Genomic DNA, 114,840 nt, shown 5'->3' with positions numbered 1-114,840 from the left:
CTGAAGATCATGCCGCCTGCGCGCGATCCGGCCATCAGCCTGGACAAACCGGTGTTCGCCGGCGGGCCCCTGGCGGACGATCGCGGGTTTATCCTGCATACGCCGCGCCACGGCTTCGGCGCCAGCATTCAAATTTCTCCCAACACCATGATCACCACCTCGAAAGACGTGCTGGAGACGCTCGGCACCCCGGAACAACCGGACGACGTGCTGGTGGCGCTGGGCTATGCGGGCTGGGAAAAGGGCCAGCTGGAGCAGGAGGTGTTGGAAAACGCCTGGCTGACCATCGAAGCCAACACCGACATTCTGTTCCGCACGCCAATCGCCAGCCGCTGGCGCGAGGCGGGGAACCTTCTGGGCATCGACATTCGCAGCATCGCCAACCACGCAGGACACGCCTGATGAGTAACCGCACCATTATCGCCTTCGACTTCGGCACCAAAAGCATCGGCGCGGCCATCGGCCAGGAGTTGACCGGCAGCGCCCGCGCCCTGCCGGCTTTCAAAGCGCAGGACGGCTCGCCGGACTGGCTGAAAATCGAAAAGCTGCTGAAAGAGTGGCAGCCGGATTTGGTGGTGGTCGGCCTGCCGCTGAACATGGACGGCACCGAACAGCCCGTTACCGCCCAGGCGCGCAAGTTCGCCAATCGCCTGCACGGCCGTTTTGGCATCCAGATCGAGCTGCAAGACGAGCGTCTGAGCACCGTGGAAGCGCGCGCCAACCTGTTCGATCGCGGCGGCTTTCGCGCCCTTGATAAAGGCAGCGTGGACTCCGCCTCCGCGGTGGTGATCCTCGAAAGCTGGTTCGAACGGCAGCTGGGCTAAACGCCCGTTCCCTCCGCCGCGCACTCCCCCAACACACCGGCGTCGATCCGCTGCTGCAAACCTTGCTCAAAGGTTTGCATGCCCGACTGCGCGCCGGTTTGCAACACGCTCGCCAACTGATGGGTTTTCCCTTCGCGGATCAGGTTGCTGACCGCCGCCGTCGCCGTCAGCACTTCAAAGATCGCCACGCGTCCGCCGCCAGGGCGCCTCATCAGCTTTTGCGCGATCACCGCTTGCAGGCTGCCGGCCAGCTGGGCGCGCACATAGGGTTTCTCTTCCGCCGGAAACACGTCCACCAGCCGTTCCACCGCCTGCGGCGCGCTGCGGGTGTGCAGCGTCGCCAGCACCAGGTGGCCGGTCTCCGCCGCAGTGAGCGCCAGCCGGATGGTGGCGGTATCGCGCAACTCGCCCAGCAGGATCACATCCGGATCTTCGCGCAGCGCGGCGCGCAACGCCGCATCGAAGCTGTGGCTGTCGCGGCCGATCTCCCGCTGCTGGATCAGCGAACGCCGGCTGCGGTGCAGGAATTCGATCGGATCTTCCAGCGTCAAAATATGCCGCTGCTGGTGCCGGTTGATCTCGTCGATCATCGCCGCCAGCGTGGTGGACTTGCCGCTGCCGGTGGCGCCGGTGACCAGGATCAATCCGTCGGCGCGCCGCAGCAACGCCGGGACGATGGCTGGCGCCGCCAGCTCGGCAAGCGAAGGCGATTGCCCGGCGATACGCCGCAACGCGAGAGAAACTCCCGCGCTTTGCTGAAAAACGTTGGCCCGCAGCCGTTCCCCGCTCGGCCTGTGCAGCGCCAGATCGACCTGCCCCAGCCGCCGCAGGCTCTCGCGCTGCTGCGCATTCAGCAATCCGTCGCAGAGGGCCTGCGCGCCCTGCGCCGTCAGCGTTGGCGCCGCCGCCAATGGCTGCAGTTCACCGTCGATGCGCAACATCGGCGGATGACCGGCACAAAGGTGCAGATCGGAAGCATTATGCTTTACACTAAGGGCCACGAATTCATCGATATCCATATCACTCTCCCGGGTCAATAATGAGCACTATCCAACAGAACCTGCAGGATGTCAGAAACCGCATTGCGGCCGCCGCGCTAAATTGCGCGCGGGCGCCAGAAGAAGTTGCCCTGCTTGCAGTCAGCAAAACCAAACCTGTGGCGGCGATCGAAGAAGCCATCGCCGCCGGCCAGCGCGCCTTCGGCGAGAACTACGTGCAGGAAGGGGTAGACAAGATCCGGCATTTCGCCGAGTCGCCGCAAAGCGGCGAGTTGGTGTGGCACTTTATCGGCCCGCTGCAATCCAATAAGAGTCGGCTGGTGGCGGAACACTTCGCCTGGTGCCATACCGTGGATCGGCTGCGCATCGCCCTGCGCTTGAGCGATCAGCGCCCGGCCGACATGCCGCCGCTTAACGTGCTGATTCAAATCAACATCAGCGACGAGCAAAGCAAATCCGGCATTGCGTTGGCCGAACTGCCGGCGTTGGCCGAAGCGATCGCCGCGCTGCCGAACCTGACGCTGCGCGGCCTGATGGCTATTCCGGCGCCGGAAGCGGATTATCAGCGGCAGCTGGCGGTATTCAGCCGGATGAACGACGCATTTCTCGCCCTGCGTCAGCGTTATCCGCAGGCCGATACGCTGTCGATGGGCATGACGGACGATATGGCGGCGGCGATCGCTGCCGGCAGCACCCTGGTGCGCATCGGCACCGCAATTTTTGGCGCCCGCGACTACTCGCAGGCCTGACACACAGACGAGGGATTTGATGCAACATCGCAAGATTACCTTTATCGGCGCCGGCAACATGGCGCGTGCAATCATCGCCGGCCTGGTGGCGGGCGGCTATCCAGCCAAATCCATCAGCGTCTGCGCCCCTTCGCCGAAAAACCGTGATGCGCTGGCTGCAGACTACGGCATCGTCAGCAGCGGCGACAACGTCGCCTGCGCGCGTGAAGCCGAGGTGGTGGTGCTGGCGGTCAAACCGCAGATGATGGCCGACGTGTGTCAGCCGCTGCGCGAACAGGTCGATTTCAGCGGCAAGCTGGTGCTGTCGATCGCCGCCGGCATTCAGGTCAGCCGTTTCTATCAGCTGCTCGGCGACCAACTGGACATCGTGCGCATCATGCCCAACACTCCGTCGCTGGTCGGCAAGGGCATGAGCGGGCTGTACGCGCCGGCGCAGGTCAGCCAGCGGGATCGCGATTACACCGGCGATTTAATGGCGTCGGTCGGTAAAGTTTGCTGGGTCGATGACGAAAATGGCATCAACGGCGTGATCGCCGCCGCGGGCAGCGCCCCGGCCTATTTCTTCCTGTTTATGGAAGCGATGCAAAAAGAGGCCGAGCGCATGGGCTTCGACAGCCAGACCGCGCGCGATCTGGTGCAGCAGGCCGCTTCCGGCGCCGCCGCATTGGTGGAAGCCAACCCGGATACGCCGCTGGGCACGCTGCGCGAGCAGGTGACCTCCAAAGGCGGCACCACCGCCGAAGCGCTGCGGGTGTTCAACGAACGCCAACTGCCGGAAACCGTGGGGCAAGCGATGCAGGCCGCCGTTTTCCGCGCCCAAGAGATGGAAAAATTATTTTAAATAACCGCGAGTTAAGGAGAAGGACCACTTCATGCTAACGCTGACTTTCCTGGTCAAGACCGTTATTGATCTGTACGTGATGGTGCTGTTGCTGCGCATTTGGATGCAGTGGGCGCGCACCGATTTTTACAACCCGTTCTCACAGTTTGTGGTGAAGATCACCCAGCCGGTGGTCGGCCCACTGCGCCGCATCATTCCGTCACTGGGGCCCATCGACAGCGCTTCGCTGCTGCTGGCGTTCCTGCTGATGACCATCAAGTACCCGCTGCTGCTGCTGATTCAGGGCGGCGCGATGTCGCTCAGCCCGTATAACCTGCTGTTCGGCCTGATCTCGCTGGTGAAGTCCGCCGGCTACCTGATCTTCTGGGTGATGATCATTCGTGCGCTGATGAGCTGGATAAGCCAGGGCCGCAGCCCGATCGACTACGTGATGTACCAACTGACCGAACCCTTGATGGCGCCGATCCGTCGCATCATCCCGGCGATGGGCGGCATCGACTTTTCCGCCATGGTCGTGATCCTGATCCTCTATTTGATCAACTACCTGGGCATGGATGTGTTCGGTGAGATCTGGTTCCTGCTGTGAGTGCAGTCACTCCGGTGCTGGACGGGCTGGCGATCAGGCTATATATTCAGCCGAAAGCCAGCCGCGACCAAATTATCGGCTTGCATGGCGACGAACTGAAAGTCGCCATCACCGCCCCGCCGGTCGACGGCCAAGCCAACGCCCATTTGATCAAGTTTATCGCCAAGCAGTTCAAAGTGGCGAAAAGCAACGTCACCATCGAGAAAGGCGAACTGGGGCGGCATAAACAGTTACGCATCGTGAATCCGCAACAGATCCCCGCCGTGGTCGCGGCGCTCATCGAATAATTTTCAAGGTAGTCATTATGCAAAAAGTCGTTCTTGCCACCGGTAACCCGGGCAAAGTGCGCGAACTCGCCGACCTGTTGGCCGATTTCGGCCTGGACGTGGTCGCGCAAACTGATCTGGGCGTGGAGTCCGCCGAAGAGACCGGCCTGACGTTTATCGAAAACGCCATTCTGAAAGCGCGCCATGCGGCACAGGTCACCGGCCTGCCGGCGATCGCCGACGACTCCGGCCTGGCGGTAGATGCGCTGGGCGGCGCGCCGGGCATCTACTCCGCGCGCTACGCCGGTGAAGATGCCGACGATCGGCAGAACCTCGACAAGCTGCTGGCGGCGATGAAAGACGTAGCGCCGGGCCAGCGCGGCGCGCAATTCCATTGCGTGCTGGTCTATCTGCGCCATGCGGCAGACCCGACGCCGCTGGTGTTCCACGGCAGTTGGGCCGGCGAAATCACCGAGCAGGCCGCCGGTGAAGGCGGCTTCGGTTACGATCCTGTCTTCTACGTGCCGGAGCTGGGCCGCACCGCCGCCGAGCTGAGCCGCGACGAGAAGCGGGCGATTTCGCACCGCGGCAAGGCGCTGAAGCTGATGTTGGAAGCCATGCGCAATGCTTAAGCTGCCCCCGCTGAGTCTCTACATCCATATCCCGTGGTGCGTGCAGAAATGCCCGTACTGCGACTTCAACTCCCATGCCCTGAAGGGTGACGTGCCGCATCAGGAGTATGTCGATCATCTATTAGCGGATCTGGATGCCGACCTGCCGCTGGCCGGCGGCCGGGAAATCAGCACTATCTTTATCGGCGGCGGCACCCCCAGCCTGCTGAGCGCCGAGGCGATGCAGGCCTTACTGGACGGGGTACGGGCGCGCATTCGCGTCGCCGACGACGCCGAAATCACCATGGAGGCCAATCCCGGCACCGTGGAGGCCGATCGCTTCAGCGGCTACCAGCGCGCCGGCGTCAACCGCATATCCATCGGGGTGCAGAGCTTCAGCGCCGAGAAGCTGAACCGTCTGGGGCGCATCCACGGCCCGGAAGAAGCCAAACGCGCGGCGACGCTGGCGACCGGCCTTGGCCTGCGCAGCTTTAACCTCGATCTGATGCATGGCCTGCCGGATCAGTCGCTGGAAGAGGCGCTGGACGATCTGCGCCAGGCTATCGCCCTCAATCCGCCGCACCTGTCGTGGTATCAGCTGACCATCGAGCCGAACACCCTGTTCAGCTCGCGCCCGCCGGTTTTGCCGGACGACGATGCGCTGTGGGACATCTTCGAGCGCGGCCACCAGCTGTTGAGCGCCGCCGGCTATCAGCAGTACGAAACCTCGGCCTACGCCAAGCCGGGCTACCAATGCCAACACAACCTCAACTACTGGCGCTTCGGCGACTATCTGGGGATCGGCTGCGGCGCGCACGGCAAGGTGACCTTCAGCGACGGGCGTATCCTGCGCACCGCCAAGACCAAACACCCGCGCGGCTTCATGCGTGGCGACTACATGGACAAGCAGCATGAGGTGGCGACGGCGGATCGGCCGTTCGAGTTCTTCATGAACCGCTTCCGCTTGCTGGAAGCCGCGCCGCGCGCCGACTTCGTCAACTACACCGGGCTGGCGGAAAGCGTCATTCGCCCGCAGTTGGACGAGGCGCTGGCCAAAGGCTATCTGGAAGAAACCGCAGAGCACTGGCAGATCACCGAGAAGGGCAAACTGTTCCTCAACTCGCTGCTGGAACTGTTCCTGGCGGACGACGAGTAAAAAAAAGCGCTGAATAATCAGCGCTTTTTTTCATGTTCAGGCGGCATTATGAGGGCGATGCGTCACGTCGCCACGCCCCTTCAGCAATCCCTCAACGGAAACATCCTCGTCCAACGCATCCCAATGGATGCCGCGAGCGCTGAGTTCATACTCTGCCCGCTGTTCTTGCGTCGCATTCAACAAACGCGGAAACCAGGCCAGTGGCACGCCAATAATTCGGGCGTCGCTCAGTTCGACCCACATCGTCGCATCGTCAAAGCTGACGCGTTTAGCCGAAATACTCATGCCAAGCCTCCAAAAACAATGCCTGATAGGTATCAACCAGACCCGCCAGCTCTTTTAGCGTTCTGGCGTTAAAGCCGTCATTACGCGCCAACTGCACGCCAGGAACCAACCAGAATTTCGCTTCAGCCTCAGCATCTCTGATATGAACATGCGGCGGCTCAAGCGGGTCACCCTCGTTGGAATAAAAAAAGAACCTGTAGCCTTTATAACGGAATATCACTGGCATCAATGCAAAATCCTTTTGCCGATTGATTATAGTTTAGCCAGTTTGTCAGATAGCCGCCGTGAGGTCAAAAACGCACGGCGGCTACGCCTATCCGTTACTTCAACGCTTTCAGCAGATCCTTGCGCTGGGTTTCCAGTGCGGTGACGCGGTTGCACACATCATGGCCGAAGTTCTGGAAGTCCTGCTCCTGGTTGTTCCATTCGTTCTGGATCGCCTTCTGCAAGCCGCCCAGGTTGCCCATGATCGCCTGCAGCGGGTTACCGCCGCTGTTGGCGGCCTGTTTGACGCCCATTTCGTTCAGGCTGTCCTGCAGCACGCCGCCCATGCTCTGCTGCACGATGTTGCGGCCATCCTGTTCCACCTGGTCGATCGCCTTGTGGTGGAAGGTCAGGCCGTCGCTGCGGTGCTCGATGATGCGGTTCATCTGCTGTTTCAGCTGGCCGTTCAGGGTGGTCAGCCGGTTGCGCACGTTGCTGTTGCTGCCCAGCTCTTTGACGATCACTTTATCCAGCGCTGCGCGGGCTTTCTCCAGGTGTTTCTGCGCGCCGTCGTCGATCCACGGCAGCTGCTTGCGCAAGGCGCTCTGGTAACTGAAGGCTTTCTGCCGCTGGCTATCGTTCAGGCTCAACGCCTGGCCGTTGCGGATCACGTCGCCATCCGGCGAAATTTGCAGGTCGCCGCTGGCGCCTTTCACCTGCACGCTCTGCGGGCTGATGATCACATCGTCCTGGGGTTTAACGCTGCATTGGTACTCGGCGTGGGCCTGCGCGGCAGTCGCCGCCAGCAGCAGTAAGGCTAACCCGGTTTTCTTCAACATAGCTTCTCCTGACTCCCATCCAGACTGGGATTAAAAAATCGAACGACCGATACGTTGAGACAACAGTTCCAGCGCCGCAGTTCCCGCCAGCGAGTTGCCGGAAGCATCCAGCTCCGGCGACCAGACGACGATCGACAGCTCGTCCGGCACGATGGCCACGATGCCGCCGCCCACGCCGGACTTGCCCGGCATTCCCACCCGATAGGCGAATTCGCCGGCGCCGTCGTACATGCCGCTGGTCATCATCAGGGCGTTGATCTGCCGGGCCTGCAGCGGGCTGATCACCGCCTCGCCGCTGAGATCGCGGCCGTGATTGGCCAGATAGACGAAGCTGCGCGCCAGCTCCACACAGCTCATGCGCAGCGCGCAGTAATGGAAATAGGTTTGCAGCACGGTGATGACGTCGTTTTCGAAGTTGCCGAACGATTTCATCAGATAGGCGATGGCCGCATTGCGATCGGAGTGTTCGAATTCGGAACGCGCCACCCGCAGGTCATAGGCCAGGTCGTCTTCGCCGGCCAGCTGACGCACCACCTCCAGCATGCGCTGTTTGGGGGCGCTGAGCCGGGTTTGCAGCATGTCGCACACCACCAGCGCGCCGGGGTTGATAAACGGATTGCGCGGTTTGCCCTGCTCCATCTCCAGCTGCAGCAGCGAATTGAACGGCAGGCCGGAAGGCTCTTTGCCCACGCGCCGCCAGATCTCAGGCTCCTGATAGCGCGTCAGCGCCAGCGTCAGGCTCAGCACTTTGGAGATCGACTGGATGGAGAAGCGCTCCGCGGCGTCGCCGGCCTGGAACAGTTCACCGTCCACCGTGCAAACGGCGATCGCCAACCGATCGGCGGGCACTTCCGCCAACGCCGGGATGTAGTCGGCCACTTTCCCCTGGCCAATCAGCGGGCGCACCTGTTGCAGGATCTCTTCCAGCAACGCGTTATCCAATGTTGTTACCACCTCGGTCACACTCCGGGCAAAACAAAGGCGCCGTTAAGGCACCTTAAATCCATCCCCGTCATACTTGAATCCGCATCTGTGTTGGCTGCGAGCGCTCACCCCAGTCACTTACTGAAGTAAGCTCCTGGGGACTCACACTCTTGCCGCCGTGATGCAAATCCAATTATTTAGGGGGAAATAAGCGGCGCGAAGCCGCGCTCATCGGGCAAGCGCGATCAGTCCCACCAGATATCGAACAGATCGCTGACCTTAACGTCGGTCAGTTTGCGCGCTTCCAGCCAGTTTTTCACCAGTTCGCGATGCTCGTCGGTGCAGTGGCCGATCTTCTGCAGGCAGATCAGACCTTCCCACTGCAGGTAGCCGCTGCCGTCAAACGCCAGGCCGTTCGGCTCGATCACTTCATCGATGAAGGTATCCAGCGTGCTGTCGATGTCTTCCACCGACGTGCCTTCGGCAAAACGCCAGGCTACGGAGAAACCCAGCTCCTGAAATTCTTCAATGTGCAACTTTTTACGTAAACGACGACTGCGGTTCTTAGCCATTATTCTTTCCTCTCAAACATCAAGTCCCAAACGCCATGTCCCAGGCGCTGGCCGCGTAATTCAAATTTCGTCAGCGGGCGTGAATCCGGACGCGGCACGTAATCATTATCGCTGGAAAGATTACGGTAGCCTGCGACCCCGTTCATAACCTCTAACATATGTTCCGCATAAGGTTGCCAATCGGTAGCCATGTGGAAGACGCCGCCGGTCTTCAGCTTGCGCAGCACCAGTTCGACAAACGGCGTTTGCACGATGCGGCGCTTGTTGTGGCGCGCCTTGTGCCACGGATCGGGGAAGAACAGCTGCACCATGTCCAGCGAGCCGTCCGGGATCATGTTTTCCAGCACTTCAACCGCATCGTGGCACATCACGCGCAGGTTGCTCAGCTTCGCCTCGTGGGCGTCGGCCAGGCAGGCGCCCACGCCCGGCGAGTGCACTTCGATCCCTAAAAAGTTCTGCTGCGGATTGTTGCCCGCCATGGTCACCAGCGAGGCGCCCATGCCAAAACCGATCTCCAGCACCGTCGGCGCTTCGCGGCCGAACAGCGCGGCGAGATCGACAGCGTCAGCCTGATACTCCACGCCCATCACCGGCCAATAGTTCTCCAGCGCGTGCTGCTGGCCTTTGGTCAGCCGCCCCTGGCGGCGGACAAAACTGCGGATACGGCGCATCGCGCGGCCGTTCTCATCAAATTCCGGGGAGATGACGTCATTAATCATAGTGCTTTCTGTCTGTTTGGCTGCCAATTAGGGAAACGCGCATTATGCAAAGATACATTGGTTTAGCAAGTGTTCATCTTCTGTACCCGCCGTGCGGCGTCGGAAAGTTCCGGTTTACAGCATCATGACTCTATGCTGCAATCTCGCTTCATTTTCTGCCGGATAACGACGCTGCTCATGATGCAAGCACAACAATTCGCACAGGTGGTGCTTGACTGGTACCAACGCTACGGTCGCAAGACCCTGCCGTGGCAGCTGGAGAAAACCGCCTATCAAGTATGGCTCTCCGAGGTGATGTTGCAACAGACTCAGGTTGCCACCGTCATTCCTTATTTTCAGCGCTTTATGGCCCGTTTTCCCAACGTGCGCGCGCTGGCGGAGGCTCCGCTGGACGAAGTGCTGCATCTGTGGACCGGCCTCGGCTATTACGCCCGCGCCCGCAACCTGCACAAGGCGGCGCAGACCATTGTCGCACAGCACGGCGGCGAGTTCCCGACAACCTTCGCAGAAATCGCCGATTTACCGGGCGTCGGCCGCTCCACCGCCGGCGCGGTGCTGTCGTTGGCGCTGGGCCAACACTATCCGATCCTCGACGGCAACGTGAAGCGCGTGCTGGCTCGCTGCTACGCGGTGGAAGGCTGGCCGGGCAAGAAAGAGGTCGAAAACCGGCTGTGGAAAATCAGCGAAGAGGTCACCCCGGCGCAGGGCGTCGGCCAGTTCAACCAGGCGATGATGGATCTGGGCGCCATGGTCTGCACCCGCTCCAAGCCCAAGTGTGAACTCTGCCCGCTCAACGTCGGCTGCCTGTCTTACGCCAATCACAGCTGGGCCAACTACCCCGGTAAGAAGCCCAAGCAGACCCTGCCGGAAAAAACCGCCTACTTCTTATTGCTGCAGCACGGCGACCGCGTGTGGCTGGAGCAGCGCCCGGCGGTGGGCCTGTGGGGCGGCCTGTTCTGCTTCCCACAGTTCAGCGCGCGCGTGGATGTGGAACTCTGGCTGCAGCAGCGCGGTCTGAAAGGCAAGCGCCTGGAACAGCTGACCGCGTTTCGCCACACGTTCAGCCATTTCCATCTCGATATCGTGCCGATGTGGCTGTCGCTCGACGCGGCGGGCAGCAGCATGGATGAGGGCGCGGGTCTCTGGTATAACTTAGCGCAGCCGCCGTCGGTCGGGCTGGCAGCGCCGGTGGATCGCCTGTTGCAACAGCTGGCGAAGCAGCCCCCGATCCAACAAAACTTATATGGCGATAGCGCCATCGACGAGGAATTAGCATGAGCCGCACCATTTTTTGTACTTTCCTGCAGCGCGACGCCGAGGGCCAGGACTTCCAGCTTTATCCCGGCGACGTCGGCAAGCGCATCTACAACGAGATCTCCAAGGAAGCCTGGGGCGAGTGGATGAAGAAGCAGACCATGCTGATCAACGAGAAGAAGCTGAACATGATGAACGTGGATGATCGCAAACTGCTGGAAGAGGAAATGATCAAGTTCCTGTTCGAAGGGCACGACGTGCACATCGAAGGCTATACGCCGCCGAGCGAATAACGCTGTTGGGGCCAGGCGCTGGCCCGCTTCAATCCTCTTATACTTCTTCCAAACGGCTTTAAGATGAAGAAAATTTTAGCTTTGCTCGTAATAGCGCCTTTGCTGATCTCCTGTTCCGGCAAAAAAAGTGAAGAAATCAACGAAGCCTGGATCAAAGACACCAACGGCTTCGACATTCTGATGGGGCAATTCGCTCACAACATCGAGAACATCTGGGGTCTGAACGAAGTTCTGATCGCCGGGCCGAAAGACTACGTCAAATATACCGACCAATACCAAACCCGCAGCCACATCAACTTCGACACCGGTGCCATCACCATCGAAACCATCGCCACCACAGATCCGGCCGCGCACCTGCGCCAGGCGATCATCAGCACGCTGCTGATGGGTGACGATCCGGGCTCTATCGATCTCTATTCCGACGCCAACGATATCCAGATCAGCAAAGAGCCGTTCCTGTACGGCCAGGTGCTGGATAACAAAGGCGCGCCGATCCGCTGGGAATGGCGCGCGGCGCACTTCGCCGATTACCTGCTGCAGACCAAGCTGCAAAAACGCACCTCCGGCCTGCACGTCATCTACTCGGTCACCATCCAGCTGGTGCCAAACCACCTGGACAAACGTGCGCACAAATATCTGCCGATGGTGCGCAAGGCGTCGGAAAAATACGGCGTGGACGAATCGCTGATCCTGGCGATCATGCAGACCGAATCGAGCTTCAACCCGTATGCGGTGAGCGGTTCGGACGCGCTGGGCCTGATGCAGGTGGTGCAGCACACCGCCGGTAAGGATGTGTTCCAGATGCGCGGCAAATGGGGCACCCCGAGCCGCAGCTACCTGTTCGATCCAGAGAACAACATCGATACCGGCACCGCCTACCTGGCGATCCTGCAGAACAACTACCTGGGCGGCATTCAGAACCCGACCTCGCGCCGCTATGCGGTGATCACCGCCTACAACGGCGGCGCCGGCAGCGTGCTGCGGGTGTTCTCCAGCGACAGGACGCGCGCGGTGGGCATCATCAACGGCATGCAGCCGGGCGACGTGTACCAAACGCTGACCACCAAGCACCCGGCCGCCGAGTCGCGCCGCTATCTGGTGAAAGTGAATACCGCGCAGAAGAGCTACCGCAGAAAGTAGCGCTTCCCGCGTGGATAGGAGAAGGGCCGGTGCGAACCGGCCCTTTTTTTACTGCTTGATCATATAGCCAAAGATACGCTTCCAGCCGTGATCTTTTTTCTCGATGTAGACCCCCTGCAGCTCCGGCGAGAAGCCCGGCAGGCGGTTGATACCCTCCTCGAGCGCCAGGAAGTAGCGCTGCACCGCGCCGCCCCACACTTCGCCCGGCACCACGCACAGCACGCCCGGCGGATACGGCAGGGCCCCTTCCGCCGCGATGCGCCCTTCCGCCTGGCCGATCGGCACCAGCTCGACGTTGTCGCGGATAAACTCCACGTTGGCGTCCTGCGGGTTCATCACCACCGGCGGGAAATGATCCTGACGGAACATCTCCTTTTGCAGCTGCTTAACGTCAAAGCTGACGTACAGATCGTGCATCTCCTGACACAGCCGGCGAATGCTGTAGCCGCGGTAACGCTGCTCGTTCTTGCGGTACACCGTCGGCAGCACCACGCTCAGCGGCGCATCCTCTTCGACATAGCGTTCGAACTGCGCCAGCATCTCCACCAGCTGTTCCATCTTGGCCGGGTTCTCCGCCGGGGTCAGCAGGAACAGGATCGAGTTGAGATCGCACTTCTCCGGCACGATGCCGTTCTCGCGCAGGAAGTTGGCCAGAATGGTGGCCGGCACGCCGAACTCGGTGTATTGGCCGGTCGCGGCGTCAATCCCCGGCGTGGTCAGCAGCAGCTTGCACGGATCCACCAGATACTGATCCTGGGCATAGCCTTCGAAGCCGTGCCACGTCTCCCCCGGCACGAAGGTGAAGAAGCGCGCGTCGTTGGCGATCAGATCGGTATCGTAATCCTGCCAGTCCTTGCCCGCCACCTGCAGCGGAATAAACGGCTTCAGCTGCGAGCAGCGCGTGAGCAGCTGTTTGCGCGTCTCGATGCCCAGCTTGACGCAGTCCATCCACATGCGGCGCCCGGCGGGGCCGGCGTGCATCTTGGCGTTGACGTCCAGCGCGGCGAACAGCGGATAGAACGGGCTGGTCGACGCATGCAGCATGAACGCGTTGTTCAGGTGCTTGTGGTTGCAGTGGCGTTTTTGCCCTTTGATATGGTCGTCTTTCTTATGGATCTGCGAGGTCTGCGAGAACCCCGCCTGCTGTTTATGCACCGACTGGGTGACGAAAATGCCCGGATCGTGCTCGTCCAGCTCCAGCAGCAGCGGCGAGCACTCTTTCAGCATCGGAATAAAGCCTTCGTAACCCACCCAGGCGGAGTCGAACAGAATGTAATCACACAGGTGGCCGATGGTGTCGATCACCTGGCGAGCGTTGTAAATCGTGCCGTCGTAAGTGCCGAGCTGAATGATCGCCAGCCGGAACGGCCGCGCCGCCGCGGCTTTCCCCGGCGCCACCTCGCGGATCTGCTCGCGCAGATAGCGTTCGTCGAAGCAGTGCGCATCGATGCCGCCGATAAAGCCGAACGGGTTGCGGGCGGTTTCCAGATAGATCGGCGTGGCGCCGGCCTGGATCAGCGCCCCGTGGTGGTTGGATTTGTGATTGTTGCGATCGAACAGTACCAGATCGCCGCGGGTCAGCAGCGCGTTGGTCACCACCTTGTTGGCCGCCGAGGTGCCGTTGAGCACGAAGTAGGTTTTATCGGCGTTGAACACCCGCGCCGCGTGCTTTTGCGCATCCTTGGCCGAGCCTTCGTGGATCAGCAAATCGCCCAGCTTGACGTCGGCGTTGCACATGTCGGAACGGAACAGGGTCTCGCCATAAAAATCGAAAAACTGCCGGCCGGCCGGGTGTTTGCGGAAGAACTCGCCGCCCTGATGCCCCGGGCAGGCGAAGGTCGAGTTTTCCATCTCGACGTAGGTCTTCAGCGTTTTGAAGAACGGCGGCAGCAGCGCCTGCTCGTAGGCGTCGGCGGCGGCCTCCAGCTGCGCCATGTAGAACGGCTTGCTGGCGCCGGCCAGCAGCGCGAAAACACCACTGACAAACGGCAGATAGTCCGGCGAGAGATGCTCGTCCCCTTCCACCGCCACGAAGGTCGGAATGTCGAACCCCGTCGCCTGCAAGCGCGCCAGAATGCCTGCGTTCACGTCAGCGACCGACACCACCGCCGCCGCCACGTCGGTGCAGTCCGTCTGCTCTACGCGCACGATCTGGCGCAGCGTCTCAATGGTGGCGACCAGGCTGGCGCTGGTCGCGATTTTCAATTCTTTCATCATGCTGACTCTCAAACGGTGAAGGATGAGGGTGTGCCACCGGCACGGTAATGAGATAACGCGGTTATCCCGGTAAAAGCGATACCCGGGCACGGCAGCATAAGCGGCGTGCGTGACCGGCTCATGATCGGGGATCATCAGGCGGCTATCGGGGGAACTGGTCTTGGCAGCGTCCGACAGGCATCAGTAAAATCAGGGCCGCAGCGCTGGCTTTACGCATGCCTAACAGCGAGCGTCAGGCGGCCTTACCGCATGGCCGGCAGGCGTATTCGGGCGGATGACGTGCGGAGGAAACAACGGCGGAACGGTGGCGGCGTCAGATGTCTGGTGCGCAGCAGCGCTTGAGCAACAAAACCAGTCATGCCAATAACCCTCTGGCTTATAAGAAGCGGAAACACCGTCAGGGAACGGAGAGTGCTAAAATTTGCGCAATGATTGCATGATTCGTTGCAGGGTTCAAGCGAGAATCGCCTTGATTGAACGCCCATTGATTAAAGAATAATTCATTGTTATTTAATTGAAAAACCAAAAATCTCGCGTTTTAAGATGGTATAAATACACGTTTTATATGCATATTTATTGAATGCGGATATCCCCCCGTCCCCCGCCCCTCCGGGCTTGCTGCCTGAAAATAGAGCAACCGATCGGCTTTGTGACAGAAAGCGATTGACGCCATCCGGCCAATACGGTTTAATGCGCCCCGTTGCCCGGATAGCTCAGTCGGTAGAGCAGGGGATTGAAAATCCCCGTGTCCTTGGTTCGATTCCGAGTCCGGGCACCATATTTAGAATAACCCGCCTATGGCGGGTTTTTCGCTTTCTGGGGTACGGACTCTCCATCGAACTGCGTTCGATTATTCGATCTTACGGCCTCACCCTGCGCGCCAGCGCTAAAGCGCCACCGCATCATCCGATGGATGTGCAATTTCGCATTACAGGTGCACTTTCTCAAAAGGCCCGCCCCCAATCCTCCACGCGTCAAACGAGCGCACTCATATTCTCCGTTTATCGAGTGTTTTTTATTGTCATTCGGTGATGGAATATAGCCACGAACCTCTAAAGGTATCACTTTGTTAAATCACAACATATTGAATTAAAACTAGGAACATTCCGAATAAAAACGACATTGCTGTTAATTCATTCATATAAGGCTATGCTGAATTTTACCCATTGATAAGACATTTTTATCCTATTCCGCTGCCAACGCGAAATAATGGAGGATCCGGCGACAATGGCAATTGATATGTATATGAAAGTTGAAGGAATGACGGGCGAGTCCCAAGACAGCAATCATAAAGGATGGACCGACGTACTTTCGTTTAACTGGGGCGCTTCACAGCCAGGAAATATGGCTGTCGGCGGTGGAGGCGGCTCCGGGAAAGTGAATTATCAAGACCTCCGTATTCAAGCGCTTATCGACAAATCTACACCCGCCATTCTTAAATATTGTTCCAGTGGAAAACATGTCGCGAAAATCGAGCTTTCCGTATGCAAAGCGGGTGGCAACCAGGTGGAATATTCCAAAATCGTTCTCGAAGACGTGCTGGTGACGCAAACCGATTTTAATGGTGTCGGTCAAAATGATGCGATCCTGGTTGATTACGCCTTCCAGGCGTCAAAAGTCACCATGAGTTACTGGGAACAAGGCAGCAGCGGCACTAAAGGCGCTGAAAGCAAATCTGGTTGGGATATCAAGCAGAATAAAGAGAGCTAAGTGCATTCGGGCACCTAACAATACGTTAATGATCGGGTGATAAAATCATGGCAATGGATATGTTTTTAAAAGTTGAAGGCATTAATGGCGAATCGAAAAATGCGAATCACAAGCAATGGATCGATGTCTTCTCCTTTAACTGGGGCGCGCGGCAGCCTGGCAATATGGCCGTTGGCGGCGGCGGCGGTACGGGTAAAGTGAATTTTCGCGATCTGACCGTACAGGCTCTGATAGATAAAGCGACACCTGCCTTATTGAAATACTGTTCGGCCGGTAAACACCTCGCCAAGGTGCAGTTGTCGCTTTGCAAAGCCGGTGGGCAGGAAGTGGAATATACCCGCATTACTCTGGAAGATGTATTAGTGACTCATACCGACTTCATCGGTGTCGAGCACGGTTCCACGCTAGGCATTGAATACTCTTTTCAGGCCGGTAAAGTATCGATGGAATACTGGGAGCAAGCGAAGCAAGGCAATAAAGGAGCTTCGGTGCAGATGGGCTGGGACATTAAGCAAAATAAAGAAAGCTAATCACATTACGGTGCATATCGTAATGGCGGGGGGATTATGGCATTTCCTAAGTCACATGAAATTTTAGCTCTGACATCGCAACACGAATCGAATAATCGGGTGTCAGCCAACTTTTTGACCCGTGAGATTTTGAATGAGGCGCTGATCCTCGTCAGGTCTCTGTCACCAGAAGAAGTCTTTCGATTAACAAAAACGGAGACCGGCCAGATCGCATTTACGCTGGGTGAACTCAAAGATGAAAACAACCGCCGATTGACCGCCAATAATATTGAGTCAGGACAACGACCAGGCGGAAGAATTAATCACCTGGATAACCGCATTAATGTCTCTTTTCCCGGAACCTCATGGCAAATGGGGGCGCGTGTTCAGCATTTTGAGAATATCGCGTCGAGTACCGTCGGCGGAGCCGGTCTGGTTTTGATCGCGGGATTATGGACGGGGGCCGGTTCTGGCGTTGGCAGCATTTTAGGCAGAAATGCCGCCCAGCTCGCGGTAGTGACTGGCACGTATTTGGGTAAACGCTTCGTGACCAATAAAACCATGGTCGTGAATCAGATGGCGGCGCATATCAAAAACCTTGCCGATATGTTTAACTCCACCCACAACGCCTTTAATGATTTCAAGTTCGAAAGCGCAGCCAAACGCGCACAATACAGTCCCGATCCTCAGGCACAGCACCCTATTACTTTTGAACAGAAAGTCACGGATAACAATGCAGTTCCTGCTAATCATACCGATGCCATTCAGGCTATCGTGCGCCGTTTTGTGACGGGAACTTACCAACGTGTAGATATCGTCGGCCAGGGCGATATGTTTATAAAAGTCTTTTTCAGCGATGGGGAACTGGACATTTCGCAAGCCCAGTATGACTACCTCAGCAATTTGAAGCTCCCGTGATTGATCAACCAGGCAGGTCTTCGCGGTTCTGGCGCAACGGTTGTCATTCTGTCCAGGGTGCAAAAATGCCCCGAATTGACGAAAAGATTTTTATTGTCGGTAAGAATGGTCAATGACGATGACAAGGCAGACTGCCGGATCGGACGCGATCGTTGCACCAGCGTGGCCAGGTTTTTTCACACTCGGCTCGAGCAAGCGTCCTCTCCGGGCAGTCTTTGTCCGGCATTAATTAAACGAACCCTACCCCCGGTAGTTAACACGAACCCTCCGCGTCCATAGGGTGCAACTCGGGGTAAAATATTGCCGTTCGGGGGGCAACAAGAGGAGATAAAGGTACAGAAGTGTGCGTATCACCTTAGTGAAAAAGTGTGACGCCCTGCCGCAAAATAACATATTGAATTAAATGATAAAAATCAACTTACAACGCACAGATTTCATAATTTCACTTCCGATTTCATCTTTGCAAAAAGCATCCTGCCTCTAATATCACGTTATTTCACCTTCCCCGCGCCTATTTTAAGGCTATTCTAAGCATCGAATACACCGAGCCCGGCAGTGCAATGGCATATACATCAGAAAAGCAGATAAGAACTCATACGGTGGGCATCCTCCCTGGTGGCCGTTTTCATGGCTTGATGAATCAGGGGGGCATCGGAATTTTACTTAGGAATATTCATTAAATACACGCGCAAACTTTCATAGGGATTTTCATGGAAAGAAATACGCCCGTAGCCTTTGCCTGATGCGCTACCTAATGCTAAACGGGCATTTAAAATTGCGGTATTTTTGGCCCGTACACCTTTTAATTACATTTAATTCGTGAAGCTTACTTATAAGAAAAAGGCAGCCTGGTTGCTATAAGCCACCCTATCTGCAGTCGTATTTCTGGGTATTATTCTCATTATACTGGAGCTTATTAATGAATCAGCGTTTGGATATCATCGGTATTGGCCTTGGCCCGTCGAATCTTAGCCTGGCAGCCTTAGGAAGTGAAATAGAGGGATTTACGGGACAGTTCCTTGAGCGCAAACCTCATTTCTCCTGGCACCCAGGGATGATCCTGGCGGATTGCAGTATGCAGACCAACTTTTTAAAAGATTTAGTGAGCGCGGTTGCCCCAACCAATCGCTACAGCTTTCTCAATTATCTGGTAAAAAACAGAAAATTTTATCGTTTCCTGACGACGGAGCAGCGCACCGCGTCGCGCGAAGAGTTCGCCGATTACCTCACCTGGGCCGCCGCCGGGATGGGATCATTGGCATTCAATCAAGACGTTCAGCGGGTCGAATTTGACGATCGGCAGCGCCAGTTCGTGGTGACCACCTCGAATAAGGTCTTCCACGCCAAACACGTCAGCATTGGCATAGGCAAGAAAATAAAGTTGCCGGATTGCGTGACGACGCAAAGCGATCGCTGTTTCCATGCCAGCGAAATGATGCTGCGCAACCCCGATCTGGCCGGCAAACGCGTGGCGATCGTCGGCGGCGGCCAGAGCGGCGCAGATCTGTTCCTGAATATTTTTAAAGGGGAATGGGGGCAGCCGGCGCAGCTCGACTGGATATCGCGCCGCAATAACTACAATGCGCTCGATGAGGCTGCTTTTGCCAACGAATACTTCACGCCCGATTACGTCGAGAGCTTTTACTCACTGGACAGCGCGGCCAAGCGGCATATGCTGGCCGAACAGAAGATGACCTCAGATGGCATCACCAGTGAGTCGCTGCTGGCGATTTATCGCGCCATGTACCACCGCTTCGACGTCCTGCGCGAGAAATTATGGGTGCGCCTGCTGCCCAGCCGTTCGCTGACGGCCGTGAAACACACGCTGGATAACGCCTACCAGCTCGAAACGCGTCATCATCTCGATCACGGCCAGGAAACCTTCAAGGCGGACGTGGTGATCTTTGCCACCGGTTATCAATCGGCGACGCCTGAGTTCCTTGAGCCTTTGGCCCACCGGTTGTTAAAGACTGCGGACGGCGAATACCGCATAGCCCCGGACTTTACCTTTGAGTGGGAAGGCCCAGTGGAGAACTGCTTATTTGCGATGAACGCCAGTATGCATAATCACGGCATTGCCGATCCTCAGCTGAGCCTGATGGCCTGGCGATCGGCCCGCATTCTTAATCGGGCGTTAGACCACAAGCCATTTGATCTGGGAACAACGCCGACAGCCATTCAATGGCGCAGTGAAAGCGTACCGCCCGCGTTTTAAATACAAGAACGTCTTAATCATTGTCACTATGCTTTGATGGAATTACGTATATGAAGAGACAATTCAAGAAGTTTATTCTAGATCAACTGGCCGTATTAGCCCCCGAGTTCAAGGCCAGATTGATATACAAAAGGGCATTTGGCAAACCGCTGAATTTACAGTCGCCCTCAACCTGGAATGAAAAAATAAATCATCTTAAGTTGAATGACTACAGTAATAACGCATTGGTGACTCAATGTGCAGATAAATATGCGGTGAGAGAGTACATCAAAGAAAAGGGATGTGAAGAGATTCTCAATGAGTTGTATTTCTCCTGTGATTCAGTGCAGGAAATACCCTGGGAAACGCTGCCTGATAAGTTTGTCATTAAGGGAAACCACGGTTCAGGGTATAATTTAATTTGCCAAAACAAACAATCGTTGAACATTAAAAACGCCTCTCATCTGATCGATGGATGGATGAAAGACGATTACTGGAAAACCTATGTAGAACTCAACTACAAAGGGATACAAAAAAAGATCATTGGGGAAAAGTATATCGAATCGGCCAATGGTCACGGGCCTGAAGACTATAAAATCTATTGTTTCCGCGGTGTGCCTTACTGCACCTTGCTGTGCGTCGGCAGGGATACCGGGACGCCAAAATATTACTTCTTCGACAAAGAGTTCAAGTTCCTTTGCTATAGCGAAGACTGCCTGGCATTGAGCCAGGAGGAGATAGACGCTTTCGTGAAGCCTGAGGGATACGATGAACTGTTTGAGTACGCCACTCGCTTGTCGGCGCCCTTTGAGTTTGTTCGCGTTGATTTCTACATCTCGCAAGGCCACATCATTTTTGGCGAGCTAACCTTTACCCCCTCCGCCGGATTGGATACGGATATTTTGCCGCCGACCGATATTTTGCTTGGCAAGATGCTGACGCTGCAGCAGCACTGATTTTCACCGGACGCTCGCAGGGAAGATCGGGCGGCGCAGTGCCCAGCGCGAGGAGGAATACCGGCCGGTATGTTCGCAGCCTGTCGGCCGGTATTGCCCTGAAGGTATCGGGCCAAGGATCTCGCTTGTTCATACCGCCGTTACAGAAAAATCCCGCCACCTATCCCTGATAGCCCGCAACCGACCCAAGCGCAACACCTCAGCCGGACCACATAACCATTTGAAAAATAATGGCATTAGATAATCAATAAGAATCACTTACATATTTATAATAAAATGTTCTATATGTATAGGAAGCTATAATATAAGATACCGGAAAGTTTCCCTGGTGTTGTTGTGTGTCTTTGCCCTATTTTATAGGGCTTTTTTTGCTAAAAATCGTTGATAACCGTGTGTTTCCCCCGCTATTCGCCATTCCCCTCCCCATAAAAACCATAACCATTTCTAATTAATTGCAATCTCTCTTATTCCTGACTTACCAATAATAACAATGAGTTGCTATTAACCCGGCAAAGCAACTGGCGGCCCTCTTCCGGATTTTGGCCGCCATTCGCGGCCGAAATATCCGCCCTAAAGGTAGGTTTTTGCCGGGCGCGAACGGATGCTACTATCGGCCTTTTTCCGAAGGTGTTAACCCGCATGTTTTTGTCCAACCGGCATTTTATCTCTGCGCTTCTGGCGCTCGCCATCGGCCTTTGGCTGCCGGGTTCCGTGCTGGCCAGGCCCGATTTGGAACGCAAGATCGGCGCTACCGTAGCCGATAGCGATTCTGCGGATTACCGTTTCAGCGACCTGCGCTTCACCTCCGCCGATGGCCGACGGCATTACCGCGTTCGCATCGCCCAACCGCATCGGGCGCCTGAGCCGGGCGGCTATCCAACGGTTTATTTCCTCGACGGCAACGCGGTGCTGATGGAGCTGAACGCCGCCTTACTGGCCAAATTGGCGGCGGCGAAGCGGCCGCCGGTGCTGGTCATGATCGGCTATGACAACGATCTGCGCATCGATGCCGCCGGCCGCGCCTACGACTATACGCTCCCTCTGCCGGCAGGCATGAAGACACCGCCGCGGGCCGGCGGGGGCGCGGATGCGTTCCTGCAATTGATTGAAACTCGGATCAAACCGGCGATCGCCGCCAGACTGGCGGTCGATCCGCAGCGGCAGACGCTGTGGGGGCACTCCTACGGCGGGCTCTTCGTTCTGCACACGTTGTTTACCCATCCTGCCGCCTTTCAGCGCTATATCGCCGTGGAACCCTCGCTGTGGTGGGGCAACGGCATGATCCTGCAAGAAGCGCAGCGGATGACGGAACGGCGCGCGGCGCCGGCGGTAAGGCTGCAACTGTGGGTTGGCCTGGCGGAACGCGATCGCGCGGCCCCGCCCGGTGTAAAGAGCCCCGCTCTGCCGGCGGACGCGACGCATTTGCTGGCCGAACAGCTGGCGCAGCTCGACGGTTTCACCGTCGGCTATCGGGAATGGCCCGCCTTAGGGCACGGCGCCATGCTGGGCGCGACCATCGAGCCGGCGCTGGGCAGCGTCATCGCAGAAGACTGAATTCGCAGCTCAGAAGGCATCGGCCACATTTTCATCTGCGGCGCATATCTTCTGATAAGAAGAGTGTTTAATATCTGAGACAGAGAACGGTGGCCGCGGGCGGGCGCGTCAAAAAACAAAGTGGCTCCCCCGTCGGCAAGTGAGCTTGCTCTATCCGGTGGAGCCATACAGTACTGCAGTTTTCCCGGTGGGGCCCTGGTGAGGCGCAAGTAGGAAAAGATGGTGTAAGCAGGGCATTTCAGCGTTTTAATACCGCCTGTTTCACTATTTTCTTCTCCCTGTGGCGCCTATCATAAGCGCCCGCTCACCAGGCGGAAAAGGGTGAAAACCACCCTTGAAATACATTAACGAAAGTGATATTAGAAGCGGTTGGGGCGAAAGCGCCTAGTTCAGTTTTGAATAATTAAATCAGGGAATTATATTAAAAATGAATATTAATATCACCGACAAACCCAACCCGCAGGATGAAGAGTTCGTTATCGACAGCCTTTGGGCGCACAATCACAAAACCCAGCCCGTAGACATTCACCCGCTGTTCCTGACCGTTACCGACGACAACCAGCAGATCGTCGGCGGCCTGGTCGCGCGCACCTGGTGGGGCGGCCTGGAAGTGCAGTATCTGTGGGTTGGCGATCAATGCCGCAAAAGCGGGTATGGCCGCCAATTGATGGAGTTGGCCGAAGAAGAAGCCCGCAAGCGCGGTTGCCATATGGCCTATGTCGATACCTTCGATTTCCAGGCCAGAGGCTTCTACGAAAAATTGGGCTACCGGGTCTACGGCGAGCTGGGCGACTATGCGCATCGCCACACCCGCCATTATCTGGCTAAAAGCCTGTAACGCGGCCTGAGCGGCACAGAGGTGGGTATGGGTTCATCACATAAAAATAATGAATCTTATTTTAAGGGCCTCATCACCATGATGGAGCACCTGAGCGAACCCTGGGGCATCAAAGACCACCTGTCCCGCCACCTCTATATGAACCGCGCCGCTTATCTCTATACCAATACGCCGCTGAATTTCGACGTCGCCGGCAAATATGACCACGAGTTCCCCGCCGACTGGGCCGACTCCGCCGCCGACTTTATCGAGCATGACAAGATGACCGAAGCAGCGCGCGATCGGGTCACGGTCATAGAAACGCACTACTGGTACGGCAAAGACAGCCTGACGCCGTTTATCAGCGAAAAGCTGCCGGTGTACAACGATGACAAACAGGTGATTGGCGTGATCTGGAACGCCAAGCCGATGAACAGCCTGTCGCCGCTGAAGTACATCAATCAGCAAAAACCCAGCGTGTTGACCACCGAAGTCAATAACGAGCTGTTCACCCGTGCCGAACTCGATGTTATTTTCCTTATGCTGCAACGATTTACGGTGAAAGAGATCGCCAAAATCTATAATGTCAGCAATAAGACCATCGAAAACCGCATTTATAACATTTACCAGAAGGCCAACGTGCATACTCAGCAGCAATTTGAGGAATACTGCAAATACGCCAATCTGGATAACTACATTCCCGATCGCCTGATAACCAAAGGCATTCAGTTTATTTGAACCGCAAGGAAGATCTCACCGTGATAAAGATCGAAGATTATCCGCTCACCCGGGTGCCGCAGGATAAACGAGTTTCGTTTTTAAGCGTAGCCATCGTGCATATGGGCATGCTGACCGCACTGGACCAGTTCATGCTCGGCGCCGTACTCGGCAATTCCATGACGCTGATTGACGCCTTCACCGCCATCTTCGTCGGCAGCCTGATCTTCGGCGTGGTGACCTACGGCCTGGGGCTGGCGGGCATGCGCGAAGGCATTTCCGGCAGCCTGCTGGCGCGCTGGTGCGGCTTCGGCCGTCTGGGCTCGGTGCTGATAGGCGTGGTGGTTGCCGTCAGCCTGCTGGGTTGGTTCGGCATTCAGAACGCCATTTTCGCCAAGTCGCTCGACTTCGCGCTCGGCAATAAGCTGGGCTTCGGCCTGGCCGCCGGGCTCTCTGGCACGCTATTGACCATCCTGGTGGCATTCGGCTTCAAGGCGCTGCGCATCGCCGCCCGTATCGCGGTGCCGATGTTCATCATGCTGGTGGCCTATATTTCGGTGACCGCGCTTTCCGGCCATAACCTGCAGGAGATCATCCAGCTGGCGCCGCCGGGTGAACCGCTGACCATCAGCGCCGGCATCACCATCGTCGTCGGCGGCGCCATCGTGGCCAGCCTGATGACCCCCGATCTGACCCGTTACTCCAAAAACGGCAAGCACGTGCTCGGCGTCACGCTCTTCACCATTATCGCCGGCGAGTTCGTGGTGAACGGCCTGGCGATCCTGATCGCCAAAACCCTGGGCACCGCGGATGTGGTCACCATCATGTCGCAAGCGGCCGGCGGCGCCGGTTTGCTGGTGGTGGTGTTCTCCACCCTGCGCGTCAACGATCTCAACCTGTACTCTTCTTCGCTGGGCATCGTCAATGCGGTGGAAGGCATCACCGGCAAGAAGCTGAAGTACACCTACACTACGCTGGTGATCGGTATTCTGGGCACCACGCTGTCGGTGCTGGGCATTCTTGACCGTTTTGTCGACTTCCTGACGGTGCTTGGCGTGGTCTTCCCGCCGATTATCGGCATCATGCTGGTGGACTATTATCTGCTGCGCAGCCATCGCAAAATCCTGGATGAGAGCCGCCGGACCGGCCAGTTGCCGAACGAAACGCCAACTATCGGCTGGGCGGCGATCGTCGCCAGCATCGCCGGCGGCGCTGTTGGCCTGGCGACCGAATGGGGCGTACCGACCATCAATTCCCTGGTCGCTGCCAGCCTGCTGTATTGGCTGCTTAAACTGGTCTTCAGCCGGGCGCAAAAACCGCTGGCATCACAGAAATCGCTCTGATTTTCGTGAACGCGGTAATGCACTCCTCCGGTAACGGGGGAGTGTTAAACGCTCGAAAAGGGGATTCAATGCAAAAGAATGAGCCGATCGCGCAGATAAACGGCCGTGGTGGTTAGGGTCCCTGGTGTCGGTAGCAAGCTATCCATTATGCTCAGAGTGTGGCAACGCCCCCTCTGAGCTTTTTATTATAAAAACTGTCGGCTTCCGTGTTTTGATCGTAAAGAGAAACTTCAGCTTGCATGAACAGTAGCCCATGAAATCGGCTTTGGTCAACATAAAAGTAAACATAAAACCGGCTTTTGTGTTCACTTTTCCATAAGAGAAACCTAATCAATTGATTTGCACGGCTTTATCTTTCGCGCAGAGGAAGCAGACCGCCTCCGCTGATATCATTGCGCTAAACGGCTGACGGAAAACAATAATTACTACTAATAATCAGTTCGTTACCTGCTCGCCTGCGCCTTTTTGTCTGGACAACGCCAATGTGTAAGATATAGTGAAGCCTGCGTAATGTTTGTAAGGACAGCCAATGAAAACCACCAACGCACAGCGCAAAATCAACATCATTAAAAATATTGAATATCTGATGCGTACCCGCGGTGAAACCAAGGCTTCCTTTTCCAATCGCAGCGGCCTGACGCGCACGACTCTCTACAAAATTCTTGACGGAAGAGTGAACAACGTTCAGCAATCCACCGTGAATCGGATCTCCGATTTCTTCGGTGTCTCCTGTGAAGAGATCGAAGATTACGATCTGGAAAAGCTGGAGCTGCTTAACGAAACGCTGTCCACCGAAGGCAACAAGAACCCTTCCGCCATTCCGGTGATCCCGCAGTCGCGCTACCTGGCCGTCTCGCAGCGCAAGATCGGGCAACTGGTCACTGAGTTCCCTTTGACTTATTTCTTCGGCGATGAGTCGAACATGTTGGCAATGAAAATAGAGACCGAAATTAAAGGGTCATTTATTCCCGGCGAAGTCATCATCATCAAACGCCCGCCGGTACTGATTTGCGATTCGCCTTTGCTGTATCACTCGGGAAAAAGCGGCTTCTTTGTGGTTGACGACAAAGACAGCGAAAGCATGGACAAACGCCCTCAGGACACCGTGCAATTCCTGGGTTACATCGTTGGAGAAAGGCTATAAATGGAACCGAATCAGAAGTTCAAGCTGTTGGGCTTCACCCGGCATGGCACCATCGCGGCCAATGTTATGGTATTAGCCACCGGCAAAACCATCACCATGGGGCTGAATGAGCTGGCCGACAGCGAAATATCAGAAGATTTAAGCCGGCATGAGCTGCAGGCGCTGTACCGTAAACTCTATGGTGACAACCAACAAAAAACCGCCTACGAGCTCAGCGATCGCCATGAACGATCCTGGTACGCCTACCTGATTATTACCGTGGCGCTCAGCGTGATTTATATTTTCTCAACGCTGTGCGGCGTCAAGCCGATCCAAATCCCGGTGCTGAATCTCATCACGCCGCCGGCGATCTTCATTTACCCGCTCACGTTCATTCTGGTGGATATCCTCAACGAATTCTATGGCTTACGGCTGGCCAGGCGCACCATCATCATCTCGTTTATCGCCAATCTGACCTTCGTCCTGGGCGTTTGGGTAACGACGCTGGTGCCGAGCATTCCGCAGTGGGAGTACAGCGAGACCTACAACGGCATCGTGCACAGCATCATGGCGGTGCTGGTGGCCTCGTCGGCGGCCTATCTGATCTCCGAAAACGTCAACTCCTACCTGCTCTGCAAAATCAAAGAGTTGACCAATTCCCGTTACCTGTTTGTGCGCGTGATCACCAGCACCGTAGTGGCTTCGGCCATCGACAGCGTGGTGTTCTGTACTCTGGCGTTCTACAACGTGCTGAGCTGGGACATCATCAAAACCATGATCCTGTCGCAGTTCCTGATCAAGGTGGTTTACGCCCTGCTGGGCGTCGGGCCGATCTACGCCACCCGCAGTCTGTTTAATCGCTACATCAATACCGAACAAGCAAAGGGCAATGAATATGCATATCCAAAAGCAAGATAAAATCACCCATCTTGGCGCGAACTCCGATTATCCGGATCAATATGCTCCCGCATTGCTCGAAGCCTTGCCGCGTGCCCGCGGCCGCGATCTGATCGGCGTGGACGAGCGGCAACTGCCGTTCAGCGGCTTTGATCTGTGGACCGCCTTCGAGCTGTCGTGGCTCAACGCCAAGGGCAAGCCGGTGGTGGGCATCGGCGAATTTACCTTCCCGCATTCCTCGTCGAACCTGATCGAATCCAAATCGTTCAAGCTGTATCTCAACAGCTTCAACCAAACGCGCTTCGACAGCGTGGAACAGGTGAGCGCCGCTATGCAGAAGGATCTGTCGCAGGCGGCCAATGGCCAGGTCACCGTCAAGCTCTATCCGGGTCTGGAAGGTTATCCGGCGCAGATCGATCGTCTGCCGGGCATCAACATCGACGATCTGGATATCGCGGTCGACGACTTCGCCTTCAAACCGGAATACCTGAGCGGCGCGGCCGATCAAGGGGAGCACGTAGCGGAAACGCTGTCTTCCAATCTGCTGAAATCCAACTGCCTGGTCACCAACCAGCCGGACTGGGGCAGCGTGGTGATCCGCTATGAAGGCCGCCAAATCGATCGCGAAAGCCTGCTGCGCTACCTGATCTCCTTCCGCCAGCACAACGAATTCCACGAGCAGTGCGTCGAGCGCATTTTCAACGACATCAAGCAGAGCTGCCGCCCGGAAAAACTCAGCGTGTTCGCGCGTTACACCCGCCGCGGCGGCCTGGACATCAACCCCTTCCGCAGCGATTTCGAAACGGCGCCGACGCTCGGCCGCCTGATCAGACAGTAAGCCTCATCCCCAATGCTCCCGCCAGGGAGCATTGTTTCTCTCGCTTTCATCTCCCTGTTATTTTTCGCCATTATCGTCGTCAGCGGCTATCTTCAAAGCACACTGACGGAGATTAACGACGCATGCCTGACCTTTCTCGCAGAGACATCCTGCGGGCTGCCGCCATCGGATCGGCGTTCTCGCTGTTGCCCGCCTCGATTCGCAAAGCGCTGGCCATTCCCGCCAATAACCGCACCGGCACCCTGCGCGACGTCGAACACGTGGTGATCCTGATGCAGGAGAACCGCTCTTTCGATCACTACTTCGGCACCTTGCCGGGCGTGCGCGGCTTCAGCGATCGATTTACCATTCCACTGCCCGGCGATCGCCTGGTCTGGCAGCAACAGGGCGCCGAACGGCTGGTGCTGCCCTACCATCTGGACAGCAAACGCGGCAACGCCCAGCGCGTCACCGGCACGCCGCACTCGTGGGTGGATGAGCAAGCCGCCTGGGATCACGGCCGCATGAGCGCCTGGCCCACCTACAAAACGCCGGCCTCGATGGGCTACTACCGCCAGCAGGAGCTGCCGTTCCAGTTCGCGCTGGCCAACGCCTTCACTCTGTGCGATGCCTATCACTGCTCCATCCACGCCGGCACCAACACCAACCGGCTGTTCCACTGGACCGGCACCAACGGCCCGTCCGCCGCCGACGTGGCGGTGGTGGTCAACGAATGGGACAGCCCCGGCCCGGCGGACAGCGGCTACCAGTGGACAACCTATCCGGAACGGCTGGAGGCGAGCGGCGTCAGCTGGAAGGTGTATCAATTCCTGCCGGACAACTTTACCGACAACCCGCTGGCGGGTTTTCGCCAATACCGCGCCGCCAGCATTCAAGTGGGCAACCCGGCGTGGCCGCCGAAAGACTTCAACGCTTTCGTGCCTTATAGCGATGCGCTCAACGAGGCCGCACCGCTGTACAAAGGCAACGGCAACACCCTGCCGGCCGCCGACGGCAACGATCTGGACGCCATGCTGGCCGGATTCCGCGCCGACGTGCAGCAGGGCAAACTGCCGCAGGTCAGCTGGATCATCGCGCCGGCGGCCTATTCGGAACACCCCGATCCCTCCAGCCCGGTACAGGGCGGCTGGTTCACCCAAGAGATCCTCAACGCGCTGACCGACAACCCGGAGGTGTGGAGTAAAACCGTTCTGCTGGTCAACTACGACGAAAACGACGGCTTTTTTGACCATATGCCTTCGCCTTCCGCGCCGTCGCTGCGCGAAGACGGCAGCTTCGCCGGTAAATCGACGGTGCCGTTCGACACCGAGATCTTCCAGCACGTGGCGCCGCCCGGCTCGCAGGATCAACCGCCGCCGGACGGCCGCATCTACGGCCCCGGCCCGCGGGTGCCGATGCTGGTGCTGTCGCCCTGGAGCCGCGGCGGCTGGGTCAATTCGCAGGTTTTCGATCACACCTCGGTGCTGCAATTTTTGGAAAAGCGCTTTCAGGTGCATGAACCCAACATCAGCGCCTGGCGCCGCGCGGTGTGCGGCGATCTCACTTCGGCGTTCAACTTTGTCGATCCTAACGGCGAAGCGCTGCCGAGCCTGCCCGCCACCAGCCGCCACGCCGCCGACGGCCTGCGCCAGCGTCAGGAACAGCTGCCGCAAGTGCCGCTGCCATCGCCCGCCCACCAGCGTTTACCCCATCAACGCCGCCTGGCGCGCCCTTCCCGCGCGTTACCCTACCAGCTGCACGTCGAGGCCAGCGTCGCGGTCGAGCAACGCCGCGTGACGCTGAACCTGTTCAATACCGGCGAGCAGGGAGCGGTGTTTCACGTCTACGACCGGCGCGATCTGGCGCAGATCCCGCGCCGTTTTACCGTCGAGGCGGGCAAGGCGGTCAGCGACGACTGGCAAACGGAGAATGAGTACCATCTGTGGCTGCTTGGCCCCAACGGCTTTCATCGTGAGTTGCGCGGCGCCCTGAGCCGGCCGCAGCCGGAGGTGCGTTTGCGCCCGACGGGCCGCAACCTGCTGCTGCAGTTGAATAACCCGGCCCCCGAAGCGATAACGGTCACCCTCGAACGCTGCCCTTACACGCAGCAAGGCCCGTGGCCTATCACGCTGCCTGCGGGCGGCAGCCATCAGCAAGCGTTTGACGCCCGCGCCAGCGGCGGTTGGTACGATATTACGCTGCAAAGCGCCGGGGGCTGGCTGCGTCGCCTGGCGGGGCGGCTGGAAGATGGCGAACACAGCGTCAGCGACCCGCTGATGGGCCATGAATAACTATCGGCATCGAGGGAGTTCAAAAATCGAAAGGATATCGCTTATCATTGCGCTCTCGTTCTTCGCCGATTACCCAAGGATCTTCATGCCCGCTGTTCTTATCGCCAAAGCCGGCCGCTGGTTGGCCGCCTGCGTTTTACTGTTGGCCGGCGCCGCTCAAGCCGCGCCGATCGTCGTCACCGATGTCGCCGGCCGCCAGGTCACCCTGCCGCAACCGGCCAAACGCGTTATCCTGGCCGATGCCCGCGCGCTGCTGGCGCTGAATATTCTGCATCCGCAGGAGCCGCTGAAAAACATCATCGCCTGGGACAACTCGCTGAAGGTCAAAGCGCCGGATCTGGTTGAAGCCTACGCGAAAAAATTCCCACAGGTCATGCAGATCCCCACCTTCGACAACCCCTACACCAGTGATTTCAGCGTGGAAAGCGCGGTGGTGCGTCAACCGGATCTGATCATTTTCGACATTGGCCTGCTGAGCAAATTGAAAGACAGCGGCGTGCTGACCCAGTTGGAAAAAGTCGGCATCCCGGTGCTGATCATCGATTTTCGCCAACAGCCGCTGACCAACACCGTCGCCAGCATGGCGCTGTTGGGTAAAGTATTTGACGAGCAGCCCAATGCCGACGCCTTCATCCGTCTCTATCAGCAGCGCCTCGAGCTGGTGCGGCAGCGGGTCGCCACGCTGAAACCGGAGCAGCGCCCCAGCGTCTTCATCGAGCGCAGCGCCGGCATCAAAGGCGAACAGTGCTGCAACACCTTCGGCAAAGGCAGCTTCGGGCAGTTCATCGAGACCGCCGGCGGCAATAATATCGGCAGCACGCTGTTTTCAGACATGGGCGGTGAAGTGAACGTCGAACAGGTGATCAGCAGCAACCCGGATTTCTATCTGCTGACCGGCGCCGACTGGAGCCGCGGCCATCGCGGCACGCTGGCGGTGCCGCTGGGTTACGCCACCGATATGGCCACCAGCCAAAAGAAACTGGCGCACCTGCTGGATCGCACCGGCATTAACGTGCTGAAAGCGGTGAAAGAAAAACGCGTGATGGCGATTTACCATCAATTTTACGACACGCCGCTCAACTTTATCGCGGTTGAGGCGATCGCCAAGTTCCTGCACCCGGCGCTGTTTAAAGATATTGATCCGCAAGCGGATATCGAAATGGTGCACCGGAAATTCACCGCGCTGGATTACAGCGGCGTCTTCTGGCTTACGCCGCAATAACCCCCGCCAGGGCCCGCCAGCCGGGCCCTGTTTCCCGCATTCATTATTTAGTTACCCGCTTAACTATCCCGTAACAATTCTATTTACTTGCCAATAATTATCATTAAGATTGTCTTTTCTAAAAAAACACATCCGGGTCTGAAACTCTTAAGGCATTATTATGTCACCTCTTTTTCGGCTTTCTCTGCTGACGGCTTCCATCGCCGTCGCATTCCCTGTCCTTGCTACTGATAACTCATCTCAGAACGATACCGACACCGTGACCGTCGTCGGCAACTGGCTGGACAACCCCGATACCAGTTCGGTGCTGCTCAACCATCCGGGCGCGCGTTCCATCGTCACCCAGCAGCAAATGCACGAACAGGGCGACCAAACCATCGCCGATAGCCTGCGCGGCGTACCCGGCGTGCAAGTGCGCGACAGCAACGGCACCGGCGGCAGTGACATCTCGCTTAACGTCGGCGTGCGCGGCCTGACTTCGCGTCTTTCTCCACGCTCCACCATTCTGATGGACGGCGTCCCGCTGGCGGTCGCGCCTTACGGCCAGCCGCAGCTGTCGATGGCCCCGCTGTCTATCGGTAATCTGCAATCGGTGGACGTGGTGCGCGGCGGCGGCGCGGTGCGCTACGGGCCGCAGAACGTCGGCGGCGTGATCAACTTCGTTACCCGTGACATTCCCAAAACGTTTGGCGGCACCGCCAGCGTACAAACCCAGGGCGCCAGCCACGGCGGCCTGAAGACCCTGACCAGCGCCTCCGTGGGCGGCACCGCAGACAACGGCCTCGGCGCCGAACTGCTCTACTCCGGGCTGCACGGCCAGGGTTACCGCGACAACAACGACAACAGCGACATCGACGATTTCATGCTGAAAACGCGTTATGCGTTCACCGATCGTGACGAGCTGTTGGCCAATTTCCACTACTACGACGCCAAAGCCGGCATGCCGGGCGGGCTGAGCACCGCGCAATACGCGCAAAACCCGTTCCAATCCACGCGGCCGTGGGACCAGTTCGAAGGCCGCCGCAAGGATATGTCGTTCAAGTACAAACATCAGGAAGACGACAAACAGTTCGAAGTGTTGACCTACTTCACCGACAGCTACCGCGGCAGCAACATCGAATCGGAAGGCACCGGCAAAAACGCGGGCCAGCGGCGCATGGTCTCCTATCCGCGCCACTATTCAACCTGGGCTATCGAACCAAGTTATTCGCAGGTCTTCCGTTTCTGGGATATGGCGCACGAGATCACCCTCGGTTACCGCTACCTGAATGAAACCATGGATGAAAAGGCGTCGCGTTCGGCCTGGTATAACCCGGCGAATATCGGCTCGACGCCGGAGACCCCGGATTATTACCAGCACACCTCCGGCGGCACCGCGGCCAACGCGTTCTATATCGACGACACCATTAACGTCGGCAACTGGACGGTCACGCCGGGCCTGCGTTATGAAAGCATCCGCACCCACGTGGACGATTCGTTCAACAATATCAGCCGCAAGAAAAGCTACAGCGAGCCGCTGCCGTCATTGAACGTGATGTACCACCTGTCCGACGCCTGGAAACTGTTCGCCAACGCCAACACTTCGTTCGGCAGCATGCAGTATTTCCAACTGACCAAAGGCGGCAACGGCAACCAGCCTGCGCCGGGGCTGACGGCGGAAAAAGCGCACACCTATGAATTCGGCACTCGCTACGACGACACCGTAGTCAAGGCCGAGGCCACGCTGTTCTACATCGACTTCGATAACCAGCTGCAGTACATCAGCAATGACGTGGGCTGGACCAACATGGGTGCCACCAAGCACAAAGGCATCGAGCTGGCACTCAGCTACGATCTCAGCGAGCTGAATCGCGCGCTCGACGGCGCCAGCGTCTACACCAGCTATACCTACACCAAGGCCAGCACCGACAAGGGCGACTTCGCCGGTAAAGATCTGCCGTTCTACTCGCGCCAGGTCTATACCGTCGGTACACGTTACGCCACCGGCAACTGGGTATGGAATCTGGACGGTTATGCGCAGTCGAAACAGCATTCGCCGGGCACCGGGCCGGAGTACATCACGCAGGAAAGCGCCGATGGCCAGTTCGGCAATATCGCCGGTTACATGGTGTGGAATATGCGCGGGGAATATAACTTCGGGCCGCAGCTGTCGAACCTGACGCTGGGTGCCGGGGTGAAAAACCTGTTCGATCAGCGCTACTTCACCCGCTCCAACGACAACAACTTCGGCAAGTACGTCGGCGAACCGCGCACCTTCTTCGTGCAGGGGTCAATCGCCTTCTAATGCCGGGGCCCGGCAGGGCCCCGGCATCACCGACAGTAAAGGCGAAACAGGCGCGCCAGGTGCGCGCCCATCGGCGTCAGGGTGGTGTCCTTGCGTTGGATAAGATAAAACGTCGCTTTCGGCAGACGCTCTTCCAGCTCGAGCGGCACCAAATGCTTGCCCAAAATCGGATCCGAAATCACGTCCACCGAAAGAATGCTGACAAAATCGCTCTGCGCCACCAGGCTGGTACAGGCCATAAAGGTCTCGCAGGTCACGCTGATCGACGGCGCCATGCCCAAGTCCCCAAACAGATCGTGCAATAGCCGATAATAACTGCCTTTCGGCGTCGGCATGGTCCAGTCGCAGTGCTGCAGCTGTTTCAGCGAGGTCGCCCCCTCCATCGGATGCCCTTTGCGCACCACTACCCGATACTCTTTTTCCATCAGCCGTTCATACTGCAGCTCGTTGTCGAGGCTGCTGGGGTAATAGGTATTGACGGTAAAATCCAGCTCGCCCTGGCGCAGTTCTGGGATCATCGACACCAGTTGCCCCTCGACGATGCGCACCTTCACGTTGGGATACTCACGGTGAAACTGGGTGATCACTTGCGGCATCACGGTGCGCGCAATGCTGCCGCCAACGCCGATATTCACCGTGCCGCCCGCCAACCCCAGCCGCTGCTGAATGTCTTCCTGCGCCACCCGCAGCTCTTCGAGGATCAGGCTGGCATGCTGGAAAAAGTTATCGCCGCAGTCGGTCAATACCACCCCCTGACTGCGGCGAATAAACAGCTTGGCGCCCAGCACCTCTTCCAGTTCCTGAATGGCCTTGGTCAGCGCAGGCTGGGAAAGGCGAGAGGTGCGGCTGGCGGCGCGGATGCTGCCCTGGCGGCTAACGTCCACAAATGCACGTAATTGGTGCAATTTTATCGAGGCTGGCATAGGCGAAAGGCGATAACCGTTGTTTATCAATAGCAAGATATTGGCATCTTATTTAGCCAGATTCCATTGTGTACATTCGGAAAAAACATAATAAATAACCAAATTCTTATTTCGCTTAATTAAGCGCATTTTCTGCGCCAATAAGCGCCATTCACGGCAGTTAGTAACCAAACGCACCTTTTTCTTTGCAATAGCTTCACCGTCTGATTTCAGTTCAGAGCATAACTGCTGCCTGGAGCGATCCAGCGCGCGATAACTTATGAGATATCACTATGACTAATTCGCTTTCGATGTTGGTGGCTGATTTGTACCCGCAATTGCAGGCCTGGCGCCGCGACTTCCACCGCTATGCCGAATCCGGCTGGTTTGAGTTCCGCACCGCCACCCTGGTGGCGGAAGAACTCGATCGGCTGGGCTATCGCCTGCAGCTGGGCCGCGAGGTCATCAAGGCAGAGGCGCGCATGGGGCTGCCCTCGCCCGCCGAGCTGGAAGCGCAGGAACAGCGCGCCCGCAATCAGGGGGCGTTGGAAAAATGGTTGCCGCATTTTTCCGGCGGCTTCGCCGGCATCGTCGCAACGCTCGATACCGGCCGCCCCGGCCCGACTATCGCTTACCGCGTGGATATGGACGCCCTCGATCTCAACGAATTGCTGGAACCCGAACACCTGCCGTTCCGTGAAGGGTTCGCCTCTTGCAACAGCGGCATGATGCATGCATGCGGTCATGACGGCCATACCACCATCGGCCTGGGGCTGGCGCACGTGTTCAAAAGCCTGGAGTCCCAGCTTCGCGGCACCGTCAAACTGATCTTCCAGCCGGCGGAAGAAGGCACACGCGGCGCAAAATCGATGGTGGAGGCCGGCGTGGTGGACGACGTCGATTTCTTCACCGCGGTACATATCGGCACCGGCGTGCCGGCCGGTGAGCTGGTGTGCGGCAGCGACAGCTTTATGGCCACCAGCAAGCTGGACGTCACCTTTCGCGGCGTCGCCTCGCACGCCGGCGCCAAGCCGGAAGACGGCCGCAACGCGCTGCTGGCGGCGGCGCAGGCTGCGCTGGGGCTTTACGCCATCCCGCGCCACAGCGAAGGCAGCTCGCGCATCAATGTCGGCGTGCTGCAGGCCGGCACCGGCCGCAACGTGATCGCCGATCGGGCGTTTATGAAGGTGGAGACGCGCGGCGCCACCAATGAGATCAACGCGTTTGTCTATCAACAGGCGCTGAACGCCATCGAAGGCGCCGCCAAAATGCACGGCGTCGCCTGCGATATCGCGCTGATGGGCGCGGCGCAGAGCAGCAAACCGACCCAACCGTGGGTGGATTACATCCGCCGCCAGGCGCAGCAGATAACCGAGCTGGCCTCGGTGGTCGATCGCCGCGAACAGGCCGCCGGCTCAGAAGACGCCACCTACATGATGGAACGGGTGAAATCGCACGGCGGCCAGGCCTCATACGTCATTTTCGGCACCGAGCTGAGCGCCGGGCACCATAACGAGAAATTCGACTTCAACGAGCAGGTGATGGCGGTGGCGGTGAAAACGCTGGCGTCGCTGGCGCTGAACCTGCCGACATTCGGGAGCGGAGCATGAGCAACTCAGAACCGCAGGCCTTTATCGACGACTACATTGACCAACGCCAGTCCCGCTTCAGCGCGCTGAGCGACGCGATTTGGGACCACCCGGAAACGCGCTTTAACGAGACCTATTCCGCCACGTTGCTGGCCGATGCGCTGGAACAGGAAGGCTTCTCGGTCGAGCGCGGCGTGGGCGACATTGAGACGGCGTTTATCGCCAGCTACGGCAGCGGCCACCCGGTTATCGCGCTGCTGGGCGAGTACGACGCGCTGGCCGGGCTGAGCCAGCAGGCCGGTTGCGCCACGCCGCAGCCGCTGGTGGAAAACGGCAACGGCCATGGCTGCGGCCACAACCTGCTGGGCACCGCCGCGCTGGCGGGCGCCTTCGCCGCCAAGGCGTGGATGCAGCAGAACCGGCTGAGCGGCACCCTGCGCTTCTACGGCTGCCCCGGCGAAGAAGGCGGCTCCGGCAAGACCTTTATGGTGCGCGAAGGCCTGTTCGATGACGTCGACGCCGCACTCACCTGGCACCCGGAAGGCTTCAGCGGCATGTTCAATACCAGCACGCTGGCCAACATCCAGGCGGCGTTTCACTTCAAGGGCGTCGCCGCCCATGCCGCCAACTCGCCGCACCTGGGGCGCAGCGCGCTGGACGCGGTGACGCTGATGAATACCGGCGCCAACTTCCTGCGCGAACATATCGTGCAGGAAGCGCGGCTGCACTACGCGGTCACCAACACCGGCGGCAGCTCCCCCAACGTGGTGCAGGCCGACGCCGAGGTGTTGTACCTGATCCGCGCGCCGCAGCTCGATCAGGCGCAGGACATTTACCAACGGGTGATCAACATCGCCAAGGGCGCAGCGCTGATGACTGACACCCAGATGGAGGTGCGCTTCGACAAGGCCTGCTCCAACTATGTGCCGAACCGCAGCCTGGAACGCGCGATGTATCAAAACCTGTGCGATTTCGGTCTGCCCGAGTACAGCGATGCCGAGCGCCGCTTCGCCGAGGAGATCCGTCAGACCCTGAGCCGAGACGACCTGCGCAACGCCAAACTCAATATTGCCCGCACCGGCGGCGCGGCCGGACGCGAGTGGGTGCAGCAGTTGGGAGATAAGGTGCTGATGGACGAGGTCGCGCCTTATGTGGAATCCGACGACCTGCTGTACGGCTCTACCGACGTTGGCGACGTGAGCTGGGTGGCGCCGACCGCCCAATGCTTCAGTCCTTGTTTCGCACTCGGCACTCCGCTGCACACCTGGCAACTGGTGGCGCAGGGCCGTACCGCTATCGCCCATAAGGGCATGTGCCTGGCCGGCAAGGTGATGGCGGCGACCGCCATCGATCTGCTGAGCGACAGCGCCCTGCTGGCGCGCTGCCGCAGCGAGTTCGAGCGCCGGCGCGCCGAACAGCCGTACCGCTGCCCAATCCCGCAGGGGGTGCAACCATCGCCATTGGAATAGCATGAACAGACAGGGCCCGGACAACCGGGCCACTAAGTATAATTATAAATAAATCAAATAATAACAATCACACAACAGAGCAAACACAGAGGGTAAAATCATGAGTGAGGCCACAACGCCAATCAATAAAAGCCCCGGACGCGTTTTTTACTGGGTGGAACGCATCGGCAATAAGATCCCCAATCCGTTTTTACTGTTCGTCTATTTGATCCTGGTGCTTATGCTGGCCACCGCGCTGTTTTCCTGGCTCGATGTGGCGGTGAAAAATCCGGCCACCGGCGAGCTCATCAAGGTGAATAACCTGATGAGCGTGGCGGGCATGCAGTGGATATTTCCCAATATCATCCATAACTTCAGCAGCTTTGCGCCGCTGGGGGCTATTTTGGCGCTGGTGATAGGCGCCGGCCTGGCGGAAAAGGTCGGCCTGCTGCAGGCGCTGATGTACAAAATGGCCTCGCGCGTCAGCGCCCGCTACGCCAGCTATATGGTGCTGTTTATCGCCTTCTTCAGCCATATATCGTCGGACGCTGCGCTGGTGGTGATGCCGCCGCTCGGCGCGCTGATGTTTATCGCAGTGGGCCGCCACCCGATAGCCGGGCTGCTGGCGGCGATCGCCGGCGTCGCCTCCGGCTTTACCGCCAACCTGTTGATCGTCACCACCGACGTATTGCTTTCCGGCATCAGCACCGAAGCCACCAAAGCGGTGGACGGCGCGGTTCACGTCAGCGTGATCGACAACTGGTACTTTATGGCCACCTCCGTGATCGTGCTGACCATCGCCGGCGCGCTGCTCACCGACAAGTTTATCGAGCCCCGTCTGCCGAAGTGGCAAGGCGGCGCCGAAGACAAAATCGCAGCGCTGACCCCGCTGCAGAACCGGGGGCTGATGATGAGCGGCATCGCCGCGCTGGTGTTTATCGCCATCATCGCCGCTCTGGTGGTGCCGGAGGCCGCGCCGCTGCGTGACCCGAACACCGGTTCGGTGATCCCTTCCCCGTTCATCAAGGGTATTGTGCCGATCATCATCCTGTTCTTCTTCACCGTCGCCATTACCTATGGCGTCGTCACCAAACAGATCCGGCGGCCGGACGATATTCCCCACCACTTGCTCGATCCGATGAAAAGCATGGCGGGTTTCATCGTGATGGTGTTTCCACTGTCGCAGTTCGTGGCGTTCTTTAACTGGAGCAACATGGGCAAGTTTATGGCCGTCGGCCTGACCGATATGCTGGAAGCCGCCGGCATGAGCGGCGCACCGGCATTTCTCGGCCTGATGTTCCTCTCCGCCTTCCTGTGCATGTTCATCGCCAGCGGCTCGGCGATCTGGTCAATTTTGGCGCCGATCTTCGTGCCGATGTTTATGCTGCTCGGTTTCCACCCGGCGTTCGCCCAGATGATCTTCCGCATCGCCGACTCTGCGGTGCTGCCGCTGGCGCCGATGTCGCCGTTCCTGCCGCTGTTCCTCGGCTTCCTGCAGCGCTACCGCAAAGACGCGCAGCTCGGCACCTATTACGTGCTGATCCTGCCCTATCCTTTGGTGTTCTTCAGCGTGTGGATTTTGCTGCTGCTGGTCTGGTATGCGCTAGGCTTGCCAATCGGTCCCGGCGTCTATCCGAAGCTGGGCTAAACGCCCCGCTATCTCGCCCCGCGCCGGTTCGCGGGGCAGATCCCCTTCTCCCCAAGCCCAGCAGAAAGATTGATCTTCCTCACTGACCAAGCGGCTCTGAGGATTATTTCATTGCCTTGCTAAACCGGTTCTTCTATTTTAGCTCACCATCTGACAACGACAAAAACAGGGATTAAGCATGATGAATCGCGTATGGGTACTGGGCGACGCCGTGATCGACCTGGTGCCGGAAAATGCCAACGGTTATCTCAAATGCCCCGGCGGCGCGCCGGCGAACGTGGCGGTGGGTATCGCCCGCTTGGGCGGCGACAGCGCCTTTATCGGCCGGGTGGGGCAAGACAGCTTCGGCGCCTTTCTACAGCAGGTGCTGAGCGATGAAGGGGTGGATATCGGCCATATGCGGCCGGATCCCGAACACCACACCTCCACGGTGGTGGTGGATCTCGATCTTCAGGGTGAGCGCTCATTCACGTTTATGGTGCAGCCCAGCGCCGATCTGTTTTTGCAGCCCGACGATCTGCCGGCTTTCCAGCGGGGCGAATGGCTGCACCTCTGCTCCATCGCGCTGTCGCAGGAGCCCAGCCGCAGTGCGGCCTTTACGGCGATGGAACGCATGCGGGCAGTCGGCGGCCGGGTCAGTTTCGATCCCAACATCCGCGAAGAAGTCTGGCGCCAGCCGGAAGCGCTGCGCCCCTGCCTGCAAAAGGCGCTGCTGCTGGCGGACGTGGTGAAACTGTCGCGCGAAGAGCTGGCTTTCATCAGCCATCTTGACGAGCTGGAGAACGCCATGCGCTGGATGATACAAACCTATCCGCTGCGCCTGTTGCTGGTGACACTGGGCGGCGACGGCGTCTGCGTACACGATGGGCATCGTCTGCGTCATTTCCGCGCAACGCCTGTCGTGCCGGTCGATACCACCGGCGCCGGCGACGCCTTCGTCGCCGGGCTGTTAGCGGCGCTGGCACGCCTTCACGAATTACCTCAGGAAGCGCAGTGGCCGGCGGTTATCGCCCAGGCGCAGGCCTGCGGCGCGCTGGCCACCACCGCCAAGGGCGCTATGACCGCCCTGCCCCGCGCCGACGAGTTGGCTACTTTCCTGCGTTGATTCTCTGCATCCACGGCGCTCCCCTTAGCGCCGTGGTCTTTTAACCCGCGATTTGCGTACTCGATCACAATAGCTGAATCGGGTTAGCAAACTTGATTGCCAGTCCGCTTCTCGATCGCTATCTTTCGCCATGAAAAACCGGTTTAGCAATTTAGCAAAAAATAATAACAACCCTTCCCGGATGATAGACGATGATGAAAAAACTCAGCTATTTGGCGATAACAACAGGGCTTTTCCTCTCCACGTCTGCCGCAGCGGCCTCGGGCGGCGACAGTATCGAGGCGCGTCTCAACGCGCTGGAACAACGTCTGGCGCAGGCGGAACGGCGCGCCGCTCAGGCTGAAACTCGCGCCACGGCGGCGGAACGCCGGGCGCAACAGCTGGAACAGCGCACCGCCAGCACCGAAAGACAAACCGCGCAGGTCGCGCAGCGCGCCGCCACGCTGGAAACGCAATCCTCTCCGACCAGCGCGCTGAAACTGAACGGTTTCAACGATCTGAAACTGTATGGCGACGTGGAGTTCAACCTGGACGGCGCCAGCCGCAGCGGCCAGCTGACGTCGTTGAAAGGCAGCGACCACAAGGACTGGAAACCCGGCAACAAAGAGCGCTGGGACATCAACGGCCGCATTCTGGTCGGGCTGGACGGCTACCGCCGCAATCCGGACGGTAACTTCTCCGGCTTCAGCGTCCAGCCGCTGGCGGACATGAGCGGCAAAATGAACCTGGACGACGCCGCTTTCTTCTTCGGCAATGAAAAGAACTGGCAAACCAAAATCGGCCGCTTCGAAGCCTACGACATGTTCCCGCTGAATCAGGACACCTTCATTCAATACTCCGGCAATACCGCCAACGACCTGTACGCCGACGGCTTCGGCTATATCTATATGATGAAAGAAGGCCGCGGCCGCAGCAGCAGCGGCGGCAACCTGATGCTGAGCAAATACGCCGGGGATGTCTATTTCGAACTGAACACGCTGGTGGAAGACGGCACCTCGCTGTTCCAGGACAACAGCTACCACGGCAATGCGCTGGAAAATAAGAAAAACGTCGCCTATTTGCGCCCGGTGATCGCCTGGAAGAAAGACGCCTTCAGCATCGCGGCGGCGATGGAAAGCAACGTGGTGAATAACGCCTACGGCTATCAGGACAGCCAGGGCCGCTTCGTCGATCAATCCAAGCGCAACGGCTACGGCATGACGATGAGCTGGAACAACAGCGCCGCCGATCCGGACAACGGCGTGGTGGCCAACCTGAGCACCGCCTACCTGGATGCGTCAGGCGAGCAAGACTTGACCGCCGGCGTCAACGTGCTGTGGCGGCGCTTCGAACTGGGTTATATCTATGCGCACAACAACATCAAAGAGTTCAATACCGCCGGGATCGCCGCCGATATCCACAACCCGCTCAGCGAACCGGGCAACTACGACATCCACACCGTTCATGCGTCGTATCAGATACCTAACATTATGAATATGAAGAATTTCAACCTGTATTTAGGCGCCTATATGTCGCTGCTGGAAGCCAACGCCGACAGCAAGATCGCCAATGGCGACAACGACCAGCGTTACGGCATGCGCGCCAGATTCAAGTATTTCTTCTGACATCGATTCACGGCGCTGCGCCGCAAACGGCGCGGCGGCATTTTTATTTAGCAAGGGGACAACATGGACATTACCGCAACCGCCAACGCGCTGTTGCCGCTGCTCGGCGGTAAAGAGAACATCGCCAGCGCCGCCCACTGCGCCACGCGCCTGCGCCTGGTGCTGGTGGACGACAGCAAGGTGGACAAAGAGGCCATCGGCAAACTGGACGGCGTCAAAGGCTGCTTCAGCAACGCCGGTCAGATCCAGGTGATCTTCGGCACCGGGCTGGTCAACAAGGTGCATGCGGAATTCATCAAGGCGGCGGGCGTCAGCGAATCCAGCAAGGCCGAAGCCGCCGATATCGCGGCGAAAAAGCTCAACCCGCTGCAGCGCATCGCCCGCCTGCTGTCGAACATCTTCGTGCCTATCATCCCGGCGATCGTCGCTTCCGGCCTGTTGATGGGGCTGCTCGGCATGGTGAAAACCTACGGCTGGGTCGATGCCAACAGCGCGTTGTTCATCATGTTGGATATGTTCAGCTCGGCGGCGTTCATTATTCTGCCGATTCTGATCGGCTTCACCGCCGCACGCGAATTCGGCGGCAATCCCTATCTGGGCGCCACGCTCGGCGGCATTTTGACGCATCCGGCGCTGACCAATGCCTGGGGCGTCGCCGGAGGGTTCCACACCATGAACTTCTTCGGTCTGGACATCGCCATGATCGGCTACCAGGGCACGGTATTCCCGGTGCTGCTGACGGTGTGGTTCATGAGCCTGTTGGAAAAACGGCTGCGCAAGGTGATCCCCAACGCGCTCGATCTGATCCTGACGCCGTTCCTGACGGTGGTGATCTCAGGCTTTGTCGCCCTGCTGTTTATCGGCCCCGCCGGCCGCGCGCTGGGCGATGGCATCTCCTTCGTGCTCAGCACGCTGATTGCTCATGCGGGGTGGCTAGCCGGGCTGCTGTTCGGCGGCCTCTATTCCGCTATCGTCATCACCGGCATCCACCACAGTTTCCACGCGGTAGAAGCCGGGCTGCTCGGCAACCCCAATATCGGCGTCAACTTCCTGCTGCCGATCTGGTCGATGGCCAACATCGCTCAAGGCGGCGCCTGCCTGGCGGTCTATTTCAAAACCCGCGACGCCAAAATCAAAGCCATTGCGGTGCCTTCGGCCTTTTCCGCCATGCTCGGCATCACCGAGGCGGCGCTGTTTGGCATCAACCTGCGCTTCGTGAAACCGTTTCTGGCGGCGCTGGCGGGCGGCGCGCTCGGCGGCGCCTGGGTGGTGGCCAACCATGTCGGCATGAACGCGGTCGGGCTGACGGCGATCCCCGGCATGGCGATCGTGCAGGCCAGTTCTCTGGTCAGCTATATCATCGGTCTGGCGATCGCGTTTGGCAGCGCCTTTGTCCTCTCCCTACTGCTGAAATACAAAACGGACGCGCAATGATGGAAGAACTCAGCTTAATCAAACAGGCACTGCGGGCGGTCATGAACGGCCAGCCGCTCGCGCTGCGCGATCCGCACCGACCGGACTGGCATCTGGCACCCAGCGTTGGCCTGCTGAACGATCCCAACGGCTTTATCCAGCACAACGGCGTTTATCATCTGTTTTATCAGTGGAATCCTCTGGGTTGCGACCATCGCAACAAATGCTGGGGACACTGGCAGTCGGCTGATTTGCTGCGTTGGGAGCACCAGCCAATCGCCCTGGCGCCCGGCGCCTGTTACGACAGCCACGGCTGTTACTCCGGCTCGGCGGTGGTGGCGGAAGGCAAAATCACGCTGATCTACACCGGCAACGTGAAATTCCCAGACGGCTCACGCACCGCTTACCAATGCCTGGCTCAGGAAAGCGAACGGGGCGAATATCGCAAACTTGGGCCGGTGCTGCCGCTGCCGGAGGGCTACAGCGGTCACGTACGCGATCCGAAAGTGTGGCGTCATCAAAATGGCTGGTACATGGTGCTCGGCGCGCGTGACCTGCAGGATCGCGGCAAGGTGCTGCTGTTTCGTTCCAGCGATCTGCGCGACTGGCAAGCGCTGGGAGAGATCGCCGGTTCCGGCCTGAACGGCTTAGAGGAATTCGGCTACATGTGGGAGTGTCCGGACCTGTTCTCGTTGGACGGCGACGAGGTGTTGATCTGCTGTCCGCAGGGGCTGACGCCGCAGCCGGAACGCTATCTCAACCGTTATCAGGCCGGTTATCTGCTCGGCAAGCTGGATTACCGGCAGGCGGCCTTCAGCCACGGCGAATTCCGCGAGCTGGACGCCGGCTTCGAGTTCTACGCGCCGCAGACGACGTTGGCGGAAGATGGCCGCCGCCTGCTGTTCGGCTGGATGGGCGTGCCCGAGCAAGATGAAGAAGCCCATCCGACGCGCCGTTACGGCTGGATCCACACCATGACCTGCCCGCGCGAACTGTCGCTGCGGCATGGCCGCCTCCACCAGCGCCCGGCGCGCGAGCTGCAACAGCTGCGCGGTGAGCGAGCAGGCTGGCAAGGCCGCGCCGATAACGCCCCCGCCTATGCGCTGGGGGCCGCGGAGCTGCAATTGACGCCGCAGGGCCCGTTCAACGCAACCTTTGGCGACGCGATGACGCTGAACTGGGACGGCGAAAGGCTGCGGCTGACGCGCGCTTCCCTGACCGACGGCCGGCCGGAGCACCGTTACTGGCACGGCCCGGTCACGCATCTGCAACTGCTGTTCGATCGTTCCAGCGTGGAGATTTTCATCAACCACGGCGAGGCGGTGATGAGCGCACGCTACTTCCCGGCGGGTGAGCCGCAACTGCGGCTGTGCGGGAGCGCGCCGCTGGCGTTGGAATACTGGCCGCTGGCGCCATGCATGCTAGAATGACGCATCCTCCGATGACTTCAGATGGCGTCAGTGAAAAAAAATAAACGCATTACCATCAGTGACATCGCCACGCTGGCCGGGGTGTCGAAATCGACCGCCAGCCTGGTGCTGAACGGCCGCAGCAAGGAATACCGGGTGTCCGACGACACCCGCGATCGCATTCTGGCGCTGGCGCACGAACACCATTATCAGCCCAGCATCCACGCCCGCTCTTTGCGCTCCAACCGCAGCCACACGCTGGGGTTGGTAGTGCCGGAGATGACCAACTACGGTTTTGCGGTGATTTCGCGCGAGCTGGAAACGCTGTGCCGCGAAGCCGGCCTGCAGCTGTTGATCGCCTGCACCGATGAAAACCCGGCGCAGGAGATGATGGCGGTGAACAGTCTGGTGCAGCGGCAGGTCGACGGCTTGATTGTCGCCTCCAGCCAGCTAAACGACGCGGAATACCAGAAGATCAATGTCGGACTGCCGGTGGTGCAGATGGACCGTCTGATCGCCGGTTCCGAACTGCCGCTGGTGATCACCGATTCGGTCAACTCGACCGCCGACCTGGTGGAAAAGGTCGCGCGCCAACATCCGGACGAGATCTATTTTCTCGGCGGGCAGCCGCGCATTTCGCCGACCCGCGATCGCCTGGCCGGTTTCCAGCTTGGCCTGCAGCGCGCCGGCATCGAGTGCAAACCGGAATGGATCATCAACGGCAACTATCACCCCAGCTCAGGTTACGAGATGTTCGCTCAGCTTTGCGCACAGCTGGGGCGGCCACCCAAAGCGCTGTTTACCGCCGCCTGCGGCCTGTTGGAAGGGGTATTGCGTTATCTGACTCAACATCAGCTGATGGAGAGCGACATCCACCTGTGCAGCTTCGACGATCACTACCTGTTCGACTGCATGACGCTGAAGATCGATACGGTCGCACAGGACTGCCGGGCGTTGGCGCAACATAGCTTCGACCAAGTCACCGCACTGATCGACGAGCGGCCTCTGGAACAGAACGCGCTTTATCTGCCGGGCCGTATCCGCTGGCGCCATGCCGGTTCCCGGGCTTTGTTGGCCGAAGAGTGATATCTCTGAACCAGTAAAAAAGGGCGCCGAAGCGCCCTTTTCTGTTTCATCAGCCCGCTATTTGGCGGCGCCTTCCATGCCCACCAACCCCACTTTCAGGTAGCCGGCTTTACGCAGGGTGTCCATCACGCTCATCAGCGTTTCATAGTCCACGCTCTTGTCCGCCTGGAAGAAGATGGTGGTTTCTTTGTTAGCCTGGGTGCGTTGATCCAGCACCGAAGTCAACTGATCGGCATTCACCGGCTGATCGCCGACGTAGAGCTGTTTGTCGGCCTTCACCGACAGGAACACCGGTTTTTCCGGCCGCGGCTGCGGCTTGGCGGAGGAGGCCGGCAGATCGACGCGGATATCTACCGTTGCCAGCGGCGCGGCCACCATAAAGATGATCAACAGCACCAACATGACGTCGATAAACGGCGTCACGTTGATTTCATGCAGTTCGCCGCTGTCGTCCAGATCTTCATTTAAGCGCATCGCCATGACTCACCCCGCCCGCAGTTGATGTGCGTGCTGTGAGCGCTTGGCTTCCGCCGTCGCGGCCAGATCCAAATCACGGCCCTGCAGCAGCAAGACCTGCGCCGCCACGTCGCCCACCTGCGCGCGGTGGCCGCTGATGACGCGGGCGAAGATGTTGTAGATAACGACGGCAGGGATCGCTGCGACCAGGCCCAGCGCGGTCGCCAGCAGCGCTTCCGCGATGCCCGGCGCCACAACCGCCAGGTTGGTGGTCTGCGAATGGGCGATGCCGATGAAGCTGTTCATGATGCCCCACACGGTGCCGAACAGACCGACGAACGGCGAGATGGCGCCGATGGTGGCCAAGAAACCGTTGCCGCGGCCCATGTTGCGGCTGTAGGCCGCCACGCGGCGCTCGAGACGGAAGCCGGTGCGCTCTTTGATGCCGTTGTTGTCGTTGGATTCCGCAGACAACTCCAGCTCATTTTGCGCGTCGTTCAGCAATACCGCGCTGACGCTCTCCGGACCGAAGTTTTGCGCCAGTTCGGAGGCTTCATCCAGCGAGCGCGCTTCGGCCAGCGCCAGCTGTTCGCGGCGCAGACGGCGCTTGGCGCGCAGCAGTTCGCTGCCTTTGGAGAACAGAATGGTCCAGGTCACGATCGAGGCCAGCACCAGGCCGATCATTACCGCTTTCACCACCGCGTCGGCGTGCTGGTACATGCCCCAAACGGACAGGTCCATGCCGCGGGTTTCCGGTGGCTGGATCGTTGGCGCCGGGTTCACCGGCGTGATGCTCTCCGGCGCGGCGGCTGCAGCAGGTGCAGGCGCGGTGGTCGGCGCAACGCTTTCGGCAACGGCCGGATTGCTCGCCGGCGCGGCCTGCGCGCTGCCGGCCAGCCCTACGACCAGCACCATAGATGCCATCAGGCTGCGGCCGAAGGCCTTGCCCCACTGCGCCCGGCCCTGGCCGAACGATCCTTGATTTAAATTCTTGCCAGCCGTTTTCACGCTGTGCCTCCACCCATTACCGATCAAAATTAAGGAATAATTCAGCGTGCGATCATATCAAACCAACCGGGGATTGATAGTGGTTCTCATTATTATTTACCAAATAAACGAGAAAATTTTAGCCAGCCCCGTTACAAAGCGCCAATCTGTGTCCGTTCACCGCCAAATGCCCCTTTTATAGGGTGATTTCGTTACTTTTCTTCCACAACGACGCAACAACGCCACGCTGCCGAACGGCGTCTTGACCGATGAATGGGCTTCTCTCTCGCACCACGGCAGAAGGATGAGGCGAGAAATGCACGCCCGACAGACAATTATAGCCGTTTCTATATCTGGAAGTTAAAACGTCTGGATGGCTATATTAACTCATGTTAACGTAAGGGCTATCGTAAACGGGCACGTGCAGAGCAACCAGAGGTGAGCCAGGTACCATGACGTCAAAACATATCGAAACCGCGCTGATCGGCGCCGGCCGCGGCAAACGCTACACCCAGGGCTCCGTCAATCCCGTCACGCAACGCGCCTCTTCTTTGGTCTTCGACTCCGTCGCTGCCAAAAAACACGCCACCGCGCAACGCGCCCACGGCGAGCTGTTTTACGGCCGACGCGGCACCCTGACCCACTTCGCCCTGCAGGATGCGATGGTGGAGCTGGAGGGCGGCGCCGGCTGCGTGCTGTACCCCTGCGGCGCGGCGGCGGTGGCCAATGCGATCCTGTCGTTCGTCGGCGCCGGCGATCACCTGCTGGTCACCGGCTCTGCGTACGAACCGACCCAGGATTTCTGCACCCATATCCTCGGCCGCATGAACGTCAGCACCACCTATTTCGATCCGCTGATCGGCGCAGACATCGCCAAACTGATCCAGCCCAATACCCGCGTGGTGTTCCTGGAATCCCCCGGTTCCATCACCCTGGAAGTGCAGGACATTCCGGCGATGGTGCAGGCCATTCGCGCCGTGGCGCCGGACGTGGTGATCATGATCGACAACACCTGGGCGGCGGGCGTGCTGTTCAAGGCGCTGGATTTCGACATCGACATTTCTATTCAGGCCGGCACCAAATACCTGATCGGCCATTCTGATTACATGCTTGGTACCGCCGTCGCCAACGCGCGCTGTTGGGATCAACTGCGCGAGTACTCCTATCTGATGGGGCAGATGGTGGATGCCGACACCGCCTACATGGCGAGCCGCGGCCTGCGAACCCTGAGCGTGCGGCTGAAGCAGCACGAACGCAGCAGCATCGAGGTCGCCAACTGGCTGGCGGCGCGGCCGGAGGTGGCGACGGTCAATCATCCGGCCCTACCGAGCTGCAAGGGCCACGAGTTCTACCGCCGCGACTTCAGCGGCTGCAACGGGCTGTTCTCTTTCGTGCTGAAGGAACGGCTGGACGATACGCAGTTGGCCGCTTACCTGGATAACTTCAGCCACTTCAGCATGGCCTACTCCTGGGGCGGCTTCGAGTCGCTGATCCTGGCCAACCAGCCGGAAGAACTGGAAGCGATCCGCCCGGCGGGCGGCGTCGATTTTTCCGGCACGCTGGTGCGGTTGCATATCGGCCTGGAGAACGTCGAAGACCTGATCGCCGATCTGGCGGCCGGCTTCGATCGCCTCAACGGCGTGCGCTAAGGCGGATTCCGGTAATTTTCTTCGTCTCGTTTAATGTCGGCTTAAGCTATTAGCGGTACACTAACCGGGTAACTGTCAGATACGGTACCCGCCGCATCCTGGAGAACGTGACCCCGGGCGCAACCGGCATGCAACAGGACATAAAATGGATGTATTACGAGAGATTATTCATGCGCTTTGGCAGCAGGACTTTATCGCCCTCGCCGATCCAAGCGTAATTTGGGTGGTTTACGCCGTACTTTTCACCACTCTGTTTTTGGAAAACGGACTGCTGCCCGCCTCCTTCCTTCCCGGTGACAGCCTGCTGCTGCTGTCGGGCGCGCTGATCGCCAAAGGCGTGATGGGCTTTGCCCCCACTCTGCTGATTCTGACCGCCGCCGCCGGTCTCGGCTGCTGGCTGAGCTATATCCAGGGCCGCTGGCTGGGCCACACCGGCCTGGTGAAGAGCTGGCTGCTGCAACTGCCGGCACAGTACCACCAGCGCGCGCACAACCTGTTCAACCGCCACGGGCTGACGGCGCTGCTGATCGGCCGCTTCCTCGGTTTCGTGCGCACCCTGCTGCCGACCATGGCCGGCATTTCCGGGCTCAACAGCTCGCGCTTCCAGGTGTTCAACTGGCTGAGCGCGGCGATCTGGGTCTGCGCGCTGGTCGGCCTCGGCTACGCGTTCAGCCAAATCCCTCTGGTGAAACGCTACGAAAGCCAGGTGATGACCGGCCTGATGCTGCTGCCGCTGCTGCTGCTGTTTGTCGGCCTGCTGGGCGCCATGCTGGTGATCTGGCGTAAAAAACGCGCCGCCTCTTCCTGAATCGGGCGCGCTACAGCGCCTTCTCGACCAACGCCAGACTGGCAGGCAGTTTGCTTACCAGCGTATCCACCGCCAGCCGCACCTTCAGCGGCAGGTGAGGCGTGTGCGGCCACACCGCATGCGCTTCAAAGGCGGCGCCCGGCCGATCGCGCAGCAAGCGCACCAGCGCCCCGCTCAACAACTGCTCACGCACCAGCCAGCACGGCAGCCAGGCGATGCCGAAACCCGCCGTCGCCGCATCCGCAATGGCCTGCAGGTCGTCCATTTGCAGCCGGTTATTCGGCATCACGTCCTGCGGCTTGCCGTCGCTATCCAATACCAGCCAGCTGCGCCGTGCGCCGGCGCGCATATAGGTCACCGCCTCATGCTGCGCCAGTTGCTCGATGCTGTGCGGTTCGCCGCACCGCTGCAGATAGGCCGGCGAGGCGCACAGCGTCATACGGTGATCGCCGATTCGGCGCGCCACCAAGCCGCTGCTGTTAGCCAGCGTACCGTTGCGGATCGCCATATCGAAGCCGTCCTCAATCAGGTCAACCACCCGATCGCTGAACGACAGCTCCAGCTCCAGGCCGGGATGCTCGCGCGTCAGTTCGGTCAGCAGCGGCGCAATGCACATGCGGCCAAACAGCACCGGCATCGACACCCGCAGCCGGCCGCTGACCTGCCGCTTGCCCGACTCCAGCAGCGTTTCCGCGCTGCGGATCTCCTCCAGCGCCCGCAGGCAGCGCTCGTAGAACAGCGCACCGTCGTCGGTCAGGCTCTGGCTGCGCGTGGTGCGATGAAACAGCCGCACCCCCAGCCGCTGCTCCAACCGGGCGATAGTTTTGCCGACCGCCGAACGCGAAAGATGCAGCCGACTGGCCGCCACTGCAAAACTGCCCGCCTCCACGGCGGTAACGAATACCGAAATACCGCTCAACCGATCGCTCATGATTTGTCGCTCTGAAAGAAACAATCTGCGGAAATCTTATCGCCACTGGCGAACCTTCATCAACGATATTATCGGCAGGTCTGTTAATCGCTGACTTTGGAGAACATCATGACCAATACAATGCAACGCTGGACGATGAGCGCCCTGGGACGTGAGCACCTGCAGCTGAGCGCAAGCGCCATCCCACAGCCGGGTCCGCACGAAATCAGAGTGAAAGTGAAGGCTATCTCACTCAATTACCGTGACAAACTGATGATAGAAAGCGGTATGGGGCTCACGCTGCCGCAGCCGTTCACGCCCGCCTCGGACATGGCCGGCGAGGTCGATGCCATCGGCCCCGGCGTCAGCCGCTTTCAGCCCGGCGCGCGCGTCATTTCCACCTTCAGCCCCGGTTGGCTCGACGGCGAGCAAAAACCCTACGGCGATGCGCGCCGGGTGCCTTACCACACCCTCGGCGGTTTTTATCAGGGCGTGCTGGCGGAATACGTGATTGTGCATGAAGACTGGCTGGTAGCGGCGCCGGCGTCGCTGGACGACGTCCAGGCCAGCACCCTGCCGTGCGCCGGGCTGACCGCCTGGTTCGCACTGGTGGAGCAAGGCAGACTGCGCGCCGGCGACTCGGTATTGGTGCAAGGCACCGGCGGCGTAGCGCTGTTCGCGCTGCAGATCGCCAAAGCCCACGGCGCGGAGGTCTATGTCACCTCCGGCAGCGATGAAAAGCTGGCGCGAGCCCTGGCATTGGGCGCCAATCATGGCATCAACCGGCTGGACGGCGATTGGGTGGAGGCGATTTATGCGCTGACGCAGGATCGCGGCATCGACCATGTGATCGACACCGTCGGCGGCACCAACCTCGGCAACTCGGTGCGCGCCGTGGCGGTGGGAGGACGCATCTCGGTAATCGGCATCCTGGAAGGCAACGAGATTTCCGCTCCCGCCGGCCCACTGCTATTAAAATCCGCAGTGATTCAGGGCATCGGCGTCGGCCACCGCCGCGCGCTGGAAGACCTGGTGCGCGCCGTGGACGCCGTCAACCTGCAGCCGGTGATCGACCAGGTATACCGCTTCGATCAGCTGTCGCAGGCGTTGGATCACCTCGATCGCGGGCCATTCGGCAAGATCGTCTTAACCCCATAAACGCGGCTCAGCCCTCCAGCAGCAGCGGGTTGGCCTCGCGCAGCCGGGCGACTTCATCGCTCGGCGTCATGCCGAACAGCCGTTTGAACTCGCGGCTGAACTGCGACGCGCTTTCGTAGCCGACGCGGATCGCCGCCGTGCTGGCCTTCAGACCGTCATGAACCATCAACAGGCGCGCCTTATGCAGCCGGTACGACTTCACGTACTGCAGCGGCGAAGTGTTGGTTACCGCCTTGAAGTTGTGATGGAACGCCGAGACGCTCATGTTGACCTCGCTGGCCAACTGCTCGACGTTGAGATTGTCAGCATACTGATTTTCTATGCGCCGCAGCGCCTTGGCGATCTGGCTGAAGTGGGTATGGCGATTCACCAGCTCCTGCAGCGAGGCGCCGCAGGCGCCGCGCAGCACATAATAGAGAATCTCCCGTACGATCTGCGGCCCAAGCACCCGGGCGTCGAGCGGATTGGCCATCACGTCCAGCAGACGCTCGGTGGCGCACAGCAACTCTTCCGTCATTTCCGCCAGGTTCACCCCGTTGCTCTCCGCCCGCGGTTGCATCAGGTAGTCGTCATCGCCGATGTCGATCAGCAAGTCCTGCAGCATTTGGGTATCGATATTGACCGCCAATCCAACCAGCGGCAGTTCCGGGCTGGCGAAGGTTTCGCATTCAAACGGCAGCGGCACCGTCATCAGCAGGTAGTTGCGCGGATCGTATTGGAACTTCTTATTGCCGCAATAACCGACCTTGTGGCCCTGAAAAACGATGACGATCCCCGGTTCATACATCACCGGCTGACGCGGGCTGTGGCGATCGACATACAAAATCTTCACCCGCGGCACCGGCGACGGCGTGTAGCCGTTGCCGCTGGCGATAGTCATCGCCTGGCGCGCCATGCGGCTGCGCAGCGCATCGATTTCAATCACGGAAATACCCTCTTACAGTCAGAACGATTCGGCATAAATCATAACTTAAAACTCGCCATTTCTACACTGACTTGTAGGAATAGGCAAGAACCAAACAGAAATGTGCATTGTGCGTTGCCGCCCGGTTCCTGACAATACGGGCCAGACACCTTTGCGCCGCTTTGGCGCCCGCCTGACTGAAAGAGAGAAATCAACCATGCACAACTTCATTTTGCATACCCCAACCAAAATCCTGTTCGGCAAGGAGCAAATTGCCGAAGTGGCCAGCCAAATCCCGGCGGACGCGCGCATCCTGATCACCTACGGTGGCGGCAGCGTGAAGAAAAACGGCGTGCTGGATCAGGTGCATAGCGCGCTGGCCGGCCGCGACGTGCGGGAGTTCTCCGGCATCGAGCCGAACCCGACCTACGAAACGCTGATGAAAGCGGTCGAGGTGGTGAAAGCGGAAAACATCGATTTCCTGCTGGCGGTCGGTGGCGGTTCGGTGGTTGACGGCACCAAGTTCATCGCCGCCGCCGCCCGTTATACCGCCAGCAGCGACGCCTGGCACATTCTGCAGACCGTCGGCAGCCACATCGCCGACGCGGTGCCGATGGGCTGCGTGCTGACGCTGCCGGCCACCGGCTCCGAGTCCAACAGCGGCGCGGTGATCACCCGCAAAAGCAGCGGCGACAAGCAGCACTTCTTCTCACCGCTGGTGCAGCCGCGCTTCGCCGTGCTGGATCCGGTGGTGACCTACTCGCTGCCGCCGCGCCAGATCGCCAACGGCGTGGTCGACGCCTTCGTGCACACCCTGGAGCAGTATCTGACCTATCCGGTCGACGCCAAAGTGCAGGATCGCTTCGCCGAAGGCCTGCTGTTGACCCTGCTGGAAGACGGCCCGCGCGCGCTGGCCGAGCCGGAGAACTATGCGGTGCGCGCCAACGTGATGTGGAGCGCCACCATGGCGCTGAACGGCCTGATCGGCGCAGGCGTGCCGCAGGACTGGGCGACCCACATGCTGGGCCATGAGCTGACCGCCATGCACGATCTCGACCACGCGCAAACGCTGGCCATCGTGCTGCCGGCGCTGCTGCACGAGAAGAAAGCGCAGAAGCGCGAAAAACTGCTGCAGTACGCTGACCGCGTCTGGGGCCTGCGCGAAGGCAGCGAAGACAGCCGTATCGACGGCGCCATCGCCGCCACCCGCGCCTTCTTCGAGCAGATGGGCGTGCCGACCCGCATGGCGGATTATCAGCTCGACGGCAGCAGCATTCCGGCGCTGCTCGACAAGCTCCATCAGCACGGCATGACCGCCCTGGGGGAGCATCAGGACATCACCCTGGACGTCAGCCGCCGCATTTATGAAGCGGCGCGTTAATCGCAAAACGGCGATTTTTTGCTAGGCTTTAGTCTCCGCCAGCCATTTTTCGCCGCATCCTGCGCCCGGCCGATCACCGGGCGCAGTCGGGCGCTTCAGCGCCGCCGATCGTTTCGCACCACTCGTCTTACCGCTCATTCGCAGGGAGAGCGGGGAGAAAATAGCCCTCCCGCCACCGCTGAAATTAGGCTGGCAAACCCGGCAACCGCCCATTTTGCCAACTAGAATTTATCTATAGCCGTTTCGGCGCCGCAGGCGCCGCAATCCGTACACAAGGAGATGCGCATGACAACGCAACAACCCATCATCAAACTCCACGATGGTAATCTGATGCCGCAGTTGGGTCTCGGCGTTTGGCAGGCGAGTATTGAAGAGACCACCCGCGCGGTGAGCAAAGCGCTGGAGATCGGTTACCGCTCCATCGACACCGCCGCGATCTACAAGAACGAGGAAGGCGTCGGCGCCGCGCTGCAGTCCAGCTCGCTGCCGCGCAGCGACCTGTTCATCACCACCAAGCTGTGGAACGACGATCAGGGCGATCCGCTGGCGGCGCTGGAAACCAGCCTGGAAAAACTCAAGCTGGACTATGTGGATCTGTATCTTATCCACTGGCCGCGCCCGCAGCAGGATCAATACGTCTCCGCCTGGCGCGAACTGATCAAACTGCGCGAGCAAGGCCTGGTGAAAAGCATCGGCGTTTGCAACTTCCATACGCCGCACCTGCAGCGCCTGCTGGATGAAACCAACGTGGCGCCGGTCGTCAACCAGATAGAGCTGCACCCGCTGCTGCAACAGCGCCAGCTGCGCGCCTGGAACGCCACGCACCATATCGCCACCGAATCCTGGAGCCCGCTGGCGCAAGGCGGTGAAGGCGTGTTCGACCAGCCGCTGATCAAGGCGCTGGCCGAGAAATACGAGAAAACCCCGGCGCAGATTGTGGTGCGCTGGCACCTGGACAGCGGGCTTATCGTCATCCCGAAATCGGTCACGCCGTCGCGTATCCGCGAAAACTTCGAGGTATTTGATTTCAAACTCGATAAGGACGAGCTGGGCGAGATCGCCAAGCTGGATGTCGGCAACCGCCTGGGGCCGGATCCGGATACCCTGTAACCCCCTCAAGCCCTCTCCGGCCGGAGGGGGCTTTTCCTTCCCGCACATTGCTCCTTTGCGCCGCCTGACGTTATGATGACGACGCCGGAGGCTCCGGCCGCCGGTTCACGCCGTTAAAAAAACAGACAAGCACGGAGCACCATGAAATTCTCTTTCTCACACGGGTCACGGCTGGGCATGCTTTGCATCATGCTGGTGCTGGCGGGTTGCGCCGGCAAGAAACAGCGCGTCAGCTACGATCGCCACGCCTTCGACAGCGCCATCAAAGACGCCGCCAGCGAATACGGCGTGGACGCCAAGCTGATCACCGCCATGATCCAGGTGGAGTCCGGCTTCAATCCTTCCGCAGTGAGCAGATCCAATGCGATCGGCCTGATGCAGCTGAAAGCCGATACCGCCGGCTGCGATGCCTATCGCTACAAAGGCAAACGCGGCTGCCCGGACGACGATGACCTGCGGGATCCCGACACCAATATCGATCTTGGCGCCGCCTATCTGGCCACCTTGCAAAAACAACAGCTTAAAGGGATCGCCAATCCCGTCACGCTGCGCTACGCCACCATCATCGCCTACGTCAACGGCACCGGCGCGCTGCTGCGCACCTTCTCCAGCAACCGTCAGCAGGCGATCGCGATGATCAACAACCTGTCACCGGAGGCCTTTAACTGGCACGTACGCAAATACCATCCCGCGCCGCAGGCGCCGCGCCATTTGATGAAAGTGGAAGCCGCCTACGAGCAGCTGTGACGCTCAAAAGTAAAAAGGAGAACCCGAGGGTTCTCCTTTTTGTTTACGCACGCGGTGCGGCCGTTACGGCTTGGCTTTGCGAATCGGTTTGCGCGGCGGCCGGTTGGACGGCGTGCGCTGCCGATTGATATCGGTATGTTTGGTCAGCGCCGGCCGGGTATGGCGCTGCAGGCGTTTCGCTTCGCGCTGCTCGTCGATGCTCGGCGCCGGCACCAGACAATCGCGGCGGCTGCCGATCAGGTGCTTCAGGCCCATCTCTTCCAGCGCGGCGCGGATCAGCGCCCAGTTGGCCGGATCGTGGTAACGCAGCAGCGCCTTATGCAGGCGGCGCTGGCGATCGCCGCGCGGCACCACCACGTCTTCGCTCTTGTACCCCACCTTGCTCAGCGGGTTTTTGCCGCTGTAATACATGGTGGTGGAGTTGGCCATCGGCGAAGGATAGAAGTTCTGCACCTGATCGAGGCGGAAACGGTTCTTCTTCAGCCACAGCGCCAGGTTCACCATGTCTTCATCACGGGTGCCCGGGTGCGACGAGATAAAGTATGGGATCAGGTACTGCTCTTTACCCGCCAGCTTCGAATAGTGATCAAACAGCTGCTTGAAGCGATCGTAACTGCCCATGCCCGGTTTCATCATCTTCGACAACGGGCCTTCTTCGGTGTGCTCCGGCGCGATCTTCAGATAGCCGCCGACGTGGTGGGTCGCCAGTTCCTTGATATAGCGCGGATCTTCCACCGCCAGATCGTAACGTACCCCGGAAGCGATCAGGATCTTCTTGATGCCCTCCAGAGAACGCGCGCGGCGGTAAAGCTTGATGGTCGGCTCGTGGTTGGTATCCATGTAGGTGCAGATCTCCGGATACACGCACGAGGCGCGGCGGCAGGTCTGCTCAGCGCGCGGGTTGGTGCAACGCAGCATGTACATGTTGGCGGTCGGGCCGCCCAGATCGGAGATCACACCGGTAAAGCCCGGCACCTTGTCACGGATCTCTTCGATTTCGCGAACGATCGAATCTTCCGAACGGCTCTGGATGATGCGCCCTTCGTGCTCGGTGATCGAACAGAACGAACAGCCGCCGTAGCAACCGCGCATGATGTTCACCGAGAAACGGATCATGTCATAGGCCGGAATGCGATCCTGGCCGTAGGACGGGTGCGGTACGCGTTGATAAGGCAGGGCGAAGACGCTGTCCATCTCCGGCGTGGTCAGCGGGATCGCCGGCGGGTTGATCCACACATAACGGTCACCGTGTTTCTGCATCAGCGCGCGGGCGCAGCCTGGGTTGGTTTCATGGTGCAAAATGCGCGAGGTGTGCGCATACAGCACCTTGTCGCCCTTCACTTTCTCGAAGGACGGCAGCAGCACGTAGGTCTTCTCCCACGGCTTCGGTTTGGCGGCGCGCACGGTGACAGGTTTGGCTTCCGGCTCTTTCGGCTTGGCGCCGTCGGCGCACGGCAGATCCTCGCCGTACGGGTTCGGGATAGGTTCGATGCGGCCCGGCTTGTCGAGGCGGGTGGAATCCACGCCGCTCCAACCCGGCAGCGCTTCTTTGCGCATCACCGCAGTATTGCGGATATCGTGGATATCGCCGATCTTCTCACCGGCGGCCAGACGGTGCGCCACTTCCACCAGCGGACGCTCGCCGTTGCCGTAGATCAGCATGTCGGCTTTGGAGTCCACCAGCACCGAGCGGCGCACGGTATCCGACCAGTAATCGTAGTGGGCGATGCGCCGCAGACTGGCTTCAATGCCGCCCAGCACGATCGGCACGTCTTTATAGGCTTCTTTGCAGCGCTGGCTGTAGACCAGGGTGGCGCGATCCGGCCGCTTGCCGCCGACGTTGCCGGCGGTATAGGCATCGTCGTGGCGCAGTTTGCGATCGGCGGTATAGCGGTTGATCATCGAGTCCATGTTGCCGGCGGTGATGCCGAAGAACAGGTTCGGTTTCCCCAACCGCATGAAGTCTTCTTTATTGCTCCAGTCCGGCTGCGCGATGATGCCGACGCGAAAGCCCTGCGCTTCCAGCATGCGGCCGATGATCGCCATGCCGAAGCTTGGGTGATCGACATAGGCGTCGCCGCTGATGATGATCACGTCGCAGCTGTCCCAGCCCAGTTGATCCATCTCTGCCCGCGACATCGGTAAAAACGGCGCGGTGCCAAAACATTCGGCCCAATAAGGCTTATAGGAAAACAGTTCACGATCGGGTTGGATCAGGCTGGTGGTGCTCATTCTGCTGCTCTTTTTACAGGTTAATTAATCGCCGGGCGGCGATTATACGCACTAGCAGCAAAAAGAGCATGGTTATTTCGCTAACCGTTCACTTCGAATTCATAAACGTCGCTGCGGCACAAGATATCGCTGAACTCCAGCGCCTCACCCTGAGCGTTGCGGCTGGTTTGGATGATGTGCAACAACGGCGCGCCGCACGGCACGTTGAGCAGTTCGGCGACCTCGTCGCTGCAGGACACCGCCTTCAACAGAAAGTGTTTATCCTCCGGCACGATGCCGCGCGATTGCCATAACGCATACAGCGAGTGTTCCAGCTCCGCCGGTTCGGGCAAGAAGCGCGGGGGTATATAGGTGGTTTCCAGCGAGACCGGGCTGCCGTTCAGCAAGCGTAACCGCCGCAGTTTGATCACTTCATCCCCCTCCGCCAGCCCCAACGCCGCCGCGGCCTTGGCCGGCGCGCCGACTAGGGTGCGCAGCAACCATCGATTGCTGACGCGGCTGCCATGACGCAGCGCCTGAGCGGTAAACCCGCTGTCCTTATCGAGGGAATAGCCGATGCGCATCGCCACGCGGGTGCCAACGCCCTGCTGCCGCGAAATCAGCCCCTTCTCCTCCAGCAGCTTCATCGCCTTGCTGACGGTGACGCGCGACAGCGCCAAACCTTCCGCCATCTGCCGTTCCGGCGGCAGAAATGCCTCCGCCGCCAACACCTGCTGCCTGATCGCAGTTTCTATCGCCGTCGCCAGCTGAATATAACGCGGCGCTACCGCCCCCTGGGTCAGATGGCCACGCAGCCAGGCCATAAAATCCGTCATTCGCCCGCCCTCTTACCTATGCCATTTGTCTGGATTTCGTTTTTTATCCTATCGCCGATCCGGCGATAAGCCCCTCACCTTAACTAAAATATCGCTAATGTTTTCAGAGTGGCATCACAATTTTTGCCTAATGGACTTTCATTGGATCTAGATCGCGCGTAATCTGTGCTTATTGATGTTGATACATCAATCGCACCAACACCAGGGACCCACTTTAAAAACAATAAAAAACCCGCTGCCAGCCCTAAAGGATACCCTTGATGGCCGGTAGCGGGCCTATACTGTCAGCACAAACGGCCGAGAATAAGCAACATAGCTAATGGATAGCCTGCTCACTGCTCATCGCCGCATCACAGGATCCCCTCGCGGTGGGCGAACCGGATCGATGTCGGCAAATAGAAAGGTTCCCGCTTCGCCAAACCCCGCTGCAGACCCACTCTTTGACTACACTCATTGGCGCCGTGCGGCCAACGTGCCTCACCCGATAAGGCGGATACCGCCCTCATTTTGACAGACCCGGCGGCATCAGCCGCTACACACTGCGCGGAATCGGCGTCTTCACCGACAACGGGATAGCCGGCCTCAACCGCGCCTACGGAATCGATTTTCAGTCAACTGCGGCGGCCCTCGCGGCCCTGCGCAACAGGGATCATTTGCTATGACCGATATCAATCGCAATGAAGCATGGAAGGTAGAAAGCACCGGTATCGACCGGGTGCCGGACGCGGAACAGACCGGTAAGCCCATCGAGCTGTTTTGGATCTGGTCGGCGGCCAATATCGGTATTCTCGGCGTGGTGTACGGCGCCATCATCGTCGGCTTCGGCTTATCCTTTCTGCAATCGGTACTCGCCGCGCTGGTCGGCGTCGCCAGCTTCGTGCTGGTCGGCCTCACCAGCTTCGCCGGCAAGCGCGGGCGCACCTCTACGCTGACGCTCTCGCGGGTGATTTTCGGGCTGAAGGGCAACGTGGCGCCCACCCTGTTCAGTTGGATCAACCTGATGGGCTGGGAAGCGGTCAACGTGATCACCGGCACCCTGACGCTGGCGGCGCTGTTCGAGGCCTTCGGACTGGGAACCAGCCACCTGCTGACCGCGCTCAGCCTGCTGCTGTTCGGCGGGCTCACTGTCGTCGTCAGCCTGCTGGGGCAAAATACCGTGGTCTGGATGCAAAGCTGGTTCAGCCGCATCTTCGGCACCATGACGCTGATTGTGGTGCTCTATATCCTGTTCAATACCGAGTGGAGCCAGGTGCTGGCGCTGCCTTCCGGCAGCTGGCTGACCGGTTTCCTGCCGGCGGTATCGGTGATCGCCGCCGGCACCGGCATCAGCTGGGCAATCGCCGGCGCCGATTACAGCCGCTATCAAAGCCCGAGCTCGTCGAGCAAAGGCATTTTCGCCGCGGTGATGGGCGGTGCCTGTTTGCCGCTAATGCTGCTGATGCTGGCCGGTATTCTGCTTTCCGTGCAGCTCCCCGATCTGGCCAGCGCCGCCAACCCCATCGCGCTGATAGGCTCGGTGCTGCCCGCCTGGATGGCCATCCCTTATCTGCTGGCCGCCACCGCCGGCATCGTCACCATCGCGGTGCTCAGCCTGTATTCCGCCAGCCTTAACCTGCTGACCATCGGCGTGCAGGTCAAACAGTGGCTGGCGGTATCGATCGACGCCGTGGTGGTGTTGGGTATCGCCCTGTATGTCCTGTTCATCTCCGGCGATTTCATGGGGCCGTTCATCTCCTTCCTGGTGTTCTGCGGGGTGTTCCTGGCGGCCTGGGAGGCGATTTTCCTGCTCGATTACCTGTGCCTGCGCCGCCGCCACGGGTATGATGGCAACGCTTTGTACGGCCTGCATGGCCAGAACCGCGGCGTGCGCAAAGCCCCGCTGTTCTGCTGGTTCCTCGGCGCCCTGTGCGGCCTGCTGGTCACCAAAACCGGTTTTATCGACGGCCCGCTGGCCAAAGGCTTGTTCGCCGACTCCAGCCTGGGGCTGTTTGTGTCGTTTGCGGTGAGTCTGATCGCTTACGGTCTGTACCTGACCCAACGCAGAGAACATCAATGAATGAGTGGGAAGCTGTAACACCTGTCCTGGTGATGGGGGGCGCGGTCGGCGATCTGGTGATGACGCTGCCCCGCCTGCCGACCAGCGGCGAAGATATCGAAGCCCAGCCGCAGGCGCGGCAAATCGGCGGCTGCGCGTTCAACGTAGCGCGCGCGCTGACGCGCCTTGAAGTTCCGGTGATCAACGGTATGCCGGTCGGCAACGGCGAATGGGGCGCGGCGATCGAAGCCGCCATGGGCGAACTGGGGCTGGAGGTGCTGTTGCGCCACGGCCAGATGGACAACGGCTGGTGCCTGGCGCTGGTGGAACCGGACGGCGAACGCACCTTTATCACGGTTTCCGGTTGCGAAAGCCAATGGAATAAAGCGCAGCTGGCGACCCTGCCGCTGACGGAACACACGCTGATCTACGCCAGCGGCTACGAGCTGGCCGGCGAAAACGGCGAAGCGCTGCGCGAGTGGCTGACGCGCATGCCGTTCGACCAACCGCGCCTGATCGATCCCGGCCCGCGCATCGCCCAGCTCAGCGAAGATTTCTTCGCCATGCTCAGCGACAGCCACACCCTGCTGACGCTCAACCGCGACGAAGTGGCCACGCTGTGCGGCGCCGGCGACGCCGTGGAGGCCGCACAGCGCTATGCCGCCGCCCGTAATCTGACGCTGATTTGCCGCCTGGATCGCGACGGCGCGTGGATCTGCGACGGCCGCACGCCGCCGCTGCACGTTCCGGCCTATCCGGTAGAGGTCGTTGACACCATCGGCGCGGGCGATGCCCACTGCGCCGGTTTGCTGGCGGGCCTGTCCGCCGGCTGGCCGCTGCCGCAGGCGGTCGATCTGGCCAACCGGGTCGCCGCTTGCGTGGTGGCCAGCCTCGGGGCCGCCAATCCGCCGGACCAGCAGCAGCTGCAGCAGCGCTTCCCGCAGGCCTGACGTTTCAGGGCGCAGCAAAGCCGCGCCCTCTGCCTCACTGCGCCGCCGCCGCGTTCTCCTGCGGCAGGTGGCGATAGTTGAAGCTCAACGCGAACACAATCCCCAGCACCAGCGTATACAGCGCAAACACCAGCCAGATGCTCTGCCAGTCTTTCACGCCGTCATGGCTGAAGAAGTCCACCACCTCACCGCTGGCGAGCGCCCCCAGATAGGCGCCCAAACCGTTCACCATGGTCATGAACAGCCCCTGCGCGCTGGCGCGGATGCGGTGATCGGCCTCCTTCTCGACGAAGATGGCGCCGGAGATATTAAAGAAGTCGAACGCACAGCCGTAGACAATCATCGACAGCAACAGCAGCACGAAACCAAAACCGACCGGCGTGCCGTACGCCAGGAACAGAAAGCGCAGCGTCCAGGCCGCCATGCTGATCAGCATCACCTGCTTGATGCCGTAACGGCGCAGGAAGAAGGGTATGGTGAGGATAAAGAACACTTCAGAGATCTGCGACAGCGACAGCAGCACCGCCGGATACCGGACGCTGAGGCTGTCCTGATACAGCGGATTGAGCGACAGATCGTGCAGGAACGGGTTGCCGAAGGTATTGGTTATCTGCAGCGCCGCCCCAAGCAACATGGCGAACAGGAAAAACAGCGCCATGCGCCGCTGGCGGAACAACACCAGCGCATCCAGCCCCAGCACGCTCACCCAGCTCTTCGACTCGGCCGCGCGGTTGGTCGGGCAACGCGGCAGCGTCAGCGAATAGGCGGACAGCAGCAGCGACGCCGCAGAAGCCAGATACAGCTGCAGATTGCTGAGCTCAATGCGGCTGAAACCGACCAGCCACATCGCCAGAATGAATCCCACGGTGCCGTACACCCGCACCGGCGGAAAATCCCTCACCGTGTCAAAACCGTGCTTTTCGAGGCAAAAATAGGAAATGGCGTTGGAGAGCGCGATGGTCGGCATATAGACCATGGCATTGAACAGCATCACCCAGAACATCAGCATCGGTTGCTCGACCTGCGCCGCGCAGTACAGCGCCAGCGCCCCGAGCAGGTGGCAAAGCGCATACAGATAGTTGGCCTTCATCCAACGGTCGGCGATGATGCCCGCCAGCCCCGGCATGATCAGCGCCGCGATGCCTTTGGCGCTGTAAACCATCCCCACCTGCATGCCGCTGAAATGCAGCGTGTTGATCATGTAGGAGCCCAGCGTCACCAGCCAGGCGCCCCAGATAAAGAACTGCAGGAAAATCATGACTTTTAATCGTGTTTTTATCGCCATCGCCATCACCTTGTTATTATGCTTTCAACGATGATTGGTGCGGCGGGCCCCCTGCAGCCCGCCGCCGGTTTGCTTACGGTGTCACAGCGTTTTGAACAGCTCGCGGATCAGGCGCATGAAATCGTCCGCCGCCAGCGCCGCGCAGCTGAGCGTTTGTTCGTGAGAAAGAGGCGTATCCGACAGCCCTTCGGCGTAGTTGGTCATCGCGGACACCACCAGCACCTTGAGACCGCAGTGCCGCGCCGTCAGGACCTCCGGCACGATCGACATCCCCACCACGTCGCAGCCCAGGGTCTGCATCATGCGGATCTCCGCCGGCGTTTCGAAGTTCGGCCCGGTGTAGGCGGCGAACACCCCTTCCGCCAGCGGGATGCCCGCGCTTTCGGCCACCGCCGCCAGCCGGGCGCGCAGATCGCGATCGTAGGCGTTCGCCAGGCTGAAGAAGCGCGGCCCGAAGCGATCGTCGTTGGCGCCGACCAGCGGCGACTCCGGCATGAAATTGATGTGATCGGTAATGGCCACCAGGCTGCCCGGCGCCACCGAACGGCGCAGCGAACCGGCGGCGTTGGTCGCCAGCAGGAATTCGCAGCCCAGCAGTTTGAAGGTGCGCACTGCGGTGGTCATCACCTGCATGCCACGCCCTTCATAGAAATGACCGCGCCCTTTCATGCACAATACCGGCACGCCCTCCAGCTTGCCGGCGACCAGTTGCCCGGCGTGGCCGGCGACGCCGCTCACCGGGAAGCCCGGCAGCTCCGCGTAATCGAGGGTGACGGTTTCGGTCATCACCTCCGCCAGGGCGCCGAGCCCGGAGCCGAGAATCAAGGCCGCTTTCGGCTGGAAACCCGGCAGGCGTGCGCGGACGACATCGGCGCAGGTAAAAGCATCTTCTTGATTAAACATCGTATTCTCTCTTTCAGCGGGGGATAATAAGCCCCATAGTAGAGAGCGAGGCGCGGCCGAGACCAATACATTCTTGGCGGCCGATTTATTCCATTTACCTATAAGTTGAGCTGCGTCACAAGGAGGCGATACCCCGTATGAATCCGCCCCATGCCCTGCCCGATCCCGGCCGGATTAACTTCCGCCTGCTGCACTATTTCCGCGTGGTGGCGGAAGAGATGAACTTCACCCAGGCGGCGCGGCGGCTGAATATGTCACAGCCGCCGCTCAGCAAGCACATCAAGGAGCTGGAGAGCCAGCTCGGGGTGGTGCTGTTCAAACGCACTACCCGCTCCATGACGCTGACGCCGGCCGGCCGCACGCTGCTGCGCAACGTCGAGCGGCTGCTGGATCAGGCCGACAGCGCGCTGCACCAGGTGCAACAGATGGGGCGTGGCGAAGGCGGCCACATGGTGGTCGGCATGGTCGGCACCTCGGCCTGGGGCGGCCTGCTCGCGGCGCTGCGGCGGTTCAGCGAGCGGAGCACCGGCGTCACCTGGTCGTTGAACGAGCTGACGCCCAGCCAGCAAATCGCCGCGCTGCAAAAACGGCATATCGATATCGGGGTATGGCGAGAGGCGCAGCAGCAGACGCTGCCGGGATTGAGCTGCCAACGGCTGGCAAGCGAGAGCATCGCCGTGGTGTTGCCGCTCGATCATCCGCTGGCGCAGCAGGAGAATATCCCGCTGGCGGCGCTGCAAAACGACAGCTTCATCGTGCTGCCGCCGCATGAGGCCAGCCTGGGGCTGTATCTGCACAATCTGTGTCTGCAGCAGGGATTTTTGCCGGACGTCGCTTATCAGGTCAATGAACCGCAAACTCTGCTGGCGCTGGTGGCGGAAGGCTGCGGCATCACGCTGCTGCCGGACAGCTACGGCCGCATCCCGTGGCCCGGCGTACGCTTTTGCTCGCTGCAACAGGCGCCGCCGGCGGATTTGTACGCGGTGTATCGCACCGACAGCGTCACGCCGGTGGTGCAGGCCTTCCTGGCGGCATTGAAATCGCCTTCCACGGCACGCTGAAGGCCACGATAGCGGCTTGCTCGACAAGAGCGCGCGAGGCGGTTAGGCAACTCGCCGCATTTCCGACAGGAACAGACGCTGCTCTTCTCTGCGCCGCCGCAACAGCCCAGGTAAACGTTGGCCGCCGGCATACGTCCACAGAGGAAACTGTTCTGCCGCCTCCTGATATCGCCCGGCATTCAGTAGCCGCAACAACGTTGAAGGCGAACCGGACTTCAGATAACGCAGCCCGCTTTTCACCCCGGCCTTGCCGGGGCCGACATTGAACAGAAAAGAAACCAGAGCATCGAATTGCCCCTGACTCAGGGGCACCTCGATAATCTTGTGCAGCAGCGCTTCACACTCCATCACATCAGCCTGCAGCAATGTCAGCGCGGTTAGTTCGTTGATGGTTTGCCCCGCCCTGACCTCCCCGGTATGTCCGTAACCGATCGTCCAAATTCCCGCGCTGTCGCGATAGGATGAAAGCAGCAGCCCTTCATGGCTTTTAATTAATGATAACCCGCGCTCTGACAGTATCTTCTGCATATTCCCCCCTTGCTCACACAATTAATCCTTTCCTTTGGGCATCGTCATGGGTGTTATCCCCTGTTCCCGCAATACAATGTAAAGCCATCGAGAAATCATATTAATCATCAAAAAGGACAGGAATAAAAACCAAAACGGCATGTTTGGAGATCACACAACAAATAATAACCAGACAATTTTAACACCCCATAAAAATCATTTTCCCTTTTGAACAGCAAAGTGCTTGTTTTGACAATTCTCAATTATCGAGAATTTGAGGTAGCTTTATTTCACCGAAAGACCACCACACGGAGACAACGTTACATAAACGATTAGCCAATATTTAAACCACCATTAAACAAAAGGTATGCTATGAATAACCTAACCGACATTGATTTAAGCCCTCAAGAGTTAATGGCTATGCATATTTCTATTTCGTCATGTGCATTGCTAAACCAAAGCTACAGTAATTTGTTACTCAGCCAGCAATTGCTGACGTCGAAAAATATGGACCCTGGTCTGACCGTTAAAATTAAGGCTTACCAAAACCAGCTGAGGCAACAGGCGCAAATATTCAAGCAAAGCACGATCGCGGAACTGATCGGGTTATACACCAAGGCGTCAAATTTCTCCGCCCTGGTCAACGCGGTTAATACGCTGTACTCCACTGAGGATCCGCAGGTTTCTCAAAAAGGTTCAGAAATGGTGTCTGCGCTTTCCGAGATCGCACAACGCTATCAGGCTGCGGCGCAAGCCGTCCATATCCAGTTGCAGACAACGAGTGACATGCTGACTCCCGTCATGGCCAATTTCCGTGAAGTTATTATTGCCATCGAGCAAGGGCTGAATGTCGAAGCGAAGCAACAGGCGCAAACCATCACTGAACTCAATGAAGCGATCGCAAAAAATATCCAAAGCATCGCAGAGGCGGGGTTCAAAGCGGGTAAAGGCGTTGTGCAGCTTGGGCAATCCATCATAGCAACAGTGCCGCTCGGCTCTGCGGACAAAAAAACCAAAGAAGCCGCGGCCACGGCGCCGAAACCGCGGGGCGATCAGTCCAGCTACATGATCTCCGGTATTCAAGCGATCTCCTCAGGGGCATCCGACGCACAGGAGGCCGTCAAAGAGTTGAAGGCTAACTATGCCAAATTGGCAGTGGCATATCGGGCTTTAGCAACCGCCAATGCGTTGCTTTCCGTAGCCAAGTCCGTGCACGCCCAGGTTCAACTGTTTGTCGACACCTATGCCCTCACGACTCAGCGCATGGCGTTACTGCCGGAGGAGTGGAATAAGGTGGCCGGTGCCTATCTGACGGCTGCGCCCATCATTAATCAGGCCAACAGCGCTTTGGAAATTAAACAGGTCAAACAAATTATTTCTCTTAATGCGGAAAAGTGGCAGCTTCTTTCTAAATTCATTGATAAAGCCAAAGCTAATTATGCAGGAAACAACACCCTGCCGGAAGTTTAATCACTAAGTGCCTTAATAAGGAAAAATACCATGACGAACCCAACACTTGACATCAACGACAGCATGACCACCCAATCTTCGCAGGCGCTTCATATTCAGACTTATTGCAACAGCGTGCGGCAGCAAATACCCGTTGATTTCGAACGCTTCCCTAATCTTCGGGAAAGCCAGCGTCAGATTAATACCGGATTGGAAACAGCTAAACAACATGCCAATCATTATCTCAATGATATTCAGCCGTTAATTATTAGAAACGTTACAAATATTCAGGACTATTTCGAAACGCAGAACCTGATTTCCACCGTTATGCCACCTAGCGCAACCAAAGAGCAATGGCTGGCCGCTTTGGGCATGGTCAGCGATAAAGCCAGAGAATATCAGGAAGTCTCGGCTAACACTCGTCGAACGATCGGATCGTTGAATGATAAGTTGATCATCGACTCAAACAATTATCAGCTGATTGTGGTCAACCTGAATAACGTGGTCAATGGCGACAATGGCGTTCTGGAACAACTCCATCGGGATATCGACGGCATTAACGCCGTCATTGACGGCGCCATTGCCGGCATCGTCACCGGCGGGCTGTTAATTATTGGGGGAGCGATCGTAACCGCCATCGGCTCCGTGGCAGGGCTGGTGACCGCGGGCACCTCAACGCCGGTCGTCATGGGGGGGATCGCCATGATGACCGCCGGCGCGGGCGGGGTGATCGGCGGCGCGATCGTGCTGGATAAATCATTGAGCGCACGTGAAAAACTTTACCGGGACCGCAGCCAACTCAACAGTGAAGTTTTGGTCGCCAGCCAGATCGGCTCCGGCTACCTGGGGCTGCAGACTCAGGCGCAAAGCGCAGTGACTGCGGCAACGCAAATGAGCAATGCCTGGGATTCCCTCACCTCTGAGCTGGATACCCTCAACGCGAACTTGCGCAAAGGGATCATTGATGAAAGCTTCCTGCGCGAACTGTTCCTGACCGCTTCGAAAACGTCAGTAACCAAAGTGTTGAATGGAACGAAAATCATCAAACAGCAGATGGCCGGCGTGGTGGTGCGAGAAGTGCCAGCAAACCAAACTATTGCCGATTTCGTTAAGCGCCTGGCGGCTTAACGGCTTATATCACAGGGGTAAGCCTCCCTTACCCCTTTTAGGAGATCCCCTTATGAGCAGTGGAATGCTGACGCAAGTTATCGACAATTTGTCCCGCACCGGCGACGCTATTCAAACATTCCCAGGTTTACCGGCGAACGCCGCCTTGCTTCAACGCAATATCCAAACCGCGATCAACGCGCTGTTGCCTGATCTTAAGCAGATGCAACGTGATGTGACCGCCTGGGGTGTAAAACTGGAAGCCCAGTTGGACGAAAAGCTGGCGGCGTTGGAAACGCTGCCGATAGCAGAACTCAGTCGGTTCATTCGTCAAAGCAAAGAGGATATCACCGGCGTCATGGCGCAGGTTGCCAAAGTGCAAAGCCGAACGCAGAGCACGGACACCGTCGTAACTGAGAATAATCTCGCTTTGCAACGCATCATTATCGATTTGCAGGCCACTATCTCCGGGCTGCTATCGAATTTGCAGGGCAGCCAACAGCAGCTCGATGAGTTGAATAAGAAAAAACTTTACTTTATTGCGCTAGGCATCTTCGGCATACCGGGCCTCATCGCCATGGCAGTATTGCTTAGCCAGGCGCAAGACAAAGTTAGCAGCATCGAACGGCAAATCTCTGAGCAAAAATCGAGGATTCGACAGCAGCAGAGCTTTGCCACGCAAACCGCAGCATTTTCACAAGACCAGCTCGAACTCAGCAACCAAATGTTGAAAATCGGCAATGCCCTTGAGTTTGTGAGCAATGACATCAATAACGCGGAGAAGAACCTCTCTGGCGCCGAAGCGCAGCAGCTCGCGAAGCTGTTCCTTACCGCCGCCAAGATGAGTGTCGGAACGCTGTTGACGGACGTTTCCTGACCGCATGGACAGGCGGTGCGGCTCCGCGCCGACAACTTGCCGGTATCTTCATCGGCGTAGCCGCGCTGCCATTAGGAACACGCATGCAGATGTCCTTTTTAATCATGAGTGCTGCTCCATTCAACCCTATACACCCTGAAGTCAGCATTCCAAAATACTTTGGCCCGTTTAGTTTCACCTACACACGGAGAAGAAACTTCATGGAAAAGAGAGCCTGCTCTTTCGCTTCTGCGATCTTACTCTACGGCGGTGAAGCCTGGCCGCGTTATTTCTCTGACAATGCGCGGCATAACAAGAGCCCTGTTCGCTTGCCGGGGTCCTCCCCATCTATCCCGAACATCTCGCGGCCGACTCCAGAACTGCAGATGCCAACCAGGGATGCCCCCCCATTTTCACGATATTTCGTCGTCAAATATTTAACAGAAGCTAAACATCTTAGCCACAGTCGAAGAACGCCAACACTTGCTCTAGTAAAATACCCCGATAACGGTTTTGTCGGCTTATTTATTGTTATTATTGCGATATGTTCTATCGCGCAGAACATTTGTTTTTATAAAAAGGAGAACATCATCACGCATAGTGATATTTGGTATCAATAATAAGGTAGCAAGAAATGTAATTCATTGTAAATTGAACTAAAGAAAATGAACACCCTCAGGACATCTCACTCTAAAAAACAAACCATTATTGTACACTGCGTATTAAAAGGAATACATATGGAATTTATGTCAAAACGCGTGAATTATTTTATCGCCGTAGCGCAAGAGGGTTCTATTACCAAAGCCGCCGATCGGTTGTGCATTACGCCATCACCATTAAGCAAAAGAATTAAAGAAATGGAGGAGAATCTAAACATCACTCTTTTCGAACGAACCAACCAAGGTCTGTCCCTGACGAAAGAGGGGCAACATTTGTATAGTAATGTCATCGTCCATTATGAAGAGCTCAACCGCATCAAAGATAGCCATAAAGAGAAGAACCATATTCAGGTTGGCATTTACGGCCCCGTACCCACTCACGTCAATACGGTGATTGACTATCTGCTAATGAAAAACCCCGCAATGACCATTAATCTGGTGCGTTTGATGCCGACCGATGGCATAAGCCGTAATGAGCTCAATCGGCTTGATTTGCTCTTCAGCATAGAACCTCTTGAGCTGTCTCCCTTCACCCAACATTTATGCGCCGAAGAACAACTGTTGTTACTTCACCAAGCAAGACAGTCTTCTGAAAGCTACCGCGCACTGCCTTGGGTACAGAGCAACTATGTCTCCGAAACACAGATATTCAAGCATTATCATGCACAGCTGCAGCTGCAGGGCTTTTCCCGAGACGTGATGAATATCGATAACCTCCAGCTGCGGCTTAATTTTATCCGACAAGGCAAAGCCGTCGCCTTTATTCTCGAGTCAATGAGATCCGTCATCAATTTCGACGAATATGAATGCAACAGCCTATGCTTACCCAACACAAATTTAATCCACCACATCTACAGTAATGTGGCGCAGTTAAATGACAGCCAACAGCTGATAGCGCATATGGCTAAAAGAGGCGCACAACAGTGGAGTCACTCGGCATCAATGTCCGTATAATAAGTAAAGCATGACTGATTCAACTTGCTTTGGATTTTAAATTACTTTCAAGTACTTTTGCCTGCACACAACACCAGTTTCATCGCCATGGCCATCGGGCCGCTAATCCCCACTCATTTTCACTTCATTTGAAATAGCAAACGATTACCCCCTCTGAGTGACCAACCTATCTCGCGCGGCAAACATCGTTATGGCTCAGGGCAGGCAAAAAGGCCTGAACACCGCCATGGACGGAATTCAGGCCGGCAACTTTCACTTAAGGTTCTAATGATGCTTTACAGGCCGTTGCCGTGACGGTCAACAACGTTAGCGCCACACCTGCTGTTGTTTCAAATAGTTGAAGATATGCTCCGCCAATAGCCGGTGAGTGTGTGTTGTCGGGTGCAGAAGATCCCAAAACACGTATCTATCCGCATCAGTGCAAGCAGCGCGCACAGGGATTGCATTGATATAATTCAGTGATGACGGTGCCTGGATATCCAGACACGACGTTTTCACTTCGCTGACCTGATAACGTCCCGGATTATCCAGCATATCCGTAAACAGCGCAGCAAGATCAAACAACATCACCGGCTGTGATGGATAACGGCTGTTGATATCATCCGCCACCTGTTTGATGCGCAGATTATAATCATCAATCTGTCTTTTTATCTCTTTTCCATCCTTGCGATGAGCAAATTCAGGCGCGCGCGTAATGTCTGGCAGATTAAGCACCAATATCTTTTTCGCACCGGTGCTGGCTAATCGCGTTAACGCCTTGCCTTGATTTTCAATAAGCCCGTCGACACCTTGATTGTAGGTCACCAAATCATTGGCTCCGATCCAAACGGTAAACAGTGAGTTTTCCGGTTGATAGTTTTTGGCCTCCTTCATATAAATCAGCCACGAGTCCACCTGCTCAAGTAGGCCGGGGATCACCCATTTTGTCTGCTTGGAAGCCGCACCGCCCACGGCCCAGTTATAAATGGGCAGCCGACTTTGTTTCGCCAGATATTCCACCCACGTTGGGCCATTGCTGAACCGCCCCAGAAACCAACTTTTCGGGTTAGGGAAACGCCATAGAGAAGCGTTAAAAACATTATTTGTATCGCTTAAGCTGTCGCCAAACACGATAATTTTGTTGATGGTCACGCTCTGCACCGGCGAGTCATTACTCCAGACGGTATAGTTGAAAGAGAGTTTATTGTTAGCCGCTGCAATCATCGCCAAAGGCTGACGAATGCCCGCTCGGCTTAAGGTATCGCCACACACTTGTTGCAACGCGGAAAGCGGTGTATCGCTGTAAAACATGTTTTTCCAGGATACCGCCAGCGATGACCACCAATGCCCTTCCAGACGGTAATATGACGTTGAGTTCAGCGCCCTTGCCCAGAGATAATCCGCCTGCGGAATTGTGCTGGCGGGATTAATGCGATAATAGCAGCGCATATAGGTGTAGGTACTTTTGGCCTTGCCTAATAAGAATGGCGAGCCTTTTCCTATAATTTCCGGACCGTTAGGGGAAAGGTTGTGTTTGGCCCCACTGTCAGGCAGTGGCGATAAATCCCCCTTGGAAAAAGCGGCCGTCGATAATAGAAACAGAGTGCAAAATATTTTCTTCATGGATATTTTCTCGTTTACTGCACCGAATCGTGCGATAAAAATATGACATCGAGAAAATGACCTAAAAAGTTCCTTTTAAGACGCAGGAAAAGACTATTTGGCAGGATGTTATTTTAGTAACCAAGCCTATTAAAAAGGAAAAAAGAAAATATAAAAAAGGGAGAAAAAGCCAATCAATGGCGCACGCAGAAAATTGATGCCCCTGCGACCGCGATTGCAATCGCAGGAGCTCGGCCGTGAGTCACTGCGTCGGCTGCACCATCAGCTGGCCGGCGGTGCCGCGATCGGCCATCTCCAGCGTCTGGCTGTAATACAGGAACGGGAAGTGTTCGGAGGTAGGTTGGTTGAAATACACCAGCAGCTCGACGTCGCCATCGACCCAGACGGTGTCCTTCCAGCCGCGATCTTCCGCCATCGGCTGCGCGCCGTTGACGCGTTTGATCAGGAACTGCACGCCCTGAATATGGAACGCCTGCGGCGTATCCGCGTGAATGTTCCAGCGTTCCCAGGTGCCTTGCTGCGCCTGTACGTCGATGCGGTTCATGTCCCAAATCGCGCCGTTGATGCCGACACCGCCGTCGCCCAGGCGGAAATCGCGGGTGCGGCTGGCGCTGCCGTCCAACAGCTGATCCGCCAGCAGGCGCATCGGCAGGTTGTCGGTCACCAGCGGCAGCAGGCCGGTCGGGCGCAGCGTCAGCACCTGGGTGGACACCAGAATGCTCGACGGCTCGAACAGGCCGCGCAGGCGATCCATGATGCCCGCCGCTTCACCGGCGGTGATGGTCACCTCCTCGCCCTTCGACATGTCGATCAGCACTTCCCGGCGTTCGCCAGGCGCCAACGACAGCTGCTGCACCGCGACCGGCGCAGGCAGGAAGCCCTGATCGCTGGCAATCACGTTGAACGGCCGCCCGTCGCTGAGCTGCAGGGTATAGCGACGCGCGTTGGAGGCGTTAAGCAGGCGCAGACGCACCCAGCCGCGCGACACGTCGACATACGGGTTTTGCACGCCGTTGACCAACAGCGTATCGCCGACAAAACCGCCCTGCGACGGTGCATCGTATTGCGGTGTGCCGAAGTTATCGAAGCGTTTGTCCTGAATGATCAGCGGGAAATCGTCGACGCCGTAGTGGTTGGGCAGCGGCAGCGCTTTGCTGACGGCATCTTCCACCAGCCACAGCCCGGCCAGCCCGTTGTAAACGTGCGGCGCCATACGGTTCGGCGTGTTGGCGTGGTACCAGCAGGTGGCCGCCGCCTGACGAATGGGCAGCACCGGCGACCAGTCGACGTTAGGCGACATCATGCGCGGCGCGCCGCCCATCAGCGTGCCAGGCACCTGCAGACCGCTGACGGTCATCGCTACCGGCTCCTGCAGGCGGTTGCTGTAGATCAGTTTGACGTCGTCACCGCTGTAAACCCGCACCGTCGGCCCCAGGTACATGCCGTTGATGCCCCACACCGCCGCTTTACGGTTATCCATAAACGCCCAATGGGCGCGCTGCAAGGTCAGGAACAGCGGCTGACCGCGGCGAGACTCCAGCAGCGGGGGAATGGGTAACGGGGTCTGCGTTCCGCTCGCCTCAGCCCTCAGCGGCACGGCGCCCGCGCACAGCGCCAGGCCCGATGCCTGTAAAAACTGACGTCGACTGAGTGACATATTTTCTCCATGAAAAGCAATAACTAAACCGTGTGCAAAACCCAAACGCCCGCCAATCAAGATTAGCAGGCGTTCAGGCGTTAACGGCGCTGAACGCCAATTAAAATCCTATTCTTTGAAGCCGGTAGACTCTTATTTTTTGGCGGCGTTGCGCTGGGCGACTTCGGCGTCCAATTCGGCGATTTTCGCCTCCATCAGCTCGCGGCAATGGGCCGCCAGCTCGCGCACGTTTTCTTTGCCGTATTTGCTGGTATCCACCGGCGCCAACATCTCGACGATCACATGACCGTTATTCCAGCGATTAAGATTTATATTACCGCTGGTGGTCGATACGCAGATCGGCACAATCGGCACGCCGGCGGCGATGGCCGCGTGGAACGCGCCGGTTTTAAACGGCATCAGCCCACGACCGCGGCTGCGGGTCCCTTCCGGGAACATCCAGATCGAAATGTCTTTCTTTTTGAACTGCTCCGCCACCTGGGCGATGGTGCCGTGCGCCTTGGCGCGATTATCACGATCTATCAGCAGATTACCGGTCAGCCAATACAGCGGGCCGAAAAACGGGATCCACACCAGACTTTTTTTACCGACGGTCACGGTGCGCGGCTGCACGATATTGGAGGCCGTCACCATGTCGTAGTTATTTTGGTGGTTGGCGATATAGATGCAGTTGCCATTGTTGGCCGCATCGGCCGGCACGCGGGTTTCAACCTTGATGCCGAACAGCGTCGACAGGCGGCCGAAAAGATGGCCGAAGGTCGCCACATGGCGAGGGTTGCGCGGGCTGAACAAGCAATAAACAGAACCGAAAATACACACCAGAATACAGAAAAGAGTGGCGAGAACGGCACGCAAAATCAATAACATAACAACCTCATTAGCACACTGCCAACGCAGTTTACTTCGCTGCGCAGATTCCTTTACTCATTATTTGCCGGCCAGGCGGTAAGCACGCCGATGTCGCCTGCATTTCTCGCTATTTTCCTGCCAGGCGGCAGTACGCACAATAATTTTATGCGCAGAAATGTTAACTATTTGGAAAATAAACGCCAGCAAAAATAAATAAGGCGGCCACAGCTCGCTGCGACCGCCCGTTAACGCTGGCGCCAACGCTTACTCTTCGCTGTCGCCGCCCGACGCCCGCACCGGCGCATCCACTTCGACGCGATCGATGCGCTGCAGGCCGCGCGGCAACTGGGTGCCCTTGCGGCCGCGCTCCGCGCGGAACTTCTGCAGATCTTCCGGACGCAGCGTCAGCTTGCGTTTGCCGACGTGCAGCGTGACAGACGCCTGCGGCGGCAGCACGAACAGCCAGGCCAGCTTGTCTTCACCGGCTGCGGCCTGCGCCGCCGGAATGGAGACGATCTTGTTGCCCTTGCCCTTCGACAGCTGCGGCAGATCGGCGACCGGGAACATCAGCATGCGCCCGGCGGCGGTGATCGACAGCAGCATATCGTCTGCGCCGTGAATTTCCATCGGCGGCAGCGCTCTGGCGTTGTCCGGCAGCGTGATCATCACCTTGCCGGCGCGGTTGCGTGCCACCAGATCGTTGAAGGTGCAGACGAAACCGTAACCGGCGTCGGAAGCCATCAGCAGTTTTTGATCGTCGGCCGCCATCAGCACCTGCTCGATGGTGGCGCCCGGCGGCGGCGTCAGCTTGCCGGTCAGCGGCTCGCCCTGCCCGCGCGCCGAAGGCAGCGTCATCGGATCGAGCGCATAGCTGCGCCCGGTAGAGTCGATAAACACCACCGGCTGGTTGCTCTTGCCGCGCGCCGCGCCGCGGAAGCTGTCGCCGGCCTTGTAGCTCAACCCTGCCGGATCGATGTCGTGGCCCTTGGCGCTGCGCACCCAGCCCATTTCCGACAGCACGATGGTCACCGGCTCGGACGGCACGAAGTCGTGCTCGCTCATCGCCTTGGCTTCCGCGCGCTCGGTCAGCGGCGAACGGCGATCGTCGCCGTAGGTTTGCGCGTCGGCCTGGATCTCTTTCTTAATCAGCGTATTCAGCTTGCGCTCGGACGCCAGCAGCGCCTGCAGTTGATCGCGTTCTTTCGCCAGCTCGTCCTGCTCACCGCGGATCTTGACCTCTTCCAGCTTGGCCAGGTGACGCAGTTTCAGCTCGAGGATCGCTTCCGCCTGGGTATCAGAGATGCCGAAACGCTGCATCAGCACCGGCTTCGGCTCATCCTCGCTGCGGATGATGTGGATCACCTCGTCGATATTGAGGAACGCCACCAGCAAACCTTCGAGGATATGCAAACGCTTGAGCACCTTCTCGAGGCGGTAGTTCAGGCGGCGGCGCACCGTATCACGACGATAGGCCAGCCACTCGGTGAGGATCTCCACCAGCCCTTTGACCTGCGGGCGGTTGTCCAGACCGATCATGTTCATGTTGATGCGGTAGCTGCGTTCCAGATCGGTGGTGGCGAACAGGTGATTCATCACCTGCTCCAGATCGATGCGGTTGGAACGCGGCACGATCACCAGACGCGTCGGGTTTTCGTGGTCGGATTCATCACGCAGATCCTCGACCATCGGCAGCTTCTTGGCGCGCATCTGGCTGGCGATCTGCTCGAGCACCTTGGCGCCGGAGACCTGATGCGGCAAGGCGGTAATCACCGCGCTGCCGTCCTCTTTCTTCCACACGGCGCGCATGCGCACCGAGCCGCGGCCGCTCTGGTAAATTTTGCGAATTTCATCGCGCGGGGTGATGATCTCGGCTTCGGTCGGGAAGTCCGGCCCCTGCACGAACTCGAGCAGGTCATCGAGCGAGGCGCCCGGCTTGTCGAGCAGCGCCACCGCCGCAGCGGCGACTTCGCGCACGTTGTGCGGCGGAATGTCGGTCGCCATGCCGACCGCGATGCCGGTGGTGCCATTCAGCAGGATGTTCGGCAGACGCGCCGGCAGCATCTTCGGCTCTTGCAGCGTGCCGTCAAAGTTCGGGATCCAGTCAACCGTGCCCTGGCCCAGTTCGGCCAGCAAGACCTCAGCGTATTTGGACAGGCGCGATTCGGTATAACGCATCGCCGCGAACGACTTGGGATCGTCCGGCGCACCCCAGTTCCCCTGGCCGTCCACCAGCGGATAGCGATACGAGAACGGCTGCGCCATCAGCACCATGGCTTCATAACACGCGCTGTCGCCGTGCGGGTGATACTTACCCAGCACGTCGCCCACGGTGCGGGCGGATTTCTTGAATTTGGCGCTGTTGGTCAGCCCCAGCTCAGACATGGCGTAGATGATGCGGCGTTGTACCGGCTTCAAACCGTCGCCAATGTACGGCAACGCCCGATCCATGATGACGTACATGGAATAGTTCAGATAGGCGTTTTCAGTGAATGTGTGCAGCGGTAAACGCTCTACACCGTCATGAGTCAGATCACTCATTACTCAATTATCCTCAGACCGTGGCTTGGCAATCCCTTGGACGACAAAAGGCATCGCTTGTCGATTCTGCCCGCGATAGTAACCCATCTGCGGGGTAGCTGTCACAGTTGGCGCAAGGATCGCCGGCGACGGCCGATTGCGCGATGCGGTTTATGCAAAATTTCGCTACCTGGCGGCCTCTTTATTGACTGGCAGTCAACACTGTTGTGCGCTGGATCGCATTTTTACTTGCCTGACTCACGATTACACTCGTCACCAGCGAGATGGTTTCCGCCTTTTCCGCGGGAAGCATGCCATATCTTAACACTGACGGGAGCCGCGAAAGATGAGCAATATCCTGATTATCAACGCTAAAAAACAATTCGGCCATTCCAACGGCGAACTCAACCAAACCCTGAGCGACGTGGCGGAAAGCTTCCTGCGCGATCTGCAGCACAATGTGCAGGTCACCGTGGTCGACGACGGCTATGACATCGAAGCCGAAGTACAGAAATACCTGTGGGCCGACGCGGTCATCTATCAGATGCCGGGCTGGTGGATGGGCGAACCTTGGATCCTGAAAAAATACATCGATGAAGTGTTCACCGCCGGTCACGGCAGCCTGTATGCCAACGACGGGCGCTCTCGTTCTGACGAAAGCAAAAAATATGGCTCCGGCGGCCTGATCCAGGGCAAAAAATACCTGCTGAGCCTGACCTGGAACGCCCCGATGGAGGCCTTCACCGATCCCGATCAGTTCTTCCACGGCGTCGGCGTCGATGGTGTTTACCTGCACTTCCACAAGGCCAACCAGTTCCTGGGAATGGAAGCGCTGCCGACCTTTATCTGCAATAACGTGATAAAACAACCGGATATCGAAGCGGACATCGCACGTTATCGCGAGCATTTGGCGAAAATTTTTGCTTAACTGACGCAGAACATTCTCATCAACGAGGCAGACATGATCACCGTAATCGCAGAAATCAAAGTGAAACCCGGCCACCGCGCCACCGTACTGCAAGCCATTGAAAAACTGGTGCCGCTGGTGCTGGCGGAAGACGGCTGCGGCGAATATACGCCGATGGTCGACAGCAATACCCAGGCCCCCTGGCAGAAACGGTCGCCGGATTCGGTGTTCATGCTGGAGAAATGGGAAAGCATGGCGCATCTGGAAAAACACCTGGCCATTGAGCACATGCTCAAACACCGCGAGACCATCAAGGACAGCGTGCTGGACACCGAGATCTACATCCTGGAAAACGCCCTGTAAGCTCCGCCTTATAACGTCTGCGCGTCGATGTGCGCGCTGACGTAGTCAAGAAAACAGGTGATGCGCGCCGCCAATTGCGTATTGCGGTAATACACCGCGTTGATCGGCTGGCGCACGTCCAGCGTCTCCTGCTCCAGCAACGTCACCAACTTGCCGGCTTCCCGATCGCGACGGGTCATAAAGTCTGCCAGCTGTACGATCCCCTCGCCCTGCAGCGCCAATTGCCGCAGCGTTTCACCGCTGGACGCAGAGATCGTCGGCGTGATGGCGAAATGCGGCGCCTGGCGATAGCGCAATGGCCACTGGTTCAGCGACTCCGGCTGGGTAAAACCGAGCAGACAATGCCGATGCAACTCCTCCACGCTCTGCGGCGTGCCGTGCTGCTGCAGATAAGCCGGGCTGGCGAGGATGCGCAGCCGGCTGGCTCCCAGCGCGCGCGCATGAATGGTCGAATCACGCAACGCCCCGATGCGAATGGCGATATCCGTGCGTTTTTCCAGCAGATCGATAATCAGGTTGTCGGTGTTCAGCTCGAGCGAAATTTGCGGATAACGTTCTCTGAATCCCGCCACCAGCGGCACGATGACGTGCTCCATAAAAGGTGCGGCCGCATTGATCCGCAGCCGCCCGGCGGGCATTTGCCGGCGCACCGCCATTTGCTCTTCGGCATTTTCCACCGAGCTGATGATCGTACGCGCATGGTTCAGGAAGCTCAGCCCCTCTTCGGTCAGCTCCAAACGACGCGTCGTGCGGCGCATCAGGGTGGTATCGAGCTTATTCTCCAGGCGGCTGAGCGCGCGGCTGATGCCGGATGTTGTCTGGCCGAGCCGATCGGCGGCGGCGGTGATAGAACCGCTGTCGACCACCGAGGTGAACGCCAGCAATTCTTCGAGCGTGATCTTCATGCATTCCGGCCCAGGTTATCGGGCGCCGCATGAACGCCCTGCGGGAAAGCCGGCCCGGCGTTTCGCCGGGCCAGGGTCAGGCTCAGACCGCCAATTCGGCCATGTCGCCCTTGTCTTGCAGCCAGTTGCGGCGATCTTCCGAGCGCTTCTTGGCCAACAGCATGTCCATCACCGCCAGCGTCTGATCGACGTCATCCTCCGCCACCGTCAGTTGCACCAGACGGCGGGTGTTCGGATCGAGGGTGGTTTCGCGCAGCTGCAGCGGGTTCATCTCGCCCAGCCCTTTAAAGCGCTGCACGTTCGGCTTGCCCTTCTTGCGCTTCAGCTGTTCCAGCACGCCGGCTTTCTCTTCTTCATCCAGCGCGTAGAACACTTCTTTACCGAGATCGATGCGATACAGCGGCGGCATGGCGACATAGACGTGGCCGCCTTTCACCAGCGAACGGAAGTGGCGCACGAACAGCGCGCACAGCAGCGTGGCGATATGCAGGCCGTCGGAGTCCGCATCCGCCAGGATGCAGATTTTGCCGTAGCGCAATTGGCTGAGATCTTCGCTGTCCGGATCGATACCGATCGCCACGGAAATGTCGTGCACTTCCTGCGAGGCCAGCACTTCGTCCGAGGAGACTTCCCAGGTATTCAGGATCTTGCCCTTCAGCGGCATGATCGCCTGATATTCACGATCGCGCGCCTGCTTGGCCGATCCGCCCGCCGAATCCCCTTCCACCAGGAACAGTTCGGTCATGGCCAGATCCTGCGAGGTGCAGTCCGCCAGCTTGCCCGGCAGCGCCGGCCCGCTGGTCAGCTTCTTGCGCACCACTTTCTTGGCGGCGCGCAGACGGCGCTGGGCGCTGGAGATCGCCAGCTCGGCCAGCTGTTCCGCCGCCTGAACGTTCTGGTTCAGCCACAGGCTGAAGGCGTCTTTCACCACGCCGGAAACGAAGGCCGCGCACTGACGCGAGGAGAGACGCTCTTTGGTCTGCCCGGCGAACTGCGGATCCTGCATCTTCACCGACAGCACGTAGGCGCAGCGATCCCAGATATCCTCCGCCGACAGCTTCACGCCGCGCGGCAGAATATTGCGGAATTCGCAGAACTCACGCATCGCGTCCAGCAGCCCCTGACGCAGGCCGTTGACGTGGGTGCCGCCCTGCATGGTCGGGATCAGGTTGACGTAGCTTTCGGTCAGCAGCTCGCCGCCTTCCGGCAGCCACAGCAGCGCCCAGTCCACCGCTTCGGTGTCACCGGCGAAATTGCCGACGAACGGCGCTTCCGGCAGGGTAATCAGACCGTTAACCGCTTCCATCAGGTAGTCGGTCAGGCCGTCCTGGTAGCACCAGCGCTGCTCGGTGTTGTTCACCTTATCGATGAAATAGATCTCGACGCCGGGGCACAGCACCGCTTTGGCTTTCAGCAGGTGAGTCAGGCGCGATACCGAGAAACGCGGGCTGTCGAAGAACTGTTCGTCGGGCCAGAAGTGCACGCTGGTGCCGGTGTTGCGTTTGCCGCAGGTGCCGGTCACCGTCAGATCTTGCACTTTGTCGCCGTTTTCGAAGGCGATGCTGTAAACGTTGCCGTCGCGGCGCACGTTGACTTCCACCCGCTTCGACAGGGCGTTGACCACCGAGATGCCCACGCCGTGCAGGCCGCCGGAGAACTGGTAGTTTTTATTCGAGAATTTACCGCCGGCGTGCAGCCGGCACAGGATCAACTCAACCGCTGGCACGCCCTCTTCCGGGTGGATGTCCACCGGCATGCCGCGGCCGTCGTCGATCACTTCCAGCGACTGATCGGCGTGCAGGATCACGTCGATGCGCTTGGCGTGGCCGGCCAACGCTTCGTCGACGCTGTTATCGATCACCTCTTGGCCGAGGTGGTTTGGGCGCGTCGTGTCGGTATACATGCCGGGACGACGGCGCACTGGTTCTAGACCGCTGAGTACTTCAATGGCATCAGCGTTATAGCTGGATTGAGTCATCGTTGATTATTTTTTCGTGGTTAAAGGGAGGTGCCGGAACGGCCCGTCAGACCGCGTTTAGCCCTAAAAAATCCACAATCTGGGGGAAGTAGTGCTCGAAACCGACGAAGGCGTGGTTTCCACCCGACTCCACCGTTTGCCGACACGCGGTGTAATACGCCACTGCCTGGCCGTAATCGAGAATTTCATCGCCCGTTTGCTGCAGCAGCCAGATTAAATCCGGCGACTCCAAAGGATCGATCTGCATCACTTTCAGATCGTAAACGTGCCGAGACTCTAACACATATTGCTGGCCGGTGTAGGGGTTCTCGTTGGCGCCGAGGTAGTCGACCAGCAGCTCAAACGGCTTGACCGCCGGGTTGACCACCACCGCCGGCAGGGAAAAACACTGCGACAGCCAGGTGGCGTAATAGCCGCCCAGCGATGAGCCGACCAGCCCGAGCGTTTGCCCGGCGCGTTCCAGCACCAGATTTTCCAGCATCTCGGCGGCCTCCGCCGGAAAGGCCGGCAGCTGCGGCACCAGCATCTCGATATCGGGATGGTGTTCGGCCAGCCAGGCCTTGAAGGCCACCGCCTTGGCAGACTGCGGCGAGCTGTTGAAACCGTGCAGGTAGAGCAGTGTCGAAGGCATCAGTATCCATCCGAGTCCATATCGGGGCGGAAATCGTCGTTTTCCAGGCGGAACACCTGCGTCTCGACGCGACCGTCCGGCAGCAGATCGAGGTAGCGCCAGCCGGGGGAAACGTCGTCGATGGTGAAGTTCGTGCAGTGCGGCTTGAATTGCACGCAGGTAGACGGCGTCGCCAACAGGCGCCGCCCCTGCCATTCCAGATCCAGATCCTGGTGAATGTGCCCGCACACCACGGTATTCACTTTCGGATAACGCAGCAGGATCGCGCCCAGCATATGCGGGTTGCGCAGGCTGTGCTGATCGAGCCAGGTACAGCCGGAAGGCAGCGGATGATGGTGCAGCAGCAACAGCGTATAGCGCTCGGGGTGAGCCTGCAGGCAGCGCTCCATCCACTCCAGCTGGTATTCGCTCAATTCGCCGTGCGGCACGCCGAACACCTGGCTGTCCAGCATCAGCACTTGCCAGTTATCGCCCAGCAGCACCTGTTTGGAAGGCGCGATGCCCGCGGCGGCCAATGCGTCGACCATCGCCGGTTGAAAATCGTGGTTGCCCGGCAGCCACACGCAGGGGGCCGGCAGTTGCGCGATGCCGGCGGCGAAGTGGCGGTACGCCTCTTGCGAATGATCCTGCGCCAAATCTCCCGTGGCGACGATCAAATCGACGTCGCGGCGCTGCGCCTGGATGGCGTCCAGCACCGCGTGATAGCTGCGATAGGTATTGATGCCGAGCAACGTCTCGTGTTCGCCGGCAAAAAGGTGGGTATCTGTTATTTGTAGAATCCTGACCGCGGCCCCACTCGCCACGGGCAGTTTAAACAGGCTTTCCAAATGGTGTCCTTTGTTATTTCAGTCTGTCTAACAAACCGGAACCGCCATCGCTCCATGCGCCAAACAGTAGCGCAGCCAATCAGCAAGAAACTGGTTAATTTGATGCTTTTCGTCGCGTTGATGCAACTTTTTATTAGGATAATCATAACGCGCTTTAAAGCGGTAGATCTGCTGACTGGAACACACTTCCGCAACCATGGCGTCATGGTACAACCGCACCGTCATCGCGGGCAGGCTCCAGTAGCTGACCGCCGGAAAGATCTGCTCGATCTCCACCAGCGACGTGTAACGCGTGGACTCAACGATGGTCAAACGATAGCCGGCGCCGTTCACCTGATAAGTCACCGTTTCGCCCGCTTCGTCGTTGCGCGGCAGCAAGCGGCGCAATTGCGCGAAGTTGGTTTCGCACAATCTCATCATTTCGGGGAAATCAGGGGTATAGCGCTGTTTCATTAGTTGGCCCACTCTTTTCTCAACGATTCATGGTGCAACGCCAGCCATTGCAATGCAATCACTGATGCGGCGTTATCGATCGCGCCTTCCTCAACCCAGCGGTAAGCCTGTTCGCGGCTGACCACATGAACGCGGATATCTTCATGTTCTTCCGCCAGGCCGTGGATGCCCTCGGCGGTGCCGGCGTCCACTTCGCCGACCATGATCGACAAACGTTCGCTGGTGCCGCCGGGGCTGGCCAGATAGCTCAGCACCGGTTTGCAGCGCCCGACCACCACGCCGGCCTCCTCCTGCGCTTCGCGGCGGCACACGTCCTCGACGCTTTCACCGGTTTCGATCATACCCGCCACCATTTCCAGCAGCCAGGGCGAATTACTGGTATCGACCGCGGCGATGCGCAGTTGTTCAATCAGCACAACCTCGTCGCGCACCGGATCGTAGGGCAGCAGCACCGCCGCATGGCCGCGTTCGAAAATTTCACGCGTGATTTCAGGGCTCATTTCGCCATTGAACAACCGATGGCGAAACCGGTATAAATTGAGTGAAAAAAAACCACGGTACAGCGTCTCGCGTGCAATAATTTCTACATCTTTTTTATCGAAAGTAACGGGCGACGGCTGCGAACGGTTCATGCGCGAATTCTCCTGCTTGAGTATGCCGATAAAATAAACGGTTTTGATGACAGAAACAGCGGGACTCTCCGCCGCGGCTTTATGTTAGTCTGTTTTTCGCCGCCGGATGCGGCACGTTTGTGCGCTCGCAGGTAATAGCGGGAAACAATCCGGATTGTCAGCCATAATATCAGCTGCAGTCGGCCCGGGCAGTACGCCAAGGTAAATGGGCGGTCTGAAAGGTAAAAGTTACGTGAGATGGCACATTCAGCCACCTGATGCGTACCTCAGACTCTGCTAGAATCGGCAACTATTTCGTCTATCGTCAGCGCTAACATAGCAATATTGCTGCACAACAAGGAATGCAAATGAAGAAACTGCTCCCCCTTCTTATCGGACTGAGCCTGGGCGGCTTCAGTGCAATGAGCCAGGCAGAGAACCTGCTGCAGGTCTACAAACAGGCCAGGGAAAGTAACCCGGATCTGCGCAAAAGTGCAGCTGACCGCGACGCCGCATTCGAAAAGATCAATGAAGCGCGCAGCCCGTTGCTGCCGCAGCTCGGTTTAACCGCAGGTTACGATTACACCAACGGCTATCGTGACAGCAATGGCGTTAACAGCAACGTGACCAGCGGTTCGTTGGCGCTGACGCAAACCATCTTCGACATGTCGAAATGGCGCCAGCTGACGCTGCAGGAAAAGACCGCCGGCATCTCCGACGTTACCTTCCAGACAGCGGAACAGCAGCTTATTCTCAACACGGCGACCGCTTACTTCAACGTGCTGAAAGCGATCGATACGCTGTCCTATACCCAGGCGCAGAAAGACGCGGTATACCGCACGCTGGATCAAACCACCCAGCGCTTCAACGTGGGCCTGGTGGCGATCACCGACGTGCAGAACGCCCGCTCGAACTACGACACCGTGCTGGCGGCGGAAGTCTCCGCCCGCAACGATCTGGACAACGCGCTGGAAACGCTGCGTCAGGTCACCGGCACCTTCTACCCGGAGCTGGCCTCGCTGAACACCGATCGCTTCAGCACCCAGCGCCCGGAAGCGGTGAACAACCTGCTGAAAGAAGCGGAAGCGCGCAACCTGAGCCTGTTGTCCGCCCGTCTGAGCCAGGATCTGGCGCGCGAGCAAATCCGCGCAGCCCAAACCGGCTATATGCCGACGATTGACGTCAGCGCGTCAACCGGCATCAGCAATACCAAATACAACGGCTCCAACACCGGTGGCGCGAATGCCGCACGCTACAGCGACTCCGATGCGGGCCAAAATAAGGTCGGCATCAGCTTCAACCTGCCGCTGTACAGCGGCGGCGCGACCAATTCGCAGGTCAAACAAGCGCAGTACGGCTTCGTCGGCGCCAGCGAGCAGTTGGAAAGCTCACACCGCAGCGTGGTGCAGACCGTTCGTTCGTCGTTCAACAACGTTAACGCTTCGATCAGCAGCATCAACGCCTACAAACAGGCGGTGATCTCCGCGCAAAGCTCCCTGGACGCGATGGAAGCCGGTTATCAGGTCGGTACCCGCACCATCGTCGACGTGCTGGACGCCACCACCACGCTGTATAACGCCAAACGTCAGCTGTCCGACGCGCGTTATACCTATCTGATCAACCAACTGAACATCAAGTCGGCGCTCGGCACGCTGAACCAGAACGATCTGCTGCTGTTGAACGGCGCGTTGGGCAAACCGGTATCGACCGCGCCTGACGCCGTCGCGCCGCAGAATCGCGCGCAGGACGCCTATGCAGACGGCTATCAGGACAATGCGCCGATGCAACAGACCGCGGCGCCGGTACCGGCGGCCACTCGCGCATCCGCGCCGGCCGTTACCACCAGCCAACCGGCTCGCAACAGCGGCAACCCATTCCGCAACTGATGCGCGCACGCGGATAAACACGGGGTTCGGCCTGCGCCGCGCCCCGTTTTTTTTTGCCTCGATTTCACCACTTCTGCCCGCCGCCTCACAGCCGCCGCCGCGTCAGGTGGTATCATCGTCACTCTCGTTTTCGCAGTCTGGATGAGGTTCGATGGACAACGATTCACGCTGGCAGCGTCTGATTAACGACGGCGAATTGCCGCCGCCGCTGCGCCCGGCACAGGCGGTTTACGCCTCCTGGCTGCGCTGCCGCAGCCTGATGCAGCCCGATGTCTGGCAAGCGCCGCACCGCGCGCAGGGCGCCACCTTCGAATCGATTTGCCGCCGCAAGAACGATCTGCTGACGCTCGGCCAGGCGGCGCTGGAAGACGCCTGCGAATACATGGAGCCGCGTCGCTGTCTGTTGATGATCCTCGACGAGAGCGGCTGCATGCTGTGGCGCTGCGGCGACGCCCAAACCTGGGAGCATCTGCAGCAACTGGGATTCGCCCCCGGCGCCTACTGGGCCGAGGGGCAGATCGGCACCAATGCCCCGGCGCTGGCGGCGGCGGAAGGCCACCCGGTACGAGTCAGCGGTGAAGAGCACGTGCGCCGGGCGCTGCACGGTTGGTCTTTCTGCGCAACGCCGGTCTACGACAACAGCGGCCGCCAGCGCGGCTCGATCGCGCTGGGCTGCCTGCTGGCCGACTGCGCCGCCGGCGATCTGTCGCTGACGCTGGCCATCGCCCGCGAAATAGGCAATTCACTGAACGCCGACGGCCTGCTGGCGGAATCCAACCGCCATCTGAACCAGCTTTACGGCCTGCTGGACGGCGTGGACGACGGCGTGATGGCCTGGGATCATCGCGGCTACCTGCAATACATCAACCAGCGCGCCGCCGGCCTGCTAAAGCTGGACGAGCAGCAGAGCCAGGGCAAACCGCTGGCGCAGTTGCTGACGCTGCCCGCTCTGCTCAAGCGCGCCATCGCCGATCGGCAGCCGCTGCAACACGTCGAAGTCACCTTCGAAAGCCAGCGGCAGTTTATCGCCGCCTTGCTGACGCTAAAGCCGATTTTCGACGGCGATCGCTGCAGTTTCATCGCCCTGCTGCACCCGCTCGAGCGGCTGCGCCAGTATGTCAGCAGCCAGTTGGGGCGCGTCAGCCACAGCTTCGAGCAAATGCCCTCCGCCTCGTTGGAGATGCGGCGGCTGATCCGTTATGGCCAGCAGGCGGCCAAAGGCCAGCATCCGATCCTGCTGCGCGGGGAGGAAGGCGTCGGCAAAGAGCGGCTCAGCCAGGCCATCCACAACGCCGGTGAACGCGCCGCCGGGCCGTATATCGCCCTCAACTGTCAACTGCTGCCGCAGGCGCAGGGGCTGCGTGAGCTGCTGGGCAGCGACGCCAGCGAAGAAGAGGCGGGCCAGCTCAGCAAATTTGAATTGGCCAACGGCGGTACGCTGTACCTCGAACAGATCGAATACCTGCCGGCGGAGATGCAGTCGGCGTTGCTGCAGGTGCTGAAAACCGGCGTGGTGATCCGCCTCAATTCCAGCCGGGTGATCCCGGTCGATGTGCGGGTGATCGCCGGCAGCGCCGCCGATCTGCCGCTGTTGGTGCAGCAAAACCGCTTCCGCCGCCAGCTGTTTTACAGCCTGCAGGCGTTCGAGATCCAGATCCCGCCGCTGCGCCAGCGGCTGAGCGATATTCCGCTGCTGGTCAAACACCATTTGCGCACGCTGGAGCAGCATTTCCAGTGTCGCTTTCGGGTGGATGACGAAGTGATGGCCCAGCTGGCGCTCTACCTGTGGCCGGGCAACGATTTGGAGCTGAAAGGAGTGGTGGAGCGCGCGGCGATGATCTGCCACGGCCACCACATCCAGCTGGCGGATCTGCCGGCGCACCTGCTCGGCCAGCCGTCGCTGCTGGAAAGCGATCCGCAGCCCGGCGCGCCGCTGTTGACGCTGACGGACATGGAACGCCAGGCGATCCTGCGCGCGGCGACCGTCAGCCGCGGCCAGCTGACGGAGATGGCGCAGCTGCTGGGCATCGGCCGCACCACGCTGTGGCGGAAGATCAAACAACACGGGATCGACATCCGCCAGTTCAAACTGCGCGCTTAGTGGCTGAGCTGCAATACCCCGCGCGCGGCGTCCAGCATCGCCTTCTGCCCGCTGCGGGTTTTACTCAGGCAATCCTGCATGCCGACCACCATCGGAATGCCCATCGCCTTCGCCAGAATGGCGCTGTGCGACAGGGCATTGCCGCCGCTCAGGCAGATGCCGAGCACCAACCGGCGGTCGAGCATCACCACCTCCGAAGGCATCAGCTCATCCATCACCAGTATCGACGGTTCTGCCAGCGCAATAACCGGCAGCGGCAGCCCCTGCAGATGGCACAGCGTGCGGCGCAGCATGTCGCGCACGTCCAGTTCGCGCGCCCGCATGTAGTCGTCATCCAGCTCGTGGTACTCTTCGGCGATCGCTTCCAGCACCTGTCGCCAGGCCTGCTCGGCGCTGCACAGCTGTTGCGCGATGCGGGTGTAAGCCGCCTGCTGCAGATCCGGATCGTCCAGCAACATGCTGTGGGCGCCGAAGATCGCCGCCTGCGGCTTGCCGATCAGCGTGCCGGTGCGTTCCGCCAGCCGGTTCAGATCGCTCAGCGTGTGCTGTAGCGCCTCCCGCAGGCGTTGCTGTTCGCCCAATACCTCGTCCGCGCCGATGCGCCGCTCGGACGTGGGTGGCCAGAAGCTGTAGGCCTGGAACACCGGCCCGCTGGTGACGCTTTCCGCCACCGGGATACCGTGCAGCGAAGGCTGCTGCCGCTCGGAGACCGTCTCGCCAAAATGCTGCTCCGCCAGCATTTTGAACGCCTCCAGCGCCTCGTCCGCCTGCGCGCCGTCGGCGATCAAACGGATGGTGTCGCCGTGACGCACCTGCAGCAACGCCAGCTGATTGAGGCTGCGCGGATCGACGCACTGCCCCTGCTTCTCCAGCACCAGCTCGGCCTTGAACGGCGCCAGCGTCTCGACCAGCCGCGCCGCCGGGCGTGCATGCAACCCGTGCGGGTTCTGCACCGTCCAGGTTGCGCTTTTGCCCTGCGCCAGCGGCAAGGCCACGCTTTTCGCCGTAGGTGAAGCCTCGCCCAGCTGTGCCTGTTTGGCCTGCAGCGCCCCCTGCGCCTCCGCAACCACCTGCTCCAGTGAGGCGCCGGAGTTGGCGGCAACCACCGCCGCTAGCGTGCCTTCAACCAGCGGCGCCGCACACAGCCGCACTTTGGCGGCCAGATCCGGATCCAGCAGATCGAGCGCGGTTTCGGCACTGAGCAGCGCGCTGCCCAGATCCATCAGCACCAGAACGCCGTCGCCGTCGGCGACCGCTTCGATTGCCTCCATCACTTTGACCGCGTCGGTGCCGATCGGGTGCTGCTCGTCATCCACGCCCGCCGCCAGCGCCAGTTTGCAGCCGTCGCCGCGCATCATCTGCCGCGCCAACTGCTCAACGCCGCGCGCCAGCAACGCGCTGTGCGAAACCACCACGATATTAATCATCTCGCCTCCTGCTAACTGCCGGCGACCTCGGCCAGCGTTTTCATCATCAACATCACTGAAGTGGCGCCGGGATCCTGGTGGCCGATGCTGCGCTCGCCCAGGTAACTGGCCCGCCCTTTGCGCGCCTGCATGGTGATGGTGTTCTCCACCGCCCGCTCGGCGCTGTCGGCAGCGCGCTGCAGCGCCTCCGCCACGCTCAGGTTCTGCTGCGCGGACTGGCCGAGGCTTTCCACCACCGGCCACCAGACGTCGCACATGGTCTTGTCGCCTGGCTCCGCCTTACCGCGCATCACTACGCCTTCCACCCCTTCTTGCATCACCTGATGCAGTTCCGGCAGATCCAGGCTTTGCTTGGCGTTCGCCGCCTGCGCCGCGCGGATGAAGAAGGTGCCGAACAGCGGACCGCTGGCGCCCCCCACGCTCGACAGCAGCGTCATGCCGGTGTTTTTCAGGATAAAGCCGATATCCTTGTCCGCCACCGACGGCAGCTTTTCCACCACCTTGTTGAAACCGCGATTCATGTTCAAACCGTGGTCGGCATCACCGATCTCGGTGTCCAACTGGGTCAGAAAATCGCGCTCCCGGCTGAACACCTCGCCGCAACGCATCAGCCAATCGACAACCTGTTGTTTGGTCAACGCCATGATTCCTCCTCAGCAACCCCAACGCAGCGCAGGCGTTTTCACCGGCGCATCCCACAAGGACAACAGCTCGTCATCCACGTTCAACAATGTGATGGATACCCCCTGCATATCCAGCGAGGTGCAATAAGACCCCACCAGGTTGCGTTCAATGATGATGCCCGCCTCGGCGCAGCGCTCCGCCAGCCGATGGTACACGCCATACAACTCAGACAATGGCGTGGAGCCCAGATTGTTGACCAGCGCGATCACCCGATCGCCGCGCGTCAGCGGCTGCTTGGTCTGCATCTCGTCGCGCCACTCGCCCTGCTGACGATCCCAGACGCGGATCGCGCGCTGATAGTGGCCGTGGTCGATCAACGTATGGAACATGTCGTCCACCGCCGCGTTGAGCGTGGTGAACGGCCGGCGCGCAATGCCTGGCTCGCCGTGAATGCCGACGCCGAACTCCATTTCGTTCTCCGCCAGGGTGAACGACGGCTTGCCGGCGGCCGGCACGGTACAGGCGCCCAACGCAATGCCGATTGAATGCCCGTGGTTGTTGATGCGATGCCCCAGCGTCACCACGCTGTCCAGATCGTCGCCGCGCGCCGCGGCGGCGCCCAACAGTTTCTCCATCAGCACGGTGTTGGCCACCCCACGCCGCCCGGCGGTAAACAGGCTGTCTTTGACCGCCACGTCGTCATCCACCAGCACCGTCGCCACCGCGACGCCGCTGTCGTGCAGCAGCTCGGTGGCGGTTTCGAAGTTGAGCACGTCGCCGGTGTAGTTCTTGATCAGCAGCAGCACCCCGGCGCCGCCGTCGATCGCCTGACCGCACTCGTACATTTTATCCGGCGTCGGCGAGGTGAAAATCTCGCCCGGACAGGCGCCGTCGAGCATCCCTTCACCGACGAAGCCGCAGTGCATCGGCTCATGGCCGCTGCCGCCGCCGGACAGGATCGCCACTTTGCCCGCCACCGGCGCGTCGGCGCGGGTCACGAACACCGGATCCGCGTGCACCAGCAGCTCGGGATGAGCCTCCGCCAGCCCCTGCAACTGCTCTTCCAACACCGACTCGCTCTGATTAATCAGTTTTTTCACGATGGTTTCCTCTGTAAGAACAGGGGCGCGGCGCACCGCGCCCCAACGGTATCAATGACGCTGCAACCAGGCGGCGCCCAGCCTATCCGCCGTCAGGATCGCCGCCTGCACGCCCGCAGGGGTGACCTTGAACGGCATGTTGTGAATGGTTTCACCCGCGGCGCAGCTGGCCTCGGCCACCGCCATCATCTTCGCCGTCGCATCGCCGGTGACGCCCATCTGCGCCAGCGTGATCGGCAAGCCGATGTCATGACAAAACGCCAGCACGGTTTCAATCTGCGCCATCGGGCTGTTCTGCAGCACCAGTTGCGCCAGGGTGCCGAACGCCACTTTCTCGCCGTGATACAGGTGGTGACACTCCTCCAGCACGGTGAAACCGTTGTGAATGGCATGCGCCGCCGCCAGCCCGCTGCTCTCGAAGCCGATGCCGCTCAGATACGTATTGGCCTCAATGATGCGTTCCACCGCTTCCGTCACCACGCCGGCCTCGACCGCCAGTTTGGCTTTTACCCCTTCGGCCAGCAGCGTGTCGTAGCACAGCCGCGCCAGACTGAGCGCCGCCAGCGTCGATTTGCCGCCGGCCATGCTGGTGGCCTGCGCGTCGAAGCAGGCCTGAGCTTCGAAATAGGTGGAGAGCGCGTCGCCCATGCCGGCTACCAGCAGGCGCACCGGCGCTTTGGCGATGATGGCGCTGTCCATCACTACCATGTCCGGGTTGCGCGGGTAGATCAGGTATTCAGCAAATTCGCCCTGTTCGGTGTAGATAACCGACAGCGCGCTGGTCGGCGCATCGGTGGAGGCGATGGTGGGAATAAGCACCACCGGCAGCCGTTGGTAGTGGGCGACGGCCTTGGCGGTGTCGAGCGTCTTGCCGCCGCCGACGCCGATCACCCCGCGGCAGCCGTGGGTCTGCAGCTCGCGGCCAAGGCGGTCTATCTCTTTACGGCAGCACTCGCCGTTGAAGCGGGCCGCATGATGTTTCACGCCGTGCTGCTGCAGGCTGCCCATCAGGGTGTCGCCCGCCAGCTGCATCACAAAGTCGTCAGCGATCACGAAATAATGGTCGGCGAGGGATTTGGCGTATTCGCCGACGGCGGACAGCGCATTGGCGCCCTGAATGTATTTGCCTGGTGACTGGATGATTCTCAACATAACCGGATCCTTGTAGGGAGTTGGCGATGGTAACGTTCAGATATCAGGTGATGACGCGCCGGCTTCGCCGCCGGCTTGTTGTTGTGCTTCGACTATGAGCGCCTGCCGCCCGCCTGGCGAGCCACGCGATTTTTGTTCCATTATGGAACATCATCATAGCGACAACGTTTCATGATGAAACGCTAACGCGCGTTTTTTCGCCGCGAAAGCGAACTGGCGCACACCCCAACGTATAACTGCGTAAAGAGTGGATTCTGCGGGCGTTTCAGCTTTAATTTTGACCATGTTTCCCCTATCCTTAGCGCCACTACTGGGAAAGGGCGAAAACAGCCCGCATGATGGGATTGATAACGATGAAACGGACAAAAAACATCAACCAAGAGACGTTCCGCAAATCCTGGCGCAGCTACCGTGTCGCGCCCGTGGCTTTGGCGATCAGCGCCGTCTTTATGCTGGCCGGCTGCGAGAAGAGCGATGAAACGGTCTCCCTGTATCAGAATGCCGATGACTGTTCGCGCGCCAATCCTTCGATGAGCGAGCAGTGCACCACCGCCTACAACAATGCCCTGAAAGAAGCCGCGAAAACCGCGCCGAAATACGCCACTCGCGAAGACTGCGTCGCCGAGTTCGGCGAAGCGCAATGTACCCAGGCTCCGGCACAGGCCGGCATGGCGGCGGAATCACAAAGCAGCGGCAGCTTCTGGATGCCGCTGATGGCGGGCTACATGATGGGCCGCCTGATGGGCGGTTCCGGCTTCGCGCAGCAGCCGCTGTTCACCTCCAAGAATGCCGCCAGCCCGGCGAACGGCAAGTTTGTCGACGCCAGCGGCAAGAGCTACGGCCCGGCCACCGCCGGCGGCCGCACCATGACGGTGCCGAAAACCGCGATGGCGCCGAAGCCTGCGGTCACCAATACCGTTACCCGCGGTGGCTTCGGCGAGACCGTGGCCAAGCAGACCAGCATGCAGCGCAGCAGTGCCACCTCCAACTCCGGCTCTCGCAGCATGGGCGGTTGATGCATGAAACGTATTGCTATTACTGAGCGCCCGGACTGGCGTGAAAAAGCGACCGAGTTCGGTTTTCGTTTCCACACCATGTACGGCGAGCCGTACTGGTGTGAAGACGCCTATTACCAGTTCACGCTGGCGCAGATTGAAGAGATCGAAAGCGCCACCGCCGAGCTGCATCAGATGTGCCTGCAGGTGGTGGAGAAAGTGGTCGGCAGCGACGAGCTGATGGCCAAGTTCTGCATCCCGAAACACACCTGGGAGTTCGTGCGCAGCTCCTGGCGCACCAACCAGCCGTCGCTGTATTCGCGTCTCGATCTGGCCTACGACGGCGTCAACCCGCCGAAGCTGCTGGAGAACAACGCCGACACGCCGACCTCGCTGTATGAAGCGGCCTTCTTCCAGTGGCTGTGGCTGGAAGATCAGATCAATGCCGGCAAGCTGGATCCGCAATCGGATCAATACAACAGCCTGCAGGAGAAGCTGATCGAGCGTTTCGCCGAGCTGAAAGCGCATCACGGCTTCGGCCTGTTGCATCTGGCCTGCTGCCAGGACAGCGAAGAAGATCGCGGCACGGTGCAATATCTGCAGGACTGCGCGCAGGAAGCCGGTCTGCCGACCGAGTTCCTGTTCATGGAAGAGATTGGCCTTGGCGAGAAAGGTCAATTCACCGATCTGCAGGATCAGGTGATCGGTAACCTGTTCAAGCTCTATCCGTGGGAATTCATGCTGCGCGAGATGTTCTCCACCAAGCTGGAAGACGCCGGCGTGCGCTGGCTGGAGCCCGCCTGGAAAAGCATCATCTCCAACAAGGCGCTGCTGCCGCTGCTGTGGGAAATGTTCCCGAACCACCCTAACCTGCTGCCGGCTTATTTCGCGCAAGACGATCATCCGCCGATGGATCATTACGTCACCAAACCGCTGTTCTCGCGCGAAGGCGCCAATATCCAGATCGTCGAAAACGGTCAGGAAGTGGCGCGCGTCGATGGGCCGTACGGCGAAGAAGGCATGATCGTGCAGCAGTTCCATCCGCTGCCGAAGTTCGAAGACAGCTACACGCTGATCGGCAGCTGGCTGGTGAACGATCAACCTTGCGGCATCGGCCTGCGCGAAGATCGCGAACTGATCACGCAGGATCTGTCGCGCTTCTATCCGCACACCATCCTCGGTTGATCGCACCACTGAAGGTAAAAACGCCAGTCTCTGACTGGCGTTTTTTCTTTAGCCCACCTGCACCGACAGCATGCTAAGCGCCCCCATTTCGATACCGTCGATCGGCACGCTGATGGCCTCTTTTCCATCCCAGCCGCCGAGCACATACAGCAACGGCAGATAGTGTTCCGGCGTCGGATTCGACAGCGCCGCCCCCTCATGGCGCATGAAATCCACCAGCGGATGGTTATCGCCCCGATAACGCAGGTTATCCCGGACAAAGTTATTGAATGATTCCGCCCACGGGTAGGCGCTGGTATCGCCCTGCCATTTCACCATGCGCAGGTTGTGCACCACGTTGCCGCTGGCGACGATCATCACGCCCTCGTCCCGCAGCGCGGCGAGTTTGCGGCCCAGCTCATAGTGATAGGCCGCCGGCTGCGTGCCGTCGACGCTGAGCTGCACCACCGGAATGTCAGCATCGGGATACATCTTGATCAGGACACCCCAGGTGCCGTGATCCAATCCCCACTCGCCGAGATCCGCCGTTACCGGCACCGGCGCCAGAATTTGCTGCAGCTGCGCGGCCAGCGCGGGAGAGCCCGGCGCCGGATAGCGGGTATCAAACAGCGCCTGCGGGAACCCGCCAAAGTCGTGAATGGTTTTGGGTTTTTCCATCGCGGTGACCGCAGTGCCGCGGGTATACCAATGCGCGGAAACCGCCACGATCGCCTTCGGGCGCGGCAATGACTCACCCAACGCACGCCATGCCCGGGTGTAACGGTTGTCTTCCAGCACATTCATCGGGCTACCGTGGCCAAGAAACAGTGCCGGCATACGAGAGGTGTTCATAGAGGGATCCTTAGTTCAAATTGTGCTATGCCGCTACATTACGCGCTTTGCCGCACCAACACAGCCGGATAACCGTGATGAAGATATTCAATAAATTTGAATTAAAAGTAGAGAAATACGCCGGTCCGCAGAAAGATAAAAAAATCATATATTTCAATAAATTAATAATATCAGTGAATAGCATGACATTACTGCCACACAGATCCAATTTGTGAACAATTTATGTATTTTTTGTTAACAAAATCTATACACTCCTCCTCTGCCGACGGGAGCAGGCAACGCCGTCGCGCGATGGGAATTACGTCTCACCAAGGAGGAATTCATGTTCAGACTCACACTGGCAACCCGCCTGGCGCTTTCCATGTTCTTACTCGCCGGCTGGACGGCAACCACCGGCGCGGCGGACAACGCGCAGCTGACGCAGCGCGAAGATCCTTACTTCCTTCAGGCGCAAGCTCAGCTGCAACAGCGGCTGAAGCAAACGCCAAACACCAACCGCGCCAAAAACGTCATTCTGGTGGTCGGCGACGGCATGGGGTTTTCCACCGTGACCGCCGCTCGCATTTTTGAAGGGCAGCAGCGCGGCGTGGATGGCGAATCCAACGTGCTGGCCTGGGAGGCCTTCCCCTATTTGGCGGCGGCCAAAACCTACTCCGCCGACGCCCAAATCACCGACTCTGCGCCCAGCGCGGTGGCGATGACCACCGGCGTCAAAACCATCAACGATCTGATGGGCCTCAACCATACGGCTACCCTCAACAACTGCGAGGATCAGCAAACCAAGGCCGTCACCACGCTGTGGGAGATGGCCGCAACGCTCGGCATGTCCACCGGCGCCGTGACGACCGCCACCATTACCCACGCCACGCCGGGCGCCACCTATGCCCATATCGCCAATCGCGACTGGGAGTCTGACGCCAAAATGCCGGCGGACGCCCTGGCCGCAGGCTGCCGCGACATCGCGCGCCAGCTGGTGGAAATGAAGTACGGCAACGGCCTGAACGTGGCGATGGGGGGCGGGCGCGCCAACTTCCTGCCCGACAGCGTGAGCGATCCGGAATATCCCGGCAAGAAAGGCGCCAGAAAGGACGGCCGCGACCTGACGCAGGCCTGGCTGCAACGCTACGGCGAGCGCGGGCAATACGTCTGGAATCAGGCGCAGTTCGACAAAATCGAACCGGGCAACGTCGACCATCTGCTGGCTCTGTTCGAACCGTCGCACATGAACTTCGAGCACGACCGGCGGCAAGACGCGGCGGGAGAACCCTCACTGGCGGAAATGACCGGCAAGGCCATCGATATTCTGTCCAGGAATCCTGAGGGCTACCTGCTGTTAGTCGAGGGCGGACGCATCGATCACGGCAGCCATAACGGCAATGCCTACCGCACGCTGAGCGACGCGGTCGCGCTGAACGAAGCGGTGAAAACCATCATCGATAAGGTCAATCTGGACGACACGCTGGTGATCGTGACCGGCGATCACAGCCACACGCTGACCATCGCCGGCTATGCCAAGCGCGGCAATCCTATCCTCGGCATTTCCGTCGGCGTCGACGGCAAACCGCGGCTGGGCAGCGACGGCAAGCCCTACACCACCGTCGGCTTCGCCAACGGCCCCGGCGGCACAATCCCGCTGACCGAGCGCCCGGCATTAACCATGGAACAGGCCACCGCGCCCGACTTTATTCAGCCGGCGCTGGTGCCGCTGAAAAGCGAGACGCACGGCGGGGAAGATCTCGGCATCTACGCCATCGGCCCCTGGGCCCATCTGTTCCAGGGCACGGTGGAGGAGAACTACACCTTCCATGTGATGAATTATGCCAGCCGCATCGGCGAACGCCTGTCAAAACGCTAGCCACAAAAAAAGCCGCTTTACGCGGCTTTTTTATCGTTGAAAGCGGCCGGCGATCAGCTGGCTTTTTTCTCGTGCGCCTGGCGGTAGGCCACCAGATCTTCGATGGTCAGCACCACCATGTCGTGCTGTTTGGCGAAGGTAATCACTTCCGGCGCATGCGCCATGCTGCCATCGTCGTTGGTCAGTTCACACAGCACGCCGGCGGGTTTGAAACCGGCCATGGAAACCAGATCGATGGTCGCTTCGGTGTGGCCGCGGCGGCTCAGCACGCCGCCCGGCTGCGCGCGCAGCGGGAACACATGGCCCGGACGATTCAGGTCGCTCGGCTTGGCGCTATCTGCCACCGCCGCACGGATGGTGGTCAGGCGATCGGAAGCGGAAACCCCGGTGGTCACGCCCTGCGCCGCTTCGATGGTCACGGTGAAGGCGGTCTGGAACTGGCTGGAGTTGTTGGTCACCATCATCGGCAGCTCAAGCTGCTGACGGCGTTCTTCGGTGATGCACAGGCACACGATGCCGCTGCCGTGGCGAATAGTCAGCGCCATCTGCTCAACGGTCATGGTTTCCGCGGCGAAGATCATGTCACCTTCGTTTTCACGGTTTTCATCATCGAGCACCATTACGCCGCGCCCGTTGCGCAGTGCGTCGATCGCGCGTTCAACGCGTTCTGTTGGCGTGCCGAAGTCTGAAAGTAGCGTCTGATTCATGGTAAAAAACCTCATTAAAAATTATGGATTACCAGAACCAGGGCGATCTTGAGGAGTAGCTAGCAATAGCTAAAAAAATAACGCAAGCGGGCGCATGCCCGGCAGATACCGTTACTCTCTCCCATCCGGACTATAACCGTCGGCCCCGGAATTACACCGGATCTGCTGACCTCTAACCGGCCTTTACAGGCTGGCTGAGCGCTCGCGGGCTTTCACCGTAGAAGGTGATTTACCGCCGGTGGGGACTTTCACCCCGCCCTGAGAATAAGCAAGATGACTATAACGCTAATGGGTAGACAGGGCAATTGGCAAAAGCACAATTCGGCCACGTACGGCGAATGCGCTTAATGGTTTATCCGGCGGGCAACTCGCATTACACTAAGCGGCAGCTATTAAACTCTGAAAGGGATACGCCATGATTGACCCGAAAAAAATCGAACAAATCGCACGCCAGGTTCATGAGTCCATGCCTAAAGGCGTTCGTGAATTCGGGGAAGACGTTGAGAAAAAAATCCGTCAGGTGCTGCAGTCGCAGCTGACCCGTCTGGATTTGGTTAACCGCGAAGAGTTCGACGTGCAGACTCAGGTGCTGTTGCGCACCCGCGAGAAGCTGGCGCTGTTGGAGCAGCGCATGGCCGAGCTGGAAAGCAAGCTGAGCGCGGCGCCGGCCGCCAAGCAGGAAGACGAATAATTCCCGCCAAGGGCGCGCACCGCGCGCCCTTGTTCTTTAGGTTGCCCGGCGTTAGCCGCGCCCGTCTTTGATCGCTTTGATGATGTTGGTGGTCGACAGGCCGTCTTCAAAGTTCAGCACTTTGACATCGCCGCCGTTGGCCCACACTTCCGCACTGCCGGCAATCTCTTCCGGCTTGTAATCGCCGCCTTTCACCAGCAGATCCGGCAAGATGTCGGCGATCAAGCGCTGTGGCGTGTCCTCCTCGAACGGCACCACCCAATCCACCGCTTCCAGCGCGCCCAGCACGATCATGCGGTTCTCCAGCGCGTTGACCGGGCGTTTCTCCCCTTTCAGACGCTTGGTCGAGGCGTCGCTGTTCACCGCCACGATCAGGCGATCGCCCAGCTTGCGGGCGTTGGCCAGATAGGAGACGTGGCCGGCATGCAGAATGTCGAAGATGCCGTTGGTCATCACCACTTTCTCACCGCGCTGACGCGCCTGCGCCACGGCGTTTTTCAACTGTGCTTCGGTCATCACGCCAAAGCCGGTTTCGGCGCGGCCGCGCACCGCGTTTTCCAGCTCGATCGGCGACACGGTAGACGTACCGAGCTTGCCCACCACCACGCCGGCGGCGGCGTTAGCCAGGAAGCAGGACTCTTCCAGCGAATTGCCGGCGGCCAGCGAGGCGGCCAATACGCCGATCACGGTGTCGCCGGCGCCGGTCACATCAAACACTTCCTGCGCCTGGGTCGGCAAGTGCAGTGGCTCAACGCCAGGCTGCAGCAGCGTCATGCCGTGTTCGGAGCGGGTAACCAGCAGCGCCGACAGCTCGAAATCCGCCACCAGCTTCATGCCGCGTTCCACCAGTTCTGCTTCATCCTTACAGTGGCCCACCACCGCTTCGAACTCGGACAGGTTCGGCGTCAGCAGCGTCGCGCCGCGATAGCGCTCGAAATCGGATCCTTTCGGATCGATCAACACCGGCACCTTGGCGGCGCGCGCCAGTTGGATCATGCCCTGCACCTGGCTGAGCGCGCCCTTGGCGTAATCGGACAGCACCAGCGCGCCGATCTGCGGCAGCGCCTGCTGAATGCGCTCCAGCATCGGCTGCGGATCGACGTTGGAGAAGCCTTCTTCGAAGTCGAGACGGATCAGCTGCTGGTTGCGCGACAGCACGCGCAGCTTGGTGATGGTCGGATGGGTCGGCACCGAGACGAAGTCGCAGCGCACGTTGACTTCATTCAGCTTGGCGCTCAGCGCCCGCGCCGCATCGTCGATGCCGGTCAGGCCCACCAGACGGGAAGTGGCGCCCAGCGAAGCGATGTTCATCGCCACGTTAGCCGCGCCGCCGGGACGCTCTTCGATGGTATCGACCTTGACCACCGGCACCGGGGCTTCCGGTGAAATGCGGCTGGTCGGCCCATACCAATAGCGATCCAACATGACGTCACCGACCACCAGCACACCGGCGCGGCGAAAATCAGGCAGCGTAACTTTCATCCGATAACTCCAAAAAAGAACAAAATTTTAGTGGCGCAGATATTACCACAGACCGCCGGAATACCCGCAAAAAGGTATTAATCCAGCCATTTGGCCCAGCTGGCGCGCACCTGCTCGCGCTCGGCGGCAAACAGCTCGCTGCCGACCTTGCCGGAATGCTCCTGCAGCGCCAGGTGGTGGATCTCGTCGCGCATGGTGACATAAGCCTGGGTCAGCGCGCGCGCCTCCTCTTCCGGCATGATGTCGTAATTGGCCATCAGCTCGAAGATGCGCACGTTGTCCGACCAACGCGTCAAGCGCGGTTCGCCCGGCGCATAGCGTAAGACCAGATATTGGGCGATAAATTCGATGTCGGTAATGCCGCCCTCATCGGTTTTGATATCAAACAGATCGCGCTGTTTGTTGCCGAGATGGTTGCGCATCTTTTCGCGCATCTCGCGCACTTCACGCTTCAGGGTCTGCGCATCGCGCGTTTTGCACAGGATCTCGCGCCGGATCGCGTCGAACTGCTGATGCAGCGCCGGGTCGCCGTGCACGATGCGCGCACGCACCAGGGCCTGATGTTCCCAGGTCCAGGCTTCGTTTTGCTGGTAGTCGGCGAACGCCTCGACGGTGCTGACCAGCATCCCCGCAGCGCCGGAAGGCCGCAGGCGCGCGTCCACCTCATACAGAATGCCCGAGGACGTGCGGGTGCTGAACAGATGCATCACCCGCTGCGCCAGCCGCAGGTAGAACTGGCGGCCGTCGATGCAGCGATCGCCGTCGGTCATCACCTCCGGCGGGCAATCCAACAGGAACACCAGATCGAGATCGGAACTGTAACCCAGCTCCCAGCCGCCCAGTTTGCCGTAGCCGATCACCGCAAAGCCGCGCCCCTCCCGCTCCTGCAAATGGGTGGGCTGGCCGTAGCGCGCCACCATGTCGCTCCAGGCCTGTTGCACCACCGCGTCGATGATCGCCTCAGCCAGATAAGTCAGGTGATCGCTCACTTTCATCACCGGCAGCGCGCCGGCGATATCCGCAGCCGCGATGCGCAGCTGCTGCGCCTGTTTGAACTGGCGCAGCGCCTCCAGCTTTTGCTCTTCGTCGTCTTCCGGCACCCGCAGCAGATACTGCCGCAGCTCGCTGCGGTAGGCGTCCAGCGCCACCGGCTGATACAACGTGGCCGGATCCAGCAGTTCGTCCAGCAACAGCGGGTAACGCGACAGCTGGTTGGCAACCATCGGCGACGCGGCGCACAGGCGGATCAGATGGCTGAGCGCCGCATGGTACTCCACCAGCAGCTCGAGGTAGGTAGTGCGGGTGACGATGCTGAGGAGCAGCTGCGCCAGCCGCACCAGCGCGGTCGGGGCGTCCTGGCGCGGGCATACCTCCGCCAGCAGGCGCGGCATCAGCTGATCGAGTACGTCGCGGCCGCGCGGGCCGATGGTGCGCTTGTCGACGTCGTGGCGGAAATCGGCGATGGTGCGCAGCATCTGTCGGCGCCCCTCTTCGTCGAGGTGCGGCGTCAGCGGCGCCAGCTCGTTCTCCTCCAGCGCGTCCTGCCACAGGCTGTGGTAGTGCTGGTAGTCGGGATCTTCGCCGACATCCGGGCTATCGTCGCCGATCAGGTCGTCGAACACCGCGCGCACCGCCTGCATGTGCACCTCCAGCGCCGCCATCAGCGCCGGCCAATCCGCCAACCCCATGCCGTAGGCCAACCGAGCCTGATCGAGCGCCTCCTGCGGCAGCGTCTGTGTTTGCTGATCGCCAATCGCCTGCAGCAGGTTCTCCAGCCGCCGCAGGAACAGGTAGGCGGCGCTCAGCGCCCGCACCTGCTCGCTTTCCAGCAGCCCCAGCTCGCCCACCGCCTGCAGCGTCGGCAGCAGTGAACGCCCCTGCAACGCCGGTTCACGGCCGCCGCGGATCAGTTGGAATACCTGGGTGATGAATTCGATTTCGCGAATGCCGCCGGCGCCCAGCTTGATGTTGTCCTTCAGGCCGCGCCGCCGCACTTCACGGGCGATCATGCCCTTCATGTTGCGCAGAGACTGAATGACGCTGAAATCGATGTAGCGGCGGAACACGAACGGGCGCAGCGTTTTGCGCAGCTCCTGGCTGTAGGCGTCTTCCGCCCCTCCCATCAGGCGCGCCTTTACCATCGCATAGCGCTCCCAGTCGCGCCCCTGTTCCTGGTAGTAATCCTCCAGCGCCGCAAAGCTCATCACCAACGGGCCGCTGTCGCCGAACGGCCGCAGCCGCATGTCGACGCGATAGACGAAGCCATCGATGGTCTGTTGATCCAACGCCTTGATCAGCCGTTGGCCGAGGCGGGTGAAGAACTGAGCATTGTCCAGCTCGCGTCGCCCGCCCTGGGTTTGACCATTTTCCGGGTAAGCGAAGATCAGATCGATGTCCGATGAGAAGTTCAGTTCGCCGCCGCCCAGCTTACCCATGCCGAGGATCAACAGCGGCTGCGGCTCGCCGGCGGCGTTGCACGGCGTGCCCCATTCGCGGCAGCAGGTTTGATACAGCCAGTCGCGCGCGCTGACGATCAGCGTCTCCGCCAGCCCGCTCAGCTGCAGCAACGTTTCTTCGGTCGAACACAGCCCCTGCGCCTGCGCCCAGGCGATGCGCACCAGCGTTTCGCGGCGAAACAGACGCAGCGTACGCATCAGCTGCGCTTCGTCGCGCACCTCTTCCAGCTCGTCCTGGAGCCAGGCGGCATAGTGTTGCCACTCGCCGGGTGCCGGCGGCTGTTCGCGCAGCGTTGCCAGCCAGGCCGGCTGGGCGAGCAGCGCGTCGCTGACGAAATCGCTCGACGCCAGCACCCACTGCTCCTGCTCGCTAAAGGCGCAGTCCGCGCCGTGAACTTCCTGAAAACGCTGCACAACCTGCTGTGCCTGAGCCTGTAACGCGGCTGAAAGTGGCGACATAGTGTATGACCCGTTCTGCGGCCCGCGGCTGGCGGGCCGGCTGGATTAACGAAGCGCGCCGTTTAACCAGAATGGCGCATGCGATAAGGCCTGTTTGCGGCTGGCTTCATACCAGCCCTGGCGGCGCTCGCTCAGCGCCGCCTGCAGCTCACGCCAGGCGTCGATATAAGGCCCGGTCTGCTCGTCGGGGTAAGCGCCCGACAGCAGGACCAGCGCCGAAATCTGACGCGTCAGGCGCGGCAATTGTTCCTGATATTCATCTTCGTTCAGCGTACGGCTGAAGGCCTCTTTCAGCTCCGCGCCGCTGCGCCCCAGCATGATGTCGCTGAAGCGTTTGAAAGAACCGTCCAGCTTGGCCTGCGCTTTGGCGTCGATAAACGGCCGCCAGGCGCCGCGCACCAACCATGATGTGAGCGCCAACTTACATTGCAGGTAGACCGCGCTGTAACACAGGATCTCCGGTTGCGCGGTTTTGTCCGCCAACAGCGGTTCGAGCTCGGTCAGGCGGGCGCGCAGATCGGCACTGGCCTTGCGCGGCACCAGGCCGCCGAAGATCACCAGCGCCTGGCGGATCGTGCCAACCGCCTCAATCACCGAAGCGCGCGCCTGCGCGTCGCCGCGCAGCCACAGCTCTTCATGGTACTGCCAGTGGTTGAGCGCCAGCTCGAAGGCGGCGATCATCCCCTGCTCCACGGTCGCCTTCGCCGCCGGCTTCAGCACCCGCAGCGGGCGCACCTCACGCGGCGGATTGCCCTGCGCCAGGTGGTAACCGCGCGCCGCCTTGCTCAGGCTGCCCTGACGCAGCCCGTCGTGCGCCGCCAGCTCACCGGCCAACGCCAGCAGATCGGCGGTATTGCCTTTCAGCAGCTCCAGTTCTATCTCGCTCAGGGCTTCGCTGAGGCCACCAGCACGCACTTCTCCCTGATCCAGGCCAATCTCTATCTCGCTTTGGCCGTAAGTAACCACCCACTTCTCACGCACGAAATCCGTACGGAACAGCGGTTGCAACGCCTGCTGCAGCGCCGCGATATCGCAATCCTGCGGCCAGATGTCGGCAGGAAACTGCGCCAACGCCAGCTGCGGCTCGGCGATAGCGACATTGTATTCCGGGCGCTGGTGCAGGCCGCCCACCACTTTACCGGCGGTTTTGATGGTCATCTCATAGCGATCGTCGAAACCGCGAATGCGCAGCCCCATGTCGTGACTGCGCAGGAAGTTGTCGGCCGTTTCGAAGTAAATGTTGGTCAGCTTTTGCGGCGCGGAATGCTGATGCGGCCAGGCGGCGAGCCAGTGTGGCAGTGCGGCCACCGCTTGCGGCGCGGCGATGAATTTCAGTTCAATTTCAACGGTCATAATTCTTTAACACCAATAAGTTACGCATTCGCGTCGGTTTCAGCGCGGCGCGCTCGGCCCGCCGTATGCTGCCCACTGACGCACAGTTGCCGTTATCTTACCGCGATTCCCGGCGCCTTAACCCTGCTAACTGTAGAAAAAACCTGTTACGTTATAAAACGCTGCGCAACTCACAGAATCAGCCACAGTAAGATAGTTCTCATTCCGGTTTTGGCGTTGCGTCGTCAGACTGAACCCTCTACTATCGTTCCATAAATTCACCCAGAAACGATGAACTAATGCAGAAATTACGCCTGATTTTCCTTGCCGCGCTGAGCTTCAGCATCACTTGGGCCGCACATGCCGAAGATAAACGCTATATCTCCGATGAGTTAAGCACTTACGTCCATAGCGGCCCAGGTAATCAGTACCGTATTGTCGGCACTCTGAACGCCGGTGAAGAAGTGACCCTGCTGAGCGTCAACGACAGCACCAACTACGGCCAGATCCGCGATCCGAAAGGCCGCACCACCTGGATCCCGCTCGACCAACTCAGCCAGACGCCAAGCCTGCGCACCCGCGTGCCGGAGCTGGAACAGCAGGTGAAAACCCTGACCGACAAGCTCGCCAACATCGACAACACCTGGAACCAGCGCACGGCGGAAATGCAGGAAAAAGTCGCAGGCAGCGACAGCACCATCAGCAGCCTGCAGAAGGAAAACCAGGATCTGAAAAACCAGCTGGTGGTCGCGCAGAAGAAGGTCAACGCCGTTAACCTGCAGCTCGACGACAAGCAGCGCACCATTATCCTGCAATGGTTCATGTACGGCGGCGGCGTCGCCGGCGTCGGTTTGCTGCTGGGTCTGCTGTTGCCGCACCTGATCCCGCGTCGCAAGAACAACAATCGCTGGATGAACTGATCTCAGTATCGTTCAGTTTGAGTTTGGGCGCCTGCGGGCGCCTTTTTCATTGGCGCCGACATCCCGCGGCCAATTCATGTAATCTGATAGACAGAGCCTTACACGATATTCAGGAGTCAACAGTGCAGATTTATCTGGTCGGCGGCGCCGTTCGCGACAGCCTGCTCAACATTCCGGTGGTCGATCATGATTGGGTGGTGGTGGGCGCCACGCCGGCGGAGCTGCTGGCATTGGGCTACCAGCAGGTCGGCAAAGATTTTCCGGTATTCCTCAATCCCGACACCCACGAGGAGTACGCGCTGGCGCGCACCGAGCGCAAATCCGGCCAGGGGTACACCGGTTTTACCTGCTATGCCGCGCCGGACGTCACGCTGGAAGAAGATCTGCTGCGGCGCGATCTGACCCTCAACGCCATCGCCCGTTCCGCCGAAGGGGAACTGATTGACCCCTACGGCGGCGTGGCCGATCTGCAGGCGCGCGTGCTGCGCCACGTTTCCGACGCGTTCGGCGAAGATCCGCTGCGCGTGCTGCGCGTGGCGCGATTCAATGCTCGCTTCGCCCATCTGGGTTTTCGCATCGCCGACGAAACGCTGGCCTTGATGCGCCGGATGGCGCACAGCGGTGAACTGGCCGCGCTGACCGCCGAACGCGTCTGGAAGGAAACCGAAAAGGCGCTGCAAAGCCAGAGCCCGCAGGTCTATTTTCAGGTGCTGCGCGACTGCGATGCGCTGGCGGTGCTGTTCCCGGAAATCGACGCGCTGTTTGGCGTGCCGGCCCCCGCCAAGTGGCATCCGGAGATCGACACCGGCGTGCATACGCTGATGGCGCTGGCGATGGCCGCCCGCCTCACTCCCGAGGTGGACGTACGCTTCGCCACCCTGTGTCATGACCTCGGCAAAGGATTGACGCCAAAAGCGTTCTGGCCGCATCACCACGGCCACGGCCCGGCGGGCGTGCGGCTGGTCGAAGCGCTATGTCAACGGCTGCGGGTGCCCAATCCGGTGCGCGATCTGAGCAAGCTGGTGGCCGAGTACCATGATTTGATCCACACCGTGAACAAGCTGCGGCCGGAGACCCTGCTGAAGCTGTTCGACGCCATCGACGTCTGGCGCAAGCCCCAAAGGCTGGAGCAGATGATCCTGACCAGCGAAGCGGACGCGCGCGGCCGCACCGGCTTTGAGGAGAATCCTTATCCGCAGGGCGACTATCTGCGTCAGGCGTATCAGGTGGCGAACGCGGTATCTATTAAAGAGGTGGTAGCCAGCGGGCTGCAGGGCACCGCGATCCGCGATGAGCTCAAACGCCGTCGCCAGCAGGCGCTGGCCGACTGGAAACTCAACCAAACCATCCTCAACGATCAGGCATAAAAAAACCCCGCAGAGCGGGGTTTTTTCTTGCCATCGGGCTTACAGGAATACCATGTAAACCACGGCCGCCACGATAAAGCGGTAGATGGCAAACGGCACGAACGAGATGCGTTTGATCAGCGACAGGAAGGTCTTGATCGCAATCAGCGCCACCACGAAGGCAGTAACGAAACCGACGGCGAACATCGGCAGATCACCCCAGGTCAGGAAGTGCAGGCTCTTGTACAGATCCAGACCGCTGGCGCCAATCATCATCGGCACCGCCAGGATGAAGGAGAACTCGGACGCCGCATAGCGGTTTACGCCCACCAGCATACCGCCGGCGATAGTGGACCCCGAACGGGAGAAACCCGGCCACAGCGCCAGGCACTGGAAGCAGCCGATCATGAACGCCTGGCGGTAGGTGATGTCATCCAGCCCTTCCGCTCTCGGTGTCTTCGGCTTCAGCCATTCCGCCGCCAGCAACAGCAGGCCGCCGACGACCAACGCGTACATCACGTTTTTCGGCGCGAACAGCGATTTAATCACATCGTGGAATACCAGACCCAGCACCACCGCCGGGATCATCGCCAGCAGGATATGCCCCAGCTTCAGTTGGCCGCTGGTTTTGCCCTCGTGCTCCACCGGCTTGCCGCCGAAATGGATGCCGATCAGGCCGAACAACCGGCGCCAGAACATCACCACCACGGCCAGGATAGACCCCAGTTGGATGATGACTTCAAAGGTTTTGGCTTTGTCGCCGGTAAAACCCAGCCACTCGCCAACGATAATCATATGCCCGGTGGAAGACACCGGCAGAAATTCGGTTAACCCTTCGACAACCCCAAGAACAAACGCAATAAACAGTGAATGCATGTCAGCCATGTGCTTCGCTCACCCCATAAAATAACGGCCATCACATAAAAAAGCGGCAGTGCTTAAAAGACAATGCCGCTAAAACAATTCTCAGGATTAAGACCAGATTAACGGTCTTTCGTTGCAAGCAGATGACATAAAATCATGCGGGACGAGTGCCGCGCTCAATGATCACGCCGACCCGATTGGCATGTGCTACAGCGCCCGGTTTGCTGACCTTAATACGGACCCACGGGGAATTGAAGCGCTGAAGCAAAATTTCGGATATTTCCTCCGCCACGCGCTCCACCAGCGCGAACCGGTTCGATTCAACATGCTGGATCACGGCGTCGCTGACATCGGCATAGCTCAGACAGTCATTTACATCGTCGCTGGCGGCGGCCGGCCGGTTATCCCAGCCCATTTCGATATCGAACACCAGCTTCTGACGAATGCCCTGTTCCCACTCATAAACGCCAATGGTGGTAATTACGGTAAGCTCTTCAATAAATACGATATCCATCACGTCATTCTCTGTTTTTGGCCTTGCCGGATACCACTTCCAGCGGAATGTGCGTATTATCCATAGATGTTGCGAGTAAAACGACCATTATTAAACGGAACCGCGTTATGAGTGCTACCGCGCTTGGCATGATTATCTTCGCGTATCTGTGCGGCTCGATTTCCAGCGCGATCCTGGTTTGCCGGATCGCCAGGCTGCCGGATCCGCGTGAACATGGCTCAGGAAACCCCGGGGCGACCAACGTCCTGCGCATCGGCGGCCGGCTGGCGGCGGCGGCGGTGCTGGTGTTCGATATTCTGAAAGGGATGCTGCCGGTCTGGCTGGCCTACAAACTCGATGTGCCGCCGCTGTATCTGGGCCTGACGGCGATCGCAGCCTGTCTGGGGCACATCTATCCGGTGTTCTTCCACTTCCGCGGCGGTAAAGGCGTGGCGACGGCGTTTGGCGCCATCGCGCCTATCGGCTGGGATCTGACCGGCCTGATGACCGGCACCTGGCTGTTGACGGTGCTGCTCAGCGGCTACTCTTCGCTCGGCGCCATCGTCAGCGCGTTGATCGCCCCGTTCTACGTCTGGTGGTTCAAACCGCAGTTCACCTTCCCGGTAGCGATGCTCTCCTGCCTGATCCTGATGCGGCATCACGACAATATTCAGCGCCTGTGGCGCGGCCAGGAAGGCAAGATCTGGGGCAAGTTCCGCAAGAAGAAAAACGACGCGGATAACGGCGACCAGCCGAGAGAGGAATAACAGAAGGGCCGGATAATCCGGCCCTTTGCTTTATACCGCAGGCAGTTCCGCCAGCGGCCAGCGCGGCCGCACCGAAACGCTCAGCGCCGGGTTGGCGCCGCTCTTCAGGCGCACCATGCCGGCATAGGCGATCATCGCGCCGTTGTCGGTGCAAAATTCCGGGCGGGCATAGAACACCTCCCCGCCGCGTTTCTGCATCATCTCCGCCAGCTTGGCGCGCAGCGTGCGGTTGGCGCTCACGCCGCCGGCCATCACCAGGCGTTTGAAGCCGGTTTGCTCCAGCGCGCGTTTGCATTTGATCGCCAGCGTATCCACCACCGCATCCTCGAAGGCGCGGGCGATGTCGGCGCGCGTCTGATCGTCGTTGCCGTTGGAGCGAATGGTGTTGGCGGCGAAGGTTTTCAACCCGGAGAAGCTGAAGTCCAGCCCCGGACGATCGGTCATCGGCCGCGGGAAGGTGAAGCGCCCCGCCGTGCCCTGCTGCGCCATCTTCGACAGCATCGGCCCGCCGGGATAATCCAGGCCGAGCAGCTTGGCGGTTTTGTCGAACGCTTCGCCGGCGGCATCGTCGATCGACTCGCCCAGCAGTTCATACTCACCGATGCCGGTGACGCTGATCAGCTGGGTGTGGCCGCCGGAGACCAGCAGCGCGACGAACGGAAACGCCGGCGGGTTGTCTTCCAGCATCGGCGCCAGCAGGTGGCCTTCCATATGATGCACCGGCACCGCCGGCACGTTCCAGGCGAACGCCAGCGCGCGCCCCACGGTTGCGCCGACCAGCAGCGCCCCCACCAGGCCCGGCCCGGCGGTATAAGCCACGCCGTCGATATCGGCCGGGGTCAGGTTGGCCTCTTTCAGAGCCGCCTGAATCAGCGGCACGGTTTTGCGCACGTGATCGCGGGAGGCCAGTTCCGGCACCACGCCGCCGTAGTCGGCGTGCAGCTTCACCTGGCTGTATAATTGGTTGGCCAACAAACCGGTTTGATCGTCATACACTGCAATTCCGGTTTCATCGCAGGACGTTTCTATACCCAGTACTCGCATTACATTTCCCATCATTCACGTGCGGCCGCCAGTCTACCACATTCCGCCGCATTTACCGCCGGCGCCGCGCATCTTGTCACCGGCTTGCGCCTATGTCGATGATTCATCCAGAAAATGCCTGAGCGATTAAACACGAGCATTTTTTTCTGATTAGTCTATAATCAGCGCCCGGTGCAAAATTGCGCACGTTGCGGCAGAGCGACGCGGGTTTCAATTTGCTGTGATGCTTTACAAAGCAGCATCCATTGGAGTAAAATTCCGCACCATTTTGAAAAGGCTGGCGCTTGGCCAGCAGCAAACCGAATTTTATTGAGGTGAGAGGCACATGCCGGTAATTAAAGTACGTGAAAACGAGCCATTTGACGTTGCTCTGCGTCGTTTCAAACGCTCTTGCGAAAAAGCGGGTGTTTTAGCTGAAGTTCGTCGTCGTGAGTTTTATGAAAAACCAACTACCGAACGTAAACGCGCTAAAGCTTCTGCTGTGAAACGTCACGCGAAGAAACTGGCTCGCGAAAACGCACGCCGCACTCGTCTGTATTAATTCTTCGGGGGCAACCCCACCGCGTGAATTTCTGATTTTCAAAATCGCGCAGACCGAGTAGTTGCATACGAAGGCCGTGCTTTCCGAAAGGAATGCGCGGCTTGTTCTCGTTTATAGGCTAATGAAGTAAGGGCTTATGGCTGGACGAATTCCGCGCGTATTTATCAATGACTTGCTGGCTCGCACCGACATCGTCGATTTGATCGACGCCCGCGTGAAGCTCAAGAAGCAAGGCAAGAACTATCACGCGTGCTGTCCGTTCCACCACGAAAAGACGCCTTCCTTTACCGTTAATGGCGAAAAGCAGTTTTATCACTGTTTTGGGTGTGGTGCGCACGGCAACGCCGTCGACTTTTTGATGAATTACGACCGACTCGAGTTTGTCGAAACCATCGAAGAACTGGCGACCATGCACGGGCTGGAAGTGCCTTACGAAGCGGGCACCGGGCCAACCCAGATCGAACGCCATCAGCGCCAGAGCCTGTACCACCTGATGGAACAGCTCAGCGCGTTCTATCAACAGTCACTGCAGCAGTCCTCCGGGGCGCCGGCGCGCAACTATTTGCAGCAGCGCGGGTTAAGTGACGACGTTATTCGCCATTTCGCCATCGGCTTCGCGCCGGCGGGATGGGACAACGCCCTGAAGCGTTTCGGCCGCGACGCCGACTCGCGCCGCGCATTGAACGATGCCGGCATGCTGGTGACTAACGATCAGGGGCGTTCGTACGACCGTTTCCGCGAACGGGTGATGTTCCCCATCCGCGACAAGCGCGGGCGCGTGATCGCCTTCGGCGGCCGCGTATTGGGCGACGGTATGCCGAAGTACCTGAACTCGCCGGAAACCGAAGTTTTCCATAAGGGCCGCCAGCTGTACGGCCTGTATGAAGCACAGCAGAACCACCCTACCCTGCAGCGGCTGCTGGTGGTGGAAGGGTATATGGACGTGGTGGCGTTGGCGCAATTCGGCATCGATTATGCCGTCGCCTCGCTCGGCACCTCGACGACGGCGGAACACATTCAGCTGTTGTTCCGCGCTACCGACAACGTCGTCTGCTGTTACGACGGCGACCGCGCCGGCCGCGAAGCGGCCTGGCGGGCGCTGGAAACCGCGCTGCCGTACCTGAATGACGGGCGCCAGCTGCGGTTCATGTTTTTGCCCGACGGCGAAGATCCGGACACGCTGGTGCGCAAGGAAGGCAAAGAAGCCTTCGAACAGCGAATGGAGCAGGCGCAGCCGCTGTCCACGTTCCTGTTCGAAAGCCTGCTGCCGCAGGTGGATCTGAGCAGCCCGGACGGGCGCGCCAAGCTGAGCACGCTGGCGCTGCCGCTGATTACTCAGGTGCCGGGCGAAACGTTGCGCTTGTACCTGCGCCAGGAGCTCGGCAACAAGCTGGGGCTGCTGGACGACAGCCAGCTCGACAAGCTGATGCCCAAGCAGGCTGAAAATGCGAATCCTTATCAGGCGCCCCAGCTAAAACGCACAACCATGCGTATACTGATAGGGTTACTGGTGCAAAATCCGCAGTTGGCTACACTTATCCCTTCGCTGGAAGGGTTGGAGCAGACCAAACAGGCGGGATTGCCGCTGTTCGTCGAACTGGTGCAGACCTGTTTGGCGCAGCCGGGCCTGACGACCGGGCAATTGCTGGAGCTGTATCGCGACAACAAATTCAGCCAGCAGCTTGAAACCTTGGCGACCTGGAACCATATGATCGTTGAGGACATGGTCGAGCAGACCTTTTTGGATACGTTGGCCAGCCTGTACGACTCGGTGCTCGAGCAACGGCTGGAAACGCTGATCGCCCAGGCCAGAACGCGCGGTCTGAGCGCGGAGGAACGTGAAGAAGTCCGTTCTCTCAACCAGGTTTTAGCGAAGAAAAACTGAATACCAAACGGCTTAAGTGCCGATAATTGCGAGGGCAGAGCCCTGCACAGTGCCGCCATAGTGGGCCGCGGCGATAACGAAAACGCCCCAAATGCTATTGTTGGCGGTTTCGCCGACCGACACCAACCTAAATACTCTGAAGTGTGGATACCGTCTTATGGAGCAAAACCCGCAGTCACAGCTGAAGCTACTTGTCACCCGTGGTAAGGAGCAAGGCTATCTGACCTATGCTGAGGTCAATGACCATCTGCCGGAAGATATCGTCGACTCCGATCAGATCGAAGACATCATCCAGATGATTAACGACATGGGCATCCAGGTGATGGAAGAAGCACCGGACGCCGATGACCTGCTGCTCGCCGAAAACTCGAACAGCACGGACGAAGATGCGGAAGAAGCCGCCGCACAGGTTCTGTCCAGCGTGGAATCCGAAATCGGCCGCACCACCGACCCGGTGCGCATGTACATGCGCGAAATGGGTACCGTCGAACTGCTGACGCGCGAAGGCGAAATCGACATCGCCAAGCGCATCGAAGACGGCATCAACCAGGTACAGTGCTCGGTTGCCGAATACCCGGAAGCCATCACCTACCTGCTTGAGCAGTACGATCGCGTCGAAGCGGGTGAAGCGCGCCTGTCCGATCTGATCACCGGCTTCGTCGATCCTAACGCGGAAGAGGACATCGCCCCAACCGCCACTCACATCGGTTCTGAACTGTCGAGCGAAGAGCAAGACGACGACGAAGAAGATGAAGACGACGAAGACGACGACACCGAAGACGATAACAGCATCGATCCTGAGCTGGCGCGTCAGAAGTTCGCCGAGTTGCGCGATCAGTATGAAGCGACCCGCCTGGTGATCAAGAAGAATGGCCGCAGCCACGCCAGCGCCGCGGACGAGATCCTGAAGCTGTCTGAAGTGTTCAAGCAGTTCCGCCTGGTGCCGAAACAGTTCGACTTCCTGGTCAACAGCATGCGCACCATGATGGACCGCGTTCGCACCCAGGAACGCATCATCATGAAGCTGTGCGTTGAACAGTGCAAAATGCCGAAGAAAAACTTCGTCACCCTGTTCGCCGGCAACGAAACCAGCGATTCCTGGTTTGAAGCCGCGTTGGCGATGGCCAAGCCATGGTCGGAAAAGCTGAAAGACGTTGCTGAAGACGTGCAGCGCAGCCTGCAGAAACTGCGTCAGATCGAAGAAGAGACCGGCCTGACCATCGAGCAGGTCAAAGACATCAACCGTCGCATGTCGATCGGTGAAGCGAAAGCCCGCCGCGCGAAGAAAGAGATGGTTGAGGCCAACCTGCGTCTGGTTATTTCCATCGCCAAGAAATACACCAACCGCGGCCTGCAGTTCCTGGATCTGATCCAGGAAGGCAACATCGGCCTGATGAAAGCGGTAGACAAGTTCGAATACCGCCGCGGCTACAAGTTCTCGACGTACGCCACCTGGTGGATCCGTCAGGCTATCACCCGCTCCATCGCCGACCAGGCGCGCACCATCCGTATTCCGGTGCATATGATTGAGACCATCAACAAGCTCAACCGTATTTCGCGCCAGATGCTGCAAGAGATGGGCCGCGAGCCGACGCCGGAAGAGCTGGCCGAGCGCATGCTGATGCCGGAAGACAAGATCCGCAAAGTGCTGAAGATCGCCAAAGAGCCAATCTCGATGGAAACGCCGATCGGCGACGACGAAGATTCGCATCTGGGCGACTTCATCGAGGATACCACCCTCGAGCTGCCGCTGGATTCCGCGACCTCGGAAAGCCTGCGTTCCGCCACCCACGACGTGCTGGCCGGCCTGACCGCGCGCGAAGCGAAAGTGCTGCGCATGCGTTTCGGCATCGACATGAACACCGACCACACGCTGGAAGAGGTTGGCAAGCAGTTTGACGTTACCCGTGAGCGTATTCGTCAGATCGAAGCCAAGGCGCTGCGCAAGCTGCGTCACCCAAGCCGCTCCGAAGTGCTGCGCAGCTTCCTGGACGATTAAGTCCGGCTGCCGCACCAAAAGCAAAAACCCCGGCTTGCCGGGGTTTTTTTATGCATCAGAACATGCTGTTGCCGCTGGCGGTCTTCTCCGGCACCGGCTGCGTCACGTCCCAGTGTTCAACGATCTTTCCGGCGCTGTCCAGACGGAAGATATCGACGATCGCCGCGGTCTTGCCGGCCTCGCGCCCGCTGACCTCCACATGCAAAATCACGAAGTCGCCGTCGACGAACGCCTGTTTCACCTCACTGTGCGAGTTGGGGTAACGCGTTTTCAGCAGCTCGACAAATTGACGAAAACCCGCCACGCCGTCTTTGGCGTTGGGGTTATGCTGTTTGTACTGTTCGCCCAAAAACGGCCGCGCCGCCGCAAAATCCTTGTTGTTCAGCCCCTGCCGATAAAACTCCAGCACGTTCTGCTTGTTGCGCGCTTCCTGCGGCGAAT

Annotated in this window: 103 protein-coding genes, 1 tRNA gene and 1 riboswitch (2 of these 105 only partly in view); of the genes, 63 read left to right on the top strand and 41 right to left on the bottom strand. The window is 59.3% G+C overall.

What is annotated here, in order from left to right; genetic code table 11:
- On the top strand, positions 1 to 402 hold the 3' portion of the coding sequence (locus tag WFM45_RS16715) for a YqgE/AlgH family protein (RefSeq protein WP_004937452.1). It extends 162 nt beyond the left edge of the window; the window shows 402 of its 564 coding nt (coding positions 163-564); its start codon lies beyond the left edge, outside the window; the stop codon is at positions 400 to 402.
- Positions 402 to 824: a Holliday junction resolvase RuvX gene (ruvX, locus tag WFM45_RS16710; RefSeq protein WP_033632095.1), complete on the top strand. Its 423-nt coding sequence runs from the start codon at positions 402 to 404 to the stop codon at positions 822 to 824. Before WFM45_RS16715 ends, ruvX begins: the two co-directional genes overlap by 1 nt.
- Here ruvX and WFM45_RS16705 read toward each other — a convergent pair.
- Positions 821 to 1,843, bottom strand: coding sequence for a type IV pilus twitching motility protein PilT (locus tag WFM45_RS16705; RefSeq protein WP_033632094.1), 1,023 nt, complete (start codon positions 1,841 to 1,843; stop codon positions 821 to 823). The genes ruvX and WFM45_RS16705 overlap by 4 nt on opposite strands.
- A gap of 20 nt (positions 1,844 to 1,863) precedes the next feature.
- Between WFM45_RS16705 and WFM45_RS16700 the strand changes: the two genes are divergently transcribed.
- Genes WFM45_RS16700 through hemW form a run of 6 tightly spaced genes read left to right on the top strand, consistent with a single transcriptional unit; the run spans position 1,864 to position 6,031 of the window.
- Positions 1,864 to 2,571: a YggS family pyridoxal phosphate-dependent enzyme gene (locus tag WFM45_RS16700; RefSeq protein ID WP_336956491.1), complete on the top strand. Its 708-nt coding sequence runs from the start codon at positions 1,864 to 1,866 to the stop codon at positions 2,569 to 2,571.
- 19 nt (positions 2,572 to 2,590) lie between these two features.
- Positions 2,591 to 3,412 (top strand): pyrroline-5-carboxylate reductase, encoded by an 822-nt coding sequence (proC, locus tag WFM45_RS16695; RefSeq protein ID WP_048325374.1) that lies wholly within the window; start codon positions 2,591 to 2,593, stop codon positions 3,410 to 3,412.
- A gap of 31 nt (positions 3,413 to 3,443) precedes the next feature.
- On the top strand, positions 3,444 to 3,998 hold the full coding sequence (locus WFM45_RS16690; protein WP_033632091.1) for a YggT family protein: 555 nt from the start codon (positions 3,444 to 3,446) through the stop codon (positions 3,996 to 3,998).
- Positions 3,995 to 4,285: a DUF167 family protein YggU gene (yggU, locus tag WFM45_RS16685; RefSeq protein WP_004948014.1), complete on the top strand. Its 291-nt coding sequence runs from the start codon at positions 3,995 to 3,997 to the stop codon at positions 4,283 to 4,285. Before WFM45_RS16690 ends, yggU begins: the two co-directional genes overlap by 4 nt.
- Before the next feature lie 17 nt (positions 4,286 to 4,302).
- Positions 4,303 to 4,896, top strand: coding sequence for an XTP/dITP diphosphatase (locus tag WFM45_RS16680; RefSeq protein ID WP_085337151.1), 594 nt, complete (start codon positions 4,303 to 4,305; stop codon positions 4,894 to 4,896).
- A complete protein-coding gene (hemW, locus tag WFM45_RS16675) occupies positions 4,889 to 6,031 on the top strand; it encodes a radical SAM family heme chaperone HemW (RefSeq protein WP_085337152.1) in 1,143 nt (380 codons plus the stop codon). The genes WFM45_RS16680 and hemW overlap by 8 nt, the downstream gene beginning before the upstream one ends.
- 36 nt (positions 6,032 to 6,067) lie before the next feature.
- Here hemW and WFM45_RS16670 read toward each other — a convergent pair whose 3' ends face one another.
- The 6 genes from WFM45_RS16670 to trmB all read right to left on the bottom strand — a co-directional run bounded on the left by WFM45_RS16670 (position 6,068) and on the right by trmB (position 9,574).
- Positions 6,068 to 6,316, bottom strand: a complete 249-nt coding sequence (locus tag WFM45_RS16670; protein WP_004937422.1) for a DUF2442 domain-containing protein — start codon at positions 6,314 to 6,316, stop codon at positions 6,068 to 6,070.
- Positions 6,300 to 6,542, bottom strand: a complete 243-nt coding sequence (locus tag WFM45_RS16665; protein ID WP_004937418.1) for a DUF4160 domain-containing protein — start codon at positions 6,540 to 6,542, stop codon at positions 6,300 to 6,302. The genes WFM45_RS16670 and WFM45_RS16665 overlap by 17 nt, the downstream gene beginning before the upstream one ends.
- A 94-nt stretch (positions 6,543 to 6,636) precedes the next feature.
- Positions 6,637 to 7,359: a DUF2884 domain-containing protein gene (locus WFM45_RS16660; protein WP_015379052.1), complete on the bottom strand. Its 723-nt coding sequence runs from the start codon at positions 7,357 to 7,359 to the stop codon at positions 6,637 to 6,639.
- Positions 7,360 to 7,389: 30 nt separating this feature from the next.
- Positions 7,390 to 8,313 carry a glutaminase B gene (gene glsB / locus WFM45_RS16655; protein WP_004937414.1) on the bottom strand — a complete coding sequence of 308 codons (924 nt, stop codon included), beginning with the start codon at positions 8,311 to 8,313 and terminating at the stop codon, positions 7,390 to 7,392.
- A gap of 215 nt (positions 8,314 to 8,528) precedes the next feature.
- Positions 8,529 to 8,855 (bottom strand): YggL family protein, encoded by a 327-nt coding sequence (locus tag WFM45_RS16650; protein WP_004937412.1) that lies wholly within the window; start codon positions 8,853 to 8,855, stop codon positions 8,529 to 8,531.
- A complete protein-coding gene (gene trmB / locus WFM45_RS16645; RefSeq protein WP_004937410.1) occupies positions 8,855 to 9,574 on the bottom strand; it encodes a tRNA (guanosine(46)-N7)-methyltransferase TrmB in 720 nt (239 codons plus the stop codon). Before trmB ends, WFM45_RS16650 begins: the two co-directional genes overlap by 1 nt.
- 177 nt (positions 9,575 to 9,751) lie before the next feature.
- On the opposite strand from trmB, the gene mutY reads away from it, so the two are divergent.
- The 3 genes from mutY (at position 9,752) to mltC (ending at position 12,261) form a co-directional block, all read left to right on the top strand.
- Positions 9,752 to 10,852, top strand: coding sequence for an A/G-specific adenine glycosylase (gene mutY, locus WFM45_RS16640; RefSeq protein ID WP_311265867.1), 1,101 nt, complete (start codon positions 9,752 to 9,754; stop codon positions 10,850 to 10,852).
- Entirely contained in the window at positions 10,849 to 11,121 is a 273-nt protein-coding gene (locus WFM45_RS16635) for an oxidative damage protection protein (protein WP_004937404.1), read from the top strand. Before mutY ends, WFM45_RS16635 begins: the two co-directional genes overlap by 4 nt.
- Before the next feature lie 63 nt (positions 11,122 to 11,184).
- The gene (mltC, locus tag WFM45_RS16630) at positions 11,185 to 12,261 is read left to right on the top strand and encodes a membrane-bound lytic murein transglycosylase MltC (protein ID WP_004937402.1); all 1,077 of its coding nucleotides are present in this window, start codon (positions 11,185 to 11,187) and stop codon (positions 12,259 to 12,261) included.
- A 48-nt stretch (positions 12,262 to 12,309) separates the two neighbouring features.
- On the opposite strand, the gene speF is transcribed toward mltC, so the two are convergent.
- Positions 12,310 to 14,475: an ornithine decarboxylase SpeF gene (gene speF, locus WFM45_RS16625; protein WP_336956681.1), complete on the bottom strand. Its 2,166-nt coding sequence runs from the start codon at positions 14,473 to 14,475 to the stop codon at positions 12,310 to 12,312.
- Between the two features lie 705 nt (positions 14,476 to 15,180).
- Here speF and WFM45_RS16620 point away from each other — a divergent pair.
- From WFM45_RS16620 to WFM45_RS16545, 16 genes are all read left to right on the top strand, one after another.
- Positions 15,181 to 15,256, top strand: a tRNA-Phe gene (locus WFM45_RS16620).
- 449 nt (positions 15,257 to 15,705) lie between these two features.
- Positions 15,706 to 16,188 carry an Hcp family type VI secretion system effector gene (locus WFM45_RS16615; RefSeq protein ID WP_004937362.1) on the top strand — a complete coding sequence of 161 codons (483 nt, stop codon included), beginning with the start codon at positions 15,706 to 15,708 and terminating at the stop codon, positions 16,186 to 16,188.
- A gap of 47 nt (positions 16,189 to 16,235) precedes the next feature.
- Positions 16,236 to 16,718, top strand: a complete 483-nt coding sequence (locus tag WFM45_RS16610) for an Hcp family type VI secretion system effector (protein WP_004937359.1) — start codon at positions 16,236 to 16,238, stop codon at positions 16,716 to 16,718.
- Positions 16,719 to 16,754: 36 nt separating this feature from the next.
- Positions 16,755 to 17,615 (top strand): hypothetical protein, encoded by an 861-nt coding sequence (locus tag WFM45_RS16605; RefSeq protein ID WP_228392543.1) that lies wholly within the window; start codon positions 16,755 to 16,757, stop codon positions 17,613 to 17,615.
- Positions 17,616 to 18,534: 919 nt separating this feature from the next.
- Complete coding sequence (locus WFM45_RS16600) at positions 18,535 to 19,830, top strand: lysine N(6)-hydroxylase/L-ornithine N(5)-oxygenase family protein (RefSeq protein WP_336956481.1); 1,296 nt, start codon at positions 18,535 to 18,537, stop codon at positions 19,828 to 19,830.
- A gap of 50 nt (positions 19,831 to 19,880) precedes the next feature.
- The gene (locus tag WFM45_RS16595) at positions 19,881 to 20,765 is read left to right on the top strand and encodes an ATP-grasp fold amidoligase family protein (protein ID WP_033632084.1); all 885 of its coding nucleotides are present in this window, start codon (positions 19,881 to 19,883) and stop codon (positions 20,763 to 20,765) included.
- A 639-nt stretch (positions 20,766 to 21,404) separates the two neighbouring features.
- On the top strand, positions 21,405 to 22,319 hold the full coding sequence (locus WFM45_RS16590; RefSeq protein WP_099982160.1) for an alpha/beta hydrolase: 915 nt from the start codon (positions 21,405 to 21,407) through the stop codon (positions 22,317 to 22,319).
- 427 nt (positions 22,320 to 22,746) lie between these two features.
- A complete protein-coding gene (locus WFM45_RS16585) occupies positions 22,747 to 23,157 on the top strand; it encodes a GNAT family N-acetyltransferase (RefSeq protein ID WP_004937348.1) in 411 nt (136 codons plus the stop codon).
- A gap of 27 nt (positions 23,158 to 23,184) precedes the next feature.
- Positions 23,185 to 23,874: a helix-turn-helix transcriptional regulator gene (locus WFM45_RS16580; protein ID WP_004937346.1), complete on the top strand. Its 690-nt coding sequence runs from the start codon at positions 23,185 to 23,187 to the stop codon at positions 23,872 to 23,874.
- Between the two features lie 20 nt (positions 23,875 to 23,894).
- The gene (locus WFM45_RS16575; protein ID WP_004937343.1) at positions 23,895 to 25,196 is read left to right on the top strand and encodes a cytosine permease; all 1,302 of its coding nucleotides are present in this window, start codon (positions 23,895 to 23,897) and stop codon (positions 25,194 to 25,196) included.
- A gap of 529 nt (positions 25,197 to 25,725) precedes the next feature.
- Entirely contained in the window at positions 25,726 to 26,340 is a 615-nt protein-coding gene (locus tag WFM45_RS16570) for a helix-turn-helix domain-containing protein (RefSeq protein ID WP_004937341.1), read from the top strand.
- The gene (locus WFM45_RS16565; RefSeq protein WP_004937338.1) at positions 26,341 to 27,237 is read left to right on the top strand and encodes a queuosine precursor transporter; all 897 of its coding nucleotides are present in this window, start codon (positions 26,341 to 26,343) and stop codon (positions 27,235 to 27,237) included.
- Complete coding sequence (gene queF / locus WFM45_RS16560) at positions 27,215 to 28,054, top strand: NADPH-dependent 7-cyano-7-deazaguanine reductase QueF (RefSeq protein WP_033633579.1); 840 nt, start codon at positions 27,215 to 27,217, stop codon at positions 28,052 to 28,054. The genes WFM45_RS16565 and queF overlap by 23 nt, the downstream gene beginning before the upstream one ends.
- A 122-nt stretch (positions 28,055 to 28,176) precedes the next feature.
- Positions 28,177 to 30,324 (top strand): phosphocholine-specific phospholipase C, encoded by a 2,148-nt coding sequence (locus tag WFM45_RS16555; protein ID WP_033632082.1) that lies wholly within the window; start codon positions 28,177 to 28,179, stop codon positions 30,322 to 30,324.
- A gap of 85 nt (positions 30,325 to 30,409) precedes the next feature.
- Positions 30,410 to 31,546 carry an ABC transporter substrate-binding protein gene (locus tag WFM45_RS16550; protein WP_103086031.1) on the top strand — a complete coding sequence of 379 codons (1,137 nt, stop codon included), beginning with the start codon at positions 30,410 to 30,412 and terminating at the stop codon, positions 31,544 to 31,546.
- Between the two features lie 160 nt (positions 31,547 to 31,706).
- The gene (locus tag WFM45_RS16545; RefSeq protein WP_336956477.1) at positions 31,707 to 33,830 is read left to right on the top strand and encodes a TonB-dependent receptor family protein; all 2,124 of its coding nucleotides are present in this window, start codon (positions 31,707 to 31,709) and stop codon (positions 33,828 to 33,830) included.
- Positions 33,831 to 33,856: 26 nt separating this feature from the next.
- Here WFM45_RS16545 and WFM45_RS16540 read toward each other — a convergent pair whose 3' ends face one another.
- Positions 33,857 to 34,753 carry a LysR family transcriptional regulator gene (locus WFM45_RS16540; RefSeq protein WP_048325731.1) on the bottom strand — a complete coding sequence of 299 codons (897 nt, stop codon included), beginning with the start codon at positions 34,751 to 34,753 and terminating at the stop codon, positions 33,857 to 33,859.
- Positions 34,754 to 35,025: 272 nt separating this feature from the next.
- Between WFM45_RS16540 and WFM45_RS16535 the strand changes: the two genes are divergently transcribed.
- The 8 genes from WFM45_RS16535 to WFM45_RS16500 all read left to right on the top strand — a co-directional run bounded on the left by WFM45_RS16535 (position 35,026) and on the right by WFM45_RS16500 (position 46,034).
- A complete protein-coding gene (locus tag WFM45_RS16535) occupies positions 35,026 to 36,342 on the top strand; it encodes a M20 family metallo-hydrolase (RefSeq protein ID WP_031300221.1) in 1,317 nt (438 codons plus the stop codon).
- Positions 36,339 to 37,790, top strand: a complete 1,452-nt coding sequence (locus WFM45_RS16530) for a M20 family metallopeptidase (RefSeq protein WP_336956471.1) — start codon at positions 36,339 to 36,341, stop codon at positions 37,788 to 37,790. Before WFM45_RS16535 ends, WFM45_RS16530 begins: the two co-directional genes overlap by 4 nt.
- Positions 37,791 to 37,890: 100 nt before the next feature.
- Positions 37,891 to 39,417 carry a p-aminobenzoyl-glutamate transporter gene (gene abgT, locus WFM45_RS16525; protein WP_004937321.1) on the top strand — a complete coding sequence of 509 codons (1,527 nt, stop codon included), beginning with the start codon at positions 37,891 to 37,893 and terminating at the stop codon, positions 39,415 to 39,417.
- Positions 39,418 to 39,595: 178 nt separating this feature from the next.
- Positions 39,596 to 40,522 (top strand): aminoimidazole riboside kinase, encoded by a 927-nt coding sequence (locus WFM45_RS16520; protein ID WP_336956469.1) that lies wholly within the window; start codon positions 39,596 to 39,598, stop codon positions 40,520 to 40,522.
- A gap of 194 nt (positions 40,523 to 40,716) precedes the next feature.
- Positions 40,717 to 42,126, top strand: a complete 1,410-nt coding sequence (locus tag WFM45_RS16515; protein ID WP_336956678.1) for a carbohydrate porin — start codon at positions 40,717 to 40,719, stop codon at positions 42,124 to 42,126.
- A 63-nt stretch (positions 42,127 to 42,189) separates the two neighbouring features.
- Complete coding sequence (locus tag WFM45_RS16510; protein ID WP_336956467.1) at positions 42,190 to 43,560, top strand: sucrose-specific PTS transporter subunit IIBC; 1,371 nt, start codon at positions 42,190 to 42,192, stop codon at positions 43,558 to 43,560.
- The gene (locus tag WFM45_RS16505) at positions 43,560 to 44,969 is read left to right on the top strand and encodes a sucrose-6-phosphate hydrolase (RefSeq protein ID WP_336956677.1); all 1,410 of its coding nucleotides are present in this window, start codon (positions 43,560 to 43,562) and stop codon (positions 44,967 to 44,969) included. The genes WFM45_RS16510 and WFM45_RS16505 overlap by 1 nt, the downstream gene beginning before the upstream one ends.
- Positions 44,970 to 44,990: 21 nt before the next feature.
- Positions 44,991 to 46,034 carry a LacI family DNA-binding transcriptional regulator gene (locus WFM45_RS16500; protein WP_015379068.1) on the top strand — a complete coding sequence of 348 codons (1,044 nt, stop codon included), beginning with the start codon at positions 44,991 to 44,993 and terminating at the stop codon, positions 46,032 to 46,034.
- 57 nt (positions 46,035 to 46,091) lie between these two features.
- On the opposite strand, the gene exbD is transcribed toward WFM45_RS16500, so the two are convergent.
- Together exbD and exbB are read right to left on the bottom strand one after the other, a co-directional pair.
- The gene (gene exbD / locus WFM45_RS16495; RefSeq protein WP_004937307.1) at positions 46,092 to 46,514 is read right to left on the bottom strand and encodes a TonB system transport protein ExbD; all 423 of its coding nucleotides are present in this window, start codon (positions 46,512 to 46,514) and stop codon (positions 46,092 to 46,094) included.
- Positions 46,515 to 46,517: 3 nt separating this feature from the next.
- Positions 46,518 to 47,498, bottom strand: a complete 981-nt coding sequence (exbB, locus tag WFM45_RS16490; RefSeq protein ID WP_004937304.1) for a tol-pal system-associated acyl-CoA thioesterase — start codon at positions 47,496 to 47,498, stop codon at positions 46,518 to 46,520.
- A 431-nt stretch (positions 47,499 to 47,929) separates the two neighbouring features.
- Here exbB and metC point away from each other — a divergent pair, with 431 nt between their 5' ends.
- Positions 47,930 to 49,126, top strand: a complete 1,197-nt coding sequence (gene metC, locus WFM45_RS16485) for a cystathionine beta-lyase (protein WP_033632075.1) — start codon at positions 47,930 to 47,932, stop codon at positions 49,124 to 49,126.
- 145 nt (positions 49,127 to 49,271) lie between these two features.
- A complete protein-coding gene (locus tag WFM45_RS16480) occupies positions 49,272 to 49,934 on the top strand; it encodes a DedA family protein (protein WP_004937300.1) in 663 nt (220 codons plus the stop codon).
- A gap of 10 nt (positions 49,935 to 49,944) precedes the next feature.
- On the opposite strand, the gene WFM45_RS16475 is transcribed toward WFM45_RS16480, so the two are convergent.
- The gene (locus WFM45_RS16475; protein ID WP_033632074.1) at positions 49,945 to 50,865 is read right to left on the bottom strand and encodes a LysR family transcriptional regulator; all 921 of its coding nucleotides are present in this window, start codon (positions 50,863 to 50,865) and stop codon (positions 49,945 to 49,947) included.
- Between the two features lie 108 nt (positions 50,866 to 50,973).
- On the opposite strand from WFM45_RS16475, the gene WFM45_RS16470 reads away from it, so the two are divergent.
- Positions 50,974 to 52,002: a zinc-dependent alcohol dehydrogenase family protein gene (locus tag WFM45_RS16470; protein ID WP_336956463.1), complete on the top strand. Its 1,029-nt coding sequence runs from the start codon at positions 50,974 to 50,976 to the stop codon at positions 52,000 to 52,002.
- A 7-nt stretch (positions 52,003 to 52,009) separates the two neighbouring features.
- On the opposite strand, the gene WFM45_RS16465 is transcribed toward WFM45_RS16470, so the two are convergent.
- Positions 52,010 to 52,897 (bottom strand): AraC family transcriptional regulator, encoded by an 888-nt coding sequence (locus WFM45_RS16465; RefSeq protein WP_250133193.1) that lies wholly within the window; start codon positions 52,895 to 52,897, stop codon positions 52,010 to 52,012.
- Between the two features lie 226 nt (positions 52,898 to 53,123).
- On the opposite strand from WFM45_RS16465, the gene yqhD reads away from it, so the two are divergent.
- The 3 genes from yqhD to WFM45_RS16450 all read left to right on the top strand — a co-directional run bounded on the left by yqhD (position 53,124) and on the right by WFM45_RS16450 (position 56,144).
- Positions 53,124 to 54,287, top strand: a complete 1,164-nt coding sequence (gene yqhD / locus WFM45_RS16460) for an alcohol dehydrogenase (protein WP_015379073.1) — start codon at positions 53,124 to 53,126, stop codon at positions 54,285 to 54,287.
- Between the two features lie 285 nt (positions 54,288 to 54,572).
- A complete protein-coding gene (gene dkgA, locus WFM45_RS16455; protein WP_004937289.1) occupies positions 54,573 to 55,397 on the top strand; it encodes a 2,5-didehydrogluconate reductase DkgA in 825 nt (274 codons plus the stop codon).
- A 141-nt stretch (positions 55,398 to 55,538) separates the two neighbouring features.
- Positions 55,539 to 56,144, top strand: coding sequence for a transglycosylase SLT domain-containing protein (locus WFM45_RS16450; RefSeq protein ID WP_004937286.1), 606 nt, complete (start codon positions 55,539 to 55,541; stop codon positions 56,142 to 56,144).
- A gap of 63 nt (positions 56,145 to 56,207) precedes the next feature.
- On the opposite strand, the gene WFM45_RS16445 is transcribed toward WFM45_RS16450, so the two are convergent.
- Both WFM45_RS16445 and WFM45_RS16440 read right to left on the bottom strand, forming a co-directional pair.
- Positions 56,208 to 58,376, bottom strand: coding sequence for a YgiQ family radical SAM protein (locus WFM45_RS16445; RefSeq protein WP_004937285.1), 2,169 nt, complete (start codon positions 58,374 to 58,376; stop codon positions 56,208 to 56,210).
- An 80-nt stretch (positions 58,377 to 58,456) separates the two neighbouring features.
- Complete coding sequence (locus WFM45_RS16440) at positions 58,457 to 59,191, bottom strand: GntR family transcriptional regulator (protein WP_336956461.1); 735 nt, start codon at positions 59,189 to 59,191, stop codon at positions 58,457 to 58,459.
- 658 nt (positions 59,192 to 59,849) lie between these two features.
- Between WFM45_RS16440 and WFM45_RS16435 the strand changes: the two genes are divergently transcribed.
- On the top strand, positions 59,850 to 61,247 hold the full coding sequence (locus WFM45_RS16435; RefSeq protein ID WP_004937281.1) for a purine-cytosine permease family protein: 1,398 nt from the start codon (positions 59,850 to 59,852) through the stop codon (positions 61,245 to 61,247).
- A complete protein-coding gene (locus tag WFM45_RS16430) occupies positions 61,244 to 62,176 on the top strand; it encodes a PfkB family carbohydrate kinase (RefSeq protein ID WP_033632069.1) in 933 nt (310 codons plus the stop codon). Before WFM45_RS16435 ends, WFM45_RS16430 begins: the two co-directional genes overlap by 4 nt.
- Before the next feature lie 34 nt (positions 62,177 to 62,210).
- On the opposite strand, the gene WFM45_RS16425 is transcribed toward WFM45_RS16430, so the two are convergent.
- Together WFM45_RS16425 and xapA are read right to left on the bottom strand one after the other, a co-directional pair.
- Positions 62,211 to 63,461, bottom strand: a complete 1,251-nt coding sequence (locus WFM45_RS16425; RefSeq protein WP_015379077.1) for a nucleoside permease — start codon at positions 63,459 to 63,461, stop codon at positions 62,211 to 62,213.
- Positions 63,462 to 63,542: 81 nt separating this feature from the next.
- Positions 63,543 to 64,364, bottom strand: coding sequence for a xanthosine phosphorylase (gene xapA / locus WFM45_RS16420; protein WP_004937273.1), 822 nt, complete (start codon positions 64,362 to 64,364; stop codon positions 63,543 to 63,545).
- A gap of 137 nt (positions 64,365 to 64,501) precedes the next feature.
- Here xapA and WFM45_RS16415 point away from each other — a divergent pair, with 137 nt between their 5' ends.
- Complete coding sequence (locus WFM45_RS16415; protein WP_336956458.1) at positions 64,502 to 65,425, top strand: LysR family transcriptional regulator; 924 nt, start codon at positions 64,502 to 64,504, stop codon at positions 65,423 to 65,425.
- A 42-nt stretch (positions 65,426 to 65,467) separates the two neighbouring features.
- Here the strand turns inward: WFM45_RS16415 and WFM45_RS16410 are convergent, their stop codons facing one another.
- The gene (locus WFM45_RS16410) at positions 65,468 to 65,953 is read right to left on the bottom strand and encodes a lysozyme (protein WP_336956457.1); all 486 of its coding nucleotides are present in this window, start codon (positions 65,951 to 65,953) and stop codon (positions 65,468 to 65,470) included.
- Between the two features lie 351 nt (positions 65,954 to 66,304).
- On the opposite strand from WFM45_RS16410, the gene WFM45_RS16405 reads away from it, so the two are divergent.
- The 5 genes from WFM45_RS16405 (at position 66,305) to WFM45_RS16385 (ending at position 70,957) form a co-directional block, all read left to right on the top strand.
- A complete protein-coding gene (locus WFM45_RS16405) occupies positions 66,305 to 67,402 on the top strand; it encodes a hypothetical protein (protein WP_099982517.1) in 1,098 nt (365 codons plus the stop codon).
- A 30-nt stretch (positions 67,403 to 67,432) separates the two neighbouring features.
- A complete protein-coding gene (locus WFM45_RS16400) occupies positions 67,433 to 68,509 on the top strand; it encodes an HBL/NHE enterotoxin family protein (RefSeq protein ID WP_213929209.1) in 1,077 nt (358 codons plus the stop codon).
- Between the two features lie 64 nt (positions 68,510 to 68,573).
- Entirely contained in the window at positions 68,574 to 69,365 is a 792-nt protein-coding gene (locus WFM45_RS16395) for a hypothetical protein (RefSeq protein WP_144330242.1), read from the top strand.
- Between the two features lie 83 nt (positions 69,366 to 69,448).
- On the top strand, positions 69,449 to 69,964 hold the full coding sequence (locus WFM45_RS16390) for a hypothetical protein (protein WP_144330243.1): 516 nt from the start codon (positions 69,449 to 69,451) through the stop codon (positions 69,962 to 69,964).
- A 117-nt stretch (positions 69,965 to 70,081) separates the two neighbouring features.
- On the top strand, positions 70,082 to 70,957 hold the full coding sequence (locus WFM45_RS16385; RefSeq protein ID WP_180295562.1) for a LysR family transcriptional regulator: 876 nt from the start codon (positions 70,082 to 70,084) through the stop codon (positions 70,955 to 70,957).
- Positions 70,958 to 71,263: 306 nt separating this feature from the next.
- Here WFM45_RS16385 and WFM45_RS16380 read toward each other — a convergent pair whose 3' ends face one another.
- The 4 genes from WFM45_RS16380 to parC all read right to left on the bottom strand — a co-directional run bounded on the left by WFM45_RS16380 (position 71,264) and on the right by parC (position 77,603).
- Positions 71,264 to 72,559, bottom strand: a complete 1,296-nt coding sequence (locus tag WFM45_RS16380) for an SGNH/GDSL hydrolase family protein (protein WP_336956453.1) — start codon at positions 72,557 to 72,559, stop codon at positions 71,264 to 71,266.
- A 241-nt stretch (positions 72,560 to 72,800) separates the two neighbouring features.
- Positions 72,801 to 74,216 (bottom strand): cell division protein FtsP, encoded by a 1,416-nt coding sequence (gene ftsP, locus WFM45_RS16375; protein WP_099982522.1) that lies wholly within the window; start codon positions 74,214 to 74,216, stop codon positions 72,801 to 72,803.
- 132 nt (positions 74,217 to 74,348) lie between these two features.
- Positions 74,349 to 75,083 (bottom strand): 1-acylglycerol-3-phosphate O-acyltransferase, encoded by a 735-nt coding sequence (locus tag WFM45_RS16370; protein ID WP_004937266.1) that lies wholly within the window; start codon positions 75,081 to 75,083, stop codon positions 74,349 to 74,351.
- A 246-nt stretch (positions 75,084 to 75,329) separates the two neighbouring features.
- Positions 75,330 to 77,603, bottom strand: coding sequence for a DNA topoisomerase IV subunit A (gene parC / locus WFM45_RS16365; RefSeq protein WP_015379079.1), 2,274 nt, complete (start codon positions 77,601 to 77,603; stop codon positions 75,330 to 75,332).
- 325 nt (positions 77,604 to 77,928) lie between these two features.
- On the opposite strand from parC, the gene WFM45_RS16360 reads away from it, so the two are divergent.
- Together WFM45_RS16360 and WFM45_RS16355 are read left to right on the top strand one after the other, a co-directional pair.
- A complete protein-coding gene (locus WFM45_RS16360) occupies positions 77,929 to 78,510 on the top strand; it encodes an NAD(P)H-dependent oxidoreductase (protein WP_048325489.1) in 582 nt (193 codons plus the stop codon).
- 33 nt (positions 78,511 to 78,543) lie between these two features.
- Positions 78,544 to 78,852, top strand: coding sequence for a putative quinol monooxygenase (locus WFM45_RS16355; RefSeq protein ID WP_004937258.1), 309 nt, complete (start codon positions 78,544 to 78,546; stop codon positions 78,850 to 78,852).
- Between the two features lie 8 nt (positions 78,853 to 78,860).
- Here WFM45_RS16355 and WFM45_RS16350 read toward each other — a convergent pair whose 3' ends face one another.
- From WFM45_RS16350 to nudF, 6 genes are all read right to left on the bottom strand, one after another.
- A complete protein-coding gene (locus WFM45_RS16350; protein ID WP_015379080.1) occupies positions 78,861 to 79,757 on the bottom strand; it encodes a LysR substrate-binding domain-containing protein in 897 nt (298 codons plus the stop codon).
- Positions 79,758 to 79,839: 82 nt separating this feature from the next.
- Positions 79,840 to 81,735 (bottom strand): DNA topoisomerase IV subunit B, encoded by a 1,896-nt coding sequence (parE, locus tag WFM45_RS16345; RefSeq protein WP_004937254.1) that lies wholly within the window; start codon positions 81,733 to 81,735, stop codon positions 79,840 to 79,842.
- 46 nt (positions 81,736 to 81,781) lie between these two features.
- Positions 81,782 to 82,366, bottom strand: coding sequence for an esterase YqiA (gene yqiA, locus WFM45_RS16340; RefSeq protein WP_015379081.1), 585 nt, complete (start codon positions 82,364 to 82,366; stop codon positions 81,782 to 81,784).
- A complete protein-coding gene (gene cpdA / locus WFM45_RS16335; protein WP_004937250.1) occupies positions 82,366 to 83,193 on the bottom strand; it encodes a 3',5'-cyclic-AMP phosphodiesterase in 828 nt (275 codons plus the stop codon). The genes yqiA and cpdA overlap by 1 nt, the downstream gene beginning before the upstream one ends.
- 27 nt (positions 83,194 to 83,220) lie before the next feature.
- A complete protein-coding gene (locus tag WFM45_RS16330) occupies positions 83,221 to 83,646 on the bottom strand; it encodes a DUF1249 family protein (protein ID WP_004937244.1) in 426 nt (141 codons plus the stop codon).
- The gene (nudF, locus tag WFM45_RS16325) at positions 83,646 to 84,278 is read right to left on the bottom strand and encodes an ADP-ribose diphosphatase (RefSeq protein ID WP_004937242.1); all 633 of its coding nucleotides are present in this window, start codon (positions 84,276 to 84,278) and stop codon (positions 83,646 to 83,648) included. Before nudF ends, WFM45_RS16330 begins: the two co-directional genes overlap by 1 nt.
- 347 nt (positions 84,279 to 84,625) lie before the next feature.
- Here nudF and hasF point away from each other — a divergent pair, with 347 nt between their 5' ends.
- Positions 84,626 to 86,143, top strand: coding sequence for a multidrug efflux transporter outer membrane subunit HasF (hasF, locus tag WFM45_RS16320; RefSeq protein ID WP_004937240.1), 1,518 nt, complete (start codon positions 84,626 to 84,628; stop codon positions 86,141 to 86,143).
- Between the two features lie 151 nt (positions 86,144 to 86,294).
- Positions 86,295 to 88,244, top strand: a complete 1,950-nt coding sequence (dhaR, locus tag WFM45_RS16315) for a dihydroxyacetone kinase operon transcriptional regulator DhaR (RefSeq protein WP_336956447.1) — start codon at positions 86,295 to 86,297, stop codon at positions 88,242 to 88,244.
- Here the strand turns inward: dhaR and dhaM are convergent.
- The 4 genes from dhaM to WFM45_RS16295 are packed head-to-tail and all read right to left on the bottom strand — an operon-like array spanning position 88,241 to position 92,547.
- Positions 88,241 to 89,671, bottom strand: a complete 1,431-nt coding sequence (gene dhaM, locus WFM45_RS16310) for a dihydroxyacetone kinase phosphoryl donor subunit DhaM (protein WP_336956445.1) — start codon at positions 89,669 to 89,671, stop codon at positions 88,241 to 88,243. The two genes, dhaR and dhaM, sit on opposite strands and share 4 nt — an antisense overlap.
- Before the next feature lie 11 nt (positions 89,672 to 89,682).
- Positions 89,683 to 90,315: a dihydroxyacetone kinase subunit DhaL gene (dhaL, locus tag WFM45_RS16305; protein ID WP_060560329.1), complete on the bottom strand. Its 633-nt coding sequence runs from the start codon at positions 90,313 to 90,315 to the stop codon at positions 89,683 to 89,685.
- Positions 90,316 to 90,324: 9 nt separating this feature from the next.
- Positions 90,325 to 91,395: a dihydroxyacetone kinase subunit DhaK gene (gene dhaK / locus WFM45_RS16300; protein WP_336956444.1), complete on the bottom strand. Its 1,071-nt coding sequence runs from the start codon at positions 91,393 to 91,395 to the stop codon at positions 90,325 to 90,327.
- A gap of 51 nt (positions 91,396 to 91,446) precedes the next feature.
- Positions 91,447 to 92,547 carry a glycerol dehydrogenase gene (locus tag WFM45_RS16295; protein ID WP_004937227.1) on the bottom strand — a complete coding sequence of 367 codons (1,101 nt, stop codon included), beginning with the start codon at positions 92,545 to 92,547 and terminating at the stop codon, positions 91,447 to 91,449.
- Between the two features lie 353 nt (positions 92,548 to 92,900).
- Between WFM45_RS16295 and WFM45_RS16290 the strand changes: the two genes are divergently transcribed.
- The gene (locus WFM45_RS16290; RefSeq protein WP_004937226.1) at positions 92,901 to 93,563 is read left to right on the top strand and encodes a DUF1190 family protein; all 663 of its coding nucleotides are present in this window, start codon (positions 92,901 to 92,903) and stop codon (positions 93,561 to 93,563) included.
- 3 nt (positions 93,564 to 93,566) lie between these two features.
- A complete protein-coding gene (locus WFM45_RS16285) occupies positions 93,567 to 94,727 on the top strand; it encodes a glutathionylspermidine synthase family protein (protein WP_021505070.1) in 1,161 nt (386 codons plus the stop codon).
- Positions 94,728 to 94,775: 48 nt separating this feature from the next.
- Here WFM45_RS16285 and ygiD read toward each other — a convergent pair whose 3' ends face one another.
- Positions 94,776 to 95,558 carry a 4,5-DOPA dioxygenase extradiol gene (gene ygiD, locus WFM45_RS16280; RefSeq protein WP_004937222.1) on the bottom strand — a complete coding sequence of 261 codons (783 nt, stop codon included), beginning with the start codon at positions 95,556 to 95,558 and terminating at the stop codon, positions 94,776 to 94,778.
- Positions 95,559 to 95,880: 322 nt separating this feature from the next.
- Here ygiD and WFM45_RS16275 point away from each other — a divergent pair, with 322 nt between their 5' ends.
- Positions 95,881 to 97,413: an alkaline phosphatase gene (locus WFM45_RS16275; protein WP_060560333.1), complete on the top strand. Its 1,533-nt coding sequence runs from the start codon at positions 95,881 to 95,883 to the stop codon at positions 97,411 to 97,413.
- A 53-nt stretch (positions 97,414 to 97,466) separates the two neighbouring features.
- On the opposite strand, the gene ribB is transcribed toward WFM45_RS16275, so the two are convergent.
- Complete coding sequence (gene ribB, locus WFM45_RS16270; RefSeq protein WP_004937218.1) at positions 97,467 to 98,120, bottom strand: 3,4-dihydroxy-2-butanone-4-phosphate synthase; 654 nt, start codon at positions 98,118 to 98,120, stop codon at positions 97,467 to 97,469.
- 109 nt (positions 98,121 to 98,229) lie between these two features.
- Positions 98,230 to 98,390, bottom strand: a riboswitch (FMN riboswitch).
- Positions 98,391 to 98,535: 145 nt separating this feature from the next.
- Between ribB and ubiK the strand changes: the two genes are divergently transcribed.
- The gene (gene ubiK, locus WFM45_RS16265; RefSeq protein ID WP_004937216.1) at positions 98,536 to 98,811 is read left to right on the top strand and encodes a ubiquinone biosynthesis accessory factor UbiK; all 276 of its coding nucleotides are present in this window, start codon (positions 98,536 to 98,538) and stop codon (positions 98,809 to 98,811) included.
- Positions 98,812 to 98,862: 51 nt separating this feature from the next.
- Here the strand turns inward: ubiK and hldE are convergent, their stop codons facing one another.
- The 3 genes from hldE to WFM45_RS16250 all read right to left on the bottom strand — a co-directional run bounded on the left by hldE (position 98,863) and on the right by WFM45_RS16250 (position 104,561).
- The gene (hldE, locus tag WFM45_RS16260) at positions 98,863 to 100,293 is read right to left on the bottom strand and encodes a bifunctional D-glycero-beta-D-manno-heptose-7-phosphate kinase/D-glycero-beta-D-manno-heptose 1-phosphate adenylyltransferase HldE (protein ID WP_004937214.1); all 1,431 of its coding nucleotides are present in this window, start codon (positions 100,291 to 100,293) and stop codon (positions 98,863 to 98,865) included.
- Between the two features lie 77 nt (positions 100,294 to 100,370).
- A complete protein-coding gene (gene glnE / locus WFM45_RS16255) occupies positions 100,371 to 103,208 on the bottom strand; it encodes a bifunctional [glutamate--ammonia ligase]-adenylyl-L-tyrosine phosphorylase/[glutamate--ammonia-ligase] adenylyltransferase (RefSeq protein ID WP_060560334.1) in 2,838 nt (945 codons plus the stop codon).
- 45 nt (positions 103,209 to 103,253) lie between these two features.
- Complete coding sequence (locus tag WFM45_RS16250) at positions 103,254 to 104,561, bottom strand: CYTH domain-containing protein (RefSeq protein ID WP_021505075.1); 1,308 nt, start codon at positions 104,559 to 104,561, stop codon at positions 103,254 to 103,256.
- 278 nt (positions 104,562 to 104,839) lie between these two features.
- On the opposite strand from WFM45_RS16250, the gene WFM45_RS16245 reads away from it, so the two are divergent.
- Complete coding sequence (locus tag WFM45_RS16245) at positions 104,840 to 105,460, top strand: TIGR04211 family SH3 domain-containing protein (RefSeq protein ID WP_004937209.1); 621 nt, start codon at positions 104,840 to 104,842, stop codon at positions 105,458 to 105,460.
- A gap of 122 nt (positions 105,461 to 105,582) precedes the next feature.
- Complete coding sequence (locus WFM45_RS16240; RefSeq protein WP_033632053.1) at positions 105,583 to 106,827, top strand: multifunctional CCA addition/repair protein; 1,245 nt, start codon at positions 105,583 to 105,585, stop codon at positions 106,825 to 106,827.
- Positions 106,828 to 106,866: 39 nt separating this feature from the next.
- Here the strand turns inward: WFM45_RS16240 and bacA are convergent, their stop codons facing one another.
- Both bacA and folB read right to left on the bottom strand, forming a co-directional pair.
- The gene (gene bacA / locus WFM45_RS16235; protein ID WP_015379094.1) at positions 106,867 to 107,691 is read right to left on the bottom strand and encodes an undecaprenyl-diphosphate phosphatase; all 825 of its coding nucleotides are present in this window, start codon (positions 107,689 to 107,691) and stop codon (positions 106,867 to 106,869) included.
- 133 nt (positions 107,692 to 107,824) lie between these two features.
- Positions 107,825 to 108,184, bottom strand: a complete 360-nt coding sequence (gene folB, locus WFM45_RS16230) for a bifunctional dihydroneopterin aldolase/7,8-dihydroneopterin epimerase (protein ID WP_015379095.1) — start codon at positions 108,182 to 108,184, stop codon at positions 107,825 to 107,827.
- Positions 108,185 to 108,291: 107 nt separating this feature from the next.
- Here folB and plsY point away from each other — a divergent pair, with 107 nt between their 5' ends.
- Positions 108,292 to 108,930, top strand: a complete 639-nt coding sequence (plsY, locus tag WFM45_RS16225) for a glycerol-3-phosphate 1-O-acyltransferase PlsY (RefSeq protein ID WP_004937201.1) — start codon at positions 108,292 to 108,294, stop codon at positions 108,928 to 108,930.
- Positions 108,931 to 108,960: 30 nt separating this feature from the next.
- On the opposite strand, the gene tsaD is transcribed toward plsY, so the two are convergent.
- Complete coding sequence (gene tsaD / locus WFM45_RS16220; protein WP_015379097.1) at positions 108,961 to 109,974, bottom strand: tRNA (adenosine(37)-N6)-threonylcarbamoyltransferase complex transferase subunit TsaD; 1,014 nt, start codon at positions 109,972 to 109,974, stop codon at positions 108,961 to 108,963.
- A gap of 325 nt (positions 109,975 to 110,299) precedes the next feature.
- On the opposite strand from tsaD, the gene rpsU reads away from it, so the two are divergent.
- The 3 genes from rpsU to rpoD all read left to right on the top strand — a co-directional run bounded on the left by rpsU (position 110,300) and on the right by rpoD (position 114,399).
- Positions 110,300 to 110,515, top strand: a complete 216-nt coding sequence (gene rpsU / locus WFM45_RS16215; protein ID WP_001144069.1) for a 30S ribosomal protein S21 — start codon at positions 110,300 to 110,302, stop codon at positions 110,513 to 110,515.
- A gap of 136 nt (positions 110,516 to 110,651) precedes the next feature.
- The gene (gene dnaG / locus WFM45_RS16210) at positions 110,652 to 112,400 is read left to right on the top strand and encodes a DNA primase (RefSeq protein WP_103687507.1); all 1,749 of its coding nucleotides are present in this window, start codon (positions 110,652 to 110,654) and stop codon (positions 112,398 to 112,400) included.
- Positions 112,401 to 112,557: 157 nt separating this feature from the next.
- A complete protein-coding gene (gene rpoD, locus WFM45_RS16205; RefSeq protein ID WP_004937194.1) occupies positions 112,558 to 114,399 on the top strand; it encodes an RNA polymerase sigma factor RpoD in 1,842 nt (613 codons plus the stop codon).
- Positions 114,400 to 114,454: 55 nt separating this feature from the next.
- Here the strand turns inward: rpoD and WFM45_RS16200 are convergent, their stop codons facing one another.
- Positions 114,455 to 114,840: the 3' portion of a nuclear transport factor 2 family protein gene (locus WFM45_RS16200; protein ID WP_015379099.1), read on the bottom strand. Its footprint extends 67 nt past the window's final position; the window shows 386 of its 453 coding nt (coding positions 68-453); the start codon falls outside the window, past its right edge; its stop codon occupies positions 114,455 to 114,457.

The organism is Serratia sp. KG1D (assembly GCF_037150675.1).
In the GTDB taxonomy this organism is placed as follows: Bacteria; Pseudomonadota; Gammaproteobacteria; order Enterobacterales; family Enterobacteriaceae; genus Serratia; species Serratia nematodiphila.
Note: the sequence above shows the minus strand (reverse complement) of the source record. Positions and strands in the feature narration are given on the sequence as shown.

Excerpts from the sequence above, each read along its gene's own strand:
- WFM45_RS16610 (WP_004937359.1), top strand. The coding sequence starts at position 16,236 with ATGGCAATGGATATGTTTTTAAAAGTTGAAGGCATTAATGGCGAATCG.
- WFM45_RS16405 (WP_099982517.1), top strand. The coding sequence starts at position 66,305 with ATGAATAACCTAACCGACATTGATTTAAGCCCTCAAGAGTTAATGGCT.
- speF (WP_336956681.1), bottom strand. The coding sequence starts at position 14,475 with ATGAAAGAATTGAAAATCGCGACCAGCGCCAGCCTGGTCGCCACCATT.
- WFM45_RS16355 (WP_004937258.1), top strand. The coding sequence starts at position 78,544 with ATGATCACCGTAATCGCAGAAATCAAAGTGAAACCCGGCCACCGCGCC.
- xapA (WP_004937273.1), bottom strand. The coding sequence starts at position 64,364 with ATGTTTAATCAAGAAGATGCTTTTACCTGCGCCGATGTCGTCCGCGCA.
- WFM45_RS16385 (WP_180295562.1), top strand. The coding sequence starts at position 70,082 with ATGGAATTTATGTCAAAACGCGTGAATTATTTTATCGCCGTAGCGCAA.
- WFM45_RS16555 (WP_033632082.1), top strand. The coding sequence starts at position 28,177 with ATGCCTGACCTTTCTCGCAGAGACATCCTGCGGGCTGCCGCCATCGGA.
- WFM45_RS16350 (WP_015379080.1), bottom strand. The coding sequence starts at position 79,757 with ATGAAGATCACGCTCGAAGAATTGCTGGCGTTCACCTCGGTGGTCGAC.
- bacA (WP_015379094.1), bottom strand. The coding sequence starts at position 107,691 with ATGGCTGACATGCATTCACTGTTTATTGCGTTTGTTCTTGGGGTTGTC.
- hemW (WP_085337152.1), top strand. The coding sequence starts at position 4,889 with ATGCTTAAGCTGCCCCCGCTGAGTCTCTACATCCATATCCCGTGGTGC.
- yqiA (WP_015379081.1), bottom strand. The coding sequence starts at position 82,366 with ATGCCTTCGACACTGCTCTACCTGCACGGTTTCAACAGCTCGCCGCAG.
- WFM45_RS16360 (WP_048325489.1), top strand. The coding sequence starts at position 77,929 with ATGAGCAATATCCTGATTATCAACGCTAAAAAACAATTCGGCCATTCC.
- WFM45_RS16590 (WP_099982160.1), top strand. The coding sequence starts at position 21,405 with ATGTTTTTGTCCAACCGGCATTTTATCTCTGCGCTTCTGGCGCTCGCC.
- ftsP (WP_099982522.1), bottom strand. The coding sequence starts at position 74,216 with ATGTCACTCAGTCGACGTCAGTTTTTACAGGCATCGGGCCTGGCGCTG.
- WFM45_RS16520 (WP_336956469.1), top strand. The coding sequence starts at position 39,596 with ATGATGAATCGCGTATGGGTACTGGGCGACGCCGTGATCGACCTGGTG.
- WFM45_RS16500 (WP_015379068.1), top strand. The coding sequence starts at position 44,991 with ATGGCGTCAGTGAAAAAAAATAAACGCATTACCATCAGTGACATCGCC.
- WFM45_RS16245 (WP_004937209.1), top strand. The coding sequence starts at position 104,840 with ATGCAGAAATTACGCCTGATTTTCCTTGCCGCGCTGAGCTTCAGCATC.
- WFM45_RS16530 (WP_336956471.1), top strand. The coding sequence starts at position 36,339 with ATGAGCAACTCAGAACCGCAGGCCTTTATCGACGACTACATTGACCAA.
- WFM45_RS16680 (WP_085337151.1), top strand. The coding sequence starts at position 4,303 with ATGCAAAAAGTCGTTCTTGCCACCGGTAACCCGGGCAAAGTGCGCGAA.
- WFM45_RS16395 (WP_144330242.1), top strand. The coding sequence starts at position 68,574 with ATGCTGACGCAAGTTATCGACAATTTGTCCCGCACCGGCGACGCTATT.
- WFM45_RS16570 (WP_004937341.1), top strand. The coding sequence starts at position 25,726 with ATGAAAACCACCAACGCACAGCGCAAAATCAACATCATTAAAAATATT.
- WFM45_RS16700 (WP_336956491.1), top strand. The coding sequence starts at position 1,864 with ATGAGCACTATCCAACAGAACCTGCAGGATGTCAGAAACCGCATTGCG.
- ygiD (WP_004937222.1), bottom strand. The coding sequence starts at position 95,558 with ATGAACACCTCTCGTATGCCGGCACTGTTTCTTGGCCACGGTAGCCCG.
- WFM45_RS16510 (WP_336956467.1), top strand. The coding sequence starts at position 42,190 with ATGGACATTACCGCAACCGCCAACGCGCTGTTGCCGCTGCTCGGCGGT.
- WFM45_RS16670 (WP_004937422.1), bottom strand. The coding sequence starts at position 6,316 with ATGAGTATTTCGGCTAAACGCGTCAGCTTTGACGATGCGACGATGTGG.
- WFM45_RS16390 (WP_144330243.1), top strand. The coding sequence starts at position 69,449 with ATGCAGATGTCCTTTTTAATCATGAGTGCTGCTCCATTCAACCCTATA.
- WFM45_RS16585 (WP_004937348.1), top strand. The coding sequence starts at position 22,747 with ATGAATATTAATATCACCGACAAACCCAACCCGCAGGATGAAGAGTTC.
- WFM45_RS16275 (WP_060560333.1), top strand. The coding sequence starts at position 95,881 with ATGTTCAGACTCACACTGGCAACCCGCCTGGCGCTTTCCATGTTCTTA.
- parE (WP_004937254.1), bottom strand. The coding sequence starts at position 81,735 with ATGACTCAATCCAGCTATAACGCTGATGCCATTGAAGTACTCAGCGGT.
- WFM45_RS16295 (WP_004937227.1), bottom strand. The coding sequence starts at position 92,547 with ATGTTGAGAATCATCCAGTCACCAGGCAAATACATTCAGGGCGCCAAT.
- rpsU (WP_001144069.1), top strand. The coding sequence starts at position 110,300 with ATGCCGGTAATTAAAGTACGTGAAAACGAGCCATTTGACGTTGCTCTG.
- exbD (WP_004937307.1), bottom strand. The coding sequence starts at position 46,514 with ATGGCGATGCGCTTAAATGAAGATCTGGACGACAGCGGCGAACTGCAT.
- WFM45_RS16515 (WP_336956678.1), top strand. The coding sequence starts at position 40,717 with ATGAAAAAACTCAGCTATTTGGCGATAACAACAGGGCTTTTCCTCTCC.
- WFM45_RS16665 (WP_004937418.1), bottom strand. The coding sequence starts at position 6,542 with ATGCCAGTGATATTCCGTTATAAAGGCTACAGGTTCTTTTTTTATTCC.
- WFM45_RS16330 (WP_004937244.1), bottom strand. The coding sequence starts at position 83,646 with ATGAAACAGCGCTATACCCCTGATTTCCCCGAAATGATGAGATTGTGC.
- hldE (WP_004937214.1), bottom strand. The coding sequence starts at position 100,293 with ATGAAAGTTACGCTGCCTGATTTTCGCCGCGCCGGTGTGCTGGTGGTC.
- WFM45_RS16480 (WP_004937300.1), top strand. The coding sequence starts at position 49,272 with ATGGATGTATTACGAGAGATTATTCATGCGCTTTGGCAGCAGGACTTT.
- dhaM (WP_336956445.1), bottom strand. The coding sequence starts at position 89,671 with ATGATTAATATCGTGGTGGTTTCGCACAGCGCGTTGCTGGCGCGCGGC.
- WFM45_RS16445 (WP_004937285.1), bottom strand. The coding sequence starts at position 58,376 with ATGAGCACCACCAGCCTGATCCAACCCGATCGTGAACTGTTTTCCTAT.
- nudF (WP_004937242.1), bottom strand. The coding sequence starts at position 84,278 with ATGAACCGTTCGCAGCCGTCGCCCGTTACTTTCGATAAAAAAGATGTA.
- tsaD (WP_015379097.1), bottom strand. The coding sequence starts at position 109,974 with ATGCGAGTACTGGGTATAGAAACGTCCTGCGATGAAACCGGAATTGCA.
- ruvX (WP_033632095.1), top strand. The coding sequence starts at position 402 with ATGAGTAACCGCACCATTATCGCCTTCGACTTCGGCACCAAAAGCATC.
- WFM45_RS16435 (WP_004937281.1), top strand. The coding sequence starts at position 59,850 with ATGACCGATATCAATCGCAATGAAGCATGGAAGGTAGAAAGCACCGGT.
- WFM45_RS16250 (WP_021505075.1), bottom strand. The coding sequence starts at position 104,561 with ATGACCGTTGAAATTGAACTGAAATTCATCGCCGCGCCGCAAGCGGTG.
- queF (WP_033633579.1), top strand. The coding sequence starts at position 27,215 with ATGCATATCCAAAAGCAAGATAAAATCACCCATCTTGGCGCGAACTCC.
- WFM45_RS16410 (WP_336956457.1), bottom strand. The coding sequence starts at position 65,953 with ATGCAGAAGATACTGTCAGAGCGCGGGTTATCATTAATTAAAAGCCAT.
- mltC (WP_004937402.1), top strand. The coding sequence starts at position 11,185 with ATGAAGAAAATTTTAGCTTTGCTCGTAATAGCGCCTTTGCTGATCTCC.
- WFM45_RS16635 (WP_004937404.1), top strand. The coding sequence starts at position 10,849 with ATGAGCCGCACCATTTTTTGTACTTTCCTGCAGCGCGACGCCGAGGGC.
- yqhD (WP_015379073.1), top strand. The coding sequence starts at position 53,124 with ATGCACAACTTCATTTTGCATACCCCAACCAAAATCCTGTTCGGCAAG.
- hasF (WP_004937240.1), top strand. The coding sequence starts at position 84,626 with ATGAAGAAACTGCTCCCCCTTCTTATCGGACTGAGCCTGGGCGGCTTC.
- dhaR (WP_336956447.1), top strand. The coding sequence starts at position 86,295 with ATGGACAACGATTCACGCTGGCAGCGTCTGATTAACGACGGCGAATTG.
- WFM45_RS16580 (WP_004937346.1), top strand. The coding sequence starts at position 23,185 with ATGGGTTCATCACATAAAAATAATGAATCTTATTTTAAGGGCCTCATC.
- dkgA (WP_004937289.1), top strand. The coding sequence starts at position 54,573 with ATGACAACGCAACAACCCATCATCAAACTCCACGATGGTAATCTGATG.
- dnaG (WP_103687507.1), top strand. The coding sequence starts at position 110,652 with ATGGCTGGACGAATTCCGCGCGTATTTATCAATGACTTGCTGGCTCGC.
- WFM45_RS16470 (WP_336956463.1), top strand. The coding sequence starts at position 50,974 with ATGACCAATACAATGCAACGCTGGACGATGAGCGCCCTGGGACGTGAG.
- WFM45_RS16425 (WP_015379077.1), bottom strand. The coding sequence starts at position 63,461 with ATGGCGATAAAAACACGATTAAAAGTCATGATTTTCCTGCAGTTCTTT.
- WFM45_RS16285 (WP_021505070.1), top strand. The coding sequence starts at position 93,567 with ATGAAACGTATTGCTATTACTGAGCGCCCGGACTGGCGTGAAAAAGCG.
- trmB (WP_004937410.1), bottom strand. The coding sequence starts at position 9,574 with ATGATTAATGACGTCATCTCCCCGGAATTTGATGAGAACGGCCGCGCG.
- mutY (WP_311265867.1), top strand. The coding sequence starts at position 9,752 with ATGATGCAAGCACAACAATTCGCACAGGTGGTGCTTGACTGGTACCAA.
- WFM45_RS16550 (WP_103086031.1), top strand. The coding sequence starts at position 30,410 with ATGCCCGCTGTTCTTATCGCCAAAGCCGGCCGCTGGTTGGCCGCCTGC.
- WFM45_RS16440 (WP_336956461.1), bottom strand. The coding sequence starts at position 59,191 with ATGACGGATTTTATGGCCTGGCTGCGTGGCCATCTGACCCAGGGGGCG.
- WFM45_RS16615 (WP_004937362.1), top strand. The coding sequence starts at position 15,706 with ATGGCAATTGATATGTATATGAAAGTTGAAGGAATGACGGGCGAGTCC.
- WFM45_RS16690 (WP_033632091.1), top strand. The coding sequence starts at position 3,444 with ATGCTAACGCTGACTTTCCTGGTCAAGACCGTTATTGATCTGTACGTG.
- proC (WP_048325374.1), top strand. The coding sequence starts at position 2,591 with ATGCAACATCGCAAGATTACCTTTATCGGCGCCGGCAACATGGCGCGT.
- WFM45_RS16415 (WP_336956458.1), top strand. The coding sequence starts at position 64,502 with ATGAATCCGCCCCATGCCCTGCCCGATCCCGGCCGGATTAACTTCCGC.
- glnE (WP_060560334.1), bottom strand. The coding sequence starts at position 103,208 with ATGTCGCCACTTTCAGCCGCGTTACAGGCTCAGGCACAGCAGGTTGTG.
- WFM45_RS16660 (WP_015379052.1), bottom strand. The coding sequence starts at position 7,359 with ATGTTGAAGAAAACCGGGTTAGCCTTACTGCTGCTGGCGGCGACTGCC.
- WFM45_RS16565 (WP_004937338.1), top strand. The coding sequence starts at position 26,341 with ATGGAACCGAATCAGAAGTTCAAGCTGTTGGGCTTCACCCGGCATGGC.
- WFM45_RS16595 (WP_033632084.1), top strand. The coding sequence starts at position 19,881 with ATGAAGAGACAATTCAAGAAGTTTATTCTAGATCAACTGGCCGTATTA.
- WFM45_RS16600 (WP_336956481.1), top strand. The coding sequence starts at position 18,535 with ATGAATCAGCGTTTGGATATCATCGGTATTGGCCTTGGCCCGTCGAAT.
- parC (WP_015379079.1), bottom strand. The coding sequence starts at position 77,603 with ATGAGTGATCTGACTCATGACGGTGTAGAGCGTTTACCGCTGCACACA.
- rpoD (WP_004937194.1), top strand. The coding sequence starts at position 112,558 with ATGGAGCAAAACCCGCAGTCACAGCTGAAGCTACTTGTCACCCGTGGT.
- plsY (WP_004937201.1), top strand. The coding sequence starts at position 108,292 with ATGAGTGCTACCGCGCTTGGCATGATTATCTTCGCGTATCTGTGCGGC.
- WFM45_RS16370 (WP_004937266.1), bottom strand. The coding sequence starts at position 75,083 with ATGTTATTGATTTTGCGTGCCGTTCTCGCCACTCTTTTCTGTATTCTG.
- WFM45_RS16465 (WP_250133193.1), bottom strand. The coding sequence starts at position 52,897 with ATGGCGCGCCAGGCGATGACTATCGCCAGCGGCAACGGCTACACGCCG.
- ubiK (WP_004937216.1), top strand. The coding sequence starts at position 98,536 with ATGATTGACCCGAAAAAAATCGAACAAATCGCACGCCAGGTTCATGAG.
- WFM45_RS16400 (WP_213929209.1), top strand. The coding sequence starts at position 67,433 with ATGACGAACCCAACACTTGACATCAACGACAGCATGACCACCCAATCT.
- dhaL (WP_060560329.1), bottom strand. The coding sequence starts at position 90,315 with ATGGCGTTGACCAAACAACAGGTTGTCGATTGGCTGATGCGTTGCGGC.
- folB (WP_015379095.1), bottom strand. The coding sequence starts at position 108,184 with ATGGATATCGTATTTATTGAAGAGCTTACCGTAATTACCACCATTGGC.
- WFM45_RS16450 (WP_004937286.1), top strand. The coding sequence starts at position 55,539 with ATGAAATTCTCTTTCTCACACGGGTCACGGCTGGGCATGCTTTGCATC.
- abgT (WP_004937321.1), top strand. The coding sequence starts at position 37,891 with ATGAGTGAGGCCACAACGCCAATCAATAAAAGCCCCGGACGCGTTTTT.
- WFM45_RS16380 (WP_336956453.1), bottom strand. The coding sequence starts at position 72,559 with ATGAAGAAAATATTTTGCACTCTGTTTCTATTATCGACGGCCGCTTTT.
- WFM45_RS16290 (WP_004937226.1), top strand. The coding sequence starts at position 92,901 with ATGAAACGGACAAAAAACATCAACCAAGAGACGTTCCGCAAATCCTGG.
- WFM45_RS16605 (WP_228392543.1), top strand. The coding sequence starts at position 16,755 with ATGGCATTTCCTAAGTCACATGAAATTTTAGCTCTGACATCGCAACAC.
- WFM45_RS16650 (WP_004937412.1), bottom strand. The coding sequence starts at position 8,855 with ATGGCTAAGAACCGCAGTCGTCGTTTACGTAAAAAGTTGCACATTGAA.
- WFM45_RS16535 (WP_031300221.1), top strand. The coding sequence starts at position 35,026 with ATGACTAATTCGCTTTCGATGTTGGTGGCTGATTTGTACCCGCAATTG.
- WFM45_RS16545 (WP_336956477.1), top strand. The coding sequence starts at position 31,707 with ATGTCACCTCTTTTTCGGCTTTCTCTGCTGACGGCTTCCATCGCCGTC.
- ribB (WP_004937218.1), bottom strand. The coding sequence starts at position 98,120 with ATGAATCAGACGCTACTTTCAGACTTCGGCACGCCAACAGAACGCGTT.
- metC (WP_033632075.1), top strand. The coding sequence starts at position 47,930 with ATGACGTCAAAACATATCGAAACCGCGCTGATCGGCGCCGGCCGCGGC.
- WFM45_RS16705 (WP_033632094.1), bottom strand. The coding sequence starts at position 1,843 with ATGGATATCGATGAATTCGTGGCCCTTAGTGTAAAGCATAATGCTTCC.
- WFM45_RS16475 (WP_033632074.1), bottom strand. The coding sequence starts at position 50,865 with ATGAGCGATCGGTTGAGCGGTATTTCGGTATTCGTTACCGCCGTGGAG.
- WFM45_RS16430 (WP_033632069.1), top strand. The coding sequence starts at position 61,244 with ATGAATGAGTGGGAAGCTGTAACACCTGTCCTGGTGATGGGGGGCGCG.
- WFM45_RS16540 (WP_048325731.1), bottom strand. The coding sequence starts at position 34,753 with ATGCCAGCCTCGATAAAATTGCACCAATTACGTGCATTTGTGGACGTT.
- WFM45_RS16505 (WP_336956677.1), top strand. The coding sequence starts at position 43,560 with ATGGAAGAACTCAGCTTAATCAAACAGGCACTGCGGGCGGTCATGAAC.